Annotated in this window: 97 protein-coding genes and 8 pseudogenes (1 of these 105 cut by a window edge); 55 read left to right on the forward strand and 50 right to left on the reverse strand. The window is 72.7% G+C overall.

The genetic code is table 11. The annotated features are described in order from the left end of the window. Positions 1-553: 553 nt before the first annotated feature. The 4 genes and pseudogenes from ACFXMG_RS28115 to ACFXMG_RS28130 all read right to left on the reverse strand — a co-directional run. Positions 554-754 (reverse strand): annotated as a pseudogene (locus ACFXMG_RS28115) (IS5/IS1182 family transposase); the annotation flags it as partial. A 155-nt stretch (positions 755-909) separates the two neighbouring features. Beyond that, positions 910-1,566, reverse strand: a complete 657-nt coding sequence (locus ACFXMG_RS28120; protein WP_383830382.1) for a hypothetical protein — start codon at positions 1,564-1,566, stop codon at positions 910-912. 460 nt (positions 1,567-2,026) lie between these two features. Beyond that, a pseudogene (locus ACFXMG_RS28125) lies at positions 2,027-2,167 on the reverse strand (transposase); the annotation flags it as partial. A gap of 187 nt (positions 2,168-2,354) precedes the next feature. Beyond that, entirely contained in the window at positions 2,355-3,947 is a 1,593-nt protein-coding gene (locus ACFXMG_RS28130) for an oleate hydratase (protein WP_383830385.1), read from the reverse strand. Between the two features lie 291 nt (positions 3,948-4,238). Here ACFXMG_RS28130 and ACFXMG_RS28135 point away from each other — a divergent pair, with 291 nt between their 5' ends. Together ACFXMG_RS28135 and ACFXMG_RS28140 are read left to right on the forward strand one after the other, a co-directional pair. Next, entirely contained in the window at positions 4,239-4,943 is a 705-nt protein-coding gene (locus ACFXMG_RS28135; protein ID WP_383830413.1) for an ABC transporter ATP-binding protein, read from the forward strand. 2 nt (positions 4,944-4,945) lie between these two features. Continuing rightward, entirely contained in the window at positions 4,946-5,335 is a 390-nt protein-coding gene (locus tag ACFXMG_RS28140; RefSeq protein ID WP_383830387.1) for a hypothetical protein, read from the forward strand. Positions 5,336-5,583: 248 nt separating this feature from the next. Here the strand turns inward: ACFXMG_RS28140 and ACFXMG_RS28145 are convergent, their stop codons facing one another. Continuing rightward, the gene (locus ACFXMG_RS28145) at positions 5,584-6,069 is read right to left on the reverse strand and encodes a DUF1269 domain-containing protein (protein WP_383830393.1); all 486 of its coding nucleotides are present in this window, start codon (positions 6,067-6,069) and stop codon (positions 5,584-5,586) included. Between the two features lie 182 nt (positions 6,070-6,251). Here ACFXMG_RS28145 and ACFXMG_RS28150 point away from each other — a divergent pair, with 182 nt between their 5' ends. Continuing rightward, complete coding sequence (locus tag ACFXMG_RS28150; protein WP_383830396.1) at positions 6,252-6,494, forward strand: hypothetical protein; 243 nt, start codon at positions 6,252-6,254, stop codon at positions 6,492-6,494. Here the strand turns inward: ACFXMG_RS28150 and ACFXMG_RS28155 are convergent. Together ACFXMG_RS28155 and ACFXMG_RS28160 are read right to left on the reverse strand one after the other, a co-directional pair. Next, entirely contained in the window at positions 6,457-8,169 is a 1,713-nt protein-coding gene (locus tag ACFXMG_RS28155; RefSeq protein WP_383830399.1) for an alkyl sulfatase dimerization domain-containing protein, read from the reverse strand. The two genes, ACFXMG_RS28150 and ACFXMG_RS28155, sit on opposite strands and share 38 nt — an antisense overlap. Before the next feature lie 152 nt (positions 8,170-8,321). After that, on the reverse strand, positions 8,322-8,852 hold the full coding sequence (locus ACFXMG_RS28160; RefSeq protein ID WP_383830401.1) for a GAP family protein: 531 nt from the start codon (positions 8,850-8,852) through the stop codon (positions 8,322-8,324). A 438-nt stretch (positions 8,853-9,290) separates the two neighbouring features. Here ACFXMG_RS28160 and ACFXMG_RS28165 point away from each other — a divergent pair, with 438 nt between their 5' ends. The 3 genes and pseudogenes from ACFXMG_RS28165 to ACFXMG_RS28175 form a co-directional block, all read left to right on the forward strand. Next, complete coding sequence (locus ACFXMG_RS28165; RefSeq protein WP_383830404.1) at positions 9,291-9,929, forward strand: peptidase inhibitor family I36 protein; 639 nt, start codon at positions 9,291-9,293, stop codon at positions 9,927-9,929. A 60-nt stretch (positions 9,930-9,989) separates the two neighbouring features. After that, positions 9,990-10,394 (forward strand): annotated as a pseudogene (locus ACFXMG_RS28170) (transposase family protein); the annotation flags it as partial. Then, a pseudogene (locus ACFXMG_RS28175) lies at positions 10,330-10,536 on the forward strand (hypothetical protein); the annotation flags it as partial. The pseudogenes ACFXMG_RS28170 and ACFXMG_RS28175, both read left to right, overlap by 65 nt. Positions 10,537-10,619: 83 nt before the next feature. Here the strand turns inward: ACFXMG_RS28175 and ACFXMG_RS28180 are convergent. The 3 genes from ACFXMG_RS28180 to ACFXMG_RS28190 all read right to left on the reverse strand — a co-directional run bounded on the left by ACFXMG_RS28180 (position 10,620) and on the right by ACFXMG_RS28190 (position 12,981). After that, positions 10,620-10,931 carry a DUF6234 family protein gene (locus ACFXMG_RS28180; protein ID WP_383830407.1) on the reverse strand — a complete coding sequence of 104 codons (312 nt, stop codon included), beginning with the start codon at positions 10,929-10,931 and terminating at the stop codon, positions 10,620-10,622. A 263-nt stretch (positions 10,932-11,194) separates the two neighbouring features. Beyond that, the gene (locus ACFXMG_RS28185) at positions 11,195-11,857 is read right to left on the reverse strand and encodes a response regulator (protein WP_383830410.1); all 663 of its coding nucleotides are present in this window, start codon (positions 11,855-11,857) and stop codon (positions 11,195-11,197) included. After that, the gene (locus ACFXMG_RS28190; RefSeq protein ID WP_384902504.1) at positions 11,854-12,981 is read right to left on the reverse strand and encodes a sensor histidine kinase; all 1,128 of its coding nucleotides are present in this window, start codon (positions 12,979-12,981) and stop codon (positions 11,854-11,856) included. Before ACFXMG_RS28190 ends, ACFXMG_RS28185 begins: the two co-directional genes overlap by 4 nt. A gap of 232 nt (positions 12,982-13,213) precedes the next feature. Between ACFXMG_RS28190 and ACFXMG_RS28195 the strand changes: the two genes are divergently transcribed. After that, positions 13,214-13,573, forward strand: a complete 360-nt coding sequence (locus tag ACFXMG_RS28195) for a DUF6223 family protein (RefSeq protein ID WP_383823572.1) — start codon at positions 13,214-13,216, stop codon at positions 13,571-13,573. 31 nt (positions 13,574-13,604) lie between these two features. Here ACFXMG_RS28195 and ACFXMG_RS28200 read toward each other — a convergent pair whose 3' ends face one another. After that, positions 13,605-14,876, reverse strand: coding sequence for an APC family permease (locus ACFXMG_RS28200; RefSeq protein ID WP_383823574.1), 1,272 nt, complete (start codon positions 14,874-14,876; stop codon positions 13,605-13,607). A 1,187-nt stretch (positions 14,877-16,063) separates the two neighbouring features. Here ACFXMG_RS28200 and ACFXMG_RS28205 point away from each other — a divergent pair. After that, positions 16,064-16,435 (forward strand): hypothetical protein, encoded by a 372-nt coding sequence (locus tag ACFXMG_RS28205; RefSeq protein WP_383823577.1) that lies wholly within the window; start codon positions 16,064-16,066, stop codon positions 16,433-16,435. Positions 16,436-16,512: 77 nt separating this feature from the next. On the opposite strand, the gene ACFXMG_RS28210 is transcribed toward ACFXMG_RS28205, so the two are convergent. Both ACFXMG_RS28210 and ACFXMG_RS28215 read right to left on the reverse strand, forming a co-directional pair. After that, positions 16,513-17,328, reverse strand: coding sequence for a S1 family serine peptidase (locus tag ACFXMG_RS28210; RefSeq protein WP_383823580.1), 816 nt, complete (start codon positions 17,326-17,328; stop codon positions 16,513-16,515). A 239-nt stretch (positions 17,329-17,567) separates the two neighbouring features. Then, complete coding sequence (locus ACFXMG_RS28215; protein WP_383823583.1) at positions 17,568-17,792, reverse strand: LPXTG cell wall anchor domain-containing protein; 225 nt, start codon at positions 17,790-17,792, stop codon at positions 17,568-17,570. Between the two features lie 45 nt (positions 17,793-17,837). On the opposite strand from ACFXMG_RS28215, the gene ACFXMG_RS28220 reads away from it, so the two are divergent. The 8 genes and pseudogenes from ACFXMG_RS28220 to ACFXMG_RS28255 all read left to right on the forward strand — a co-directional run bounded on the left by ACFXMG_RS28220 (position 17,838) and on the right by ACFXMG_RS28255 (position 24,971). Continuing rightward, positions 17,838-18,227: a hypothetical protein gene (locus ACFXMG_RS28220; protein WP_383823585.1), complete on the forward strand. Its 390-nt coding sequence runs from the start codon at positions 17,838-17,840 to the stop codon at positions 18,225-18,227. After that, positions 18,179-18,751 (forward strand): SMI1/KNR4 family protein, encoded by a 573-nt coding sequence (locus tag ACFXMG_RS28225; RefSeq protein ID WP_383823588.1) that lies wholly within the window; start codon positions 18,179-18,181, stop codon positions 18,749-18,751. Before ACFXMG_RS28220 ends, ACFXMG_RS28225 begins: the two co-directional genes overlap by 49 nt. Before the next feature lie 15 nt (positions 18,752-18,766). After that, complete coding sequence (lepB, locus tag ACFXMG_RS28230; protein ID WP_383823591.1) at positions 18,767-19,426, forward strand: signal peptidase I; 660 nt, start codon at positions 18,767-18,769, stop codon at positions 19,424-19,426. Between the two features lie 445 nt (positions 19,427-19,871). After that, positions 19,872-20,225, forward strand: coding sequence for a hypothetical protein (locus ACFXMG_RS28235; RefSeq protein ID WP_384119995.1), 354 nt, complete (start codon positions 19,872-19,874; stop codon positions 20,223-20,225). Between the two features lie 1,457 nt (positions 20,226-21,682). Further along, a complete protein-coding gene (locus ACFXMG_RS28240; RefSeq protein WP_383823597.1) occupies positions 21,683-22,363 on the forward strand; it encodes a hypothetical protein in 681 nt (226 codons plus the stop codon). Positions 22,364-22,402: 39 nt separating this feature from the next. Further along, positions 22,403-23,176: pseudogene (locus tag ACFXMG_RS28245) on the forward strand (transposase family protein). 124 nt (positions 23,177-23,300) lie between these two features. After that, positions 23,301-24,509 carry an MFS transporter gene (locus ACFXMG_RS28250; protein WP_383823600.1) on the forward strand — a complete coding sequence of 403 codons (1,209 nt, stop codon included), beginning with the start codon at positions 23,301-23,303 and terminating at the stop codon, positions 24,507-24,509. A gap of 33 nt (positions 24,510-24,542) precedes the next feature. Further along, positions 24,543-24,971 (forward strand): heme-binding protein, encoded by a 429-nt coding sequence (locus ACFXMG_RS28255; RefSeq protein ID WP_383823602.1) that lies wholly within the window; start codon positions 24,543-24,545, stop codon positions 24,969-24,971. Between the two features lie 24 nt (positions 24,972-24,995). Here ACFXMG_RS28255 and opcA read toward each other — a convergent pair whose 3' ends face one another. Together opcA and ACFXMG_RS28265 are read right to left on the reverse strand one after the other, a co-directional pair. Continuing rightward, positions 24,996-25,910, reverse strand: a complete 915-nt coding sequence (gene opcA / locus ACFXMG_RS28260; RefSeq protein WP_383823605.1) for a glucose-6-phosphate dehydrogenase assembly protein OpcA — start codon at positions 25,908-25,910, stop codon at positions 24,996-24,998. 314 nt (positions 25,911-26,224) lie between these two features. Further along, positions 26,225-26,728 (reverse strand): annotated as a pseudogene (locus tag ACFXMG_RS28265) (DoxX family protein); the annotation flags it as partial. A 189-nt stretch (positions 26,729-26,917) separates the two neighbouring features. Here ACFXMG_RS28265 and ACFXMG_RS28270 point away from each other — a divergent pair. The 3 genes from ACFXMG_RS28270 (at position 26,918) to ACFXMG_RS28280 (ending at position 29,617) form a co-directional block, all read left to right on the forward strand. After that, positions 26,918-28,312, forward strand: coding sequence for a dipeptidase (locus tag ACFXMG_RS28270; RefSeq protein ID WP_383823607.1), 1,395 nt, complete (start codon positions 26,918-26,920; stop codon positions 28,310-28,312). A 15-nt stretch (positions 28,313-28,327) separates the two neighbouring features. Continuing rightward, positions 28,328-29,050, forward strand: a complete 723-nt coding sequence (locus ACFXMG_RS28275; RefSeq protein ID WP_383823609.1) for an HdeD family acid-resistance protein — start codon at positions 28,328-28,330, stop codon at positions 29,048-29,050. Between the two features lie 144 nt (positions 29,051-29,194). Beyond that, the gene (locus tag ACFXMG_RS28280; RefSeq protein WP_030498656.1) at positions 29,195-29,617 is read left to right on the forward strand and encodes a DUF350 domain-containing protein; all 423 of its coding nucleotides are present in this window, start codon (positions 29,195-29,197) and stop codon (positions 29,615-29,617) included. A gap of 83 nt (positions 29,618-29,700) precedes the next feature. Here the strand turns inward: ACFXMG_RS28280 and ACFXMG_RS28285 are convergent, their stop codons facing one another. Continuing rightward, entirely contained in the window at positions 29,701-30,198 is a 498-nt protein-coding gene (locus ACFXMG_RS28285) for a hypothetical protein (protein ID WP_383823612.1), read from the reverse strand. Beyond that, positions 30,195-31,637: a WGR domain-containing protein gene (locus ACFXMG_RS28290; protein WP_383823615.1), complete on the reverse strand. Its 1,443-nt coding sequence runs from the start codon at positions 31,635-31,637 to the stop codon at positions 30,195-30,197. The genes ACFXMG_RS28285 and ACFXMG_RS28290 overlap by 4 nt, the downstream gene beginning before the upstream one ends. Before the next feature lie 176 nt (positions 31,638-31,813). On the opposite strand from ACFXMG_RS28290, the gene ACFXMG_RS28295 reads away from it, so the two are divergent. Both ACFXMG_RS28295 and ACFXMG_RS28300 read left to right on the forward strand, forming a co-directional pair. Beyond that, on the forward strand, positions 31,814-32,875 hold the full coding sequence (locus ACFXMG_RS28295) for an SPFH domain-containing protein (protein ID WP_383823619.1): 1,062 nt from the start codon (positions 31,814-31,816) through the stop codon (positions 32,873-32,875). Positions 32,876-33,507: 632 nt separating this feature from the next. Continuing rightward, positions 33,508-33,858 (forward strand): annotated as a pseudogene (locus ACFXMG_RS28300) (M23 family metallopeptidase); the annotation flags it as partial. Between the two features lie 16 nt (positions 33,859-33,874). Here ACFXMG_RS28300 and ACFXMG_RS28305 read toward each other — a convergent pair. From ACFXMG_RS28305 to ACFXMG_RS28315, 3 genes are all read right to left on the reverse strand, one after another. Next, positions 33,875-34,726 (reverse strand): alpha/beta fold hydrolase, encoded by an 852-nt coding sequence (locus ACFXMG_RS28305; protein WP_383823622.1) that lies wholly within the window; start codon positions 34,724-34,726, stop codon positions 33,875-33,877. 98 nt (positions 34,727-34,824) lie between these two features. Next, positions 34,825-35,547: an ABC transporter ATP-binding protein gene (locus tag ACFXMG_RS28310; protein ID WP_383823625.1), complete on the reverse strand. Its 723-nt coding sequence runs from the start codon at positions 35,545-35,547 to the stop codon at positions 34,825-34,827. Positions 35,548-35,607: 60 nt separating this feature from the next. Beyond that, complete coding sequence (locus ACFXMG_RS28315) at positions 35,608-37,092, reverse strand: ABC transporter permease (RefSeq protein WP_383823628.1); 1,485 nt, start codon at positions 37,090-37,092, stop codon at positions 35,608-35,610. 201 nt (positions 37,093-37,293) lie between these two features. Between ACFXMG_RS28315 and ACFXMG_RS28320 the strand changes: the two genes are divergently transcribed. Next, entirely contained in the window at positions 37,294-37,686 is a 393-nt protein-coding gene (locus ACFXMG_RS28320; protein WP_383823630.1) for a nuclear transport factor 2 family protein, read from the forward strand. Positions 37,687-37,723: 37 nt separating this feature from the next. Here ACFXMG_RS28320 and ACFXMG_RS28325 read toward each other — a convergent pair whose 3' ends face one another. Together ACFXMG_RS28325 and ACFXMG_RS28330 are read right to left on the reverse strand one after the other, a co-directional pair. Continuing rightward, a complete protein-coding gene (locus ACFXMG_RS28325; RefSeq protein WP_383823632.1) occupies positions 37,724-38,767 on the reverse strand; it encodes a S66 peptidase family protein in 1,044 nt (347 codons plus the stop codon). Positions 38,768-38,833: 66 nt separating this feature from the next. Then, on the reverse strand, positions 38,834-40,030 hold the full coding sequence (locus tag ACFXMG_RS28330; protein ID WP_383823635.1) for an ROK family protein: 1,197 nt from the start codon (positions 40,028-40,030) through the stop codon (positions 38,834-38,836). 179 nt (positions 40,031-40,209) lie between these two features. On the opposite strand from ACFXMG_RS28330, the gene ACFXMG_RS28335 reads away from it, so the two are divergent. Continuing rightward, entirely contained in the window at positions 40,210-40,848 is a 639-nt protein-coding gene (locus ACFXMG_RS28335; RefSeq protein ID WP_383823637.1) for a phosphoribosylanthranilate isomerase, read from the forward strand. A gap of 47 nt (positions 40,849-40,895) precedes the next feature. After that, positions 40,896-41,093 carry a hypothetical protein gene (locus tag ACFXMG_RS28340; RefSeq protein ID WP_383823640.1) on the forward strand — a complete coding sequence of 66 codons (198 nt, stop codon included), beginning with the start codon at positions 40,896-40,898 and terminating at the stop codon, positions 41,091-41,093. On the opposite strand, the gene ACFXMG_RS28345 is transcribed toward ACFXMG_RS28340, so the two are convergent. After that, complete coding sequence (locus ACFXMG_RS28345) at positions 41,084-42,835, reverse strand: FAD-dependent monooxygenase (RefSeq protein ID WP_383823642.1); 1,752 nt, start codon at positions 42,833-42,835, stop codon at positions 41,084-41,086. The genes ACFXMG_RS28340 and ACFXMG_RS28345 overlap by 10 nt on opposite strands. Positions 42,836-43,268: 433 nt before the next feature. Beyond that, positions 43,269-44,762: a xylulokinase gene (gene xylB, locus ACFXMG_RS28350; protein WP_383823645.1), complete on the reverse strand. Its 1,494-nt coding sequence runs from the start codon at positions 44,760-44,762 to the stop codon at positions 43,269-43,271. A gap of 114 nt (positions 44,763-44,876) precedes the next feature. Between xylB and xylA the strand changes: the two genes are divergently transcribed. Further along, positions 44,877-46,049 (forward strand): xylose isomerase, encoded by a 1,173-nt coding sequence (gene xylA / locus ACFXMG_RS28355; RefSeq protein ID WP_383823648.1) that lies wholly within the window; start codon positions 44,877-44,879, stop codon positions 46,047-46,049. Between the two features lie 24 nt (positions 46,050-46,073). Here the strand turns inward: xylA and ACFXMG_RS28360 are convergent, their stop codons facing one another. Then, positions 46,074-47,099, reverse strand: a complete 1,026-nt coding sequence (locus ACFXMG_RS28360; protein ID WP_383823705.1) for a LacI family DNA-binding transcriptional regulator — start codon at positions 47,097-47,099, stop codon at positions 46,074-46,076. 217 nt (positions 47,100-47,316) lie between these two features. Next, positions 47,317-47,637, reverse strand: coding sequence for an L-rhamnose mutarotase (locus ACFXMG_RS28365; protein ID WP_383823650.1), 321 nt, complete (start codon positions 47,635-47,637; stop codon positions 47,317-47,319). Between the two features lie 210 nt (positions 47,638-47,847). Between ACFXMG_RS28365 and rhaI the strand changes: the two genes are divergently transcribed. Genes rhaI through ACFXMG_RS28395 form a run of 6 tightly spaced genes read left to right on the forward strand, consistent with a single transcriptional unit; the run spans position 47,848 to position 55,365 of the window. Then, positions 47,848-49,014 (forward strand): L-rhamnose isomerase, encoded by a 1,167-nt coding sequence (rhaI, locus tag ACFXMG_RS28370; protein WP_383823707.1) that lies wholly within the window; start codon positions 47,848-47,850, stop codon positions 49,012-49,014. A 40-nt stretch (positions 49,015-49,054) separates the two neighbouring features. Continuing rightward, positions 49,055-51,100, forward strand: coding sequence for a bifunctional aldolase/short-chain dehydrogenase (locus tag ACFXMG_RS28375; RefSeq protein WP_383823653.1), 2,046 nt, complete (start codon positions 49,055-49,057; stop codon positions 51,098-51,100). 56 nt (positions 51,101-51,156) lie between these two features. Beyond that, positions 51,157-52,584: a rhamnulokinase family protein gene (locus ACFXMG_RS28380; protein ID WP_383823709.1), complete on the forward strand. Its 1,428-nt coding sequence runs from the start codon at positions 51,157-51,159 to the stop codon at positions 52,582-52,584. Beyond that, complete coding sequence (locus ACFXMG_RS28385) at positions 52,584-53,300, forward strand: (Fe-S)-binding protein (RefSeq protein ID WP_383823656.1); 717 nt, start codon at positions 52,584-52,586, stop codon at positions 53,298-53,300. Before ACFXMG_RS28380 ends, ACFXMG_RS28385 begins: the two co-directional genes overlap by 1 nt. Then, positions 53,297-54,721 (forward strand): lactate utilization protein B, encoded by a 1,425-nt coding sequence (locus tag ACFXMG_RS28390; protein ID WP_384902522.1) that lies wholly within the window; start codon positions 53,297-53,299, stop codon positions 54,719-54,721. Before ACFXMG_RS28385 ends, ACFXMG_RS28390 begins: the two co-directional genes overlap by 4 nt. After that, the gene (locus ACFXMG_RS28395) at positions 54,718-55,365 is read left to right on the forward strand and encodes a lactate utilization protein C (protein ID WP_383823661.1); all 648 of its coding nucleotides are present in this window, start codon (positions 54,718-54,720) and stop codon (positions 55,363-55,365) included. Before ACFXMG_RS28390 ends, ACFXMG_RS28395 begins: the two co-directional genes overlap by 4 nt. 7 nt (positions 55,366-55,372) lie before the next feature. Here the strand turns inward: ACFXMG_RS28395 and ACFXMG_RS28400 are convergent, their stop codons facing one another. From ACFXMG_RS28400 to ACFXMG_RS28415, 4 genes are read right to left on the reverse strand one after another with little or no spacing between them, the layout of a single operon-like run. Then, positions 55,373-56,398 carry a LacI family DNA-binding transcriptional regulator gene (locus ACFXMG_RS28400; protein ID WP_383823664.1) on the reverse strand — a complete coding sequence of 342 codons (1,026 nt, stop codon included), beginning with the start codon at positions 56,396-56,398 and terminating at the stop codon, positions 55,373-55,375. Positions 56,399-56,427: 29 nt separating this feature from the next. Then, positions 56,428-57,342, reverse strand: coding sequence for a carbohydrate ABC transporter permease (locus ACFXMG_RS28405; protein ID WP_383823666.1), 915 nt, complete (start codon positions 57,340-57,342; stop codon positions 56,428-56,430). Next, positions 57,339-58,271 (reverse strand): carbohydrate ABC transporter permease, encoded by a 933-nt coding sequence (locus ACFXMG_RS28410; protein ID WP_383823669.1) that lies wholly within the window; start codon positions 58,269-58,271, stop codon positions 57,339-57,341. Before ACFXMG_RS28410 ends, ACFXMG_RS28405 begins: the two co-directional genes overlap by 4 nt. Further along, entirely contained in the window at positions 58,268-59,587 is a 1,320-nt protein-coding gene (locus ACFXMG_RS28415) for an ABC transporter substrate-binding protein (RefSeq protein ID WP_383823672.1), read from the reverse strand. Before ACFXMG_RS28415 ends, ACFXMG_RS28410 begins: the two co-directional genes overlap by 4 nt. A gap of 197 nt (positions 59,588-59,784) precedes the next feature. Between ACFXMG_RS28415 and ACFXMG_RS28420 the strand changes: the two genes are divergently transcribed. Both ACFXMG_RS28420 and ACFXMG_RS28425 read left to right on the forward strand, forming a co-directional pair. Further along, positions 59,785-61,806 carry a beta-galactosidase gene (locus tag ACFXMG_RS28420; RefSeq protein ID WP_383823675.1) on the forward strand — a complete coding sequence of 674 codons (2,022 nt, stop codon included), beginning with the start codon at positions 59,785-59,787 and terminating at the stop codon, positions 61,804-61,806. A 192-nt stretch (positions 61,807-61,998) separates the two neighbouring features. After that, on the forward strand, positions 61,999-63,582 hold the full coding sequence (locus tag ACFXMG_RS28425) for an arabinogalactan endo-beta-1,4-galactanase (RefSeq protein ID WP_383823677.1): 1,584 nt from the start codon (positions 61,999-62,001) through the stop codon (positions 63,580-63,582). 98 nt (positions 63,583-63,680) lie between these two features. On the opposite strand, the gene dgoD is transcribed toward ACFXMG_RS28425, so the two are convergent. The 5 genes from dgoD to ACFXMG_RS28450 all read right to left on the reverse strand — a co-directional run bounded on the left by dgoD (position 63,681) and on the right by ACFXMG_RS28450 (position 68,545). Further along, complete coding sequence (gene dgoD / locus ACFXMG_RS28430; protein WP_383823679.1) at positions 63,681-64,826, reverse strand: galactonate dehydratase; 1,146 nt, start codon at positions 64,824-64,826, stop codon at positions 63,681-63,683. A gap of 46 nt (positions 64,827-64,872) precedes the next feature. Beyond that, a complete protein-coding gene (locus ACFXMG_RS28435; protein WP_383823682.1) occupies positions 64,873-65,625 on the reverse strand; it encodes an SDR family NAD(P)-dependent oxidoreductase in 753 nt (250 codons plus the stop codon). A gap of 49 nt (positions 65,626-65,674) precedes the next feature. Beyond that, the gene (locus tag ACFXMG_RS28440; protein ID WP_383823684.1) at positions 65,675-66,637 is read right to left on the reverse strand and encodes a sugar kinase; all 963 of its coding nucleotides are present in this window, start codon (positions 66,635-66,637) and stop codon (positions 65,675-65,677) included. Then, a complete protein-coding gene (locus ACFXMG_RS28445; RefSeq protein ID WP_383823687.1) occupies positions 66,634-67,275 on the reverse strand; it encodes a bifunctional 4-hydroxy-2-oxoglutarate aldolase/2-dehydro-3-deoxy-phosphogluconate aldolase in 642 nt (213 codons plus the stop codon). The genes ACFXMG_RS28440 and ACFXMG_RS28445 overlap by 4 nt, the downstream gene beginning before the upstream one ends. A 364-nt stretch (positions 67,276-67,639) precedes the next feature. Then, on the reverse strand, positions 67,640-68,545 hold the full coding sequence (locus ACFXMG_RS28450; RefSeq protein ID WP_383823690.1) for an SMP-30/gluconolactonase/LRE family protein: 906 nt from the start codon (positions 68,543-68,545) through the stop codon (positions 67,640-67,642). Between the two features lie 159 nt (positions 68,546-68,704). Between ACFXMG_RS28450 and ACFXMG_RS28455 the strand changes: the two genes are divergently transcribed. Then, complete coding sequence (locus tag ACFXMG_RS28455) at positions 68,705-69,961, forward strand: ROK family protein (RefSeq protein WP_383823693.1); 1,257 nt, start codon at positions 68,705-68,707, stop codon at positions 69,959-69,961. Between the two features lie 13 nt (positions 69,962-69,974). Here ACFXMG_RS28455 and ACFXMG_RS28460 read toward each other — a convergent pair whose 3' ends face one another. Continuing rightward, on the reverse strand, positions 69,975-70,748 hold the full coding sequence (locus ACFXMG_RS28460; RefSeq protein ID WP_383823696.1) for an IclR family transcriptional regulator: 774 nt from the start codon (positions 70,746-70,748) through the stop codon (positions 69,975-69,977). A 224-nt stretch (positions 70,749-70,972) separates the two neighbouring features. Between ACFXMG_RS28460 and ACFXMG_RS28465 the strand changes: the two genes are divergently transcribed. From ACFXMG_RS28465 to ACFXMG_RS28475, 3 genes are all read left to right on the forward strand, one after another. Further along, positions 70,973-72,127, forward strand: coding sequence for a mandelate racemase/muconate lactonizing enzyme family protein (locus ACFXMG_RS28465; RefSeq protein ID WP_383823699.1), 1,155 nt, complete (start codon positions 70,973-70,975; stop codon positions 72,125-72,127). Continuing rightward, positions 72,124-73,146 carry a zinc-binding dehydrogenase gene (locus ACFXMG_RS28470; RefSeq protein WP_383823702.1) on the forward strand — a complete coding sequence of 341 codons (1,023 nt, stop codon included), beginning with the start codon at positions 72,124-72,126 and terminating at the stop codon, positions 73,144-73,146. Before ACFXMG_RS28465 ends, ACFXMG_RS28470 begins: the two co-directional genes overlap by 4 nt. Positions 73,147-73,928: 782 nt before the next feature. Further along, on the forward strand, positions 73,929-74,906 hold the full coding sequence (locus ACFXMG_RS28475; protein ID WP_383830166.1) for a hypothetical protein: 978 nt from the start codon (positions 73,929-73,931) through the stop codon (positions 74,904-74,906). On the opposite strand, the gene ACFXMG_RS28480 is transcribed toward ACFXMG_RS28475, so the two are convergent. Then, positions 74,907-75,236: a winged helix-turn-helix transcriptional regulator gene (locus tag ACFXMG_RS28480; RefSeq protein WP_383830169.1), complete on the reverse strand. Its 330-nt coding sequence runs from the start codon at positions 75,234-75,236 to the stop codon at positions 74,907-74,909. It lies immediately after the preceding gene. 140 nt (positions 75,237-75,376) lie between these two features. On the opposite strand from ACFXMG_RS28480, the pseudogene ACFXMG_RS28485 reads away from it, so the two are divergent. Further along, positions 75,377-76,306, forward strand: a pseudogene (locus ACFXMG_RS28485) (NAD(P)-dependent oxidoreductase); the annotation flags it as partial. 147 nt (positions 76,307-76,453) lie between these two features. Then, complete coding sequence (locus ACFXMG_RS28490) at positions 76,454-77,485, forward strand: LacI family DNA-binding transcriptional regulator (RefSeq protein ID WP_383830175.1); 1,032 nt, start codon at positions 76,454-76,456, stop codon at positions 77,483-77,485. Here the strand turns inward: ACFXMG_RS28490 and ACFXMG_RS28495 are convergent. Genes ACFXMG_RS28495 through ACFXMG_RS28515 form a run of 5 tightly spaced genes read right to left on the reverse strand, consistent with a single transcriptional unit; the run spans position 77,475 to position 85,359 of the window. Continuing rightward, positions 77,475-79,709, reverse strand: a complete 2,235-nt coding sequence (locus ACFXMG_RS28495; RefSeq protein WP_383830177.1) for a glycoside hydrolase N-terminal domain-containing protein — start codon at positions 79,707-79,709, stop codon at positions 77,475-77,477. The genes ACFXMG_RS28490 and ACFXMG_RS28495 overlap by 11 nt on opposite strands. After that, on the reverse strand, positions 79,706-81,727 hold the full coding sequence (locus ACFXMG_RS28500) for a beta-galactosidase (RefSeq protein ID WP_383830190.1): 2,022 nt from the start codon (positions 81,725-81,727) through the stop codon (positions 79,706-79,708). Before ACFXMG_RS28500 ends, ACFXMG_RS28495 begins: the two co-directional genes overlap by 4 nt. Positions 81,728-81,765: 38 nt before the next feature. Continuing rightward, positions 81,766-82,701: a carbohydrate ABC transporter permease gene (locus ACFXMG_RS28505; protein WP_383830180.1), complete on the reverse strand. Its 936-nt coding sequence runs from the start codon at positions 82,699-82,701 to the stop codon at positions 81,766-81,768. Then, entirely contained in the window at positions 82,698-83,657 is a 960-nt protein-coding gene (locus tag ACFXMG_RS28510; protein WP_383830182.1) for an ABC transporter permease, read from the reverse strand. The genes ACFXMG_RS28505 and ACFXMG_RS28510 overlap by 4 nt, the downstream gene beginning before the upstream one ends. A 1-nt stretch (position 83,658) precedes the next feature. Continuing rightward, positions 83,659-85,359, reverse strand: a complete 1,701-nt coding sequence (locus ACFXMG_RS28515; RefSeq protein WP_383830185.1) for an extracellular solute-binding protein — start codon at positions 85,357-85,359, stop codon at positions 83,659-83,661. 389 nt (positions 85,360-85,748) lie between these two features. On the opposite strand from ACFXMG_RS28515, the gene ACFXMG_RS28520 reads away from it, so the two are divergent. Continuing rightward, the gene (locus ACFXMG_RS28520; protein ID WP_383830188.1) at positions 85,749-88,703 is read left to right on the forward strand and encodes a glycoside hydrolase family 3 C-terminal domain-containing protein; all 2,955 of its coding nucleotides are present in this window, start codon (positions 85,749-85,751) and stop codon (positions 88,701-88,703) included. Between the two features lie 154 nt (positions 88,704-88,857). Beyond that, positions 88,858-89,325, forward strand: coding sequence for a hypothetical protein (locus ACFXMG_RS28525; protein ID WP_383829562.1), 468 nt, complete (start codon positions 88,858-88,860; stop codon positions 89,323-89,325). Here ACFXMG_RS28525 and ACFXMG_RS28530 read toward each other — a convergent pair. From ACFXMG_RS28530 to ACFXMG_RS28545, 4 genes are all read right to left on the reverse strand, one after another. Then, entirely contained in the window at positions 89,285-90,436 is a 1,152-nt protein-coding gene (locus tag ACFXMG_RS28530; RefSeq protein WP_383829559.1) for a Cmx/CmrA family chloramphenicol efflux MFS transporter, read from the reverse strand. The two genes, ACFXMG_RS28525 and ACFXMG_RS28530, sit on opposite strands and share 41 nt — an antisense overlap. A 281-nt stretch (positions 90,437-90,717) precedes the next feature. Then, on the reverse strand, positions 90,718-91,179 hold the full coding sequence (locus ACFXMG_RS28535; RefSeq protein WP_383829556.1) for a pyridoxamine 5'-phosphate oxidase family protein: 462 nt from the start codon (positions 91,177-91,179) through the stop codon (positions 90,718-90,720). After that, on the reverse strand, positions 91,176-91,367 hold the full coding sequence (locus ACFXMG_RS28540; RefSeq protein WP_383829553.1) for a DUF397 domain-containing protein: 192 nt from the start codon (positions 91,365-91,367) through the stop codon (positions 91,176-91,178). Before ACFXMG_RS28540 ends, ACFXMG_RS28535 begins: the two co-directional genes overlap by 4 nt. Further along, positions 91,364-92,203 carry a Scr1 family TA system antitoxin-like transcriptional regulator gene (locus tag ACFXMG_RS28545; RefSeq protein WP_383829550.1) on the reverse strand — a complete coding sequence of 280 codons (840 nt, stop codon included), beginning with the start codon at positions 92,201-92,203 and terminating at the stop codon, positions 91,364-91,366. The genes ACFXMG_RS28540 and ACFXMG_RS28545 overlap by 4 nt, the downstream gene beginning before the upstream one ends. 95 nt (positions 92,204-92,298) lie before the next feature. Here ACFXMG_RS28545 and ACFXMG_RS28550 point away from each other — a divergent pair, with 95 nt between their 5' ends. Next, on the forward strand, positions 92,299-92,772 hold the full coding sequence (locus tag ACFXMG_RS28550; RefSeq protein WP_383829547.1) for a hypothetical protein: 474 nt from the start codon (positions 92,299-92,301) through the stop codon (positions 92,770-92,772). Positions 92,773-93,081: 309 nt separating this feature from the next. Here the strand turns inward: ACFXMG_RS28550 and ACFXMG_RS28555 are convergent, their stop codons facing one another. The 3 genes from ACFXMG_RS28555 to ACFXMG_RS28565 all read right to left on the reverse strand — a co-directional run bounded on the left by ACFXMG_RS28555 (position 93,082) and on the right by ACFXMG_RS28565 (position 96,035). Beyond that, positions 93,082-93,780 (reverse strand): tectonin domain-containing protein, encoded by a 699-nt coding sequence (locus ACFXMG_RS28555; RefSeq protein WP_383829544.1) that lies wholly within the window; start codon positions 93,778-93,780, stop codon positions 93,082-93,084. 323 nt (positions 93,781-94,103) lie between these two features. Then, a complete protein-coding gene (locus tag ACFXMG_RS28560) occupies positions 94,104-95,138 on the reverse strand; it encodes an SGNH/GDSL hydrolase family protein (RefSeq protein ID WP_383829541.1) in 1,035 nt (344 codons plus the stop codon). Positions 95,139-95,531: 393 nt separating this feature from the next. Continuing rightward, positions 95,532-96,035 (reverse strand): VOC family protein, encoded by a 504-nt coding sequence (locus tag ACFXMG_RS28565; RefSeq protein WP_383829538.1) that lies wholly within the window; start codon positions 96,033-96,035, stop codon positions 95,532-95,534. Positions 96,036-96,117: 82 nt separating this feature from the next. On the opposite strand from ACFXMG_RS28565, the gene ACFXMG_RS28570 reads away from it, so the two are divergent. Next, a complete protein-coding gene (locus tag ACFXMG_RS28570; protein WP_383829536.1) occupies positions 96,118-96,999 on the forward strand; it encodes a hypothetical protein in 882 nt (293 codons plus the stop codon). Here the strand turns inward: ACFXMG_RS28570 and yicI are convergent. After that, positions 96,989-99,250, reverse strand: coding sequence for an alpha-xylosidase (gene yicI, locus ACFXMG_RS28575; RefSeq protein ID WP_383829533.1), 2,262 nt, complete (start codon positions 99,248-99,250; stop codon positions 96,989-96,991). The genes ACFXMG_RS28570 and yicI overlap by 11 nt on opposite strands. A gap of 311 nt (positions 99,251-99,561) precedes the next feature. Between yicI and ACFXMG_RS28580 the strand changes: the two genes are divergently transcribed. The 12 genes from ACFXMG_RS28580 to ACFXMG_RS28635 form a co-directional block, all read left to right on the forward strand. Continuing rightward, positions 99,562-100,245, forward strand: a complete 684-nt coding sequence (locus ACFXMG_RS28580; RefSeq protein WP_383829530.1) for a GntR family transcriptional regulator — start codon at positions 99,562-99,564, stop codon at positions 100,243-100,245. Then, positions 100,245-101,150 (forward strand): dihydrodipicolinate synthase family protein, encoded by a 906-nt coding sequence (locus tag ACFXMG_RS28585; protein WP_383829527.1) that lies wholly within the window; start codon positions 100,245-100,247, stop codon positions 101,148-101,150. The genes ACFXMG_RS28580 and ACFXMG_RS28585 overlap by 1 nt, the downstream gene beginning before the upstream one ends. Further along, complete coding sequence (araD, locus tag ACFXMG_RS28590) at positions 101,147-102,913, forward strand: L-arabinonate dehydratase (protein ID WP_383829524.1); 1,767 nt, start codon at positions 101,147-101,149, stop codon at positions 102,911-102,913. Before ACFXMG_RS28585 ends, araD begins: the two co-directional genes overlap by 4 nt. 150 nt (positions 102,914-103,063) lie before the next feature. Then, complete coding sequence (locus ACFXMG_RS28595) at positions 103,064-104,002, forward strand: carbohydrate ABC transporter permease (protein WP_383829522.1); 939 nt, start codon at positions 103,064-103,066, stop codon at positions 104,000-104,002. After that, a complete protein-coding gene (locus ACFXMG_RS28600) occupies positions 103,999-104,919 on the forward strand; it encodes a carbohydrate ABC transporter permease (RefSeq protein ID WP_383829519.1) in 921 nt (306 codons plus the stop codon). The genes ACFXMG_RS28595 and ACFXMG_RS28600 overlap by 4 nt, the downstream gene beginning before the upstream one ends. Positions 104,920-104,924: 5 nt before the next feature. After that, a complete protein-coding gene (locus ACFXMG_RS28605) occupies positions 104,925-106,097 on the forward strand; it encodes a Gfo/Idh/MocA family protein (protein ID WP_383829516.1) in 1,173 nt (390 codons plus the stop codon). Continuing rightward, the gene (locus tag ACFXMG_RS28610) at positions 106,094-106,963 is read left to right on the forward strand and encodes a PmoA family protein (protein WP_383829513.1); all 870 of its coding nucleotides are present in this window, start codon (positions 106,094-106,096) and stop codon (positions 106,961-106,963) included. The genes ACFXMG_RS28605 and ACFXMG_RS28610 overlap by 4 nt, the downstream gene beginning before the upstream one ends. After that, on the forward strand, positions 106,960-108,570 hold the full coding sequence (locus ACFXMG_RS28615; RefSeq protein WP_383829510.1) for a family 43 glycosylhydrolase: 1,611 nt from the start codon (positions 106,960-106,962) through the stop codon (positions 108,568-108,570). Before ACFXMG_RS28610 ends, ACFXMG_RS28615 begins: the two co-directional genes overlap by 4 nt. A 124-nt stretch (positions 108,571-108,694) precedes the next feature. After that, positions 108,695-110,032 (forward strand): ABC transporter substrate-binding protein, encoded by a 1,338-nt coding sequence (locus ACFXMG_RS28620; RefSeq protein ID WP_383829507.1) that lies wholly within the window; start codon positions 108,695-108,697, stop codon positions 110,030-110,032. Then, positions 110,011-110,958 carry a rhamnogalacturonan acetylesterase gene (locus ACFXMG_RS28625; RefSeq protein ID WP_383829504.1) on the forward strand — a complete coding sequence of 316 codons (948 nt, stop codon included), beginning with the start codon at positions 110,011-110,013 and terminating at the stop codon, positions 110,956-110,958. Before ACFXMG_RS28620 ends, ACFXMG_RS28625 begins: the two co-directional genes overlap by 22 nt. A 12-nt stretch (positions 110,959-110,970) precedes the next feature. Beyond that, entirely contained in the window at positions 110,971-112,266 is a 1,296-nt protein-coding gene (locus ACFXMG_RS28630) for a polysaccharide lyase family 1 protein (RefSeq protein ID WP_383829501.1), read from the forward strand. A gap of 133 nt (positions 112,267-112,399) precedes the next feature. Continuing rightward, positions 112,400-113,251, forward strand: the 5' portion of a protein-coding gene (locus ACFXMG_RS28635) for a pectinesterase family protein (protein ID WP_383828860.1). 288 nt of this gene lie beyond the right edge of the window; the window shows 852 of its 1,140 coding nt (coding positions 1-852); it begins with the start codon at positions 112,400-112,402; its stop codon lies beyond the right edge, outside the window.

Raw genomic sequence — 113,251 nt, forward strand, 5'->3', positions numbered from 1 at the left:
CTGCTCACCTTTACCGCGGGCGGTCGCGACACCGTGATGAAGCAGACCGCCGTCCGCGCCGGCTCCGTGCTCATCGTCGTGTCCGGCTCCCCCGCCCTCGTCGACACGCACCTGTCCCGCGCGGTCGACAAGGCACAGGGCTGACCGAACGCGCACGAGGACGGCCCCTGGCTCCGTATCGGAGCCAGGGGCCGTCCTCATTTTCCGTCGCGCAGTGCGGGCAGGGATTCTGCCGCAGGCGTGGCGACGGCGCTCGTCGTCAGCGACCTCGAAAGAGGTACGCCTGGTGCGGGCAGCGGGTCAGGGGGCGGGCGTAACGAAGAGGCGGCCGGCGGCGCTCTCAGGCAGGTTGCGGCGCAGCACTGGGGTGGGCGCGGAGAGCGATGTGGCGAAGGCGGCGACGAGGTCGTCGATGTCCCGCGCCCAGCCGTGCGCGCACAGGGTGTCGAGGACGTGCCGGGTCGTCGTAGTTGACGGCCGGGTCGGTGCGCGCCTCGATGGCGCGGAGGAAGTCGGCGATGGCTTCGGGGGGCGTGCCGGTGGTGAAGCAGGCGGTCCCTGCCGAGCAGTGTTCGTCGGTGGCGCGTTCGTACCCGCAACCGAAGACCAGGACCTGTACCAGCCGGTCGAAGACGACGGCGTCGCTGATCCTCGGGTTGTGGCAGCCCAGCGGGTGCCGTTCCTCGCGCGGCGGCAGGAGCGCGAGGAACTGGTCGCGGATCGGGTCGAGAACGCGTGATGGGGCGGCAGGCACGGATCCCCCGGTGATCATGAAGCGTAGAGAATTCCATGATCGGGTGAACCGTGTCTGCTCTACTGTCAACGCTTGCAGCACCTACGAGCGGACGCCCCACTCATCCGTCAGCCCTGGTGGGCGACTGACGGGGCGTTGGTCGTGGCGCGGTGTGCTCAGTCTGTGAGAAAGGCACCTTCGCGGCAAACGCGACAGACGAAGACGTAGCCCAGCTGGCCACCGAGGTTCATCGCGGTCTGCGTGGAGATACCTTCCTCCAGATGTGCCGCGAATTCCATCGTGCCGGTGCAGGAGGGGCATGCGGGCAGTCGGTCGTCCTCCAGGTAGGAGGGGCTACCTCCGAGTGACCCGAGCACTTCGCGCTGCCTCCCGAATCGTTCTTCGGGTTCCCGCTTCCATCCCGAACGGGCCAGGTCGTAGGCGTCAGGCTCGATCCCTTCCTCGAAATCGCAGGCATCTTCGTGGTCGAGCGTCACGACGTGGGTGCGGATGGCCGAGGTGGCGGGCAGCAGCGTCACTCCCGTCCCGGGCACAGCCACCGGCCGCAGTGCCTCCCGGGGGAACAGGTAGACCCGGTTCGCGCCGGACGTCGCGTCCCAGAACTCGCATGCGCCGGGGTCGTTCTGGCACACGAACACCGACAGGACGCCGTCCTCGACGGGGAGATGGGCGAAGAACTGCAATGGCCCTCCACAGCAGGAGCCGCACATGGGCCAGGTGAATCCCGCCGGAGCCAGCGGCACGCCCCCGGTACGCGGGACGTCGGAGTCGGCAGGTGCGGAGCCCTCGTAGATCATCAGAGTTGTCTGCATGCCGAGAGGCTACGGGCGGCCTGTGACATGGGAGTCTGCATACTGTCCACTCCAGCGGTTGTGATCCGCTAGTAGGTGCTGCCGACGCTGACAGCAGCGCATCCCGATGACCCACTGGCGGACGCCCTTAGAGGTCATCTCATTTGGCGCGTGGACTGGGCTCAGGCTTACTAGGATGCGTATCTGACCTGCACGGGGGCGCCATACTCCACGCGTGACTATGCCGATCGGCCCCGTAGTCCTCTTCGATGACGACGACTACATGTACGTCCTCCGGGACCGAGCCTCCGCCGAGACATGGTGGGAGATGCCCCGACGAGTACGTCTGTGGGTTCGACGCGCTGGCCAGACCGTTGCGCATGAGGGGTGAGCCACATCAGGTCGCCCTCGAGCTCTGTGGCGGGGCTGCCTGTCGAGGGCTCGTCACGCGAATCCGTGCGTCCGGTCGCACGCCGGCGGATCAGGAAGTGAGTCTGCGGTAGCAGATGAGGGTGCAGGCGATGCTGGTGAAGGCGAGGAAGTGGTCGGCTTCGCGTTCGTAGCGTCGGTGGAGTCGGTGGCAGCCGGCGAGCCAGGCCATGGTGCGTTCGACGGTCCAGCGAGATGACGGCCCAGCTGCTGGGTGACGCAAAGGATCAGTCGGCCACCCTGGTCGGCGAGGACGGCCGGCGTAGCGGTCGAGGAACTTGAACAGCGCCGAGGAGGGCACGCCTGGCAAGCAAGTGTGAACAGTGCCACGGGCGCCGGGAGACGGCTTTCGATGCGGGGAGTGCGGCGCAGTACCCGCATCAGGCGAAGGCGGTCTTCAGGGCCGACCAGGCGATCTTGGGGTCGGCGAGGCCGTGGTACATCGGCGGGATCTCCTTGTCGACGCCGAAGTGGTGGTAGGCGGCGATCATCGCCGAGCGGACCGAGTACTCGACGGTGAAGACGACGTCCTCGGGGATCTCGACGAACTGGCCGAGGAAGGCGAAGTTCCGGGCGCTCTTCGGGACGACGTAGGGCCGGTCGGCGACGACGCGTCGCTGGAACTGGGCGTCGATGTAGGGCATCTGGACGGTGGTGACCTGCGTGGTGGCGCGGACCTCGTCGGCGATGTCGTCGAAGCCGAGGTGCCCGAGGAGCTCGTCGAGGATCTCCGCGCCCGTGCAGTCGTCCATCTTCTTGCGGACGTGGTCGCCGGGGACGTCACCGAAGAGGGAGTACCCCCACAGCGTGTACGTGTTCTCCTGCTGGTCGCGGAAGTGCGGCTGGGCCGGCACCACGACCGAAAGCAGCCAGGACGAGTCCTTCCAGGTCATCAGGGCGCCTTCGCCGGGGACGTTGCCGGTGTACGCCTGGATGCGGTCCAGGAGGGTGCGGCCGGTCATGGTGAGGGTGAAGGACTCCCACTTGGTCTCGTCGATGTTGCCGCAGAAGGCGGTGGGGCGGCCGAAGTCCGGCGCCTTCTTGGCGATCGACTCCCACAGGCGCCAGGAGCCGTCCCGCTTGTCGCGGATCAGCGCGGGGACGGTGGTGCGGTCGCCGTAGGTGGTGTCGGCGGTCATCGAGCCGAGGGTCAGGAACGCGTAGTCGTCCTCCCCGAGCTCGATCGTCCCGTCCTCGACGCCGTCCCGCTCCAGGTACAGGCGGGAGATCCGGCGCGCGGAGTCGTCGGAGAAGTCGACGTCGGCGACGGTCACCCCGAAGTCGGTGCGGACACCCTGGGCGGTGATCCACTCCTGGACCGGGCGGATCACGGAGTCGTACTGGTTGTACTTGCTGCGCCGCACGCCGGACAGCGTATGGATGCGGTCGAACTCCTGGACGAAGGCGAGGAAGTACCGCTTCAGCTCGATCGCCGAGTGCCAGGTCTGGAACGCGAACGTCGTCCGCCACATGCACCAGAAGTTGGTGGTGAAGAAGTGCGGCTGGAAGAAGTCGTCGATGCGACGGGCACCGATCAGCCGCTCCGGGAGAGCGAGGAGACGGGTCATGTCGGCGCGGTCGCGGGCGTCGAGCCCGAGCTGCGAGGCGTCGGCGATCGAACGGTCGCCATTGATGATCCGGGCCTTGGCGTTCGTCGGGTGCTCGATGTTGAAGGCGAGCATCTCCTGCCGTACCGAGATCGCCGGATCGTCCAGGGTCGGAATCGACTCCAGGAGGTTCCACAGGCACACGTAATGCTCCTCCTCGAACATCCGGCCGCCCCGGGTGACGTATCCGCCCTCGGCGGTGGGGGCCGGAGCACCGTCCATCGAGCCGCCGGCGATCGGCAGCTGTTCCAGGATGTGGATGTTCCCCCCTGGCACCCCGGCGTCCCGGACGAGGAACGCAGCGGCGGCGAGCGAGGCGATGCCTCCGCCGACCAGGTAGACCTTGGAGTTCTTCGATGCCGGCACGAGCTGACCTCCGGATGAGGCGGGAGCGAGTACGGAGCGGTCGCGAGCGGGCTGTGCGGCCCGGCCACCCCCACCGAGCCTGTCCCACCTCCGCAGATCCCGCGAACGGAGCAGGCCGGGCGCCGTCGGCGTGGTCGCCCGGTTCACGGCTCGCAAGTGGCGTGGGTGTTTTACCCCGTTTAGCGTCATCTTGGCGGCCCCGGACGGGATCTCCGTCGTGCATCGAGACTGGGAGTGCGGTGCCCACGACCCGGCGGGCCGGAACACCACCACGAGGAGGGGACGGTGGACATGAACGTCGTCGAGATCGACGGTCTGGTGAAGGACTACGGCCGCTTCCGGGCCGTGCGCGGCATCGACCTCGACGTCCGGCCCGGCGAGGTCGTCGGCTTCCTCGGACCCAACGGCGCGGGCAAGTCCACCACCATCCGCTGTCTCCTCGACCTGCTGCGCCCCACCGCCGGCACCGTGCGCCTGTTCGGCGCCGACGCCCGCGGGGGCGGGGTCGCGGCCCGGCGGAAGGTCGCCTACGTGCCGGGCGAGCTGCGCCTGCCGGCCCGTACGACCGCCGGCGAGCTCCTCGACGCCGTCGCCCGGCTGCGGGGCGACTGCGACCCGGCCCGCCGAACGGACGTCACCGAGCGCCTCGGCCTCGACCCCGCGAAGCCGACCCACGGTCTGTCGACCGGCAACCGCCGCAAGGTGGCCCTCGTCGGCGCGTTCATGAGCCGCGCCGAACTCCTCGTCCTCGACGAGCCGACCAGCGGCCTCGACCCGGTTGCGTGGCAACGCCGCCCAGCGTGTCGAAGCCGCCTTCGACCAACCCTCCTCCGTACCCGACCTGACGGCCGTACCGGGCGTGAGCGACGTGGCGGTGGACGGGTCACGCCTGCGCGCCCGGCTCTCCGGACCGCCCGAGCCGCTCCTCACGGCGCTCGCCGCGGCCCGCCCGCTGTCGGTGAAGATCGCCGAACCCGACCCTGGGCCTCGGCGTAGCCGTGTTCCTGGTCCAGCTGATCGCGGACGCCGTCTGGGACCTCGGCACCTCCACACCACGCCTGCTGTCCACGGTCGCCCTGTCCACCCTGACCGCCCTGGTCGCGGCGGCTGCCTGCCTCATCACGGCCGCCCTCACCTCCCGCCCCTCCGCCGTCCTCGGCGCGGGCGTCGGCCTCACCGTCGCCGGGTACGTCGTCTCCGCGCTCTTCCCGCTCCGCGACGGCTGGGAGGACTTCCAGTACGTCTCCCCCTGGAACTGGGCCCTCGGCGGCGAGCCCCTGACCAGCACCGCCGATGGGTGGCGCTACGCCGCCCCCGCCGGCCTGGCCCTCCTCCTCGCCGGCCTCGCCCTCCCCCTCTTCGACCGGCGCGACGTCCACGCGCCGTGAGCGTCTTCGTGTTCCGGGAAGGAGGTGGCTGCGTGCCGGCCCAAGATCCGCACGACGAGGACCTGCTTACGTCCGTGGCCAGGACCACGACCGCCACGCTCACGGTCACCATCGCGATCAGCAGGGCGACCAGTTCGAGGCGCTTGACCGCGCGGGCCGCCGCCTAGCGCACGGACATGTTGTCGCCCCCTCGCGTGCGTGACGGCCCGGCGCGCGGTCGGTGCGCGCCGGGCTCGTGGACGTGAGGGTCAGTCGGCGAAGACCTCGCGGAGCTTGGCCTCCTTCTCGCCGTCCAGGTTCGACTGCATCAGCTCGGAGTGGCCGCTGGGGAACGCGGCGCGGACGCGGTCGACGACGGCGTCCTGGGAGAGCAGGAAGAGCGCCGAGGTGCCGGGGGTGACCTTCGACTTCACCGAGTCGATGAAGTCGTCGTCGATGCCGACATCGGACAGCTTGCCGCCGAGCGCGCCAGCGGCGGCACCGATCGCGGCACCGAGCAGCGGCACGAAGAAGAGCAGTCCGAAGAGCATGCCCCAGAAGGTGCCCGAGAGGGCGCCGACGCCCGTGAGGCTGTTCAGCTGCTTCGTCTTCGGCTTAGTCGCGTCCGCGGGCCAGCTGACCGTGGCGGCGTCGACCACCTTGATCAGCTCCTGCTTCTGCAGCTCCAGGAGCGTGCTCTCGACGCCGGCGGCGCCCTCGGGCGAGTCGAACTTCCAGACGGTCAGCGTGGCCATGAATCCTCCGCGAGAGCACGTACAGACGAGGGCACCGGAACGGCACCGGACAGCAACCATTCAAGACTGAACGGACTAAATTCGCATTTCTCACGAGCGGCTCTCCTCGATCCCGCGCCGGTGTCACCCGTTCGGACCTCACCGCTCGGCCCCGCCCATCCACGGAAGCCAGTAGGACACCGATGAACCGGCTCCAGCTGAAGGCCGCCGCCTGCGCGATCGCCCTGGACGGCCTCGATACGGCGACCGCGACCAAGGACCAGTTCAAGGACACCGATGAGGAAGTCCGCGACGACTGGGACGACGTGAATGACGACCTCGGCGACCTCGGCGACCTGGACGACGGCGGGTTCCAGGGCCTGGGGAGGCCGGTACCGGGCAGGGCGGTCAGCGCAGGTGGAGGGAGACCGGCTGGCGGGCTGTGAAGGTGCGGAACATCTTCGTGGCGGTGGTGGCGTCTCCGGTGATGGTGGCCGAGCCGGCCGCGGTGATCTGGTCCAGTGTCGCGGCGGCGGTGGCCAGGGCGACGAGGTCCTCGCGGGTGAGGCTGATCGTGGCGGCCGGATGGTCGTCGGCGCTGGCGGGGCGGGTGCGCAGGACGCTGTTGCGCAGGTGCATCAGCAGGTGGTCGCCGGTGTCGGTGACGTTGACGGCGATCTGGGCGTCCAGGTCCCCGGCGATGTCCGGGTCCAGGCGGAAGCGCAGGGTGTCGAGCATGGCCGGGGCCGGCAGGGACCCGGTCAGGTCCACGGCCTTGACGATGGCGTCGGGGTCGAAGGTGCCGTCCAGTTCGAGGGCCGCGGTCAGGTACCAGTTGCGGCGCAGCGGGTTGAGTTCGGCGTAGCCGCGGGCGCGCATGGCGGTGGCCTCAAGGGTGCGGGCCTCTTTGTCGTCGCGGTCGGCGGTGACCAGGTGGCGGGACAGTTCGATGGCCCACTGCGGGTCGTTGTCGTTCAGGGCGGTGGCGGCGGCGTCCAGCACGGCCTGGCGTCCGCCCATCAGGTCGACGGTGCGTCGCGCGCGCTCGCCGGCCGGAGTGGGGGCGAGGTCGGCGGCGTGGCCAGTGAACCAGCCGAGGTAGCCGGTGAACTGCTGGGCGACGTTGCCGGCCACCGTGCCGTACATCTGCCGGGTGAACGGGTCGATGTCCAGATGCGGCGGCAGTTCGGTCAGGCGGGTGCGCAGTTCCTCGGGGTCGGCGCCGGACAGGATCAGGCGCAGGGCCTGGTCGTGGTTGTACTGGATGGCGTCGCGGTAGACGGTCAGCACGCGGCGGATCTCGTCCTTGCCTTCGATCGGGCTCATGTGCGTGCCCAGCAGGTGGTCGATGTCCAGGTCCAGGACGCGGTCGCTGGCGCGGGCCCAGCGCATGGCGTCGCGGAACTTGGCGCCGCGCAGGGTGTAGAGGTTGGCCAGCGCGGCGTAGACCTCGTCCGCGATCACCGCCAGGCGGAACTGCGGCAGGTGGATCCCGATCTCGCTGCCCGCTTCCCCGCCGGTGGGGAAGAACCGCACCGGCAGCCCGCCCAGGACCACTTCCTGTTCGCCGTCGATGAAGTGCGTGGGCATGATCAGCTGTCCGGCGGGTCCGCCGATGAACCGCTTGCCGATCCCGGTGTAGGACTCCTCCTCGGCCGGCAGGGCGGCGCCGTACTGGTAGGCGGCGCGCACGCCGATGATCGGCTCGACGGCGCTGTTCTCGGCCGCGAACTCCTCCATGAAGGTCGCGCCCGCGTAGACGGGGATCTTGCCGGAGGCGACGTCGGCCGGATCGACGATGGCGTCGGTGCCGCTGATGTGGTCCGCGTGGTGATGGGAGTAGATCACCGCGGCGATCGGCTTGTCCGAGATCTTGTCGATCTCACGGCGGATCGCCCGGCCCAGGTTCTGGTTCACGCCGGTGTCGAAGACGATCAGCCCGTCGGGGCCCTCGATCAGGATGCTGTTGACCGCCCAGCCGTCCAGATTGTGCATGACCCACACCGGCAGCTCGCCGATCCTGATCACACCCGGCTTCCAGCACTCGTCGCGGTGCTGCTCGAAGTAGGGCGGGAAGCTGCGCTCGGGCTGGCGTACGACACCATCGGGAACTCTGATCATCTGGGTGATTTGTCCGAGCCTATGAGCGTTCCGTGTTGGCGGCACTTCGACGCCTTCAGCACTGCCTGTCGGAGCAGGCCGGTGCTGTCAGGCGGTGAGGCCGCTGAGGGCGTCGCCGATGCAATTCACCGCCAGGACCAGGAAGAGGGCGGTCATGATGGCGGTGTTGGGGTGCACAGAGAGGCGATGAGGACCATGAGAGCGGCGGCGACCGTCTTGCCGCCGGCCGTGGCGGTGGAGCTCGCGATGGAGACGGCGCCGCCGACCGCGAGGACGAGGTTCTTGGGGTTGGCGATGACGAGGGCGCATGCGAGGCCGGCCGACTTGACGGGTGTGAAGGTGTCGATCGCCTTCATCCAGCCCGGGGTGGCGGCCTCCTGGCCTTCGCGGGGCCGGTCCTTCCACTGCTTGGCGCCGAGCAGGAGGAAGAGTGCGCCGAGGGCGAGCTTGAGCCACAGGGTCCAGGTGGCGGGGCCGTCGTCACCCGAAGCGTCCGCGCCCGATCCGGCGAGGACGACGACGGTGACCACCGCGGCCACGGCGACGATCCACCCGACAGTGAAGGCGATGCCGTTGGAGCGGCCGTTGGGTGTGGCCGGCATCAGGATCACCGCGATCAGCGGCAGCGGGCTGATGGCGATGGTCACCGCGGAGGTCAGCATCTGTCCGATCGCGTCACCCATCCGTCACCCCTCTGCACCGCGGAAACAGGCCGGTCCCAACGTCCCATGACGCCACGCGGCCCACCTTCCGGGTGTCGCCCGGATGGCGGATCCCGGTTCGTGCCCGCCCGCTGCCAGCTACCCGACGGCGGCCAGGACGCCCCCACGGTCCCGGCCCAGAGCAAGCCCCGCCCCTATCGGGTTCCGTCGGCGAACGCCCAGATGGGCCGCCGGGCCTGATTCCGCGGCAGGGATCTGTGTTTCAGCGCCTCTCAGTCGATCTTGGTCATTTTCACGCCGTTGGCCTGGTTTGGGCGTATCGCCAGGAAGGCTGTGTCGGTAGTCCGGCAGACGAGCCCGTGATGGGGCCGTTGCCCGGGAGCGCGTGCGTGTGGTGTCCGTATGCGTGGCCTGGCGGGTGTGTGTTCGTCGATGGATGAAGGAAGAGGAGTGTCGTTCATGTCGACAAGCAGGCGGAGCGCTGTGGGGCGATCGGTCGGTTCCGCGGTCGCGGCGTTGACGGCGGTGGCCGGGTCGTTGCTGGGGGCCTCGCCCGCCAGCGCCGGCGAGCTGTGCGATAAGGAGCAGGTCTGCCTCTGGGAGAAGAGCGGCTGGGAGGGCAGGGTCTACCGGTACGACAATCCATCCGCGGGCGACTGTCTTTCCGGTACGGCCACCTGGCCGGGCGGGACGTCGTCGTCGAAGGCCCGGGGTGTGCACAACCTGAAGTCCGGCACGTCGGTGCTGATCTTCGCCGACGCGAGCTGCACGAGCGACCCGGTGGCGCTGCTGGAGTACAACAGGTGGACCGAACTGCCGGACGAGACACGCTCGTTCCGGGTGATCGAGCCGTGCGCGAGCGGCAACGTGTGCTTCTGGGAGACCACCGGCTTCTCGGGCAAGAAGACCACCCAGCCATGGGCGAACTTCTGCCAGGACACCGGCGGCATCGAGGCCCGTGCCGTCTTCAACAGCACCAGTGACACCATCGCCCTCTACTCGGGCAGCTTCTGCCTGGGCGCCGCCTACGGCGGTGAGCTCAAGCCGGGCCGCGGGGCCTCACTGACGACCGTGGTAGGCCGGTGGAACCTGGCCTGAACCCACACCTGTCGTGGGCGGCGGGGCAGGAGCTGTTGTCCGGGTCCTGCCTCGCCGGGCGGGAAACTGATGCCTCGCGGTCAAGCCAGGCCAGATGGAAGACACGGTAGGAACGTGCAGGTCATCGCGCGACCCGACGGCACCCCGCTGTGGTTCTCCCGCGCGACGCCGGGCCGCACTCATGATCTGACCGCGGCCCGCGCCCACGGCATCGTCCAGGCATGCCTGACCCGGCAGATCCTCGTCCTCGCGGACCGCGCCTACCAGGGCGCCGGCGCCACCGTCCACACCCCGTACTACCGCCGCCGCGAACAGCCCGCCCACCAGCAGCAGTTCCACCGCGACCATGCCCGACTCCGGGCGCCTGGCGAACGCACCTTCGCCCTGTTGAAGTCCTGGCGCCTGCTCCGGCGAGCCAGATGCTCCACCCGTCGGATCGGCACCATCGTCCAGGCTGTCCACACCCCGTCACCGCCGGCCCGGCCTCACCCTCTCCTGGAACTCCGGCGTCGAGGAGGGCCATGTCAACAGGATCAAGATGCTCAAGCGCCAGATGTTCGGCTGCGCAGGATTCGAACTCCTACGCAAGCGAGTCCTATGGGCGTGACCAGGCTCGCCATGCCCTACGGCCACGCTGGTGAACGACGGGCAGGTTGGCAATGCGGAGGGTAGTTCCTTGACAGAGGCCCCCTAATCAGATTGGGCCAAGGCAGCGAGCAGTCCTGCTCCGGCTCCCAGGACGATCAACTGCATGATGCCCGGGGCGCGCCACCGCAGGGCAAGGAGGCCGCCGCCTGTGATGACTGCACCACCGATCAGGAGCCACATTCCCTGCCACGCCATCTTGGGCGCACCGGGCAAGTTCTCCTGGTCATAACTGTCGGCCCAGCCGGCCATCCCATAGCCGAACACCAACCAAGCGATGACCATCAAGTCCAGGATGAGGAGCGCCAGGCCGACCCCAACCTGTTGACCGGTCGACGGCTCTTTTCCGCGTCCCATCCTCATCACCGGTGCCCAAGACAGTCTGTTAACCGCATGAGGTCAGCATGCGGCTGTGACGGACCCTGCACATGAGTACGGATACTCAATGAGCTGTCGGTAGCGCAGACGGGGAACTGACCACAGGCTCGTTCTCGCTGCAGGGACTGCTGGTCTACTTCCTGTTTAAGCCTTCACTGGCCCGCGAGGTACTCGGCAACGACGCGCCCTGATCGCCCGGGGGGCGGCAGGCTCCAGGGGGTTCCCCGGACGGCCCGTGGATGTCAGGAGTTGCGGGGAGTCACCAGGCCGGATTCGTAGGCGAGGACCACGAGTTGGGCGCGGTCACGGGCGTGGAGTTTGGTCATGGCCCGGTTGATGTGGGTCTTCGCGGTCACGGGACTGATCACCATGCGGTCGGCGATCTTGTCGTTGGACAGACCTTGCGCGACCAGGGTGACGGCTTCGCGTTCGCGGCTGGTCAGCTCGTCCAGCCCGGTGTCGGCGACTGCGGGGAGCGGCTGGGTGACGTACTGGTTGATCAGCTTGCGGGTGATGGACGGCGCGAGCAGCGCGTCACCGCGGGCGGCGACACGCACAGCGTGCACGAAGTCGTCGGGCACGATGTCCTTGACGAGGAAGCCGGCGGCGCCGGCGCGTAGGGCGTGCAGGACGTACTCGTCCATGCCGTAGTTGGTGAGGATGACGACGTGCACCGCGGCCAGGGCCGGGTCCGCGGCGATGCGCCGGGTGGCCTCGATGCCGTCGAGGACCGGCATCTGGATGTCGAGCAGCACAACATCGGGCAGGTGCTGTTGGGTCAGCGCCACGCCGTGTTCGCCGTCGGCTGCCTCGGCTACCACCTCGATGTCGTCTTCGAGGTCGAGGAGTGCGCGGAATCCGCTGCGGATGAGCGGCTGGTCGTCGACGAGCAGGACACGGATCACGACGCTCGCTCCACGGGGAGTTCGGCCTGGACGGTGAAGCCGCCCTCGGTGGCCGGCTGCGCGCGCAGCCGGCCACCGAGGGCGGTGACGCGTTCGCGCATGCCGAGGAGCCCCAGACCGGGCGTCGGCACAGTGGCCGGGGTGGCCTTGCCGTCGTCATCGACCTGGATGGCCAGTGAGTCGGCCCGGTAGACGATGTGGACCGACGCGGTCGCGGCACCGGCGTGCCGGGCGACGTTGGTCAGCGACTCCTGCACGATCCGGTAGGCCGTGCGGTCCACCGCGGCCGGCACGTCGCTCCGCTGTCCCTCGATCGTCAGCGTCGCCTCCAGGCCCGCCCGGCTTGTCTGCTCCACCAGTTCCGGGATGTGGTCGAGCCCACGGGGCGGAGTGGTGTCGTCATCGCGCAGGGCCTCCAGGGTGGCGCGCAGTTCCCGGGTGGCCTCACGTCCGGCCTCCTGGATCGCGAGCACGGCCTCGGGTACGTGTTCACCTCGCCTGCGGGCCACGTGGACGGCGACTTCCGACTGGACCTTGATGATCGAGATCTGGTGGGTGAGCGCATCATGCAGCTCCCGCGCGATGTGCAGCCGCTCCTCATCCGCACGGCGCCGCGCGGTCTCCTCCCGGGTGCGCTCGGCTTCGTCCGCCCGTTGCTCGGCCTGCCGCAGCGCCTCCCCCGCGGCGAACGCGGCGATCAGCCAGGCGATCTCCAGGACGTGTCGGGCCTGCGCCAACGCCTCACCCGTGGGTCCGTCGTGGAAGACCAGGGCGGTGAGGAGAAGAACGACCAGCATGGTCACGGACACCGCCACCGTGACAGCCCGGTGCCCGGCCCGCACCGCGCCGTACACCGCGACCAGGTACGAGACGGCGAGCACGTCGAAACCCGCCGCCTGATACCCCACCGCACACAGCCCGGTGACGGCCAGGACGGTCAGCGGGGCGCGGCGACGCACGGCAAGCGCGAGGCCGCCGGCCGCCAGCAGCGCGTAGCCGAGCATGCCGGGGCCCGTGCCGGGGTGCTCCCCCAACAGACCGGTGCCCAGCAGCAACGCCGTGACACCGAGGGCGATCGCCCAGTCTTCGACACCGGCCGGAACGCCGAACCGACCTTTGTCCATGGGCGCACCCTAGTCGGGTGCCGCCGCGGGCACGTCCCGCTCGCGGACGAGCGGGGCGCTACCGCGCCCGCAGTATCCGCGCGGCTCTTGCCGCATCCGCAGTAGCCATCTGCGGCAGCGGCGGCAGCGCGAAGTGCCTGCGCCTGAGGGACGACCGGCACTGCGGTCGCCAGACATCCTCAAGGCACAGCGAAGCCGTGGAATTGCTCCACGTGAAGAAGGGGGAGGGGCGATGAACGCATCAGACGTGTTGACGGCGGCTGCCGAGGGCGGAGTCATCGGCGACGGGCGGACCGGGGCCAACCTGGCTCTCGCGGTAGGGGCGGTCGGTGTGGCCATCGGATGGCTGGCCCTGGCCCGAGTCGCCGGCCGTTTCCGCACCGGCAACGCGCGCACCGGCGCCATCTCGGCCATGACCGTGGGGCTGGTCGGCACGGTCCTCGCAGTGTTGCACCTGGCCACCTCCAGCGGCGGTCCAGGCACCGGCAACGGGCTCGTCGGAGCCCTCGCGGCCATCCCGTTGGGAGCGATCGCCATCGTCCTCGGCCTCCGGGCGCTGATCCGCTCCCGCCACACCGAGTCGGCCGGCTGACCACAGCAGATCCGTGCGCGGTCGGACACGGTCAGACGCGGGCCGCGAGACCACGCCTGATGACGTAGGCGACGGCACCGAGGGCCAGCACCGCGGCCCCGGAGATCACCGAGGAAACAGGCAGGGCGAAAGCCAGGATCAGGCAGCCGACCAGCCCGAGGACGGGAACGACCCGTGCGGGGCGGCCGTCTTCCGGGGTCAGGGTCCAGGCGGAGGCGTTGGCGATCGCGTAGTACGCCAGGACACCGAAGGAGGAGAATCCGATCGCCCCGCGCACGTCCGCAGTCGCTGCGGCCACCGCCACCACCGCGCCCACCAGCAGTTCGGCCCGGTGCGGCACCTTGAACCTCGGGTGGACGACGGCCAGGGCGTGCGGCAGCTGCCGGTCGCGGGCCATGGCCAGGGTGGTGCGCGAGACGCCGAGGATCAACGCCAGCAGGGAGCCGAGCGCGGCGACGGCCGCGCCCACGCGCACCACCGGCACCAGCCAGTCGGCACCCGCCGCCCGGGCCGCGTCAGACAGGGGCGCGGCGGCCTGCGCCAGCCCGCTGGGGCCAAGGACGCTCAGCGCGGAGATGGCGACGACGGCGTAGACGACCAGGGTGATGCCGAGCGCGATCGAAATACCCCGGGGAATGGTGCGCTGCGGGTCGCGGACCTCCTCGCCCAGGGTGGCGATGCGCGCGTACCCGGCGAAGGCGAAGAACAAGAGGCCCGCCGCGTGGAGCACCCCGCCGGCGGTGGGGTCCGAGCCGATCTTCAACCGCGCGGTGTCCGCGTCGGCGGAAGCCAGGGCGGCGACCACTACGGCAGCGAGCACGGCAAGGACGACCGCGACGATGACACGGGTCAGGAACGCGGACTTCTGCACCCCCACGTAGTTCACCGCGGTCAGCGCCACCACGGCGGCCACGGCCACCGCGTGAGCCTGGCCCGGCCACAGGTAGGCACCGACGGTCAGTGCCATCGCCGCGCATGAGGCGGTCTTGCCGACGACGAACGCCCATCCGGCAAGGTAGCCCCAGAACTCGCCCAGCCGCTCACGCCCGTAGACGTAGGTCCCTCCGGACTGCGGGTACAGGGCGGCCAGCCGCGCCGAGGACGTCGCGTTGCAGTACGCCACGACCGCCGCCACAGCCAGGGCGGTCAGCAGCCCGGAACCGGCGGCGCCGGCTGCCGGACCAAGCGCGGCGAAGATCCCGGCCCCGATCATGGAGCCAAGGCCGATCACCACCGCATCCGACAACCCCAGACGGCGCCGCATCACACCGCCCGCGCCCGTCTGGTCCCCCACCGTGTTCATCACTGGCTCCCTCTCGCACCGGCCTTCGGCTCGGCGCACCGTAGCTGGGGAACATGTCGGGCCGGCGCTGCCGCACGGAACGCCAGCGCGGTCGGTACGGGGGGAGAGGCACTCCCCGGTACTGGTCGAACCCTGCACCCACAAGACCGCCGACGTCAGGCCACCGCTCCACCGAACCCACACGACACTGCCGTCCTGGGCGGCAACCACGGTCCTGTTCCGGACTCACGGCGTCCAGGGGGGCCGCGAACTCGCACGCTTCGGCCTACGGCGGCCAGAAGAAACCGGCCTGCTCCGCGTGCTCGGGCGCGCCTCAAGCCGATCTAGGGACGCCGAGACCACGAGTAGTTCCGCCTCGGCGAGCCGCCTGCCGCTCCCACCGCCTCCGCCAAGTCGTCCGAGCCCGCCGCGGCACCGAACTTTCCTGCCGGTAGAGGTGGGGAACGCGACGCAGGTCATCACTGTCAAGACCAGCGGCTTGTATGCCACCGTCACCGCGTGGCAGAAGCGCGCATGCGGCAGGAAGGCACAGCTCTCCACCAGCACCGGACGCGTCGGCGCCAAACGGTGTAGTGGACGCCGCAACCCACAAGCAGCCCACGTACACCACGCCTTCGGGCACATACACGATCACAGCGGTGCGGACTTTCCGCTCGCCGAGCGGTGTGCATCGTAAGAGACGCTGGTCAGGTGGTCTGGTGTGCATCTCTGGCTGATCGTTCAGGGGTGGACGGACCTCCCGGTACGACAGCGGGTGAGAGACAGGAGTGAGCACCACTCCGTACGGCCACGTCGGCTACGAGTCGTGGCCGGGGGCTGGCTGCTGACGGCGGGTTCCGGACGGGACCGGCCGGGGTGGTGCGGCGTGACGCCGAGGTGGTGGCCGGCCCGCAGCCCGCGTGGTCGTAACCGTTCGCGGACAGCCAGTTTCGATCATCCGTGACGACCGGCCCCGCCGGGCTGCTTCGATGAAGATCCGCAAGGCCCACAACATCAAGGAGCGTCCATGAGCTGGCTCGACGATGTCCTCCTCGTCATCACAAAGCTCGAACCACTCATCATCCCTCTCATCACCGCAAGCAACCGCGATGTGAAGCACGACATCAAGCCCATCTCCTGAGCCCTTCGACATCCTGGATACCGGTGACCGGCGTAGCGGCGGTCACCGGTGGGAGCACCCATTGCGCATGTTCGCCACGGTCTACGGGTTCGTCTCGACGTTCCTGGGGCCCCGCCCTCCACGGACCGAGAGAACCGAGCCCCTCACCCGCGCGCAGATCCTCCAACTCCTCGACACACTTCCCGTCAGTGAGTGGCGCTACGACTGGGACCCCGACAGCCTCCACCTCGGCCCCATGGCCCAGGACTGGTGGGCCGCCTTCGGCTACGGCCGCCGCGACACGACGATCGACATCGTCGACGCACAGGGCGTCCTGATCGCCGCGGTCCAGGAACTGTCCCGCCGTGTCCGGCAACTGGAGGAACAACAGGCCGCACGGTCCTGCTGCGCGCCAGGTGCCGGCGGCCCGGACGGCGCGCCCGCCCCGGCCGTCCTCTGAGACGACCGGCGCCCCCGCCGCACCGGGGGCGCCGGTCGTCCCTTTCGCAGGTGGGCCCGGCCGTCAGCCGGGCGCGGTCAGATGCCCGTCTTGCCGGTTATCCAGAGCCGGTAGGCGCCGGTGTTGGTGTAGACGGCCGGGTAGTTCCCGCTGCAGTTGGTCTGTCCCCAGCTGACGACGCCGATCACCCGGCCGTCCCGGGCCAGCGGGCCGCCGCTGTCGCCCATACAGGCGGTGCGGCGGGGCTCCCCGGCCACGGCCCTGTCGTAGGTGCACAGGTGGTTCACCGGGCTCAGGTTCTGGAACGGCCATCGCTGCCGGCACTCGACCGCGGTCAGGACCGTGACCGTGGCTTGCTGGAGGACGTTCGGGGCGCCACTGCTGGTGAGTCCCCAGCCGGTCAGCGTCGCGCTGCCAGGAAGGACCTCCGGCAGGGCCGGCAGCGCGATCGGCTGGACCAGCGGGGTGAAGACGAGCGGCCCGCTCAGTTTCACCAGCCCGATGTCGTTCGGTATACCGGGGGCGTCGGCGTCGTAGCCCTCGTGGCTGATCGCCTCCTGCACCGCGTAGGCCGTGCCCGCGGGGGCCAGGGTGTTCGACCCCACCACCACCCGCATGCCGCCGGCCGGTGTCCCGGTCAGACAGTGCGCCGCGGTCAGCACCCACCGCTCTCCGATGACCGACCCGCCGCAGGCGTGGGACCAACCGTTGAGCCCCTGCTTCTGAAGCGACACCTGGTACGGATAGGCACCCGCAGGAGCATCCGTCCCGCCCACCACCCGCACAACCGGCGACCCCACCGGCACCGCCGACGCAACACCCCCGCCCGCCACCAGCAGCACCCCCGCCGCGGCCGCAACCAGCCGCGCGAACCAGCCGCCCACCCGCACCATGCCACTCCCCACAAGCCACCGCGCCCCTCTGCCGGGGCACGACTGCCTCGGAGCCTGCCAGCACCGGTCATACCCCGCGAGCCCCGAACCGGCCGTTCTCGATCGCGTCGTCAAGACCGTCGCGCCGTCCTTCCTGCTCGCCGACGGCGCAGGCGCCACGGATGCGCCGAAGGCCCCGGGAATGTGCCCAAGTGGCTTCCGGGGCCTTCGAGCTGGGGCGGGAGTGAGCAGGGACTTTCTTACAGCCGGTCACCGCGCTTCGGCGCATGGCCGTTGTCCCGGTCAGTGGGTGGTCGGGGCCTCCTCCTCGTCCTTCGTCTTTTTCCCCGCACCGCGATCAGGGCACCGCCGCCGACAGTGATCAGGAGGCCGCCGGCCGCGAGGAGCCAGGTGCGGGAGTCGGCGCCGGTGTGCGCGAGGGAGCCCTTGGAGGGCGGGGTGCTCGGGGCGTCCGTCGGGGGCACCGGTGCGGTGGAGGTGGACGGGTCGGGGTCGGGGTGCTCGTCAGGGTGACCGGCGGGGTGGTCGTCGGGGCCGTCGGCGCGACTGGCGGTGTGGTCGGCGGAGTCGTCGGGGGCACGGTTGGCGGGGCGGTCGGGTTGACCGGCAGTGTGGTCGGCGGGGGCGTGGTGGGCGGCTGGGTGGGCTTGCCCTTCTTGGTGTTGGTGAAGGTGGCGGTGGTCTTCTCGGCGGGCTTCGCGGTGATCTTGACCGGGGTGGTGTCGAGTTCGGGCGTGCTCTCCGCGCAGGCGGAGGTGGACGGGCTGGACACACTGCTGTTCGCTGTCTGCCTGGTGCTGCATCGGCACGCCGTCGTTCACGACAACACGGCGGCGCTGGATCACCGGAGGTGCAGGCGGGCATCGATCCTGATGTCCGCCTGCACTCCCCTTCTGTGAAAGGTGTTTACATGTGGGTGCAACGTGTACTCGAATTCACCGGCTGGGAGCCGTCGGCGCACTCCGTCGACTGGGCAGCGGTCGAGGAGGAGCTTCACATTCCTCTGCCGGCAGACTTCAAGCAACTGTGTGAAATTTTCGGCGGAGGAACCTTCTGTGACTCCGTCGCTTTTTACGGCAGTACGGAAGGGTCTCATTTCAATCTTCTCTTGCCGTGGCAAGCGCCCCTTCCCATTCCTGCGGGAAGCGGTCCGCACCAGGAGTACACGCCGGGCGGAAAGGGGTACATCACATGGGCCTCGACGGAATGGGGCGCTGAATACTGCTGGCTTGTCGACGCGCAGCAGCCCGGTACATATCCTGTCCTCGCGCGGGGCGAGGCCGGCGAGTGGTGCGAGTACGACATGTCGACGTCGGAATTTCTCTACAGGGTCCTGGCGGACAAGGATTTCCAGCCGTTCGGCATCGCTCGGTACGGCCTTGACCCGACGTTCCAGCCTGGCCCCGAGGCTCACGGCAGCTGACGGGAGGCAAGGAGGGTGTTGGCGCAGCGGCGAAGCACGGGCCGCGGACAGATGATTGCGGCATGGGTGCTGGTTCCTCTGGGGCTGCTCCTGGTGCTGGGCGCCGCGGGAGGGATCGTGCTCGGCGGTGGCCTGGACGGCGAGCGGGTCACAGTCAGGGGCGCAGCGATGCGACCCACTTACAGTCCCGGCGACCGGCTGACCGTCGTGCGGGTCGGTGAAGGAGAGATACGCCGGGGCGACGTCGTCCTCGTCAGTGTGCCCGGTCGGTACGGGAACGCGCCGGTCCTGCAACGGGTGATCGGCCTGGGCGGGGACCACGTGGAGTCCCGTGACGGTGTGCGGGTCGCGGTGAACGGCAAGCGGATCGACGAGCCCTACGTGATGCGTGACCCGCTCGGTTCGGCAGGCTCACCGTACGACGTGACCGTGCCGGAGGGGCGCCTGTTCCTGCTGGGCGACAACCGGCCCGACGCGAACGACTCGCGCTCCTTCCTCGACGAACAGTCGGGCAGCGTCGCGGCCTCCGACGTGCGCGGCCGTGTCCGAGCCGAGGGGGCCGAGTTGCTGTTGCTGTGGGCACTGGTGGCCTCCGGAGCACTGCTCGCGCTGGTCGGGATCGGATGGGGAATCTGGGGGTACGTGACCAGGCAGGGTTCCCTGGCGCGGTGGTAACGACATGGTCCGTGGCTTGGCCTGGACCTTGCGGGAGGGTCCGCCGACGGAGTCGGCGGACCTTTTCGGCTTTCGCGGCAGGTGGTAGGTCAGGCGCGAGGATCCTGCGGCAGCGTTGTCCGGTCTTCCCGGCAGCCTCGGCGGTCTCGCTATGGAGATCGCCAACCGGGTCAAGCGGCGGGTGAGACGGCCCCGGCGCCGGCCTCCGATGGCCAGGGGACCCCGACCCTCAGCCGTCGATGCGCGTTCCCCTGTCGTCCGCCGGTTGCACTCGGTACCGCTTGTGGGCCTGCGTCCCGGTGCTGCACGGCGGGCCTGATCCATGTGGATGTGGCGGTGATCACAGCGCAAAGCCGTGATGATCCCTGCGCCCGTTCCGCTGGATTCCGCGAGGACCACGGAGAACCGGGCACCGTGCCGGTTCGCGTACGAGGGGTGGGAAACGATGGACCGCGTCAGTCGGACGCTGCGAGCCTCCGAGATGAGTGGGTATGCCGCCGACTTCGTCTCCCACGCGACGACGAGGACACGCTTGCCGCTGGACTACTCGGTGACCAGCCTGCGAATCGTGGACCGGGTGGTGGACGGGCTGCGACGGACGACCGACGACCCTTCCACCGTCAGGCAAGCCCTCCAGGGTCTCGGCGCGTACGCCGGCGAGGTGTTCGTTCGCAGATTCGGCGCGCGATGGGTCGACTTCGACGCGGAGACCTACGGGCTCTCCCGTCGCCGCGTTCCGCGCCGCTCGCGACGCGGGCATGCACGCGGGGCCGGGCGCGCCGCGGACCCGTCGCCGTGACGACTGGCGGCCGGTCACCGGCCGACGTATCGGACCTTGGCCGAAGGCAGCACTGATCGCGCTGGTCTCGGGCATGACGTTGGGCGGCGTGGCGGTAGCCACGGGCAAACTGCCGAATCCTCTTCCTGATCTACCAGAAGGCCGTCCCGAGCCGAGTGTCAGCACACCCGCGCCGACCTCGCCCGAGGAAGGCATTGCGTCCGCCTCGCCCTCGGAGCCGGCTCCGTCCACGGCACCCGTACGGGAGACCTCCGTGCCTGTGTCGACGGAATCGGAGCAGGTGCCGCCCGGCGCCGCGAAGAGTCACGAGGCGTTGTGCCGCGTGTACGAGAAGAGGACCGGGAACGCGGGCGAAGCCTTGGATGCGACCGCTCTGCGGCGCCTGGTCGAGGCAGCCGGCGGGGAAAGCGCCGTGCCGGTCTACTGCGAGAAGCTCACAGGCGGGTCCAAGGCCCGCGACAAGAACCCCCCTGAGGCGAGAGACGACGGACAGGACCACGGCCGGAATCGTTCCGAGGACAAGAAAGAACCCGCCGGCCGTCGCTAGGCGTGGGTCTCCCGGACGAGCCCGTGCACGGTTGCCTCGTGAGGTACGGCGTGCGTCGGGCCGATGAGAGGTGTGACGTTCGGCGGCCTCACCCTCGTGGACCCGGTCGAGCCGGTACGGACCGTTGACACGCAGCCTCCTGACTGTGGTCCGAAACCTCGATCCCGTTCCGACCCCCGCCCAGCGAAGCCTTCACCGGCCACGGCGTCCTCGCTGCGGCCCAGATCGGCAAGGAGCACCTGTACGTGGAGGCGGCGGGCGCCCTGCGTGTCCGTCTCCTCGGCCCGCAAGGACTACGACGACTGCACCGCCAAGTACGGCCGCTACGGCATCCCCGTCTACCTGGTGGTGGACCCACGTCGCGGAGGTCGTCGTCCACACTCAGCCCACCGGAACCGGCTACATCGCGGCGCACACGCACCAGTACGGCACCGGCAAACTCCCCATCGACCTGGCCGACGGTCGCACCTTCACCCTCGACCTGGACGAGCTGCCCCGGCCCGAACCGGAGACCGGCGCGCGCTGACGAACACGCCGCTGGTGGCCGGGGACGAGTCGGCGTTCTCAGCGACAGATGGATTACGTGGAGTCACCGCCCGCCGATACACCTGGCGGGTGTCTGGACGGCCTACGGCAGGCTCACAGGGGGGGATGGCGGGCCTCAGGCAGGCAGAGTCCACGGGTGCCGGGGAACACGGCGACAGCCGTGCGGCGAACGCTGCACCCTCCCCGATCGAGCGGGATCGAGGGGGACGCAGCCGGATGGAATCGGACAGTTATGCCCGGTCCTTAAGGGCTGTCCCGTAAATGGTCTACGGATCATGGCCGGTCTGACATGAGTCCTGGCGATCAGGCCCCTGGGGGCAGCGCCTACCATGCAGTCGTGACGCGCCCCTGGACGGTAAGAAGGATGGCCGATCAGTTCGCCGAGCTGCTCGGAACGGTTCCTGTCAGCGTCGATGGCGGCAAGCTGACGTTCGTCCGGGGAAGCCTGTGCACCACGCTTTCGATCTGGAAGGACCGCTCCGACCGGTCAGCCTTCGGCTGGATGGTCTACACGGACTACATCGATCTTCGTGATCGGATGGACGACTTCGGTGGGGTGGGCATCCGGATCGACCACCCCACGCCGGCCGGCGACGCAAGTCCGTCCAGCATTCCTCCTACCGCCTGCTATCCCTGGCCGGCAGGCAGCGTCCCGCTCGCCCCCGAGATCGCCGCCGGCGTCACTCGCTACGGGCCGTCCTCTCTGCGCTTCGTCCGCGACTCCCATGACCTGGGGCTGCTGCTTCTGGCGGACACCCACGCCTACCGGGAGGGGGTCTGGTCGTTCACACCGGCCAACAGCGAACCGGCCCGGCTTGCAAAGGCCATCCTTCTGGCTCGTCAGTGCGGTGACCAGGATCTGGAGCGGGCGGCTGTTGCCAAGCTGCGAAACCGCGGCGAGGAACCGGTGCCCCGTCACCACGACTACCTCTTCCGGCAGGCCGTCGCCGACTGGGCCAGGCAGTACGCCAAGGCCACCGGCATCGATCTCAGTGACCTGGCCAAGCTCAAGCGGAAGCGCCCCCAGTACCCCGAGATCTCGTAGCTCCACACGACTCCGCCATGCTCGGGAGATGATCTCGCTGTGACTGGTGTGATCACGGCATCGGAGCCTCGCTGGATAGGCCCGTTCACCGGGCTGAGCCCGCAGCGGTTGAGCGCGCTCGTCACCGCTCTGCGGTAGGAGGAGGCAGCCCCGCCACGCAAGGGACGACCATGGGGTCTGCCGCTGGAGGATCGCGTACTGCTTGTCGTCGCCTACTGGCGAACCAACCTGACACTGCGGCAGCTCGCTCCGCTGTTCGGGATCTCGAAGTCGGCTGCCGCCCGCATCGTCGACCGCCTCGGGCCCGCCCTCGCTCTGCGCCAGCGCCCGCGGTTCCGCAAGGCTGCCGTGCTGATCGTGGACGGCACCCCAGCATTGCCGAACGTTCGAAGAACTACCGGTACTCCACCAACCACCAGGTCGCCATCGACGCCGATACCCGGCTCGTTGTCACCGTCGGCCGGCCCCTGCCCGGCAACCGCAACGACCGCAAGGCATGGGAGCTGTCCGGCGCGAAGGCCGCCGTCGGCAGGACAACCGTGATCGCTGACGGCGGCTACCGCGGCACCGGCCTGGTCATCCCGCACCGGCCGTGAACGCGGCCAGGCCGAACTACCGGCCCGGAAAGAGGAGCACAACGCCTCCCATCGCAAGGTCCGCGCCCGCGTCGAGCACGTCTTCGCGCGCATGATGACGGGGAAGATCCTCCGCGACTGCCGCCTCAAGGGCGAGGGTGTTCATCACGCCGTGCTCGGCATCGCCCGAACCACCTCCGCTCAGCTTCGCGCGTGGCGACGCAGTCTCGCAGCGTGACATCCCGGAGCCGAGCCGCACCCCCAGTGGAAGCCCGTTATCCGCGTTTGCGTTTATGGCGCGTCTGCAATTATTGTTTCAGCACGTAATCAGCTTGCTCAAGCAATGACGGAAGGGTGGAGCCATGCCGCTCGCACTCCTCGCCCTGGCGGTCGGGGCCTTTGGGATCGGGACGACCGAGTTCGTGATCATGGGGCTGTTGCCGGGGATCGCCGGCGATTACGGGGTCTCCATCCCCACCGCCGGGCTGCTGGTCACCGGCTATGCGCTGGGCGTGGTCGTGGGGGCGCCGGTGCTGACTGTGCTCGGGGGGCGGGTGAGTCGGAAGCGGATGCTCATGGTGTTGATGGGGCTGTTCGTGGTGGGGAACCTGGTCTCCGCGGTCGCGCCGAGTTTCGGGGTGATGCTGGCCGGGCGGGTGGTCGCGTCGCTGGCACACGGGTCGTTCTTCGGGATCGGGGCCGTCGTCGCCGCGGGGCTGGTCGCGCCGGAGCGGAAGGCGGGGGCGATCGCCGTCATGTTCACGGGGTTGACCGTCGCCAACATCGTGGGCGTGCCGCTCGGGACCTTCATCGGGCAGGCCGTGGGGTGGCGGGCCACCTTCGCGGGTGTCGCGGCGCTCGGGGTGGTCGGGCTGCTCGGGATCGCGCGGCTCGTGCCCGCCGTGCCGCGGCCCGAGGGGGGCCGGCTGGGCGGGGAGCTGAGGGCGTTCCGGAATCCGCAGGTGCTGCTGGCGATGGCGATGACCGTGCTCGGCTTCGGCGGGGTCTTCGCCGCGATCACCTACATCGCGCCGATGATGACCGAGGTCGCCGGGTACTCGGAGGGCGCCGTCACGTGGCTGCTGGTCCTCTTCGGCGTCGGCATGTTCCTCGGCAACCTGGTCGGCGGCCGGTACGCCGACCGTGCGCTGATGCCGCTGCTGTACGCCACGCTCGGCGGGCTCGCGGTCGTGCTCGCGCTCTTCACCGTGGCCGCCCAGAACAAGGTCCTCGCCGCCGTCGCCCTCTTCCTCGTCGGGGCGCTCGGCTTCGCCACCGTGCCGCTGCTCCAGAAGCGGGTGCTCGACCAGGCCCATGGCGCGCCGACGCTGGCCTCCGCCGTGAACATCGGCGCCTTCAATCTCGGGAACGCGCTCGCCGCCTGGCTCGGAGGTCTCGTCATCGCCGCCGGGCTCGGCTACACCGCGCCCAACTGGGTCGGCGCCGCGCTCGCCGCCGCCGCCCTCGGGCTCGCCTTCTGGTCCGCCGCGCTGGAGCGCCGGGCCCCAGCCCCCGTGACGGCGCCTGCCGAGGCGGCCGCCGGCCCCCTCCGTACCCCTGTCCACCACTGACCCACCGCACCCCCACCCCCCAGGAGAAGCTCCATGAGCACCACCACCGTCACCCCGCTGACCACCGCCGACGCCGAGGTCCTGGTCGCCGCCGCCGGGCGCGCGGCCGAGGCAGCCGGGGCCACCGTGAGCGTCACCGTCCTGGACGCGGGCGGGCACCTGCTCGCCTTCCGCCGGGACGACCGGTCCGTGCTGATCTCCGGCGAGACCAGCACCCGCAAGGCGTACACGGCGCTCCAGCTCGACGCCCCGACCGCCGAGCTCGTCGAACTGGTCAAGCCGGACGGGCCGTTCCACAGCCTGACCACCGCGCTCGACCGGCCGCTGCTCTTCATCGCGGGCGGGGTCCCCGTGCGCCGCGACGGGCGCCTGATCGGTGCCGTCGGCGTGGGCGGCGGGGCGCCCGAGCAGGACCACGCGTTCGCCTCGGCGGCCGTGGCCGGGCTGGACGCCCGGGGCTGACGGCCCGAGCGCCCGCGCGGCGGCTCAGGAGGGACGGCCCTCCAGGGCCGCCGCGTAGGCGTCGTCCGGGTCGAGGTGGCGCAGTTCCTCGGCGATCAGCTCAGCCGTCGTGCGGACCTTGAGCGCCATGACGCGGCTCGGCTGGCCCGGGATGGCGAGCCGGGCGACCGGGCCCTCGGGGCGGTCGATGCGGACCTCGCCCTGCGGGGTGCCCATCCGGACGGCCGTGACGACCGGGCCGCCGGAGACGATCCGCTCGACCGGGACGCCGAGCCGGATCTCGAACCAGCGGGCCAGCAGCTCGGCGCTCGGGTTGTCCTCCTCGGCCTCGACGGCGGCCGAGACGACGTCCGTCCCGGCCTGTTCGAGCGCGGCGGCCAGCATGGAGCGCCACGGGGTGAGCCGGGTCCAGGCGAGGTCGGTGTCCCCGGGGGCGTACGAGGCGGCCCGGGCGTCCAGCGCGCCGAGCGGGTCCTCGACGGCGTACGCGTCGGTGATCCGGCGCTGGGCGAGGGCGCCGAGCGGGTCCTTGGAGGGGACGGCCGGGGCGTCCACCGGCCACCAGACGACCACGGGGGCGTCGGGCAGCAGCAGCGGCAGCACCACGGAGTCGGCGCGGGCGCCCAGTTCGCCATGGAGGCGGAGCAGTACCGTCTCGCCCGAGCCCGCGTCGGTGCCGAGGCGGACCTCGGCGTCGAGCCGGGTCACATGGCGTTCGCGCGGGGAGAGCGCCCGGCGGCGGATGACCACGAGGGTGCGCGACGGGTGCTCTTTGGACGCCTCGTTGGCGGCCCGCACGGAGTCGTACGCGTTCTCCTCGTCGGTGACGATCACCAGGGTGAGGACGACGCCGACGGCGGGGGTGCCGACGGCCCTCCGGCCCTCCAGGATCGCCTTGTTGATCGCGCTGGAGTTGGTGTCCGTGAGATCGATCTTCATTGCCGGCGCCCGTCCCTTCCTCTGCGGCGAGCCTAACGCCCCGCACGCACGCGCGTGCCCACGCCCCCGTGGCCGGAAGCGGCCGTGCGGGCGACCCTGCGGGTGACTGTGGGGGCGACTGTGCGGGCGACCGTGGGGCGTACGGAGTTTCAGTGGGCTTCCGGCTCCCCGATGCCATTGCCCTCAGTGCCGTTGCCTTCGTGGCCGTTTCCTTCGTGGCCGTTTCCTTCGTGGCCATTGCCTTCGTGGCCGTTGCCCTCGGTGCCGTTGTCCTCGGGGGCCAGGTCGGCCTCGGTCGCGGCGGATTTCGCGGCCCGTTCCTGGGCTCGGCGGCCGACCACGGCGGCTGCCGCCGCCGCCGTGCCGATGAAGGCGGCGGCCACCACCCAGGGGCGGTCGAGGACGTGCCCGGTGGCGTGGTCCAGGGAGTAGCGGCCGGCGCCGGTGATACCGAGGGCGGCGGCGGTGAAGCCGAGGAAGGCCGGGTACTCGTAGCCGCCCGCCTGGGCGAAGAAACCGGCCGGGGCGTGCACCGACACGGCGCCCGCCATGGCTCCGGCGGCGGCCGCGCCCGCGGCGGGGGTGGCGAGTCCGAGGGCGAGCAGCGCGCCGCCGCCCGCCTCGCCGAGACCCGCGGCGATGGCGGACTCCCGGGGCGGGTGGAAGCCCATGGCCTCCATCCCCTTCGCCGTGCCCTCGATCCCCCCGCCGCCGAACCAGCCGAACAGCTTCTGCGTGCCGTGCGCCGCGAGCACGGCGCCGGTGCCGACCCGCAGCACGAGCAGACCGAGGTCGCGCCGGTTGGGGTGAGCCGCCATGACGTTCTCCAGATGCGGGAGGGGACGCGTACGCCTCCACTGTCGGCGCGCCGCTCCCCCGCCGCCGCCCGGGAGGCTCCCTGATACGCCACATGAGTCATGTTTTGCGGCGTTTGTCCCGCGTTGCTTGACTGGGGTGGCCGTCGCCGTCCCGGCCGTCCGGGAACGGCCCGAGGGAAGTGGGTACGCATGACCGCCGAGTCCACCGACACCGCCGCGCTGCGCGAGCGGGTCCGGGCCCTGATGCCGCGCGCGGAGGAGGACCTGACCGCGCTGGTCGCGATGCGCTCCGTGGCCGACCCCCGCCAGTTCCCGCCCGAGGAGTGCGCCAAGGCCGCCGACTACCTGGTGCGGGCCTTCACCGAGGCGGGGCTCAGCGACATGCGGCGGGTCACCACCCCGGACGGCACGGACGCGGTGGTCGGACACGGGCGGGGCCCGGAGGGCGCGCCCACCGTCCTCCTCTACTGCCACTACGACGTGCAGCCGCCGCTCGACGACGACGCCTGGCGGACCCCTCCCTTCGAGCTGACCGCGCGGGACGGACGCTGGTACGGGCGCGGCGCGGCCGACTGCAAGGGCAACATCGCCATGCACCTCACGGCGCTGCGGGCGCTCGGCGGCCCGGACGGCGGGGGCTTCCCGGTGAACCTCAAGTTCGTGGCGGAGGGTTCGGAGGAGCAGGGCACCGGAGGGCTCGAACAGCTGGTGCCGCAGCGGCCCGAACTCTTCGACGCGGACGCCCTGTTGATCTGCGACACCGGCAACTTCGCGCTCGGGCTGCCCACGACGACGACCTCGCTGCGCGGCGTGACCAACGTGGTGGTGACGGTCTCCACGCTCAAGGGCGAGATGCACTCGGGCATGTTCGGCGGACCGGCGCCGGACGCGCTGGCCGCGCTCGTACGGATGCTGGACAGCCTGCGCGACGCGCACGGCAACACGGCGATCGACGGGCTCCCCGGCGACGGGCTGTGGGACGGGGTGTCCTATCCGGCCGAGCAGTTCCGCGCCGACGCAGGCGTCCTCGACGGGGTCGAACTGGTCGGCACCGGGTCGGTCGCCGACGAGCTGTGGGCGCGGCCCGCGGTCACCGTCCTCGGCATCGACTGCCCGCCGGTGGTCGGCTCCTCCGCGGCGGTGCAGGCGAAGGTGCGGGCGCGGGTCAGCCTGCGGGTGCCGCCCGGGACCGACGCGGAGCTCGCCAGGAAGGCGCTCACCGAGCACCTGGTGGCGGCGGCGCCCTGGGGCGCGCGGGTCGAGGTGGAGGCGGAGAGCGCCGGGCAGCCCTTCCTGGCCCGCACCGACGGGCCCGCGTACACGGCGCTCGGGGCGGCGCTGCGCGAGGCGTACGGCAAGGAGATGGTGCAGGCGGGGCAGGGCGGTTCGATCCCGCTGTGCAACGTGCTCGCGGACCGGTTCCCCGGCGCGGAGATCGCGCTGATCGGCGTGGAGGAGCCGGGCTGTCTCATCCACGCCCCCAACGAGAGCGTCGACCCGAGCGAGATCGAGCGGATGGCGCTGGCCGAGGCGCTCTTCCTCGGTTCGTACGCCGAGGCGTTCGCGCGCTCGGCCGGCAAGTGAGAGGACACGGACCCCATGACGCGGACGCATGACCAGGCGTACGACAGGCCGCAGGACGGGCCGCACGAAGGGCCGTACGACCGGCAGCAGGGCGGGCAACAGGACGGGCCGTACAACCGGCCGGACGGCGGGCAGCACGATCGGCCGCACGGCGGGCCCGCCCGGAGCGACCTGCCGCCGGGGCCGCTCTCGATGCTCGCGGGCGCGGCCTGGCAGGCGCTGCTGCTGGCCGGGATCGTGGCCCTCGTCCTCGGTGTGCTGGTGCTGGTGTGGCCGGGTGCCTCGCTGGTCGCGGCCGGGGTCCTCTTCGGCCTGTACCTGCTCTTCAGCGGTGTGATGCAACTGGTCGCCGCCTTCGGCACGCACGCCTCCACGTCGCTGCGCGTGATGGCCTTCATCAGCGGCGCCCTGTCGATCCTGCTGGGCCTGTTCTGCTTCCGGGGCGCGACGCAGTCGATCCTGCTGCTCGCGCTGTGGATCGGCATCGGCTGGCTCTTCCGCGGCATCACGCAGACCGTGGCGGCGGCCTCCGACCCGGCGACGCCCGCCCGGGGCTGGCAGATCTTCCTCGGCGTCGTCAGCGCGATCGCCGGGGTGGTGCTGATCGTCTCCCCGCTGGAGTCGGTCGCGGTGCTGACCCTGCTCGGCGGGATCTGGCTGATCGCGGTCGGCGCGGCCGAGATCGTGACCGCCTTCATGGTCCGCTCGCGGGCCAAGGGCCTGCCGCCCGGCGCCTGATCCGCCCCAGGTGGTCCGTCTCGTCCGGTCCGCCGTCCGCCCGATCTCCGGGCGGGCGGCGGACCGGCTCGTTCCGTGCGCTAGATTTTGCCGGTCCATGACCGTCGATCGCTCGCGATCACCACTCTCCGGAGCCGGCTTCCCATGACCGACATCGTCAACGGCCTCGGCCGTGCCACCGCCTACGGCGCCCTCGGCGTGGTCCTGCTGATCCTCGGCATCGTCCTGGTGGACATCCTGACCCCCGGCAAGCTGGGCCGGCAGATATGGGAGGACCGCAACCGCAACGCGGCCGTCCTGCTCAGCTCCGCCCTGCTCGGCATCGGCGGGATCGTCTTCACGTCCATCTGGACCACCTACGACAACTTCGGCAAGGGACTGGTCTCCACGGCCGCCTTCGGTCTCCTCGGCCTGGTGATGATGGCCGTCGCGTTCCTGGTGGTGGACCTGGTGACGCCCGGGAAGCTGGGTGCCACGCTGGTGGACCCGGAGCCGCACCCGGCGGTCTGGGTGACCGCCTCCTGCAACATCGCGGTCTCCGCGATCGTCTCCGCGTCGATCGCCTGACGCGCCAGAGCACCAGAGGCGCCAGACGCGCTCGCCGCGTCCGCCGCGCTCGCCGCACCTTCTCCGGCCCGGTGCCCGTCCACTCAGGACGGGGCCGGGCCGGCGGCCGTTCCGGCCGGTTCCACCTCCAGGAAGCGGCGGCCGCGCGGCCCCTTGTAGAGCAGGGCCTCCCAGCCGAGCCGGGCGAGGGCGCCGGCGCAGGCCGTCAGCGCGTCGGCCTCCTGCCCGGCGGCGCCGGAGCCCGGCGGCCCCAGCCACTCGACGACGGTGGTGGCGGGCCGCTCCCCCGCCCGTACGCGGTAGCCGGTCGCCGTCCGCGCCCCGGCGGCGTCCACCGCCGAGGGGGCGAGCCCGCCCGCCTCCAGGGCCAGCGCCACGGCCCGTACCGGCTGCCTGAGCTCCCACACGGCGGGTACGGCTCCGGGGTCGCCGCCCGGGCCGCCGGTCAGCCGTCTGATCTGCCGGAGCCCGTCGAGCGCGGAGCGGACCTCGCGGGAGCGCTGCTCCGGGTCGCCCGTGAACGGCGGTCCGTCGCCCGTCGCCGCCTCGAACGCGCCCTTGGCGCCCGGGTCCTGGTTCACAGCAGCCGCCGGATCTCGCCGCGGACCCGGTAGAAGCCGCCGGCCGCGGGGTGCAGGGCCTCCACCACGAACCGCGCGCCGGGCTCCCGGATGGCGCGCGGGAACTGCACGTTCCACGACGGCTCGTAGCCGGGGCTGACCACGCGGACCCGGCTCCGGCCGCCCTCCCGGGCGCACTCGACCACGATCGAACCGGCCGGGGCGTCGCCCACCGAGGCGATGACGGTGACGGCGGAGGCGGCGGTCGCCGGGGTGTAGGTGGGCAGCGCGGCGGCCAGCTTGACGTCCCGGACGACCGGGACGCTGCCCTGCTGGGCGGCCTCGATCGCCGCCTCGCTCGCGTCCACGCAGACCAGCGAGCCGTCGGTGGTGACCAGGTAGAGCCGCTCGTCGCGGTACTGCATGGAGAGCGCCGAACCGCCGCCGGTGCCCAGCTTCCACAGCCGGGTGCCGTCCTCGGCGAAGCAGTAGACGGAGGACGACGAGTCGCCCGCGAAGACGAACCGGCCGCCGGGCGAGGTGGCGCACGCGTACACCATCGCGTCGCAGGCGTAGACGGCCTCGACCCGGCCGTCTGCCTTGGCGAAGCGCTGCACCTTGCGGTGGCCGGTGCCCGCGTAGACGGCGGTCGCCTCCTGCCAGCCGAAGAGCACCGCGCCGTCGGATGCGGTGTGCCACAGCTCGCCCGTGCCGTCCGCCGCGTAGGCGGTGACGCCCTTGGTGTCGCCGTGGTAGACCGCGCGGCCGTCCGCCCGGACCATCCAGGCGAACTCGCCGCGGCCGGAGCGGGACCACTGGTGCTCGTCCTCGTGGTCGATGACGGTGAGCCGGCCGGAGCGGTCGGCGACGTCCAGGACGCCCTCGTGGATGTCGAGCCAGAAGATATCGACGTCGGCGGTGATGTCGTAGGCGGCGAACGGCAGCTTGGAGGAGAGGTCGTAGACCTTGCCGTCGTCACAGCCCGCGTAGATCCAGAAGTCGTCGGCGACCAGGCACTTCACGCCGTCGGGCAGGCCGAAGCGGGCCAGCACGTCGCCGCCGTGGTCGAGGGTGAAGACGTCTCCCGCCTGGTTGCCCACCCAGATCCGCTCCTCGTCGACATGGATGCCGAAGGCGGCGGAGCCGGTGCGGAAGCGCCACAGGACGGGGGCCACGGCCCGGGCGGTGGAGGGCGCGGAGCCGACCGCACGGCGGGTGACGGACCGGGCGGCCCGCTGGCCCGGGACCGCGGGCGCGTAGCCCTTGCGGACCTTCTCGCCGATCTTCTTCGCCGCCGCGGCCCGGGCCTTGTCGGCGGTCGCGAATGCGGAGCGCTGGGTCTGTCCGGCCGCTCCGATCCGGCCGTAACGGACCGACACCTCCAGCCCGTCGACGGTCACTTCGTAGAACTTGTGGGCACCGCCGCCGTCCTGCGACAGCTCCAGATAGGTCGTCGTCATGATCCGAACGGTAGGGGCAGCCACTGACAACGGCCTCCGGTGAAGCCATGGCCAAGGGACCAAGGTCCCGGACAATCGGGACCTTCGTCGCGGCATTCCGGACATACACCCCTGTGACCATGGTGTTCGAAGATCATCCGACGCGCCGTCACCACCCGTGCGGCCGGAAGGGCCTCATGACCGAGCACCCCCCGCGAGCCCTGCCCGTCCGCGTCCACCGGCACGCGGACGGCATAGCGATGGACGACCTCTTCCGGTCGGACCCCGGCCCCGACCACCCCCTGTCCGGACACGACCACCCCTCCTCCGGCACCGACCACCCGCTCTCCGGCACCGGCGCACCGCCGCGCCGGCACCCGCCCGCCGACGCGGGTCCCACCGAGCGGCCGGGCCCCGCCGCCCCCGGCTGGCTCGCCGTCCTCACCGGCACCGCCGCCCTGGGCAGCGCCGCCGCCCTGCTGTGGCGGGCCCGCCCGTTGCGCGCCGCGCACCTGCTCCCGTGGGAGTGGCTCGCGCTGGCCGGTCTGGGCGGACTCGCCGTGGTCTGCTTCGGCGGCCTCACGCGCGCGCGTACCGGCTCCGCCTGGGTGCTCTCCCTCTTCGGCCGCTACCGGGGCAGCGTCCGCCGCACCGGCCTGGTCTGGATCAGCCCCTTCGTGCTGCGCCGCCGGGTCGACGTACGGCTGCGGCACTGGCGCAGCGAGCCCATCGCCGCCGTGGACGCGGAGGGCTCGGCGCTGCGGGTCGTGGTGCTGGTGGTGTGGTCGGTACGGGACACGGCGCGGGCGCTGTACGCCGTCGACGACCACCTCGGCTATCTGCGGGCGCAGGTGGAGGCGGCCACCGCGCGCGTGCTGTCCCAACTGCCCGCCGACGCCTTCCAGGGCGGATCCCCGACGCTGCGGAACGCCGAGGCCGTCGGCGACGCGCTGACCCGGCTCCTCGCCGCCGAGTGCCGGCCGGTCGGCGTCGCCGTCTTCTCCGCCCAGCCGACCCGGATCGAGTACGCCCCCGAGGTGGCCGCCGCCATGCACCGCAGGCAGCTCGCGGTCCTGGACGCCCGGCACCGGGAGTCGGTGCTCACCGGCGTGATCGACGCCGTCGACGACACCGTGACGCGGCTGACCTCGCGCGGCCTTGTCGAACTCGACGACTTCGAGCGGCAGGCCCTGGTGAAGGACCTGACCGTCGCCTTCTACACCCGGCGGGGCGACCTCCCTCGCCCGAACGAGGAGTGACTGTGGGCAGCACCACCTCCGCGGACGGCCTGGAGAGGCCCGGCTTCACCGACGAGACCCCCGAGGACTGCGCCTGCGCCGGCTGCGCGGCGGGGGCGCTCGCGGCCCGCCTCGGCGCGGCCACGCGCGCGGGGCACCCCGTGACGTCCCTGCACGGGGTGCGCCGCGCGGTGGTGACGGCGGCGGGACTGGTCGCGCTGACGGCCGCGGGCACGGGCACGGCCGCCGCCGAACCGGCCCCCGCGCACGCCGGCTGGGACGGCTCGCGCTACTGGTTCCGCAACGAGTCCGGCGCCTGGCGCTGGACCAGCCACCAGGCGGTCTACCTCCAGCGCACGAAGGCCCCCGCCGGCGCCACCGCCCACCCGACCTCCGCACGCGCGCGGGAGCCGGTCTTCCGGGGCCGGCAGGGCTGGGACGCGCGGGACCGGGTCTACTGGTTCCGGTCGGACGGGCACTGGTACTGGACCTCCCACCGCTGGAAGTACGAGCAGCGCACGGGTCGGACGGACGCGGGACCGGCACAGCGCCCGTCGGAACGCCCGTCGAGGCCCGTGCCGGTCGGCGGGACGGCGGCGCGCGGCTGGACGGCGCCGGTGGAGTCGTACGTCTTCACCGGCGCCTACGGGGAGCGCGGCGCCTGGTCGCGGGGCTATCACACGGGCCAGGACTTCGCGGTGCCGAGCGGGACGCCGGTGCGGGCGGTGGGGCCTGGCCGCGTCGTGCGGGCCGGGTACGCGCGCGCGTACGGCTACGAGGTGGTGCTCCGTCACCCGGACGGCCGCTACACGCAGTACGCCCATCTGTCCCGTATCGACGTCTCCGCCGGGCAGAGCGTGTCGGGCGGGCAGCGGATCGCGCGCTCCGGGGCGACGGGGCGGGTGACCGGTCCGCACCTGCACTTCGAGGTGCGGACCGGGCCGTCCTTCGGGACGGACGTCGACCCGCTGGCGTATCTGCGCGGGCACGGCGTGCGGATCTGAGCCCCGCCGGTCCGGTTCAGCCGGTGACGCGCTCGATCCAGGCGGTGAGGTCGGCCACGACCTCGTCGCGGTTGGTCTCGTTCAGGACCTCGTGCCGGGCGCCCTCGTAGCGGTGGTACGCGAGGTCGGTGAGTCCGGCCTCGCGGTAGCGGGAGACCAGCAGGTCACTGTGGGCGAGGCCGCCGTTGAGGGGGTCGCGGGAGCCGACGAAGAGCGCGACGGGCAGGTCGGCGGGGATGCCGGCGGGACTGGCGAGCCGCACCGTGGCACCGGCCATGTCGGCGAAGCCCTGGAGGTCCAGGCCGAAGCCGCAGAGCGGATCGGCGAGGTAGGCGTCGACCTGCTTCTCGTCGCGGCTGAGCCAGTCGGCCTCGGTGCGGACGGGGGCGAAGGCGGCGTTGAACGCGACGAAGGGGCCGTCGTCCGTCTGCGGGGCCGCGGCGAGGGCGGTGAGGAGGGCGTCGACGGCGGTGGTGCCGGAGAGGGCGACGCCGTCGACCAGGTCCGCGTGGTCCAGGAGGTACTGCTGGGCGGCGAACGAGCCCATGCTGTGGCCGAGCAGGACGACCGGGACACCGGGGTGGGCGGCGCGGGCGGCCCGGGTGAGCGCGGCGAGGTCGCCGACGAGCAGGTTCCAGCCATCGGCGCCGAGGTGGCCGGGACCGGCGTGCATGGAGCGACCGTGGCCCCGGTGGTCGGCGGCGTGGACGGCGTACCCCCGAGCGGTGAGGTGCTCGGCCAACGGGGCGTAGCGCAGGCCGTGTTCACCCATGCCGTGGGCGATCTGCACGACGCCGCGGACGGGGCCCTCGGGGAGCCAGGTGTGGACGTGGATACGGACGCCGTCCTGGGAGGTGAAGGTGAGCATGGCTGATTCCGGCTCCTCGGTCCGCTCGCTGATCGGGCACGCCACCGTACGCCCCGTTCGGCATTGCCGAACAAGGGTCCGGTGGCGTGATCCGCGTCTCAGGACTCCCGGGTGGTCGTCACCGTCGCCTTCGGGCCTGGTGCCTTCGGGTTCTCCGTGACCTTGATGCGGCCCTTGCGGATCGTCGCGAGGCGCGGGGCGCGGCGGGCGAGGGCGCTGTCGTGGGTGACCATCACGAACGTCAGGCCGTGCTCCTGCCAGAGCCCTTCGAGGAGGTCGGCGATCTCGTCGCGGGTGGACTCGTCGAGGTTGCCCGTGGGTTCGTCGGCGAGGAGCACCTGGGGCCGCTTGACCAGCGCGCGGGCGATGGCGACGCGCTGCTGCTGGCCGCCGGAGAGCTCGGAGGGCAGATGGCCGAGGCGCTCGCCGAGGCCGACCGACTCCAGCGCCTCGGCGGCCCTGCGGCGGCGCTCGCCCGCCTTGACGCCGAGCGGGACGAGCGCGGTCTCCACGTTCTCCTGTGCGGTGAGCGTGGGGATGAGGTTGAAGCTCTGGAAGACGAAGCCGATGTACTGGCTGCGGACGGCCGTGAGCCGGCTCTCGGAGAGCCTGGCGAGGTCGGTGCCGTCGAGGAACACGCTGCCGGCGGTGGGGCGGTCGAGACCGCCGAGCATCTGGAGCAGGGTGGACTTGCCGCCGCCGGTGGGGCCCTGGATCACGAGGCGGTCGCCCTGCGCGATCTTCAGGTCGATCCCGGCGAGGGCGTCGACTCTCGCCTGGCCGCGCCGGTACTGCTTGGTGACGCCGATGAGTTCGTACATGCGTGGGACTCCTGGGGTGCGGGAGGTGTGGCTCCTGCGGTACGGGGGTGGGCGGGGCGGCTACTCGACGCGGCGCAGCGCGTCGGCGGGGCGCAGCCGCGAGGCGCGCCAGGCGCCGAAGGCTCCGGCGACGAGGCCGCCGGCGAGGGCGAGGAGGACGGCGAGGCCGACGGTGGTGAGGCTGACGGGGGCGGTGAGCGCGATGTCGACGCTGCGGCCGGCGGCGGTACGCGTCATGCCGGGTCCGCCCATGCCGCCGCCGAATCCCATGCCGCCGCCGCGTCCGGCGAACCCACCGGCGCTCGCGCCGAGTTCGGCGGTGAGGGTGGGGCTGACGGCGGTGACGGCGTAGGCGCCGGCGAGGCCGACGGCGATGCCGAGGGCGCCGCCGATGACGCCGTTGACCAGGGCCTCCCCGACGACCTGGCGGGTGACCCGGCCGCTCTTCCAGCCGAGCGCCTTGAGGGTGCCGAACTCGCGGACGCGGCGGCTGACGGCGGAGGAGGTGAGGAGACCCGCGACGAGGACGGCGGCGAGGAGGACCGCGTACGACAGCCACCTGCCGACGTTGGAGGCGAGCCCGGCGGCGGTGTCGAGGGAGCCGGAGACGGTCTGGGCGAGGTCGGCGGAGGTGGTGACGGTGGTGCCGGAGACGTTCTTCTGGATGGCGGTCTTGACGGCGTCGATCTTCGTCGAGTCGGTGGCCTTGACGTAGACGGTGGTGACCTTGCCGGCCGAGCCGGAGAGGGTCTGGGCCCGCTTCAGGGGGAGGTAGACCTGGGCGGTGGGCTGGCCGCTGTCGGCGGTGGCGATGCCGATGATCTCGAACTTCACGTTCTTGACGGTGAGTTCGCCGCCGACGGAGAGGTCCTTCTGCTGGGCGTAGGCGCTGTCGACCACGACGACGGCGGCGTCGGTCTCGGTCGTCTCGAAGGCGCGGCCCTCGGTGACGGTGGAGGTGGTGAGGGGGCCGAGGTCGGGGGTGGTGACGTCGGTGCCGTACAGGGTGAAGGAGTCGACGTCGAAGGCGGCGCCGCCGCCGGTGACGGTATCGCCCGGGTTGCCGCCGGAGCCGCCCTGGCCGAAGCCCTGGCCCTGGCCCGGGGCCTGGCCCTCGCCGCGCTGGATCTGGCCGCGCCGGAACTCGCCGTTGATCTTCATGTTGACGAGGCTGAGGCCGCCCACCGCGCGGTCGACGCCGTCCTGCCGCGCGACGGTGGCGACGGTGGAGTCGGCGAGGGTCTGGAAGCCCTGGACCATGAGCCGGTCACTGCTCTGCTCCTCGCCCTCCTCGCCGCCCGCGAACTCGAACCGGGGACGCGCCGGCTGCGCGCCCTCGGCGGGCCGCTCCTGAGCCTTCGTCACCGTGAGGTCCGTACCGAGTCCGTAGAGGGATTCGAGGACCTTGCCCTGGGCCTGCTTCATGCCGGCGGAGACCGAGGTCACGACGATGACCAGGGCGATGCCGAGCGCCAGGCCGGAGGCGACGACGAGCGCCGCCTTTCTGCGGCGGCGCAGTTCGCGCCGGAGGTAGGTGAAGAACATGGCGCGAACGTAGGGGTGGCGTGTGAGGCCGGGATAAGGCCCACGTGAGAGCGGGATGAGAGCGCGGGGCGGGCGATCCCTGGACAAGCCCTCGCGCGGTACCTACTCTCCAGTACGTCTATTCAATTCGTTGAGTATTTTGTATCCCGTATCCCGTATCCCGTATCCGGTATCCGGTATCCCGTGAGCCGTGGAGGTCCCGTGCACCCCTTCCGTACCGCCGTCGAGAACCGCGACCAGGCCGCCGTCGAGGCGCTCCTCGCCGAGGACGTCGTCTTCACCAGCCCGGTCGCGTTCAAGCCGTACGCAGGCAAGGCGATGACCGCCGCGATCCTCCGCGGGGTCCTGCGCGTCCTCGACGACTTCACGTACGTGCGCGAGATCGGGAGCCCGGACGGGCGCGACCACGCGCTCGTCTTCACCGCCACCGTCGACGGCCGTCAGATCCAGGGCTGCGATTTCCTCCACTTCGGCGAGGACGGGCTGATCGACGACTTCATGGTCATGGTCCGCCCGCTCTCCGCCGCCCAGGCCCTCGCCGCCGCGATGGGCGCCCAGTTCGACCGGATCGCCCAGGAGGCGGCGGGGGCCTGACCGGCCGCCGGCGTCAGTATCTGGATCAGGATCAGGATCAGTAGGTGACGGTGATGCGGCGGGCCGGGCCGTCGACGCGGACGGTCCCGCCGTACGGGATCACCACCTGCGGATCGGTGTGCCCGAGGTCCACGTCGAGGACGGCCAGGGTGTCGGGGGCGTACGCGTCGAGGGCGCGGAGCACGGCGGCGCGCTGGTCCTCGCGGTACGCGTCCCGCGCGGCGGGGCCGTTCGGCGCGTCGAACGACCAGGCGCGGGCCCGGCCCATGAGGAGGGCGGAGAAGCGGGCGAGCAGGCTCCGCTCCCCCATGGCGCGCAGGATCCGGAACACCTCGTCGGCCGGGGGCAGCGCCTCGGAGGTCTCCAGGAACAGCACCCCGCCCTCGTACGCCTCGGGCTGCGCGATCTCCCGGTCGGCCATGAGGAGTTGGGCGACGATCTCCAGGCAGCCGCCCCAGCTCCGTCCCTCGACGACCCGGTCGGCGCGGTGCCAGTGCCAGGGGCCCGCGGGCTCCATGACGGGCGCGGAGTCGAAGGTGCGGGGGTCCTCCCAGGGCCGTTCGACGTCGTTGGTGTCGGTCGGGGCCGGGAGTTCGTAGGGGCCGGAGCCGAAGAGCGCGGCCCGGACGGAGGCGTCGGTGACGGGGTGGACGGCGCCGGGACGGCCGAACTGGGTCATCACGGAAGCCCCGTGGTAGCCGACCACGCCGAGGTTCCACAGCCGCATCAGCAGGTTGGTGTTGTCGCTGAAGGCGAAGAACGGCTTGGGGTTCGCGCGGAGGAGCGCGTCGTCGAGGTGCGGGAGGACGGTGATCTGGTCGTCGCCGCCGATGCTGGCGACGACCGCCCTGATCGTCGGGTCGGCGAAGGCGGCGTGCAGATCGGCGGCCCGGTCCTGCGGGGACGCGCCGAGCTTGCGCGTGGTGGGGTATTCGACGGGCACAAGCCCGTACTCCTCCGAGAGGCGGCGCACGCCCAACTCGAAGGGGAGCGGCAGTACTTCGGGGAGTCCGGCGGCGGGCGACAGCACGGCGATCCGGTCGCCGGGGCGGGGTTTGGGAGGAACGATGATCTCCGACATCCCCGCACCCTAGCCGGGGCGGCGGTGCACCCACCCGCCGTTTTCCACCGACGGACGTGGGGCGCGTCAGCGGGTGTGGGCGAGGGGGTCGGCGAGGATGTCGTGGAGGACGAGGGCGGCGGCGCCCCGGGCGGCGTCGGTGGCCGGGGAGGCGGGGCGCAGGCGGGGGGCTTCGGCGGGCCAGAGGCCGGAGACGACCCGCTCGGCGAGCTCGGCGGTGACGGCGGGGGCCAGCCAGGGCATCAGGCGGGGGTAGATGCCGCCGAGGACGACGGCCTCGGGGTCGAGGAGGTTGACCGCGCCGGACAGCGCCCGGCCGAGCATGCGTCCCGCCTCGGCGAGCGCCGCGAGCGTCCGGGGGTCCCCGCGCTCGGCGCGGGCGGCGAGGTCGTCCACGTCGTCGGCGTCCGCCGCGCGCAGCAGGGCGGCCTGGCCCGCGTACTGCTCCAGGCAGCCGCGCGAGCCGCACCGGCAGCGGGGGCCCTCGGCGTCGACGACGAGGTGGCCGATCTCGCCCGCGAACCCGTGGGCGCCGCGCAGGAGTTCGCCGTGGACGACGACGGCGCCGCCGACGCCGGTCTCGCCGGTGAGGTGGAGGAAGGTGCGGGGCGTGCCGGGGGTGCCGAAGCGGAGTTCGGCGAGGGCCGCCATGTTGGCCTCGTTGTCGGAGGCGACGGGGAGCCGGGGGGCGGCGGGGCGCAGCGCGGCGAGGGCGTCGCCGAAGAGGCGTTCGGCGGGGGTGTCGTGCCAGCCGAGGTTGGGGGCCTGGCGGACGGTGCCGCCGGAGACCAGGCCGGGCAGGGCGAGGGCGGCGCCGGCCGGGCTCAGGCCGAGGGCCTCGGCCTCGGCGAGCGCCTCGGCGGCGATCCCGGCGGCGCGGGCGAGGACGTCGGGGGCGTCGGCGCGGTTGTCGAGCCGTACGGTGCGGCGGATCCGGTCGGTGCCGGTGAGGTCCACGAGGCAGACGGAGACGTACGCGACGTTGATCTCGACACCGAGGCCGGCGGGGCCCGTCACGGCCGGCTTGAGGACGGTGCCGGGGCGGCCGGCCTGGCCGCTGAAGGTCTTGCCGGACTCGACCAGGAACCCGAGGTCGAGGAGCTGTTCCACGAGGGAGGAAACGGCGGGCCGGGTGAGGCCGACGCGGGCGGCGACGGCGGCCCTGGTGGTCTCGCCGGCGTCGTGCACGGTCCTGAGGACGAGGCTCAGGTTGTGCCGGCGCACGCCCGACTTGTCGGCCTTGGGTTCCGTGGGCTGGTTCATGGTGAGCGAGAGCCTAGTCGCCCTTTTCACTCGAACAGAAATGCTCGGCCCGCTCGAACAGAAATGCTCGCCCGGTGGCGTCGATCCGCCTCCGGTGGATCCATCCGGAGGCGAATCGACGGCGCCGGACGCGGTCAGTAGGCTCGACGGCGCCGGGACCGGAGCAGAGGAGCGACAGAGTGTTCGTCAAGGTGTGCGGGCTCGCCACGACCGCCGACATCGACGTGGCCGCAGAGGCGGGCGCCGACGCGATCGGCCTCGTGATCAGCGGGACCAGTGTCCGGGGACTCGACCGGGCGCGCGTGCCGGCGCTCGCCGCGCACGTACCCGACGGCGTGGTCTCGGTGCTCGTCGTCAACGACACGCCGGCCGACGAGGCCGCCCGCATCGCCGCCGAGCTCGGCTTCGACGCGCTCCAACTGCACGGCCGCGCCTACGGCCGCGCGGAGTTCGAGGCCGCGGCCGCGATCTTCCCGCACCTGTGGCGGGCGACCGCGCTCGCCGACGGGCCCGACATGCGCGTGGGCGCGCTGGGCGAGGAGGTCCTGCTGCTCGACTCGCCCAAGGCGGGCTCCGGTTCGCGCTGGGACCTCTCGCTCCTGGACACGGCCCGCCCCGAGGGCCACTGGCTCCTCGCGGGCGGCCTGGCCCCCGCGAACGTCGCCGAGGCGATCGCCACCGCCCGTCCCTGGGGCGTCGACGTCTCCAGCGGCGTCGAGTCGGCGCCCGGCGTGAAGGACCACGACCTGGTCCGCGCCTTCGTCACCGCCGCGAAGATGGCGCCCGCTCAACCTTCCGGAGCCGCCGCCGGTCAGTAGGGGTGACCGAGGATGCGCGGACGACGCGCGGGAGCGAGGGGGCCGTGATGGTGGAGGAGCTGGCGGAGGTCGTGGTGAAGGCGGCCGGCTGGACGGCACGGGGCGTGGCCTCCGTGCTCAGCGTGCCGGAGGTGTACGGCGCCGCGGTGGAGGTTCTCGCGCAGGGGGACGAGCGGCCGCGCAAGCGGGGGCGGGGGAGGAAGGACTCCGTGAAGGCCGGTGGAGCGGCCGCCTCTCAGGACTGATCGTCGTCAGGATGGCCGTCCGGATCGCTGTCCGCGGGGGCGAAGACGCGGGCCAGGTGGGCGGCCAGGCGGTCAGGGTCCGGGGCGGGCAGGCGGGCTCCGAGGCAGCCGTCGGGGCGGACGACGAACGCCGTGGGCGTCCGCGCGTCGACCGCGTACCGGGCGGCGAACTCGCCCCGGGTGTCCCGGTGGGCGGGGATCGGGCCGGTCCCGGGGGGTGCGTGCGGCGCGTCCGGCACGTCCGGCGGGAGGACCGCGTGGACGTCGACGCGGCCGCCGGTGGCGCGCCACGCCGTCGCGGCCAGTTCGTCACGACCGGCGACGCCGCCGGAGCCGTACCCCGTCCCGTACAGGAGGAGGACGGTGGGGCGGTCGCGGAGGACGTCGAAGAGGCGGACGGGGTAGGCGGCGATGGGGCCGACGAGGCCGCCGCAGTCGGGGGCGCGGTCCCCCGGGCGGGGCGCGGGGCCGTCGCCGGGCGGGTCGACGATCGGGCTGCCGCGGTAGCCGACGAGGAGTTGCGCCTCGCGGAGCATCAGGGTCACGGGGTCGTCCGGGTCGGCCTGCACGCCGCCCGCGGTGGCGTGCCGGACGGTGCGGCCGACGACCTCCTCGCCGACCGGGCGGCGCTCGGCGTCGTAACTGGCGAGGAGGCCGGAGGAGGCCCGGCCGTCGACGGCGAGGGCGAGTTTCCAGGCGAGGTTGTACGCGTCCTGGATCCCGGTGTTCATGCCCTGGGCGCCGGTCGGCGGGTGGATGTGCGCCGCGTCCCCGGCGACGAAGACCCGGCCCTCGCCGTACCGGTCCACGATGCGGTGGCTGATCCGGAACACCGAGGCCCAGCGGAGCGCCGTGGCCGTGGTGCGCTGCGGGGAGAGCCGGTCGAGGACAGCCTGGATGTCGGCGAGTCCGGGCGCTCGGACGCCGTCGACGCGGTCGAGGCCGTGGGCGATGCCGTCACCGGTTCCGCCGTCGCCCTGGGGTGGAAAGCCCTGCGGGGAGAGCTCGGGCGGGACGCGCATCGACATGCGGTAGCGGCGGCGGCCGGGGAGGGGGATGCAGACGAGGACGTCGGCGATGGCTCCGGCGGCGTCGAGGCGCATCGAGCGCAGCCCGTACCCCTCGGGGAGGCCCCAGTCGACCTCCACATCGCCGAGCATGTACTCCTCCGGGAACGCGCCGCCCTCGAAGGCGAGCCCGAGGCCCTTCCGGACGGTGCTGTGTGCGCCGTCGCAGCCGACCAGGTAGCCAACCCTCAGCTCCTCACGGGCGCCGGTGGCGTCGGTGAGGCGGGCGGTGACCCCGTCCGGGTCCTGCGCGAAGGAGTCGAGGACGGTGCCGCGTTCGATGCGGGTGCCGTGACGGGCCAGCGCCTCCTCCAGCAGGCGCTCGGTCTCGTACTGCGGCAAAGCGGCGAACCCGTACGGCACCTCGGGCGGCAGGACCAGGTCGTACCGCTCCCGCTCGACGCCGTCGACGTACACGTACTGGCCCCGCATCGGCACGGCCGCCTCCAGCGCGCCCCGCACCAACCCCATCCGGTCCCAGACCTCCAACGTCCGAGGCTGCACCCCCCCCGCGGCCTTGGCGTACGGCAACCGCGCGGGCAACCGGTCGACGATCCGGCACTCCACCCCCTGCCGGCGCAACTCCAGCGCAGCCGTCAACCCCACCGGCCCGGCCCCCACGACCAGCACCTCCGCCCCGCCGACGCGCACCCCTGATCCGCTGCTCTCTGCCACGGCGCCTCCCGGGCGTGCGGCCCCCGAACGGGTCGTTCCGTCCGTCCATGGTCGCGCGGGGGTGGGGAGGGGCGCCAGTCGGCGCGGGGGGGGGTGGGATCGGATCCCGGATCCTGGATCCGATGTCCTGGATCCGATGTCCGGGATCCGATGTCCGGGATCCGATGTCCGGGATCCTGGATCCAAAATCCAGGAGGTTGGATCCAGGAGGTTGGATCCAACCTCCGGAGGAACGGATCCCGGACGTTGGATCCTGGATCGTGAAGATCGGATCCCGGATTTTGGAGCCCGAATCGGGGAGACCGGATCCCGGAGGCTGGATCCCGGAGCCGGGGCATCGGATCCCGGAGGTTGGACCCAAGATCCGGGAGATTGGATCCGGGGGATCGGATCCAGGGGGTTGGATCCCGGATATTGGATCCGGCCGCCCGACTCAGGACAGCAACCCCACCCCCGCCACCCCCAACACCCCCTCAATCCGCCCCCACGTCTCCTCATCCCGCTCCACCGCCGGCAGCGTCTCCCCCGCACCAGTACCCCACCCGGTCGCGACGCTCACCGCGTCCTCGCCGGTCGCCGCGCCCGCCGCCAGCGCCGCCGCGCCGAGGGCGACGAGTTCCGTTTCGGCGGGGACTACCAGGGGGCGGCCGGAGAGGCGGCGGATGGTTTCGGTCCAGGTGTGGCCTTGGGCGCCGCCGCCGATGAGGCGGAGGGGGCGGGCGCGTACGGACGGGTCCGTGGGGTCGAGGTCGCAGGCGGCGAGGAGGCCGTCCAGGGCGCGGAGGAGGGTGAAGGCCGCGCCCTCGTAGGCGGCGCCTAGGAGGGCGCGGGGGTCGGTGGTGTGGCGGAGGCCGGTGACGAGGCCGGAGGCGGCGGGGAGGTCGGGGGTGCGTTCGCCGTCGAGGTAGGGGAGGACGACGGCTTCGCCGCCGGGGAGGGCGTCCTCGCGGTCGAGGCCGAGGAGGGTGGCGAACCGGTCGACGGCGAGCGTGCAGTTGAGGGTGCAGCCGAGCGGCAGGTAGGTGCCGTCGGTGGCGGCGAAGCCGGCCAGGGCGGAGTTCGCGGGGCGGGCGCGGGTGGCGGCGAAGACGGTGCCGGAGGTGCCGAGGCTGACCACGGGGTGGTCGAGGAGTCCCGCCGCGCCGAGGCCGAGGCCGACGGCGGCGGCCATGTTGTCGCCGGTGCCCGCCGCCACCGCGACCGTGCGGGGCAGGCCCAGGGCCTCGGCGGCGGCCGCCGTCAGGCCGCCTGCGCGGGTGGCGCCCGTGGGGGCCACGGTGGGCAGCCACGCCGGGTCCAGACCGAGGAGGTCGAGGAGGGCGGGGTCGTAGGCGCCGTCGGCCGTGGCGTACCAGCAGGTGCCCGAGGCGTCGCCGGGGTCGGTGAGGGCCTCGCCGGAGAGGTGTTCGGTGAGGAGGTCGTGCGGGAGGCGGACGGCGGTGGTGGCGGCGGCGTGGTGGGGCTCGTTCTCGCGCAGCCACTGCCACTTGGCGGCGGTCATGGACGCGACGGGGACGGAGCCGGTGCGGTCGAGCCACGCCTTCGGGCCGCCGAGGCGTTCGGTGAGGGCGGCGGCCTGGGGGGCGGAGCGGGTGTCGTTCCAGAGGAGGGCGGGGCGCAGCGGCCGGTGGTCGGCGCCGAGCGCGACGAGTCCGTGCTGCTGGCCCGCGACGGCGATGCCGGTGACGGAGTCGGGGGCGAGGTCCGCGTCGCGGACGGCCGCGCGGACGGCGGTGACCAGGGCGGTCCACCACTCCTCGGGGTCGCTCTCGCGGGCGCCGCCGGTGCCGGTGACGGTGTGCGGGGCGCGGCCGACGCCGAGGACGGCGCCGGTGGCGGTGTCGACGGCGACGGCCTTGGCGGACTGTGTGGAGCTGTCCACGCCGATCACGACGGAGCGGCTCGCGACGGAGCGGCTGTCGGGCACGCCCTCACCTCTTCTCAAGTCGGGGTCTGGCGCCGCCGGGTGCCGGTGGCGTATTAGTGGTCACAGATTAGTTATCGCAGAAAACAAATCTGGCCGCCAGGAGAAGGACCGACTATGCCCGAGCGTTTCTCCCCCACCCCCGAGGACCGTTTCACCTTCGGCCTCTGGACCGTCGGCTGGCAGGGCCGCGATCCCTTCGGCGAGGCCACCCGCCCCGCCCTCGACCCGGTCGAGTCGGTCGAGCGGCTCGCCGCGCTCGGGGCGTACGGCGTCACCTTCCACGACGACGACCTGATCCCCTTCGGCGCGCCCGAGGCGGAGCGTGAGGCCGTCGTGAAGCGGTTCCGCGACGCCCTCGACCGCACCGGCCTCCAGGTCCCCATGGCCACCACCAACCTCTTCACCCACCCCGTCTTCAAGGACGGCGCCTTCACCGCCAACGACCGTGACGTGCGCCGGTACGCGCTCCGCAAGACCATCCGGAACATCGACCTGGCCGCCGAACTCGGCGCCACCACCTACGTCGCCTGGGGCGGCCGCGAGGGCGCCGAGTCCGGCGCCGCCAAGGACGTGCGGGTCGCCCTGGACCGGATGAAGGAGGCGTTCGACCTCCTCGGGCAGTACGTCACCGAGCAGGGGTACGACCTCCGGTTCGCCATCGAGCCCAAGCCGAACGAGCCGCGCGGCGACATCCTGCTGCCCACCGTCGGCCACGCCCTGGCCTTCATCGAGCGCCTGGAGCGGCCCGAACTCGTCGGCGTCAACCCGGAGACGGGCCACGAGCAGATGGCCGGGCTCAACTTCCCGCACGGTATCGCGCAGGCGCTGTGGGCGGGCAAGCTCTTCCACATCGACCTCAACGGCCAGTCCGGCATCAAGTACGACCAGGACTTCCGCTTCGGCGCCGGCGACCTGCGCCAGGCGTTCTGGCTGGTCGACCTGCTGGAGTCGGCCGGCTACACCGGCCCCCGCCACTTCGACTTCAAGCCCGTGCGCACCGACGGCTTCGACGGCGTCTGGGAGTCGGCGAGGAACTGCATGCGCAACTACCTCATCCTCAAGGAGCGGGCCGCCGCCTTCCGCGCCGACCCGGAGGTCCGCGACGCCCTCGCCGCCTCCCGGCTGCCGCAGCTGGCCGTGCCCACCGCCGCCGAGGGGCTCGCCGAGCTGCTCGTCGACCCGACGGCGTACGAGACGTTCGACGTGGACGCGGCCGCCGCGCGTTCGATGGGCTTCGAGCGCCTGGACCAGCTGGCCCTGGAGCACCTGCTCGGCGTACGGCTCTGAGCCCGGGACGCCCCGGGAGAGGCGTCAGCGGGTGGTGAGGCTGGAGCGCCGGACGACCAGTTCCGGCTGGAGCACCACCTGCTGGTGCCGGTGCTCCGCCGCCGACTCGCCCGTCTCCTCCAGGAGCAGTTCGGCGGCCCGGGCCCCCAGGGTCAGGGCCGGCTGGCGCACGGAGGTGAGCGGCACGGTGGCGGCGGCCGCGAACTCGATGTCGTCGTAGCCGACGATCGCCATGTCCTCCGGGACCCGCACCCCGGCCGCGTACAGCGCCTGGAGGACGCCGAGGGCGAGCAGGTCGTTGGCGCAGAAGACGGCGGTCGGGCGGTCGGCGAGGCCGAGCAGCCGGGAGCCGGCGTCCCGGCCGGAGGCCACGTCGAGCCGGTCCGCCGGGAGCTCGCGCAGCGCGGTGTCCGGCAGTCCGGCCTCGGCGAGCGCGAGCAGCGCGCCCTCCCGGCGGTCCCGCACCTGCTGGAGGTGGGCGGGGCCGCTGACGTACGCGAAGGTGCGGTGGCCGGCGGCGGCGAGGTGGCGGATGGCGAGCGAGCCGCCGACGACGTCGTCGACGGAGACGGAGCAGCCGCCGCCGTCCCCGCCGACCCGGTCGACCAGGACGTACGGGATGCCGTGGCGGCGGAAGTCGCGGAGGTTGCCGCCGCCCGCGTCGGCGGGGGTGACGAGGACGCCGCGGACGCGCTGCTCGGCGAAGAGGGAGAGGTAGTCGGCCTCGTCGCTCGGGTTCTGGTCGCTGTTGCAGACCATGACGCCGAGCCCGGCCGCGCGGGCGGTGCGCTCGGCGCCGCGCGCGATGTCGACGAAGAAGGGGTTGCCCATGTCGAGGACGAGCAGCGCCATGATGCGGCTGCGGCCGGCCCGGAGCTGGCGGGCGGACTCGCTGCGGACGTAGCCGAGGCGGTCGATGACGCGGCGGACGTGTTCGAGGGTGGCCGGGGAGACCCGGTCCGGCTGGTTGATGACGTTGGAGACGGTGCCGACGGAGACGCCGGCCTCGCGGGCCACGTCCTTGATCCCGACGATCCTGCCGGCGGCGATACCGGCACCGCCGCTGCCGACGCCGTGCCCGCCTCCACCGAGGGGCCGGTCCACACCGTCGCCGGCGTTCCCCGGATTCCCGGCGTTCCCGGCCTTCCCGGTGTTCCGCGCGGTGCCCGTCACCCGTTCCACCTGCGTGTCACCTGGTCGTCCGTCCTGCCCGTCCCGCCCCGTCGTCCGGGGTCGCCGCCACCTGTCGCATCCTATGCGGCTCCGCTCACGCGAGGTGGAAGACCTCGGTCAGCGGGCGCATCGCCTCGTCCGGCCGCCGGCCGTCCAGCTCCTCGAAGAAGCCGCTCATCTCGGCCTGCCAGCGGGCGTTCACCTCGGTGGCGTCCATGGCGGCCTTCGCCCGCTCGAAGTCCTCGGTCTCCAGGTAGCCGACGAGGAGGCCGTCCTCACGCAGGAAGAGCGAGTAGTTGCGCCAGCCGGTGGCGGTGAGCGCGTCGCGCATCTCCTGCCAGACCTCGGCGTGGCGGGCGCGGTACTCCTCCGCCCGCTCGGCGCGGACCTTCAGCAGGAAGCAGACCCTCTGCACGGCGGCTCCTCGGATCGGCGATCGAAAGGGATCAAGGCGCGAATGAAATGTTTCAGATTCTCCACTCCTGGACGCTAGATCCCCGCCGCCTCCATGGTCAAGAACCTTGACGACACCTTGGGTGCAGGCTAGCTTCCCAGTCGACTGAATCGATTCATTGCATTCGATTCATTGCATTCACTGAACGCCATCGAACGCACCGAGGTGGACATGCCCGACATCGCCGCCGTGAAGGCCGCCCTCGCCGCCCAGCGGATCGAGACACCCTCCTGGGGCTACGGGAACTCCGGCACCCGCTTCAAGGTGTTCGCCCGGCCCGGCGTGCCCCGGACCCCGTACGAGAAGCTCGACGACGCGGCCGAGGTGCACGCCCGCACCGGCGTCGCGCCCAGGGTGTCGCTGCACATCCCGTGGGACCGGGTCGACGACTACGCCGCCCTCGCCGCGTACGCGAAGGAGCGGGGCCTGGAGCTCGGGGCCGTCAACTCCAACACCTTCCAGGACGACGACTACCGCCTCGGGAGCGTCTGCCACCCCGATCCGGCCGTGCGCCGCAAGGCCGTCGGCCACCTCCTGGAGTGCGTCGACATCATGGACGCCACCGGGTCGGCGGACCTGAAGCTGTGGTTCGCCGACGGCACCAACTACCCCGGCCAGGACGACATCGCCGGGCGGCAGGCACGCCTCGCCGACTCCCTCGCGGAGGTGTACGAGCGGCTCGGCGAGGGGCAGCGGATGCTCCTGGAGTACAAGTTCTTCGAGCCCGCCTTCTACACCACCGACGTCCCGGACTGGGGCACCGCCTACGCGCACTGCCTGCGGCTCGGTCCAAAGGCCCAGGTCGTCGTCGACACCGGCCACCACGCGCCCGGCACCAACATCGAGTTCATCGTCGCCCTGCTGCTCCGTGAGGGCAGGCTCGGCGGCTTCGACTTCAACTCCCGCTTCTACGCGGACGACGACCTGATGGCGGGCGCCGCCGACCCCTTCCAGCTCTTCCGGATCCTGCACGAGGTCGCCCGGAACGGCGGACTGGACCCGGCCGCGAACGTGGCCTTCATGCTCGACCAGTGCCACAACATCGAGGCCAAGGTCCCGGCCGTCATCCGCTCCGTGATGAACGTCCAGGAGGCCACCGCGAAGGCGCTCCTCGTCGACGCCGACGCCCTCGCCGCCGCCCAGCGCGCCGGTGACGTGCTCGCCGCCAACGCCGTCCTGATGGACGCCTACGACACCGACGTCCGCCCCCTGCTGCGTGAACTGCGCGAGGAGCGGGGCCTCGACCCCGACCCGGTGGCCGCCACGCTGCGCTCCGGACGGCTGGAGCGCGTCGCCGCCGAGCGGGTCGGCGGCGCCCAGGCCGGCTGGGGCGCGTAACCCCCTCCCCTCCGCCACGAACTGCCCCTAGGAGACCGTCATGACATCCGGCACCCACCCCGAGGTCGCCGCACTCCTCGCGCGCGCCCACCGCCTCGGCGCCGACCCGGCCGTCACCAACTACGCGGGCGGCAACGCCTCCGCCAAGGGTTCCGTCACCGATCCGGTCACCGGCGGGGATGTGGAGCTGATGTGGGTGAAGGGCTCCGGGGGCGACCTCGGCACTCTCACCGAGGACGGGCTCGCCGTCCTCCGGCTCGACCGGCTGCGGGCGCTGAAGGGCGTCTACCCCGGCGTCGGGCGCGAGGACGAGATGGTCGCCGCCTTCGACCACTGCCTGTACGGGAAGGGCGGCGCGGCTCCGTCGATCGACACGGCCATGCACGGACTGGTGGAGGCACCGCACGTCGACCACCTGCACCCGGACGCGGGCATCGCCCTGGCCTGCGCCGCCGACGGCGAGAAGCTGACGGCGGAGTGCTTCGGCGGCACGGTGGCGTGGGTGCCGTGGCGCCGGCCCGGCTTCCAGCTCGGGCTCGACATCGCCGCCGTCCAGGCGGCCCACCCGGAGGCGATCGGCTGCGTCCTCGGCGGGCACGGGATCACCGCCTGGGGCGCCTCCTCCGAGGAGTGCGAGCGGAACGCGCTCCACATCGTCCGCACCGCCGAGGCGTTCCTCGCCGAGCGGGGGCGGCCCGAGCCCTTCGGGCCGCTGCTCGACGGGTACGGGGCGCTGCCGGAGGAGGAGCGCCGCGCCCGGGCGGCCGCGCTCGCCCCGTACGTACGCGCTCTGGCCTCCCGGGACCGGCCGCAGGTCGGCCACTTCACCGACTCCCCCGCCGTCCTGGACTTCCTGTCCCGCGCCGGTCACCCGCGCCTGGCCGCCCTCGGCACCTCGTGCCCCGACCACTTCCTGCGCACCAAGGTCCGGCCGCTCGTCGTCGACCTGCCGCCGACCGCGCCCCTGGACGCCGTCCTCGCCCGGCTCGTCGAGCTGCACGCCGCCTACCGGGAGGAGTACGCCGCCTACTACCGCCGGCACGCCCTTCCCGGCTCGCCGCCGATGCGGGGCGCCGATCCGGCGATCGTGCTCGTGCCCGGGGTCGGCATGTTCTCCTTCGGCAAGGACAAGCAGACGGCCCGGGTGGCGGGCGAGTTCTACGTCAACGCGATCCAGGTGATGCGGGGCGCGGAGGCGGTCTCCTCGTACGCGCCGATCGAGGAGGCGGAGAAGTTCCGCATCGAGTACTGGGAGTTGGAGGAGGCGAAGCTGCGGCGGATGCCCGCGCCGAAGCCGCTCGCCACCCGGATCGCCCTCGTCACGGGCGCGGGCAGCGGCATCGGCCGGGCGATCGCGCGGCGGCTCGCGGACGAGGGCGCGTGTGTGGTCGTGGCGGATCTGGACGCGGGGAGCGCGGCGGAGGTCGCGGCCGAACTCGGCGGGCCCGACCGGGCGGTGGCCGTCACCGTCGACGTGACGGACGAGGCGGCGATCGAAGCGGCCTTCCGTGAGGCCCTGTTGGCGTTCGGCGGGGTCGACCTGGTCGTCAACAACGCGGGGATCTCGATCTCCAAGCCGCTCCTGGAGACGACCGCGCGGGACTGGGACGTGCAGCACGCCATCATGGCGCGCGGCTCGTTCCTGGTCTCCCGGGAGGCGGCGCGGGTGATGACCGCGCAGGGCCTGGGCGGTGACATCGTGTATATCGCGTCGAAGAACGCGGTCTTCGCGGGGCCGAACAACATCGCCTATGCGGCGACCAAGGCCGACCAGGCCCATCAAGTGCGCCTTTTGGCAGCCGAGTTGGGTGAGCACGGGATCCGGGTCAACGGGGTGAACCCGGACGGGGTGGTGCGCGGTTCGGGAATCTTCGCCGGTGGTTGGGGGGCGCGGCGGGCGGCGGTGTACGGCGTGGAGGAGGCCGAGCTGGGGGCGTTCTACGCCCAGCGGACGCTGCTGAAGCGTGAGGTGCTGCCCGAGCACGTCGCGGCCGCGGTGTTCGCGCTCACCGGCGGGGACCTCACCCACACCACCGGTCTGCACATCCCGGTCGACGCGGGCGTCGCCGCGGCGTTCCTGCGGTGAGCGGGCGCACCGGGAGGTTCGCGGCGGCCGATCTGGGGGCCACCAGCGGGCGGGTGATGGTCGGCCGGGTCGGGCCCGGCATCCTGGAGTTGGCCGAGGCGCACCGGTTCCCCAACACGCCGGTCCGGCTGCCGGACGGGCTGCGGTGGGACGCGCTCGCGCTCCATCAGGGGATCCTCGACGGGCTGCGGACGGTGGCCCGTTCGGGTCCGGTGGACTCCGTGGGGGTGGACACCTGGGCGGTGGACCACGGGCTCCTCGACGCCGACGGGGCGCTGCTCGGCGCCCCGTACCACTATCGCGACGGGCGGACGGACGGGGTCGCGGAGGGGGTGTGGGCGCGGGTCGGCGGGGCGGCGGAGTTGTATCGGACGACCGGGCTCCAGCATCTGCCGTTCAACACGGTCTTCCAGCTCGCGGCGGCGGCCGTGAGCGCGCAACTCCGGTCCGCGAGGACGCTGTTGCTGATGCCGGACCTGTTCACGTACTGGCTGACGGGGTCGGTCGGGGCGGAGGAGACGAACGCGTCGACGACCGGGCTCCTGGATGTCCGGACGCGTGCGTGGTCGAAGGAGCTGCTCGGCGGGCTGGGGATCGATGCGGGGCTGCTGCCGCCGCTGCGGGCGCCGGGCGATCCGGCGGGGAGCCTGCTGCCGTACGTCGCGGAGTACACGGGGCTGTCGGAGGGGACGCCGGTGACGGCGGTCGCCTCGCACGACACGGCCTCGGCGGTGGTGGCCGTACCGGCCGTGGAGGCCGGTGCCGTGGCGTTCGTGTCGTGCGGCACGTGGTCGCTCGCGGGGCTCGAACTGCCGGGGCCGGTGCTCACGGAGGAGGCCCGGGCGGCGAACTTCACCAACGAGCGGGGCGTGGACGGCACCGTCCGGTTCCTGCGGAACGTGATGGGGCTGTGGCTGTGGGAGGAGTGCCGGCGGACCTGGGAGGGCCGGGGGTACGCGGTGGACCTGCCGGCGCTGCTCGAAGGGGCGGCCCGGGAGCGGCCGTTCGCCTCGCTGGTCGATCCGGACGCGCCGGAGTTCCTGCCGCCCGGGGACATGCCGGGGCGGATCGCGGCGTTCTGCCGGCGCACCGGGCAGCCGGTGCCCGAGGGTCCGGCGGCGGTGCTGCGCTGTGTCCTGGAGTCGCTGGCGGTGGCGCACCGGCGGACGCTGCGGCGGGCCGCCGCGCTGGCCGGGCGGGAGGTCCGCAGGGTGCATCTGGTGGGCGGCGGGGCGCGGAACGCGCTGCTGTGCCAGTGGACGGCGGACGCGACCGGGCTGCCGGTGACGGCGGGGCCGGTGGAGGCGACGGCGCTGGGGAACGTGCTGGTGCAGGCGCGGGCCGCGGGGCTCGCGGGTGACCTGGCCTCCGTGCGTCGCCTGGTCGCCCGGACCCAGCCCCTGCGACACTACGAGCCGCAGGGTGACGGCGCCGCCTGGGACCGGGCCGCCGCCCGTCTCGAACCGTCCCCGAGGAAGTGCTGATGCGCGTCGCCCTCTTCGTCACCTGCGTCAACGACGCCGTCTTCCCGTCGACGGGGGTGGCCACCGTCCGCCTGCTCGAACGGCTGGGTGTGGAGGTGGACTTCCCGGCGGCGCAGACCTGCTGCGGGCAGCCCCAGTTCAACACCGGCTACCGGCGGGAGACCGCGCCGCTCGTGCGGCGCACGGTCCGCGCCTTCGAGGGGTACGACCATGTGGTCGTCCCGTCGGGTTCGTGCGCGGCGATGGTCCGCCACCACTACCCGGCCTTCGGTCCGGAGGCGGCGGCGCTCGGGCCCCGTACGTACGAGCTGACGGAGTTCCTGGTGGACGTCCTCGGTGTGGGCGACGTCGGCGCGTACTTCCCGCACCGGGTCACGTACCACCCGTCCTGCCACGGGCTGCGGATGCTGGGCCTGGGCGAGCGGCCGCGCCGTCTGCTTGAGGCGGTGAAGGGCCTGGAGCTGGTGGAGCTGCCGGGGGCGGAGGAGTGCTGCGGCTTCGGCGGCACGTTCGCGGTGAAGAACCCGGACGTGTCGGCGGCGATGGGCGCGGACAAGGTGGCGAACGCGGTGTCGACGGGCGCGGGGGTGCTGTGCGGCGCGGACAACTCGTGTCTGCTGCACCTCGGCGGCATGCTGAGCCGGCGGGGGGAGCCGCTGCGGGCGGTGCACCTGGCGGAGATCCTGGCGAGCACGGAAGAGGAGCCCTGGCGGTGAGCGGAGTTTTCGTGGGGATGCCGGCCTTCCCCGAGGCGGCGCGGGAGGCGACCCGCAACCCGACGCTGCGGGCGAACCTGCGGCACGCCACGCACACGATCCGCGACAAGCGGGCGCGGGCGGTCGCCGAGCTGGACGACTGGGCCGAGCTGCGCGAGGCCGGGAAGCGCATCAAGGACCGGACGCTCCGTCACCTGGACACGTTCCTCGTGCAGTTGGAGGAGGCGGTGACGACGGCGGGCGGCACCGTGCACTGGGCGGCGGACGCGGCCGAAGCCAACCGGATCGTCGCCGGTCTGGTGAAGGCCACGGGTGAGACCGAGGTCGTCAAGGTCAAGTCGATGGCCACCCAGGAGATCGGGCTGAACGAGGCCCTGGAGGCCGAGGGGATCCGCGCCTACGAGACCGACCTCGCCGAGCTGATCGTGCAGCTCGGCGACGACCGGCCCTCGCACATCCTGGTCCCGGCGATCCACCGCAACCGGGGCGAGATCCGCGACATCTTCCGCTCCGAGATGGGCGCGTGGGGCCGCCCGGCACCCGAGGGCCTCGGCGACAGCCCCGCCGAACTGGCGGAGGCGGCCCGGCTGCACCTGCGGGAGAAGTTCCTGCGGGCCAAGGTCGGGATCTCCGGGGCGAACTTCATGGTCGCCGAGACCGGCACCCTCGTGGTGGTGGAGTCGGAGGGCAACGGGCGGATGTGCCTCACCCTCCCCGAGACGCTGATCTCGGTCGTCGGCATTGAGAAGGTGGTGCCGGACTGGCGGGACCTGGAGGTCTTCCTCCAGACGCTCCCCCGCTCCTCGACGGCCGAGCGGATGAACCCGTACACGAGCATGTGGACGGGGACCACGGACGGCGACGGGCCGGACACCTTCCACCTGGTGCTCTTCGACAACGGGCGCACCGACGCGCTCGCCGACGAGGTCGGCCGGCAGGCGCTGCGCTGCATCCGCTGCTCGGCCTGCCTCAACGTGTGCCCGGTGTACGAGCGGGCCGGAGGGCACGCGTACGGCTCCGTCTATCCGGGGCCGATCGGCGCGATCCTCACCCCGCAGCTGCGCGGCACGGCGAGCGAGGTCGACGCCTCCCTGCCGTACGCGTCGTCGCTGTGCGGCGCCTGCTACGAGGTGTGTCCGGTCGCCATCGACATCCCCGAGGTGCTGGTGCACCTGCGGGAGAGGGTCGCCGGCCAGGGCGGGAAGGGGCACCGCTTGGAGCGGGCCGCGATGAAGGCGGCGGGCTGGGTGCTCGACCACCCGGGCGTCCTCGCGGCGGGCGAGCGCGTCGCGTCGAGGACCCGCGCGCTGCACCCGAAGCGGCTGCCGGGGCCCGGAGCCCGGCAGTGGACGGAGAGCCGCGACCTGCCGGACCTGCCCGCCGAACCGTTCCGCGACTGGTGGAGGAAGAACCGCACGTGACCGCCCAGACCTCATCCCGCGAGCGGATCCTCGGCCGGATCCGGTCCGCCGTCGCCGGCGCCCCCGAGGCGCCCGAGGTGCCGCGGACGTACCTCGCGCGCCATGTCCCGGACGATCCGGACGCGGTGCTGTCCCTGCTCCACGAGAACCTGGCCGACTACCGGGCGCACGTGCACCGCACCGACCCGGCGGGTCTGCCCGGACTGATCGCCCGGCTGATCGACGAGCGCGGGGCGCGGAGCGTCGTCGTGCCGCCGGGCCTGCCGGAGGAGTGGCTGGCGGAGTCGGGCGCCGAGCGGGTGTCCGACGGGCCGGGGCTGACGCCGGGCGTGCTCGACTCCGTGGACGCGGTGGTGACGGGGTGCGCGCTGGCGGTCGCGGAGACCGGGACGCTGGTGCTGGACGGCGGTCCGGGGCAGGGGCGGCGCGCCCTCACCCTCGTACCGGATCTGCATCTGTGTGTCGTACGGGCTCCGGAGCAGGTGGTGGCGTCGGTGCCGGAGGCGCTGCCGCGGCTGGATCCGCGGCGGGCGCTGACGTGGATCTCGGGGCCTTCGGCGACCAGCGACATCGAGCTGGACCGGGTGGAGGGCGTGCACGGGCCCCGGACCCTGGAGGTCGTCCTGGTCCGGGGCTCTTCGTGAGGAGGGGTCAGGCGGAGTCGCGGACCACCAGTTCAGTGGGGAGGATGACCGTCGCCGGGTCCTCGCCCGCTATCCGGGCGAGGAGGGTGCGGACCATCTCGGCGCTGATCCGGTCCCACGGCTGACGGATGGTGGTCAGCGGCGGCTCGGAGGAGAGCGCGGCCGGGGAGTCGTCGAAGCCGCCGACGGCGATGTCCTCGGGGACCCGCTTGCCGGCGCGGGCGAGGGCGTCGAGGACGCCCTGGGCCATCAGGTCGGAGGCGACGAAGACGGCGTCGGTGTCGGGGGCCCGCTCCAGGAGGGTGCGGGCGGCCTCGGCGCCGCTGGCGCGGCTGTAGTCGCCGGTGACGACGAGGTCCTCGTCGACGGGCAGGCCGCAGGCGGCGAGGGTCTCGCGGTAGCCGGCGAGCCGCTCGACGCCGCCGGGGGTGTCGAGCGGGCCGGTGACGGTGGCGATGCGGCGGCGGCCGGTGGCGTACAGGTGGCGGACCATCTCGCGGGCGCCGTCGCGGTCGTCGGCGGCGACGTACCCGATGCGGGTGGTCTGGCCGAGCGGTTTGCCGCAGGCGACGACGGGCACGCCGGCCTCGTGGAGCCGGGCCACGACGGGGTCGCCGGAGTGGCTGGAGACGAGGAGGACTCCGTCGACGTGCCCGGCCTCGATGTAGCGCAGGTTGCGGCGGCGCTCGTCCTCGGTGCCCGCGATCATCAGCAGCAGGGGGATGTCACGGTCGGCGAGGGCCTGGGTGCAGGCGCGCAGGAGGACGTTGAAGTTGGGGTCCTCGAAGAAACGCTCCTGCGGTTCGGTGAGGAGGAAGGCGACCGAGTCGGACTTGCCGGTGATCAGCGAGCGGGCGTGCCGGTTGACGACGTACCCCGTTCTGCGGATCGCGGCGTCGACGGCCGCCTTGGCCGCGGGGCTGACGTAGTGGCCGCCGTTGAGGACGCGGGAGACGGTTCCGCGCGAGACGCCCGCCTCGCGGGCCACGTCGTGGATGGTCGCCGGGCGGCGCCTGCTCGCTGCTGTGCTCATGCTGTGTGTTTCCCCTCGTTCCCCTGTGTTCAGGACTTTACGGCGCCGGACAGCAGGTCGAGGCTCCAGAACCGCTGGATGACGAGGAAGAGGGCGATCAGGGGGACGATGGCGAGGAGCGCGCCGGTGATGACCAGGGTGTAGAGGGCGGGCTGGCTGGCACCCTGCTTGAGGAGGGTGAACAGGCCGACGGTCATGGGGAACTTCTCGTCGTCGCCGAGCATGATGAAGGGCAGCAGGAAGTTGTTCCAGATGGCGACGAACTGGAAGAGGAAGATCGTCACCAGGCCGGGGGCGAGCATCGGTACGGCGATGCGCGTGAAGATCCGCCATTCGCCCGCGCCGTCCACGCGGCCCGCCTCGACGAGCTCCATCGGGATGGCGGCCTCGGCGTAGATGCGGCCGAGGTAGACGCCGTACGGGGAGAGGATCAGCGGCAGCAGGACGGAGACGTAGCTGTCCGTCAGGTCGGCCTCGGCCATGAGGAGGTACTGCGGGATGGCGAGGATGACCGGGGGCATGAGGACGCCGGTGAGCATGACGTTGAAGAAGAGCTCGCGGCCGCGGAAGCGGTAGACGGCGAGGGCGTAGCCGGCGAAGGCGGAGACGACGGTCGACAGGAGTGCGCCGAGGCCGGCGTAGAGGACGGAGTTGCCCATCCACTTCCAGTAGATGCCGTCGCGGTAGGCGGTGAGGTCGCCGAGGTTGTCGGCGAGGCCGCTGCCGGGGAGGAAGGTGAAGGTGGAGAAGAGCTCGTCGTCGGCCTTGGTGGCGGCGACGACGACCCAGGCGACGGGGAGCAGGCAGTAGAGGGCGCCGAGGATCAGGGCGGCGGTGGGCAGCAGGGCGGTGCGGCGGGGGCGCGGGGGTCCCTGCGGGACGCCGGGGGTGGTGCCGGCGGCCGGGGCCGCCTCGCGGAGCGTGGGGGAGGCGAGCCCGGTCATCGGCTGGCTCCTTGCGTGGTGCGGCGGTTGGAGATCCTGAGGAGGGCGAAGGAGAGCGCGAAGGTGGCGAGCGCGAGGACGACGGCCGTGGCGGAGGCCGCGTAGATGTTCCCGCCGGTGAACGCGTCGTTGTAGACCTTCATCAGGGGGCTCCAGGTGGAGGGGATGCCGTTGGTGAGCGGCCGGAGCGTGGTGGGCTCGTTGAAGACCTGGAGGGTGGCGATGATGGAGAAGAAGAAGGTGAGGACCAGGGAGGGCGCCACCATCGGGATCTTGATGCGGAGCGCGATCTGGAGCTCGGAGCAGCCGTCGAGCTTGGCCGCCTCGTACACCTCGGCGGGCAGGGCGCGCAGCGCGGTGTAGATGACGATCATGTTGAAGCCGGTGCCGCCCCAGACGGCGATGTTGGACATCGCGAGGTAGAGCGGTCCGCCGTCCATGAGGTCGGGCTGCGGGAGGCCGGCCTTGTCCAGGAGGTAGTGGAAGGGGCTGACGTCGGGGAGGTAGAGGAAGCCCCAGAGGACGGCGGCGATGACGCCGGGGACGGCGTACGGCAGGAAGATCGCCAGCCGGGCGAAGGAGCGGCCCCGGACGCGCTCGGAGTCGAGCAGGAGCGCGAAGAAGAGGGCGAGGCCGAGCATCACGGGGACGACGATGGCGCCGTACCCGAGGACGCGCAGGGCGCTCGCGAGGAACTCGGAGTCGGTGAGGGCGGAGGCGTAGTTCCCCAGGCCGGCCCAGACCTCGGACTTGGCTCCCTTGCCGAGCCCGAGTCCCTTGATCTCGACCTTGTGGAAGCTGAGCCAGACCGCGTACCCGATGGGCAGGGCGAAGAAGAGCGCAAAGAGGACGGCCGCCGGAAGAAGGAAGCCGTACGGGGCCGTCTTGACCCCGTACGACCGACGCGCGCCCTTGGGGGGCTGCGTCACTTGGCGACCTCGAAGCCCTGCTTGGCGAGGTCATTGACGGTGGTGTCGCGGACCTTGGTGAGGGCGGTGTCGAAGGCGGTGGGGGTCTTGGCCTTGGCGGCCTTGCCGAACTCGTCCTTGAAGGCGGTGTAGGCGACGTTCACGTTGGGGCCCCAGGCGGCGGGGGCGGTGGTCTTCGCGATCTCGGCGGCCTTGGTGTAGAAGTCGGGCTGGTTGGCGAAGTAGTCGGGGGCCTTGGCGAGGGCGCCGCTGGTCTGGGCGGCGGTGGCGGCCGGGTAGATGCCGCTCTCCTTGACGAGGGCGGCGAGCGCCTCGGGGTCGGTGTTCAGCCAGGTGGCGAACTGGGCGGCGGCCTCCTTGTTCTTGGAGTCGCTGGTGACGGCGGTGGAGGAGCCGCCCCAGCTGCCGGTGGCGTTCTCGCCCTCGGTCCACTGCGGGAGGGGGGCCATGGCCCACTTGCCCTTGGTGTCGGGGGCGGCGGTGGTGAGGGTGCCGGGGGCCCAGACGGCGGAGACCCAGGCGATCTGCTCGCCGGTGTTGAGGGCCTTGTTCCAGGCGGGGGTGTACATGGGCTGGTTGTCGATGGCGCCCTCGGCGACCAGGCCGCCCCAGAAGTCGGTGACCTTCTGGGTGGCGGCGTCGTCGATGCCGACCTTCCAGGTGTCGCCCTCGAAGGTCCACCACTTGGCGCCGGCCTGCTGGGAGAGGCCGGCGAAGAGGCCGGCGTCGTTGGCGGAGAAGGTGGTGAGGGCCTTCGTGGGGGCCTTCTTCTTCAGGGCGCGGGCGGTCTCGGCGAACTCGTCCCAGGTGGTGGGGACGGTGAGGCCGTACTGCTCGAAGAGGTCCTCGCGGTAGAAGAACATCAGCGGGCCGGAGTCCTGGGGCAGGGCGTAGACGGCGTCGCCGCCGAAGGTGGTCTGCTGCCAGACGCCGGGGGCGAACCGCTTCTCGACGCCCTGCACCTCGCGGGCTATGTCGGCGAGGGCGTCGTTGCTGACCAGGGTGGGCAGGGCCTGGTACTCGGCCTGGACGAGGTCCGGGCCCTTGTGGGCCTTGGCGGCCGTGATGATCTTGGTGACGAGGTCGTCGCCGGACGCCTGCTTCTGCACCGTGACCTTGATCTCGGGGTGCTTGGCGTTCCACAGGGCGGCGACCTTGTCCATGCCGGGCGCCCAGGCCCAGTAGGTGAGCTCGACGGGGCCGGCGTCGGCGCCCGCCTTGTCGCCGGAGTCGGAGGATCCACAGGCGGTGAGCGCGGTGGCGCCGAGAAGGACGGCGGTGGCGGCGGCGAGGCTGCGGCGCGTGATCTGGGGCATGGATGGGTTCTCCCTGACCGAAAGGGGCCTCTCCCTCGGACGGAGAGGCCGACCATGCATCTGTGAGCGTTCACAGTAGAGAAACGTTCCGGACACTTGTCAATGGTTGTTCCTGTGCGGTTATGTTGCGTTGCCACTTCGAAACCCGATGTGTGCACGTTCCCAGAAACACACATCAGCTCGTTCAGGAGAGACTCATGTCAGCCACGACCCCCAAGGGCCTGACCCGGCTCGCGTTCGGCGGGGACTACAACCCTGAACAATGGCCGGAAAGCGTCTGGCAGGAGGACGTACGGCTGATGCAGGAGGCCGGCGTCACCATGGTGAGCGTCGGGATCTTCTCCTGGGCGCTCCTGGAGCCCGAGCCGGGCCGGTACGACTTCGGCTGGCTCGACCGCGTCCTCGACCTGCTGCACGCGCACGGCATCCGGGTCGACCTCGGCACCCCCACCGTCGCCCCGCCCGCCTGGTTCTACCGCGCGCACCCCGAGGCGCTGCCCGTCACCGCCGACGGCGTCCGCTACACCTACGGCTCACGCGGCACCATCTGCCACAGCTCCCCCGCCTACCGCGAGGCCGCCGCCCGGATCACCACCGAGCTGGCCCGCCGCTACGCCGGCCACCCGGCGCTCGCGCTCTGGCACGTCCACAACGAGTACGGCGTCCCCGTCAGCGCCTGCTACTGCGACGGCTGCGCCGCGCACTTCCGGCGCTGGCTGGACGCCGCCTACGGCTCGGTCGAGGCCGTGAACGAGGCGTGGGGCACGGCGTTCTGGGGACAGCGGTACGGCTCGTACGAGGAGATCCTGCCGCCCCGCACCACGCCGACGGTCGGCAACCCGGCCCAGCAGCTCGACTACCGGCGCTTCGCCGACGCCACGATCCGCGAGAACTTCCGCGCGGAGCGCGACCTCCTCCACGAGCTGTCCCCCGGCGTCCCGGTGACCACCAACTTCATGACCGCGCTCAGCCAGTGCGACGCGATCGACTACTGGGCCTGGGGCCGCGAGGTCGACCTCGTCACCAACGACCACTATCTGATCACCGACGGCCGGCGAACCCACGTCAACCTCGCCATGGCCGCCGACCTCACCCGCTCCGTCGCGGGCGGCGCGCCCTGGCTGCTCCTGGAGCACTCCCCCTCGGGCGTGAACTGGCAGCCGCGCAACCCGGCCAAGCGGCCCGGCGAGATGGCCCGCAACTCGCTCGCGCACGTCGCCCGCGGGTCCGAGGGCGCGATGTTCTTCCAGTGGCGGCAGTCCCGGAGCGGCGCCGAGAAGTTCCACTCGGCGATGGTGCCGCACGGCGGCACCGACACCCGGATCTGGCGCGAGGTCGTCGCGCTGGGCGCCGGGATCGGCGCCCTGGAGGAGGTCCGGGGCAGCCGGACCGTCCCCGACGCCGCCATGCTGTGGGACTGGCAGTCCTGGTGGGCGCAGAACCTGGAGTGGCGGCCCAACGAGGCTCACGACGCCCGCGAGCGCGCCGACAGCTTCTACGAGACCCTCTACGACCGGCACCTCACGGTGGACTTCGCCCACCCCGAGGCCGACCTGTCGGCCTACCCGCTGGTCGTCGTCCCCGCCCTCTACCTGATGACGGAGGCCGCGGGGCAGAACCTGCGGGAGTACGTGGAGAACGGCGGCACCCTCGTCGTCTCGTACTTCTCCGGGATCGTCGACGAGCACGACGCCGTCCACCCCGGCGCCTACCCGGGCGCCCTGCGGGACGTCCTCGGCCTCACCGTCGACGAGTGGTCGCCGCTCCTCGACGGCCGGCGGGTCGGCCTCGCCGGGCCGGGCGGCGCGGCGCTCACCGGCGACGTGTGGACCGAGTTCGTCCGGCCGCGCGGCGCCGAGACCGTCTGGACGTACGCGGACGGGCCTGCCGCCGGCGGCCCCGCCGTCACCCGCCACCGGCTCGGCCGCGGCACCGCCTGGTACGTCTCCACCCGCCTCGACGCGGCCTCGCTGGACGCGATCGTGGCGGCGGCGGCCGAGGACGCCGGCATCCCGGGCCGCCCGGCCCTCGCGCGGGACGTCGAGGTCGTCCGCCGGGCCGGCGCGCACGGCCACTACCTCTTCGCCCTCAACCACACGGACGCGGAGACCGAGGTCCCGCTGGACGGCCCCGGTACGGAACTCCTCGCCGGCGAGCGCGTCAGCGGCAAGCTCACCGTCCCGGCGGGCGGCGTCCGCGTGGTCCGCCTGGAGGGCTGACGGCCCGCCCTCCCTGCTCCCCCCCTCCCCGGCCCCGTCATGGGGCCGGGCCCCCGATCTCCCCGGGGGCGGTACGCACCCGCTGCGCCGCCCCCGGGCGAGCTGTCACCACCGCACCACCCGTAGGGAACGCACCACACGCACCACACGCACCACCTTCCCCCATCCGTCACCGTCGAAGGGACATCGACGATGCGCATCACTGTCAGAGGCCGTTTCCGGCTCCGTTCCGCCGCGCTCGCCGCCGCGCTGGGCGCGGGGCTGCTGCTCGCGCCGCTGCCGGCGCAGGAGGCCGCGGCCGCCAGTACGCTCACCAATCCGGGGTTCGAGAGCGACGGGACCGGGACGGCCGCGCCGGCCGGCTGGTCGACCTACTCCGCCGCCGGGCAGAACGCCGCCTCGTTCGCGGAGGCCGGGGGCCGCAGCGGCGGCTACCGGCTGTCGCACTGGGCGTCGTCCGCGTACAAGGTGGAGACGTACCAGTACCTCAGCGGGCTCGCCGACGGCACGTACACGCTGAGCGCCTGGGTGCGCTCCGGCGGCGGGCAGAACGCCGCCTATCTCGCCCTGCGCAACTGCGGCTCGGCCGAGCAGCGCACGGACCTGCCGGTGACGACCGGTTCCTGGATACGGATCGTCACCTCGGTCAACGTGGTCGGCGGCGCCTGCACGATCAGCGTCAACTCCGATGCCAACGCGGGCAATTGGCTCAACGTGGACGACCTGACCTTCACCTCCGGCTCGACCGGGCTCGCCGTGAAGGGCGTGGACCTGTCCACTCTCAAGAAGAGCCAGGACCTCGGCGGCACCTACAAGAACGCCGCCGGGACGACCGGTGACCCGGTCGCGCTGCTCAAGGGCGCGGGCGCCAACTACGGGCGCCTGAAGGTGTGGGTGAACCCGGCCGACGGCTACAACGACAAGGCCCGCGTCCTCGCCACCGCCCAGCGCATCAAGGCGCAGGGCATGAAGCTGCTCGTGGACTTCCACTACTCGGACATCTGGGCCGACCCGGGCGCCCAGACCAAGCCCGCCGCGTGGGCCGGCCACTCGTACGCGCAGCTGAGGACGGACGTGTACAACCACACGTACGACGTCCTCAACGCGCTGAAGGCGCAGGGCACCACGGCCGACATGGTGCAGATCGGCAACGAGATCAACACCGGCATGCTGTGGCCCGAGGGCTCCACGAGCAACTGGCCGCAGCTGGCCGGGCTGCTGAACTCGGGTATCTCGGCGACGAAGGCCGTCTCCTCGTCGACGCAGATCGCGCTGCACCTGGCGAACGGAGGGGACAACGCGCTCTACCGCACGTGGTTCGACAACGCCACGGCGCAGGGCGTGAGTTACGACGTGATCGCGCTGTCCTTCTACGGCTACTGGCACGGGGCGCTGTCCTCGCTCCAGGCCAACCTCGATGACATCTCGGCCCGTTACGGCAAGAAGGTCATGGTCGCGGAGACGGCGTACCCCTTCCGGCTGGACAGCGAGGACGCGCACGAGAACATCATCGACCTGTCCTCGGAGCTGGTCTCCGGCTACCCGGCGACCCCGGCGGGCCAGTCGGCGTGGCTGCGTGACGTGATGAACGTGGTGGAGGCCGTCCCGTCCGGCCGCGGTCTCGGCGTCGTGTACTGGGAGCCGACGTGGACGGCGGTGACCGGCAACGGCTGGGATCCGGCGGACCCGGCGTCCGGCAACGGCTGGGAGAACCAGGCGCTGTTCGACTACGACAGCAGGCTGCTGCCGGCGGCGGGCTGGTTCGCCCACCGCTGAGCCCGCGCGTGAGCCCGCGCGTGAGCCCGCGCGTGAGCCCGCGCGTGACGAAGGGCCGGACCCCGCCAGGGTCCGGCCCTTCGTTCATGTCCTCGTCCTCACCACTCCGCGAGGGAGCCGTCGTCGCGGCGCCAGGCCGGGTTGCGCCAGCGGTGGCCGGTCTCGGCGGCCCGCTCGACGGCCTTCGCGTCGACCTCGATGCCGAGTCCGGGCGCGGTGGGCAGGGCCACGTGCCCGTCCTCGTACCGGAAGACCGAGGGGTCGACAAGGTAGTCGAGGAGGTCGGAGCCGGTGTTGTAGTGGATGCCGAGGCTCTGCTCCTGGATGAGCAGGTTGGGCGTGGCGAAGCCGACCTGGAGGCAGGAGGCGAGCGCGATGGGGCCGAGCGGGCAGTGCGGGGCGAGGGAGACGTCGTACGCCTCCGCCATCGCGGCGATCCGGCGCGACTCGGAGATGCCGCCCGCGTGCGAGAGGTCCGGCTGGGCGACGGCGATGCCCTGGCCGAGGACGCGCTTGAAGTCCCAGCGGGAGTACAGGCGTTCACCGGTGGCGATGGGGATGGAGGTGGAGCGGACGATCTCGCCGATGTGCTCGCTCAGCTCGGGGACGACCGGCTCCTCCACGAAGAAGGGCAGGTACGGCTCCAGGAGGGGCAGGACCCGTCGGGCCATGGGGAGGGTGAGCCGGCCGTGGAAGTCGATGGCGATGTCGAACGCGTCGCCGACGGCCTCCCGGATCGAGGCGACCCGGTCGACGATCGCCTGGGTGGCGGCGGGCGTGTCGATGAGGCGGAGCTGGGCGGAGGCGTTCATCTTGATCGCGGTGAAGCCCTCGCGCTGCCGGGCGACGGCCTCGGAGGCGACCTCGTCGGGGCGGTCGCCGCCGATCCAGCTGTAGACGCGGACGCGGTCGCGGACGTTGCCGCCGAGGAGCTGCCAGACGGGGACGCCGAGGGCCTTGCCCTTGATGTCCCACAGGGCCTGGTCGATGCCGGAGACGGCGCTGGAGAGGACGGGTCCGCCCCGGTAGAAGCCGCCCTTGGTGAGGACCTGCCAGTGGTCCTCGATCCGCATCGGGTCCTGGCCGATCAGGTAGTCGGAGAGCTCGTCGACCGCGGCGGCGACGGTGTGGGCGCGACCCTCGACGACGGGCTCGCCCCAGCCGGTGATCCCCTCGTCGGTGTCGATCCGCAGGAAGCACCAGCGGGGGGCGACGAGGTAGGTGCGCAGGGAGGTGATCTTCACTGGTGGTCCTTCACGAACGGGTGGGGCTTCACGAACGGGTGCGGCTTCACTTGGAGTCCTTCTTGACGGTCCAGCCGCCGTCGACGACGAGGTTGGTGCCGGTGATGTAGGCGGCGTCGGCGGAGGCGAGGAAGGCGACGGCTCCGGCGACCTCCTCGGGGCGGCCGAGGCGGGCGAGGGCGGTGGCGCCGGCGGAGAGCCGGCGGCCCTCCTCGTCGACGTCGTTCCAGACGTCGGTGAGGATCGGGCCGGGCAGCACCGAGTTGAAGCGCACCTCGGGGCCGTACTCGACGGCGAACTGCCGGATCAGCGCGCACATCCCGCCCTTGGACGCCGCGTAGGCCGGGTAGCCGGGGAGGCCGAAGTCGGCGTGGACGCTGGAGGTGGCGACGAGGCTGCCGCCCTCGGCGCGCAGGTCGTCGAGGAAGGTGCGGGCGGCGAGGTAGAGGGAGCGCAGGTTGACGGCGAGTTCGCGGTCCCAGGAGTCGACGGGGAGTTCGTGGGCGGCGGCCGGGGTGTGGGTGAAGGCGTTGCTGTGGAGGATGGAGACGGGGCCGAAGCGCTCGTGGGTCTCCGCGCGCAGAGCGATCCAGTCGGCTTCGGAGGAGACGTCGCAGCGGATGTACGCGGCGCGGCCGCCCTCCTCGCGGATGCGGGCGGCGACGGCCTCGCCGGCGGGGGCGGCGATGTCGGCGACGACGACGGCCGCGCCCTCGCGGGCGAGCCGGGCGGCGCTGGCCGCGCCGATTCCGGAGGCGGCGCCGGTGACGACGGCGGTCTGCCCGGAGAAACGGTTCATGGGGATGGCCTTCTCGGGTCTGTGCTCGGGTCTGTGGTGGGGTGGCGGTTCAGCGGGTGATGTCCTGGGCGGCGAGCAGGCCCAGTTCGGTGCGGTGCGGGATGCCTTCCCAGTCGCCGGGGACGGAGACGGCGAAGGCTCCGCAGAGGGCGGCGAGGCGGAGACGTTCCGGGACGGGGGAGCCGTCGAGGACGGCGGCGAGGTAGCCGGAGACGAAGGCGTCTCCGGCGCCGATGGGGTCGACGGCGGTGACGGGGATCGCGGCCTGGGTGTGGATCTCGCCGTCGGTGTACGCGAGGGCGCCCTCGGCTCCGAGTTTGACGACGGCTTCGGCGGGGCCGAGGCGGGTGAGGCCGCGGGCCATCGCCTCGGGCTCGCCGTCGGGGACGAAGAGGGTGGCCTCCTCGGGACCGGCGAAGATCAGGTCGGTGTACGGGAGGAGGCGGCCGAGCGTCTCGGCGGCCTCGGCGCGGCTCCACAGGCGCTCGCGGTGGTTGACGTCGAGGGAGACGGTGACGCCCGCGTCGTGCGCGAGGCGGACGGCGTACTCGACGGCGGCGCGGGCGGTGGCGCTGAGCGCCGGGGTGATGCCGGTGACGTGGAGGATCCGGGCGCCGGTGATCCGGGCCTCGTCGAGGTCGCCGGGGGCGAGGCGGGAGCCGGCGAGACCGGCGCGGTAGTAGGTGACGCGGAGCCGGTCGGCGGTCCTGCGCTCGCGGAGCATCAGGCCGGTGGGGGCGTCGGGGTCGGTGCGGGCGCCGGAGACGTCCACGCCCTCGGCGCGGAGCCCGGCGAGGATCATCGCGCCCGCGGCGTCGTCCCCTACCCGGCCGGTCCAGGCGGCGGCGTGCCCGAGCCTGCTGACGCCGACGGCCACGGTGGCCTCGGCTCCGGCCCAGCCGAGGCGCATCGGGGCGCCGTTGGCGAGCGGCCCGGGGTGCGTGGCGGCGACGACGCCCATGGCTTCGCCGAGGGTGACGAGGGCGGGGGTGAGGGTGGTGGGGTGCGTCATCGGAGCCGTATCCCGTCCAGGAAGGCGGTGGCCCGGTCGGTGAGGGCGGCGAGGGAGCCGCCCTCGCAGGCGTCGCCGACGAGGGGGCTGCCGATGCCGAGGGCGGTGGCCCCGGAGGCGAGGTAGGCGGGGGCGTCGGCGGCGGTGATGCCGCCCGTGGGGACGAGCGGGACGTCGGGGAGCGGGGCGCGCACGGCCTTGAGGTACGCGGGCCCGCCGGTGGCCGCGGGGAACAGCTTGACCATGGTCGCGCCGGCCCGCCAGGCGGTGAGGATCTCGGTCGGCGTGTACGCCCCCGGCAGCACCGGCACGTCGAGACGGACGGCCTCGGCGATGACGTCGGTACAGGCGACGGGGGTGATGAGGTAGGTCGCCCCGGCCTCGACGGCCGCCTGAGCCTCGGCGGGCGTCGTCACCGTGCCGGCGCCGAGGGCGAGCCCGGGCGGCGCGTCGGCGGCGTACTCCCGGAGCGCGTCGAGCACCCCGGGAGTGGTGAGCGTGAACTCGGCGGCCCGGACCCCGGAGGCGAGAAGGGTGTCGGTGACCTCGGCGAAGCGGCTGGCGGAGGAGGAGCGAAGGATCGCGATGACGGGGGCGGCGGCCAGCGCGGCGCGCAGTCCCTCGTGGGGGCTGGTCATGGTGGGTTCCTGAGGGGGCGAGAGGCGAGGCGAGTGGCGAGTGGCGAGGCCGGTCCGACGGCTGCGCGTCGGTTCGGGCCGGGTCGGTCGGGCCTGGCGTTCGGTAGGTGCGGTGGGCGTGCGGCCGGGCGCGGGCAGCGCGGCCGGTGTACGGCTGGCGAGCGGTGTGCGGCCGGTGTGCGGGCCGTCGGGCTCGGGGGCCCGGGTCGGTCGGGCCTGGCGTTCGGTAGGTGCGGTGGCCGGGCGCAGGCGGCGCGGCCGGCGTACGGCTGCCGGGCGGTGTGGGCGGTGTGCGGGCCGTCCTCGGGCTCGGGAGGCCGGGGCCGGGGCCGGGGCCGGGCCGTACGGGGCCTCGGCCCAGGAGTCAGTGGTCGGCGTACGGGGTGGTGGGGAGGCCCCTCACGCCTGGGCGGCAGAGGAAGAGGCGGCCGGCGTCGGGTTCGGTGGGGTGGCGGGTGGCGGGGAGGTTGTGGGTGGCGGTGGTGATGACCAGGACGTCCAGGTCGGGGCCGGCGAAGGCGCAGCTGGTGACGTGGGAGGCGGGGAGGTCCACGCGCGCGTGCGGCACGCCTTGGGGGGTGAAGGCGAGGACGGCCGCGCCTCCCCAGACGGCGATCCAGACGTTGCCCTCGGCGTCGACGGTGAGGCCGTCGGGGTAGCCGGTGTCGAGGACGGCGAAGGGGCGGCGGCCGGAGAGGGCGCCGGTGGCGGGGTCGTAGTCGAAGACGTCGACGCGGCGGGTGGGGCTGTCGGCGTAGTAGAGGAGGGTGCCGTCGGGGCTCCAGCCGAGGCCGTTGGAGATGGTGACGGGGTCGACGAGGGTGGTGAGGCCGTCGCCGTCGAGGCGGTAGAGGGCGCCCGCGCCGGGCCGCTCGTCGAAGGCCATGGTGCCGCCGAGGAGGCGTCCGGCGGGGTCGACGGCGGCGTCGTTCATGCGGCGCGGGACGCCGTCGTCGGGGAGGGCGGGGGCGGCGAGTTCGACGGCCTCGGCGGGGGGCCGGCCGTCCTCCAGGCGGACGAAGGCGGTGCCGACGGCGGCGAGGAGGGCCCCGGAGGCGCAGGGGACGGCCGCGCCCACGGGGCGGTCGAAGCGGAGGACGGCGGTCGGCAGCAGGTCGGTGCGGCCGTCCTCGCGGGTGAGGGCGGCGCGGTGGACGAGGCCCTCGGTGATGTCGACCCAGAGGAGTTCCTGGCGGGCGGCGTCCCAGACGGGGCCTTCGGGCAGACGGCCGGGTGCGGGGGTGCAGGGCAGGGCCCTGAGCTGGAGCATCGCGTGTCCTCGGGGGTGGGCGTCGGAGGGGTGCGGTAACCGTGACAGAAAAACTACGGGTTCGTCTAACGGTTGTAAATAACCCTCCGCCCGCCTTCTTCCAACCCTTCGAATAAGATCCGGTGTGACGACCGCGCACCGACGGAGGCAGCAGCACAGATGATCAGGCGCACCTCGCAGGACATTCGCCGCCTCAACCGCTTCGAGGTGCTGCGCCGGGTCTACGCGGGCCCGGGCGCGATGAGCCGGCAGGACATCGCGGCCGCCACGGGCCTCTCCTTCGCCACGGTCGCGAACCTCACCGCCGAGCTGCTGGAGGCCGGTGTCCTGGTCGAGGCCGGGCACGAGGAGTCCGGCGGCGGGCGGCCGCGCGCGCGGCTCGCCGTCAACGCGGAGCGCGGCGCGCTGATCGGCGTCGACATCGCCGAGACCTCGGTCCACGCCGAGCTGTTCGACCTGGCCCTGACCGTCCGGCACTCGGTCGAGCGGCCGCTGCCGCCGGGGGACGTACGGCCCGCCGACGTGGTCGACACGCTCGCCGGGGCCGTGGAGGAGCTGCTCGCCGCGTCCGGCACCGACCGCTCGCGGGTGCTCGGCGCGGGCGTGAGCGTGCCGGGCATGGTCGAGCGCGAGGGCGGGGTGTCGTCGTTCTCGCCGTACTGGTCCTGGCACGAGGTGCCGCTGCGGGCGCTGCTCGACGAACGGCTCGGGCTGCCGCTGTGGCTGGACAACCCGCTGCGGGCCAGCACGGTCGCGGAGATGTGGTGCGGCGCGGGCCGCGAGGTCGACGACCTGGTGGTGCTGACGCTGCGGGCCGGTGTCGGCGCGGGCATCGCGATCGGCGGGCAGCTGTACCGGGGCTTCACCAACAGCGCGGGCGAGTGGGGCCACACCTGCCTCGCCCTCGACGGGCGGCTGTGCACCTGCGGCAACCGGGGCTGTGTGGAGGCGTACGTGTCCCTGCGCGGGATCGCCGAGACGTGGCGCGAACTCGCCCCGGGCGACGAGCGGGCGGCCGGCCCGGACGACGCGGCGACGGTCGCGGCGCTCGCCCGCGCGGCCGACGCGCACGATCCGGTCGCGGCGGCCGTCATCGACCGCACCGCGCGCTACCTGGGCGCCGCCGTCGCCAACCTCGTCAACCTGGTCAACCCCCAGGTCGTCGTGGTCGGCAACCAGGTGGTGGACCTGCTGGGCGAGCGCCTGCTCCCGGCCGCGTACGAGGCGGTGGGCCGCCACGCCCTGGCCCTCCCCCACCGCGCGGCGACCCTCCGCCGCAGCGCCGTTCCCCACAACCCGGTCACCCGGGGCGCCGCCACCTTCGCCCTGGAGGGCTTCCTGGACGACCGCGAGATCTTCGGCCCGGTGAGCCGCACCCGCAGGACCGCCAAGGGCGGCGCCGGCGCGGGTGAGTGAGGGGGCCCCGGGTTCAGCGGACGGCGCCCCGGTGACCGAGGCGGGTGGACAGGAGGGTGGCGCCTCGGACCGCGAGGGCGGTCAGTTCGTTCTCGCGCGCCTCGTCCCAGCGGATGACGGGGACGGAGACGGAGAGCGCGGCCACGACGCGGCCCGAGCGGTCGCGGACGGGGGCGGCCACGCAGGAGACGTCCGGGTTGGACTCGCGCTGCTCGACGGCGACGCCGAGGACGGCGATCTCGGCGAGGGCGGCGCGCAGGGCGTCCGGGTCGGTGATGCTGGCCGGGGTCATGCCGGTCAGCTCGCGCCCGTCGAGGAGTTCGTCGAGCTCGTCGGCGGGGAGCATGGCGAGGAGCATCTTGCCGACGGCCGTGCAGTGGGCGGGGAGCCGCCGGCCCGCCGCCGACACCATGCGGACGGCATGCGTGGAGTCCACCTTCGCGACGTAGATGACGTCGGCGTCCTCCAGGAGCGCCACGTGGACGGTCTCGCCGCAGGTCTCGGCGATCTCCTGGGCGACCTGCCGCCCCTCCGCCGCGAGGTCGAGCTGCTCGGCGTACCGGCTGCCGAGCTGGTACGTGCGCACGCCGAGCCGGTAGCGGCCGGGCTGCTCCGGCACCGGGACGAGGTAGTTGCGGGCGGCGAGGGTCGACACCAGCTCGTGGGTCGTGGTGCGCGGCAGCCCGAGCCGGCGGGTGATCTCGGGGGCGGAGAGCGTCCCGTCCCCCTGGAGGAAGAGCTCCAGAATGTCGAATGCCCTGGTCACCGCAGGTACGAGTCGTCCCATGGCCCCCACCTCACCCTCACGCCGTTCGAAATGCCGTACCGCGATCGAAATCGCGGACAGAGACTAGCCCCGGACCGGAGGCCGGGCAACGGGCCCCTCAAGGTCCCGCCACCGTGCTTTCCCATGGGCCCGCTCCCATTGACACCCCGGCGGGCCGCTGCCTACGGTCACGCCACCTCGTCGAACGCCGTTCGAGATCACGAACACTCCGGAGAGTCATCGCCGTGCGCATCACGGGAATCACCACTCATGTCGTCGGCACGCCCTGGCGGAATCTCACCTATGTCCTGGTCCACACCGACGAGGGGCTGACGGGCGTCGGCGAGACCCGGATGCTCGGTCACACCGACGCCCTCCTCGGCTATCTGCGCGAGGCGGAGGCCAACCACATCGCGGGTTCGGACCCCTTCGCCGTCGAGGACCTCGTCCGCCGCATGAAGTACGGGGACTTCGGGCGGGCCGGCGAGATCGTCATGTCCGGGATCGCGGTCGTCGAGACGGCCTGCTGGGACATCAAGGGCAAGGCGCTCGGCGTGCCGGTCTGGCAGCTCCTCGGCGGACAGGTGACGGAGCGGGTCCCGGCGTACGCGAACGGCTGGTACACCACCGAGCGGACGCCCGAGGCGTACCACGCGGCGGCCCGCGAGGTCGTGGCGCGCGGCTACCGGGCGCTGAAGATCGATCCGTTCGGCGCGGGCCGGCTCGAACTCGACCCGGCCGCCTCGCGGTACGCGGTCTCGCTCATCGAGGCCGTACGGGACGCGATCGGGCCCGACACCGAGCTGATGGTCGAGATGCACGGCCGCTTCTCCCCCGCGACGGCCGTCCGGCTGGCCCGCGAGCTCGCGCCCTTCCGCCCGGCGTGGCTGGAGGAGCCGGTGCCGCCGGAGAACCTGAAGGCGCTGGCGAAGGTGGCCGGCAAGACCGACCTGCCGATCGCCACCGGCGAGCGGATCCACGACCGGATCGAGTTCCGCGAGCTCTTCGAGTCCCAGGCCGCCGACATCATCCAGCCGGACGTCGGCCACATCGGCGGCATCCTGGAGGCCCGCAAGCTCGCCGCGACCGCCGAGACCCACTACGTGACCGTCGCCCCGCACAACGTCGGCGGCTCGGTCCTCACCGCAGCCTCCCTCCAACTCGCCGCCTGCACACCGAACTTCAGGATCCTGGAGCACTTCAACGACTTCGCCGACGCGGAGATCAAGAAGGTCGTGCGCGGCGCCCCGGAGATCGACCCGGAGACCGGCTGCTTCCCCGTCTCCCACGCCCCCGGCCTCGGCGTCGAGCTGGACGTGGACGCGGCGGCCGAATTCCCGCAACAGCAGGCCAAGTTCGACCTGTGGGCCGACGGCTGGGAGCGGAGGCGGCCGAAGTGACCGGGGGCCAGGACCGCGCCGTCCTCGTCGAACGGCCCGGCGTCCACCGGCTCGTGGAGCGCCCGCGCCCCGAACCCGGGCCCGGCGAGGTCCTGGTGCGGGTCGCCGCCGCCGGGATCTGCCTCAGCGACCGGGAGTTGTACGAGGGGCGGCGGGCGCCCGGCTATGTGCGGTATCCGGTGGTGCCGGGGCACGAGTGGTCCGGCACCGTCGAGGCGGTGGGCGCCGGCGTGGACCCCGCGCTGCTCGGCCGGCCGTGCGTCGCCGAGGGCTTCCGCTGCTGCGGGACCTGCGAGCGGTGCCGGTACGGCGAGACGAGCCTGTGCACCGCCGGGTACGCGGAGACCGGCTTCACCGAGCCGGGCGCCTTCGCCGACCGGCTCGTCGTGCCCGCGCGGCTCCTCCACCTCCTGCCCGAGGGCGCGGACCTGCGGGCCGCCGCGCTGCTCGAACCGGCCGCGGTGGTCGCCGCGGCGGTACGGGCCGGGCGCCCCCGCCCCGGAGACCGGATCGCGGTCGTGGGCGCCGGGACACTCGGGCTGCTGGCCGTCCAGTGGCTGGCCGCCTCCTCCCCCGCCGACCTGGCGGTGGTCGACCCGCGCGCGGCGCGGGCGGAACGGGCCCGCGCGTTCGGCGCGACCCGCGTCCTCGCCCCGGAGGACGCGGCGGGCGCGCACGGGGAGTTCGACCTGGTGGTGGAGACCGCAGGGGCGCCCACGACGGCCGCCTCCTCCTGCCTGCTCGCCCGGCGCGGCGGCCGGGTGGTGCTCACCGGCATGTTCGCGGAGGGCGCCACGGGCATCGATCCGGTGCACCTCTCGGTGAGCCAGTTGGAGCTGCGGAGCGTCTTCGGCGCCTCGTCGGCCGCCTGGGCGGACGCCGTACGCGCCTTCGCGACCGGACTCCTAAACCCGGCGCCGCTCATCACCCACGAGTTCCCACTCGACCACTTCGCCGAGGCCCTGACCCTGGTCGGCAGCGGGGACCCGACGGTCGGCAAGGTCCTGCTGAGACCCTGAGCCGCCCGCGCGCCGCCTGTCGGGCCCTGGTGGGCCGGTGGGCCGGTGGCCCGGCGGGCCCCGGTGGGCCGGTGGGCCGGTGGACCCCGATGGGCCCGGTGGGCCCGGTGGACCCCGATGGGCCCGGTGGACCCGGTGGACCCCGGTGGCCCCGGCGGGCCCAGGCGGACCCGGCGGACCCGGCGGGCCCGGTGGACCCCGGCGGACCCCGGCGGACCCGGCGGGCCCCGGCGGACCCCGGCGGACCCGGCGGACCCGGTGGACCCCGGCGGACCCGGTGGACCCCGGCGGACCCGGCGGGCCCCGGCGGACCCGGCGGGCCCCGGCGGACCCCGGCGGACCCGGCGGGCCCGGTGGACCCCGGCGGACCCCGGCGGACCCCGGGCGGACCCCGGCGGGCCCGGTGGACCCCGGCGGACCCGGTGGACCCCGGCGGACCCCGGCGGCCCGGCGGGCCCCGGCGGACCCCGGCGGCCCGGCGGGCCCGGTGGACCCCGGTGGACCCCGGCGGACCCCGGCGGACCCCGGCGGACCCCGGTGGACCCCGGCGGGCCCGGTAAACCCCGGCGGACCCCGGCGGACCCCGGTGGACCCCGGCGGACCCCGGCGGACCCCGGTGGACCCCGGCGGACCCCGGCGGGCCCCGGCGGACCCCGGCGGGCCCCGGCGGACCCGGCGGGCCTGCCCAACAGAACCCTGCTGGGCAGGCGCCACCGGGCCCACCGCCCACCCCCCTCCCCGTACGCCGTCCGACCAGCCGACCAGCCGACCAGAGGAGCCCAATGCCCCCGCGCCACCCCGAACCCACGACACTCCCCCACCCCGGCACCGACGCCCTGCGCCGCATCGGGCACTCGGCGCCGTCTCCCGACCCCGCCGACGCCTCCCCGCACACCTTCCCGGACGGGGGGCGTTGGCGTACCGAGGTGCCTTCCGTGGAGGGGCCGGAGGCGCTGGCGGCGGTGCTGGCGGAGAGTGCGCGGCTCGATGTGCCGGTGCACCGGGTGAGCCAGGGGAGCGGGGTGTGGATGCTCACCGACGCCGAGATCGCCGAGATGGTGGCGGGCTGTGCCGAACGGGACGTGGAGCTCTGCCTGTTCACCGGTCCGCGCGGCACCTGGGACACGGGGGCGGCGACCCGCACCGACTCGGGCGGCGCGGGTCCGCGCGCCCGGGGGCACGACGCCCTCGCCGGCTGCGTCGAGGACGCCCTGCGGGCCGCCGCGCTGGGCGTCCGCTCGTTCCTGGTGGCGGACGAGGGGGTGCTCTGGGCGCTGCACCGGCTGCGTACCGCCGGAATCCTGCCCGCCGGGACACGGTTCAAGGTGTCGGCGCTGATCGGGCCGGTGAACCCCGCCGCGTACGCCGTCTATGAGCGGCTCGGCGCCGACTCCCTCAACGTGCCCTCCGACCTGACGCCCGCCCATCTCACCGAGATCCGCCGCGTCAGCGCCGCGCCGATGGACCTCTACGTGGAGGCCCCGGACGACCTCGGCGGGTACGTCCGCCTCCACGAGGTGGCCGAACTGGTGCGCAGGGCGGCGCCGTTGTACCTCAAGTTCGGCCTGAGGCGGGCCGCCGGCATCTACCCGTACGGGGCCCACCTGCGGGAGCACGCGCTCGCGACCGCCCGGGAGCGGGTGCGGCGCGGACGCCTCGTCCTGGACCAACTGGCTCGCCACGGCGCCGGGGACGGCATGTCCCCGCTCGGCTCCCACTCCCCCGGGCCGCTGGCCCGCTTCTCCATCGGGACTGCCTGATCAGGGCAGTTGCTCGATGCGCTCCATGTGTTCCTCGCCCCACGCGCCCAGCGGGGCGAGGGCGGTGTTCAGGGAGTGGCCGAAGGGGGTGAGCGAGTAGACGACCTTGGGCGGGACCTGCTCGTGGACCTCCCGGTGCACCAGGCCGCTCGCGGCCATCTCCTTGAGCTGGAGGATGAGGATCCGCTCGCTGATTCCGGGCACGGAACGGCGTAACGCGCCGAAGCGCAGCGGTTGTTCCCCCAGTGAAAAGAGAATCAGCCCTTTCCATTTCCCGCCCATGACCGCGATGGCCGCGTCCAGTCCGCAGGTGTACTTCCGTCCGCTCATCCCGCCCGCCCTTCCCCGCACATTCCTGTGGGTACCCGACAGAAATGTCGGTACTTGATCAAGACTAGGGGCCCACGGACGATGGGTGCCGGGGCCGGACGCACCACCTCCGGGAGCCCCGACGAGCCACGCACACAGGGGAGTCGGCCATGTCCGAGCAGCAACACGAGAACACACCCGTCACCGTCATCGGCCTGGGGTCGATGGGCAGCGCCCTCGCCGCCGCCTTCCTCGCCGCCGGCCATCCGACGACGGTCTGGAACCGCACCCCCGAACGCGCCGCGCCGCTCGCGGAGCGCGGCGCGACGGTCGCCGCCACTCCGGCGGCGGCGGTGGCGGCCGGGCGGCTTGTCGTCACCTGCCTCACCACGTTCGACGCCACCCGGGAGGCCCTCGACCCCGCCACGGCCGAGCTGCGCGGGCGGACCCTCGTGACCCTCAACAGCGGCGCGCCCGACCAGGCCCGCGAGACGGCCGAGTGGGCCGCCGGGCACGGGGCGCGGTTCCTGGCGGGGGCGGTGCTGGACGTGCCGTCGGCGGTCGGCGCGCCCGGCACGCTGCTCACCTACGGCGGCGATCGGGCGGCGTTCGACGACGCCGTCCCCGCCCTGCGGGCGCTGGGCGGGGAGACCGTACACCTGGGCGACGAGCCCGACCTGGCCGCGCTGTACGAGATGGCGGTGGGGGCCACCCTCCTGCCCGCGCTGGTCGGCTTCTTCCAGGGCGCCGCCGCACTCCAGGCGCGCGGGCGGACGGCCGCGAGCATGGTGGGCTTCACGGGCCGGCTGCTCGACATGACCAAGGAACTGCTGCCGGTGTTCGCCGACGAGATCGACCGGGGCGACTACGGCGCGGGCGAGTCCTCCGTGAACCTCTTCCTCGCGGGCACCGCGCACGACGCGGCGCTGGAGGCGGAGACCGGGGTGGACACCGCGTGGCTCGCGCCGCTGCACGACCTGGTCCGGCGGGCCGCCGAGGCCGGTCACGGCGAGGACAGCATCGCCGCCCTCACCGAGGTGCTGCGCAAGCCGACCGAGCGACCTTACCCGTCCACCTCACCCACCTCCTGACCTCTCCATCGAAGCGCTTCGATTTTCCCTCTCCCTGCGGTCTAGACAGGTCAACTCCCCCGCGTTACCGTCTCGCTGAGCCCGTCGAAGCGATCTTCCGACGGTCTCGTCGAAGCGATTCACCCGTCCTGGCCGCAGGGAGATCGGATGGTCACGCTTGCCGAGGTCGCCCGCCATGCCGGGGTGTCGGCCAGCACGGTGAGCTATGTCCTCAGCGGCAAGCGGCCCATCTCCGACCTCACCCGGCGGCGCGTGCGGGACAGCATCGAGCGGCTCGGCTACCAGCCGCACGCCGGGGCACGGGCGCTCGCCAGCAGCCGGTCGCGGATCATCGCCCTGATGGTGCCGCTGCGCACCGACATGTACGTGCCCGTGATGCTGGAGATCGCCGTCGCCGTCGCCACCACGGCCCGGGCGCGCGGCTACGACGTCCTGCTGCTCACCGGCGAGGAGGGGCCCTCGGCGCTGCGCCGGGTCACCGGCAGCGGGCTCGCCGAGGCCGTGATCCTGATGGACGTGCAGCTCGACGACGGGCGGCTGCCGGTGCTGCGGGGGGCCGCGCCGCCGGCCGTGCTCGTCGGGCTGCCCGCCGACCCGGCCGGACTGAACTGCGTGGACCTGGACTTCGCCGCGGCCGGGGCGCTCTGCGTGGAGCACCTGGCCGGGCTCGGGCACCGGGAGGTCGCCGTGGTCGGCGGCTCGCCCGGGGTGTACGCCCGGCACACCGGCTTCGCCGAGCGGACCCTCGCCGGGCTGCGGGAGCGGGCGGCGCGACGGGGCGTGGGCCTGCTGCACCGGCCGTGCGACGGCAGTCACGACGCGGTCGCCGGGGTGCTCTCCCGGATCCTCGACGAGCGCCCGGGGGTCAGCGCCTTCGTGGTGCAGAACGAGACGGCGGTGGAGCCGCTGCTCGCCCTGCTGCGGCGGACCGGCAGGGCGGTCCCGGAGGACGTGTCGGTGGTCGCGGTCTGCCCCGAGGCGGTGGCCGAGCGGGCGTCCGTCCCGCTGACCTCGGTGGCGATCCCGGCGCAGGAGCTGGGGCGGCGGGCGGTGGAGCGGCTGTTCGCCCGGCTCACCGATCCGGAGGGACCGGAGGCGACCGGGGTGGAGCTGCTCACCCCCGTCCTGACCGTGCGGGCCAGTTCGGGTCCGCCGCCCGCCCGCCGGGTCACGGACTGACAAGGCGGTGCTCCACCCCCGCCCGCAGGGAGAGACGGCGGCGGCCCTCGGGGGCGCACAGCTCGACCTCGGCGTCCCGCTCGGGGCGGAGCACGGCGCGGTACTCCCCCGGTGCCCAGGCGAGGTCGATCCGGGCGCCGAACCGGGTGCGCACGCCGGTGAGCTGGCCGCGTGCGCAGAGTCCGGGCGGCGGCGCGGGCAGCAGGACGAGCCGGCCGGGCGTGGAGCGGACCAGCGCCTCGATCAGCAGGGCGGGCAGGGCGTGGGCGGCGTCGGCGTTGTAGACGTCGCGCTTCGGGTAGTGCGCGCTCATCAGGGAGGCGTGGAAGTAGTCGCCGCCGAGGACCCGCCGGAGGGCGTCGCCCGTGCGGGCGGCGTCGCCGAGCCGGGCGGCGATGAGGCCCTGGTGGAGGTGGCCGTGGGCCGAGTCGTTCTCGCTGCCGCGCAGGGCGAGGGCGCGGGCGGCGGCGCGGGCCAGGCCGGGGGTGTCGTACGGGGTGATCTCGTCGAGCGGCCAGACGGGGTAGAGGTGGCTGAGGTGCCGGTGGTCGTAGTGGTCGCCGAGGCCGGGCCAGGCCCATTCGGCGAGGGCGCCGTCCTCGTTGGTCCGGTAGGGCGGCAGCCGGTCGGCGAGGGCCCGCAGCCGGGCGGCCCGGTCGGTGGGGGCGCGGTCGGCGGCGGCGGTCAGGGCGTGGCGGGCGGCGGCGAGGTCCATGGTGGCGTTGACGGCGCCCCAGCTGCCGCCGCGCGGGCGGTTCTCCGGGGAGTAGGAGGGGACGACCGCGAGGTGCCCGTCGGGTCCGGTGCGGGTGAGGAAGTCCTCGTAGAACTGGGCGAGTTCGTCGAGGAGCCCGGTGAGCCAGGGGTCCTGGCGCCCGTCGGCCTCGTCCGCTTCGAGGAGCGGGAGGAGGAGCCAGTCGGCGGCGGCGGTCCAGAGGTGGAGGGGGTACGCGCGGTCGAAGTGGTACGTGTGGCCGTTCTCGCCGTCGGTGTGGGCGGGGGCCATGATGCCCCGGGCGCCGAAGACGGCGCGGGCGTTGTCCCGCCAGTCGCCGGACTGGCCCCGGATCAGGGCGCGGTGGGCCTCGGTGACCTCGGGCAGGTCGGCGGCGACGGCGGAGGCGGTCTGGAGGGCGAGGTTGGCGTCGGTGGTGAAGCCGCCGGCCCACGCGGTGTCCCAGTCGCCGGTCCACAGGCCGCACAGGCGGGGCGGGAGCAGTCCGGCCGAGGAGAGCAGGTGGTAGCGGCCCGCGGCGAAGAGGCGTTCGAGGAGGGCGGGTCCGGCGGGGCGGGCGAGCAGGGCGGAGCCGGGCAGGGCCCGTTCGGCGGGGTCGGCGGCGAGGTCGAGCCCGACGCGGCCGTAGGCGGCGCGGTGGAGTGCGGTGTGCCGGCGGAGGAGGCGGGCGTACGCGGCGGCGGGGCCGTCCTCCCCGGCGAGGGCGCGGAGGGCGGCGGCTTCCTCGGCGGGGTCGTACGGGCCGTCGTGGCGGTGGACCCGGGTGAGCAGAAGCAACCGGCCCGCGCCCTCGACGCGGATGCCGCGGTCGGTGAGCGTGGTCCGGCCGGTGTCGGCGACGACGAGGGTGAGGCCGGTGTAGCCGAGCGTCGAGGCGGGGTAGGCGGCGCGCAGGGTGAGGAGGGTCTCGCCGTGGGCGGTGGTGATGCCGCGGCCGGTGGCGAGGCCGGGCGGGACGCCGTCGAGGCGGTGGTCGAGCTCGATGAGGATGCGGGGGCCTGGCTCCGTCACGTACTGGACGAGGACGTCGTCGGCGCGGGAGGCGAGGACCCGGCTGGTGCGGACCCCGGCGGTGGCGGTGACGACCCCGGTGCCGAAGTCGACCTCGCGCCGCACTGCCGGGCCGCCGCTGCCCGGGGTGTCGTCGCGCACGCGCGTGAGGAAGCCCGGGTGGAAGGGCTGGATCCAGCGCAGGGGGCGGCCGTCGGTGAAGGTCTCGGCAGCAGTGCGGTCGCCGGAGAGGAGGGCGTCCTGGAGGGCGGGGAGCCGGTCGGCGAGGCGGGGCGGGTCGGTGTCGCCGGGCCGGTGGTGGGGGCGTACGAGGGTGTGGTGGGTGACGATCACCCGGTCGTCCACGGGGTCGCCGTACACCAGGGCCCCGTGCCGGCCGTTCCCGGTGAGGAAGGCGTCCTCCCAGCGGGCGGCGGGCACGGGTTCCCACGTGCCGTGCACGGGGGTGTGCGGGGGCACGGGGACGGGTTCTGTCATGGGTGCTCCTCCAGGACGGCGGCGCCGAAGCGGTCGAGGGTGAGGGTGTCGTCGACGGTGGTGCCGGTGAGCAGGTCGCGGTGGCGGCCCGGTACGGGGACGGTGACCGGGCCGTGGCCGTGGTGGAGAAGGAAGAGGAGGTCGCCGCGGCGGACGGCCTCGACGCCGTCGGGGAGGCCGGCGAGGACGGGCCGGACGCCTGCCTCGCGGGCGGCTTCGGCGAGGAGGGCGCGCAGGGCGGCGGGTTCGGGGAGGGTGGAGAGGTAGCGGGTGCGGCCGTGGCGGAGGACGGCGGGACGCCCGTCGAGCTCCCCGCCCCGGTAGACGGCCACGGTCTCGGCGGCGGGGACGGCGACCAGCTCCTCGGACCAGAGCGTGCCCTTGAAATTTGCCGGGCGCCCTTCCTGGAGGGTCTCGCACTCCGCGTGCTCGTCCGGCGCGAGGGGCCACCACTCGTCGATCCGGTCGATGCCGAGCAGGGCGCGGAGGCGGGCGTCCATGCCGCCGGGCCGGACGCGGTCGTCGTGGTCGGCGACGCCGGTGAAGAAGCCGCAGACGAGCCGCCCGCCTCCGGCCACGTACCGCTCCAGGGCGCCGATCGCCGTGTCGTCGAGCAGGTAGAGGTGCGGGACGGCGACGAGGGGGTGGGCGGTCAGGTCGTGGTGGGGGTGGGCGAGGGTGGTGGGGAGTCCGGCCTCCCAGAGGGCGCGGTGCCAGGCGCGGACGAGGTCGCCCTGGTCGAGGTGGGCGGAGAGGGCGCCCTCGTGGCGGCCCGCCCACCAGGAGTCCCAGTCGTGGAGCAGGGCGATCCCGCCGCCGGGGAGCCGGCTGCCGGCGACGCGGGGGCCGATGCGGGCGAGGTCGGCGCCGATGCGGACGGTCTCGCGGAAGGCGCGGCCGTGCGCGCCGCTGTGGCCGAGCATGCCGGAGTGGAACTTCTCGGCGCCCTGGCGGGAGGGGCGCCACTGGAAGTAGTGGATCGCGTCGGCGCCCCGGGCGACGGCCTGGAGGGTCCAGAGCCGGTTGAGCCCTTCGGGCTTGGGCCGGTTGACGCTCCGCCAGTTGACGGCTCCGGCGGCCTGTTCCATGACCATCCAGGGGCGGCCGCCGGCCTCGGCACGGGTGAGGTCGGCGACGAAGGCGTTCTCGGCGGCTCCGGCGCGCGGGTCGGCGGGGTCGGGGTAGACGTCGACGGAGACGACGTCCTCCTCGGCGGCCCAGGCCCAGCCGTCCTGTCCGGACCAGAACGGCATGAAGTTGGTGGTGACCGGGAGGTGCGGGGTGTGCGTGCGGACGATGTCGCGTTCGGCGCGGTAGCACTCCAGGAGCAGGTCGGAGGTGTAGCGGCGGAAGTCGAGGACGTGGGCGGGGTTGCGCAGGTAGTGGGCGCGGCGGGGCGGCAGGACCTCGTCCCAGGCGGCGTACCGCTGGCCCCAGAAGTCGGTTCCCCAGGCGGCGTTGAGCGCGCCGAGGGTGCCGTACCGGTCCTGGAGCCAGGTGCGGAAGGTGCGGGCGGCCTCGTCGCCCCAGTCGTAGGTGCAGTACTCGTTGTTGATGTGCCACATCACGAGGGCCGGGTGCCCGGCGTAGCGGGCGGCGAGGTCCTCGGTGATGGCGGCGGCGTGGCGGCGGTAGGCGGCGCTGGAGTGGGCGAAGTGCTGCCGGGAGCCCCACCATTCGGTACGTCCGTCCTCGTCGCGCGGCAGGGTCTCGGGGTGGCGTCGGCCGAGCCAGGGCGGCGGGGAGGCGGTGGGGGTGGCGAGGACGACGCCGACGCCGTGCGCGTGGGTGAGGTCCATGAGCCGGTCGAGCCAGCCGAACTCCCGGGCGCCCGGCTCGGGTTCGAGCCGGGACCAGGAGAAGACGCCGAGGGTGACGGTGGTGACCCCGGCCCGGCGCATCAGCCGCAGGTCCTCGGCCCAGGTCTCCTCCGGCCACTGTTCGGGGTTCCAGTCGCCGCCGTAGAGGATGCGGCCCGGTCGGCCGGGCGGCCGGGTGAGGTCGTCGAGGCTGGGCATCGGGTTCTTCCGGTGAGAGGGAAACGGGGTCATGGGGGTCATCCCTTGACGGCGCCGGTGAGCATCCCCTTCTTGAAGTGCTTCTGGACGAAGGGCGAGAGGACGGCGACGGGCAGCAGCGCGAGGACCATGACGGCCATCTGCACGGCGAGTCCGGAGAGGTTCCCGGCCTTGACGGCCTGGCCGAGGCCGACGGGGATCTCCTGTTTCTGGGCGAGCTGGATGAGCACGTTCTGGAGCGGCATCATGTTCTGGTCGTTGAGGTAGATGGAGGCGTTGAACCAGGCGCTCCAGTAACCGACCGCGTAGAAGAGGGTGATGACGGCGATCACCGCGCGGGAGAGCGGCATCACGATCGTCCACAGGATGCGCAGGTCGCCGGCGCCGTCGATGCGGGCGCTGTCGGTGAGTTCGGGCGAGATGCCCATGAAGAAGGCGCGCAGCACGAGGATGTTGAAGACGCTGACGGCGCTGGGGAGGATCAGCGCCAGGTAGGTGTCGGTGAGGCCGAGGGTCTGCACCAGCAGGTAGGTGGGGATGAGGCCTGCGCCGAAGAACATGGTGCCCATCAGCGTGAAGAGGATGGCGCGGTGTCCGACGGAGCCGGGCCGGGAGAGCCCGTACGCGCAGAGCACCGACACCGTCATGGAGAAGAGGGTGCCGGCGAGGGTGACGCCGAGGCTGACGAGGACGGCGCGGGTGACCTGGCCGCCGCTGAGGAGTTCCCGGTAGGCGATGAGAGTCAGGTCGCGGGGGACGATGACGAGGCCGCCGGTCTCCGTGATCGTCTTCTTGGAGGAGAGGCTGGTGACGACGACGATCCAGAGCGGGAAGAGGACGGCGAGGCAGGCGGCGGCGAGGAGGCCCGCCTTGGCGGTGAGGCCGGCGCGGGTCGGCGGTTCCTCCCAGACGGGCCGGGCGGGGCGGGGCTGCCGGGTCGCGGGGACGGGGCGTTCGAGGAGTCGCTGGGTCATTTCCGGTACACCCCCTGCTCGCCCATGAGGTGGGCGGCCTTGTTCGCGGAGAGGACGAGGACCAGGCCGACGAGCCCCTTGATGAGGCCGGCCGCGGCGGCGTAGCTGAAGTCCTGGCTGCGCAGGCCGGTCCACCAGACGAAGGTGTCGAGGACCTCGGCGGCGCCGGGTCCGACGGCGTCGCGCTGGAGCAGCAGCTGTTCGAAGCCGACGGTGAGGGCGTCGCCGACGCGGAGCACCAGGAGGAGGGCGACGACGGGCCGGAGCGCGGGCAGGGTGACGTGCCACATGCGGCGCCAGCGGTTCGCGCCGTCCATGGCGGCGGCCTCGTACAGCGCGTGGTCGACGGCGGCGAGCGCGGCGAGGAAGACGATGACGCCCCAGCCCGCGTCCTTCCAGATGCCCTCGGCGGTGACGAGGAACTTGAAGAGGCCGGGGTCGGTCATCAGGTCGAAGCCCTCGTGGCCGTGTTCGCGCAGGGTCTGGGCGATGATGCCGGCGCCGCCGAAGATCTGCTGGAAGACGGTGATGACGATGACCCAGGAGAAGAAGTGCGGGAGGTAGAGCACGGCCTGGACGAAGGCGCGGACGCGGGGCCGCAGCAGGCTGTGCACGAGCAGGGCGAGGGCGATGGGGACGGGGAAGAAGAGCACCAGCTGGAGGAGGAAGAAGACCAGGGTGTTCTCGACGGCGGCCCAGAACGAGGGGTCGGTCAGGACCCGGTCGAACTGGGCGAAGCCGACCCAGGGTGACTCCAGGATGGCGGTGACGCCGTTGGTGGAGACGTAGGGGTCGTAGTCCTGGAAGGCGACGACGTTCCCGAGGATCGGGAGGTAGTTGAAGACGAGGACGAGGACGAGGGCGGGCACCGTCATCAGCAGGAGGGTGCGGTCGCGCCGGAGCCGCCGGCCGAGGGGGATCCTCGGCCGGCGGTCGGTGGTGTCGTGCTCGCTCACGTCAGCTCGCCGCGGAGCCGGTGGTGTCGAGGAGCTTCTTGTACCAGTCGCGGAGCTGGTCGCCGCCCTTCGACTTCCACTCCGAGACGGCCTGCTGCATGTCGGAGACCTTCTTGCGGCCGCGGACGATGTCCTTCTCCAGCTGCTCGAAGTCGTTCATGAGGCCGGTCCACTGCCCGGGTTCGGTGACGGTGAGGCCGTAGAAGGAGGACTTGCGGGTGAGGGCGCCCATCCGCTGCTGCCACTCGACCTGCGCCTTGGCGACGTCGGGGGTGTCGGGGTGGGCGATGTAGGGGGCGGGGCTGGCGACGAACAGCCAGGAGCTGTTGACCTCCAGGTTGCCCGCCTCGGTCTTCACCGGCAGGCCGTCCTCGACGGTGTGGTGGACGCCCTCGACGCCGTAGTCGGTGAGCATGCGCTCCTTGGTGCCGTAGGGGGCGGCGGTGAAGTTCGCGATGGCGAGCGCGTCCTCGATCAGTGCCTGGGGTGCGCCCTTGCGGACGAAGGCCCAGATGTTGGCGGGGTTGGTGGCCCACAGCCGGGGCGCGCCGCCGGCGTGGCCGGGGATGTCCATCGCTGCCATGGCGAACTTCGGGTTCTGCGCGGCCTGTTCGGAGGTCTTGGCGTACCAGTGGGAGAGGTCGTTGTTGTAGATGAGGCACTGGCCGGCGGTGAAGCGGTTGCCGGTGTCGCCCTGGTTCTGGGCCTTCTCGTCGGGGTGGACGACGCCGGCGTCGAAGAGCGTGCGGGTCCACTCCAGGGCTTCGAGGTACTCGGGGGTCTCGATGCGGTTGACGAGTCTGCCGTCGACGAGGTTCCAGCCGAGTGCCTTGTCGCCGCCGTTGAGGACGCCGAACATGTTCCAGGCGGTCCAGGTCATGTCGCCGCAGGCCCAGACCTTCGTCCTGGCGCTGGTGATCTCCTTGGCGAGGGCGAGGAACTCGTCGGCGCTCGTGGGGAGTTGCCAGCCCTTCGCGTCGAAGAGGTCCTTGCGGTAGAAGGGCGCGATGTTGGTGACGTAGGAGGCGGGCATGGGCAGGCCGCGGAGCCTGCCGCCGAAGATGGAGCGCTGCCAGGCGTCGGTGGGGATGGCGGCGAGGTTGGGGTACGCCTTCACCTTGTCGCCGGAGAGGTACGGGCCGAGGTCCTCGAACTTGGCGTTGATGGCGCTCGGGATCTTGCCGCCGAGGTTCCAGCCGGGGACGACGACGAGGTCGGGGATGTCGCTGGAGGCGAGGACGGCGCCGAGCTTCTGGTCGTAGACGTTGCCGTCCTGGTTCTGCCAGGTGGCCTGGACGCCGATGGCCTCGTTCATGGCCTTGTAGTACGGGTTGCCGGGGGCGGGCGGGGTGCCCCAGAGCGGGGCCATGACGGTGAGCGCGCCGCCCTTGCCCTTCTTCTCCGCCACGGACGCCTTGAGTTCGGCGCTGGGGATGGCGCGGGTGAAGCCGGCGGCGGAGCCGTTGCGCGCGGGGACGTCGGCGGGGACGACCTCGCTCGCCACGAAGGCGGGGAGGATCCTGGCGGCGTCCTTGCCGCTGGTGGTGCCGTCCTTCTTGCCGGTGTCGCCACCGCCGCCGCAGGCGGTGAGGAGCGGGGCTCCGCCGGCGACCGCGACGGCGGCGACGGCACCGGTGGCGAGGAAGCCCCTCCGGCTCTGTTCGGTTCTCGGGGAGCCCGTGGAGGCGGCGTTCGGCGTCATTGCGTCAACCCTTCATGGCACGCGCCAGGACACGCGGCGCCCGAGGGCCGCCCGCCGGCTGCGGTGACGGAGATGGAGCAAGGTGCGGGGTGCGGGGTGCGGGCGGGGTGGGACCCCGGGGGCGCGGCGACGGGCGCGGCAGGTCGGCACCGGTGAGTCGAAGCGCTTCGATGTTGCTGCGAGGTTAAGTGACGGCCACAGGCGCGGCAAGAGTCGTTCAGGAGTTTCTCGGACGGGAGCCAGGACGGGCGCGTTGCCTTCAACTCCTGTGGCCAGCCGGGCAAGTAGAGGCGCCGGGAACCTTGACACCCACCCTGCGGGGCTTGAGCATCGAAGCGCTTCGAAACTTTCGGCCGCCATCCGGCGACCGCCGTCCAAGGGACTCGTACGTGACCGCAGACCGGCCGCCCTTCCGTGACCCTTCCCTCCCCGTCGACGCACGCGTCGCCGACCTCCTCGGCCGCCTCACCCCCGCCGAACGCCTCGCCCTCCTCCACCAGTTCACGCCGGCCGTCGAACACCTCGGCGTGGCCGCCTTCCGCACCGGCCAGGAGGCGCTGCACGGCGTCGCCTGGATGGGCCCCGCGACCGTCTTCCCGCAGGCCGTCGGCCTCGGCGCGAGCTGGCACCCCGAGCTGGTCCGCCGCGTCGGCGAGGCCGTCTCCCGCGAGGCGCGGGCGATGCGCGCCAAGGACGAGCGCGTCGGCCTCAACGTCTGGTCCCCCACCGTGAACCTGCTGCGGAACCCGCTCTGGGGCCGGGGCGAGGAGGGCTACTCCGAGGACCCGGCGCTCACCTCCGCCCTCGCCGTCGCCTTCACCCGCGGCCTGCGCGGCGACCATCCCACGTACTGGCGCACGGCCCCCGTGCTCAAGCACTGGCTCGCGCACAACAACGAGGCCGGCCGGGACGTCACCTCGGCGTCCGTCCGCCCGCGCGTGCTCCACGAGTACGACCTCCGGGCCTTCCGCGGCGCCGTCGAGGCGGGCGCGGTCGCCGGGGTGATGCCCGCGTACAACCTGGTCAACGGGCGCCCCAACCACCTCTCCCCGTACCTGGAGACGGAGCTGCGCGCCTGGACCGACCAGGAGCTGCTGGTCTGCTCCGACGCGGGCGCGCCGAGCAACCTCGGCGACTCGCAGGCGTACTTCGACAGCCACGAGGAGGCGGTCGCGGCGGCGCTGCGGGCCGGCGTCGACTCCTTCACCGACCACAACACGGACGCGTCGATCATCCTGGGCCGCCTCCGGGGTGCCCTGGAGCGCGGGCTCATCGGCCAGGAGGACGTGGACCGGGCCGTACGCCGCCAACTGACCGTGCGCTTCCGGCTCGGCGAGTTCGACCCCGGGCTCGATCCGTACGCGGACGAGACCGCCTACGACACGCCCGCCCACCGGGAGCTGGCCCGGGAGGCCGCGGAGGCGGCGGTCGTCCTGCTGCGCAACGAGCCCGCCGGGGACGGGGCGCCGCTCCTCCCCCTCGCGGGCGTGTTGCCCGACGGGGTGGCCGATGGGGTGGCCGACGGGGGTCGGATCGCGGTCGTCGGGCTGCTCGGCGACGCCGCGAAGCTGGACTGGTACAGCGGCTCGCTGCTGCACCGCTCGTCCCCGCTGGACGGGCTGCGGGAACGGTTCGGCGCGGACCGCGTCGACTTCGCGGAGGGCGTGGACCGGATCCGGCTGCGCACCGCCGACGGGCGCGCCCTGCGCGTACCGGAGTCCTCGGCGGAGAAGACCGTACGCGGCGCGGAGGGCGCACTCGACCCGGCCCTGCTCGCGGGGCGCACCGACCTGCCGCCCCTCACCGCGGACGCTGACCCCGATGCCGACGGCTCGGTTCTCGACCTGATCGACTGGGGCGACGGGGTGCTGACCCTGCGCGCCCCGGACGGCCTGTACCTGTCGGTGGCCGAGGACGGACTGGTACGCGCCTCCGCGGACGAGCCCGGCGGCTGGGTCGTCCAGGAGACGTTCCGCTTCGAGGCGGTGGAGGACGGGGGCGACGGCCTCGGGCAGGGCGACGGCGGTGTCGGGCACGGTGGGCGGGTCCTCCTTCGGCACCTCGGGACGGGGGGCTACGTCTCTGTCGCCGCCGGGGGCGTGAAGGTTGCCGCCGATCGGGAATCCGCCGGAATCTTCACGGTGGAGACCGTCGAGCGGGGCGAGGAGGCCGTGGCCCGCGCCGCAGCCGGTGCAGACGTGGTGATCGTCGTCGCCGGGAACGACCCGCACATCAACGGGCGCGAGACCGAGGACCGGCCGACGCTGGGACTCCCCGCCCACCAGGACCGCCTGTGGCGGGCCGCGTACGCCGCCAACCCGCGCACGGTCCTCGTCCTCGTCTCCTCCTACCCGTACGCCGTCCCGGACGCCGCCGCCACTCTCCCCGCGCTGCTGTGGACCGCCCACGGCGGCCAGGCGGCGGGCACGGCGCTGGCGCGCGTCCTCGCCGGGGACGTCTCCCCCGCCGGACGCCTGCCGCAGACCTGGTACGCCTCCGACGCGGACCTGCCGGACATCCTGGACTACGACGTCATCGGCAGCAGGCAGACGTATCTGTACTTCGACGGGACGCCGCTCTTCCCCTTCGGCCACGGCCTGACGTACACGACTTTCCGGTACGAGGGGCTGACGGCCGAGGCGGACGCGGCGAAGGTACGTGTCTCCTGCACCGTCACCAACACGGGCGCCGCCGCCTCGGACGAGGTAGTCCAGGTGTACGCGCGGGCCGTCGCCCCGTCCGTGCCGCGCCCGCACCGGGAGCTCGTCGCGCACGAGCGGGTCCACCTGGCGCCGGGCGGGACGGCGACGCTCGCCTTCGCGGTACCGGTGTCCGCGCTCGGGTACTGGGACGTGGCGCACGGGCGGTGGACGGTGGACCCGGGGGCGTACGAGTTCCTGGCCGGGCCGTCCTCGGCGGACGTGCGCCAGACCGTCCGCGTCGAGCTGGACGGTACGGCCCCGGGGCCGCGCCCGGTCCTGGAGGCGGGCCTGGAGGCGGCCGACTACGACGAGCAGACCGGCACCGTCATCGTCGACCGCTCCCGGGTCTCCGGCGACGCGGTGACCCCGACCGGTCCGGAGCTGCCCGGCACCCTCCTCTTCCGCGCCTGCGACTTCGGCGACGGGGTCACCGAGCTCGCCGTGACGGCCGCCGGCGCGGGCGAGGTGACGTTCTTCGCGGGCGACGGGCGCACCGAGGTCGCCCGGGTGACGGTCGAGCCGACCGGCGGCCCGTACACCCACACCACCGTGGGGTCGCCCTGTCACGTCCGTGACGTGACGGACCTCCACGTCGAGCTGCGCGGGCCTGTGCGCCTCGCGCACGTCGGCTTCTCCGGTTGAGGGTCCGGAGAAGCCCGACGAAGGCGCCCCCGCCGGCCTCCTCCGGGCCCGGCGGGACGCCAACAGGGGCCCCGCACCGGAGACTTCCGGCGCGGGGCCCCTTCCCGTGATGCGGATAGGCTCGCCCGGTCCACGACACCGGGGAGGGACCCACATGATGCACACGACGTCCTGGCGCGGAGCCACGCTGGCCGCCGCCGTTCTGGCGGCCCTGGCCGTCTCCTGCACGACGACCCCCAAGCCCGACGACGCGGCGGCGGGCCGGAGCACGGCGCCGAGCGCGACGGCGACGGGGACCGACCCGTACGCGCCCGGACCCGGTGAGGATGTCCGTGGCGCCTTCGCCACCCTCCAGGCGACCAAGAACGACGGGTGCGCGAAGGACTGTTCCTCCTACCTCGGCCGGGTCAACAAGGAGGTGCAGGAGATGGACATGGCGATGAAGGCCAGCCCCAAGGGGGCGGGGCACTTCCCCGAGCCGATCGACCGGATCGCGGAGCTGAACGGGAAGCTGGCCGGGGACACGTCCCCCGCGAACCTGGAGAAGCACAAGCAGGACCTCATCGGCACCCGCGACTTCATCAACACGTGGATGCAGGACCACCCGGACGACTACCGCTGACCACGGCGAACCCCAGCGCGGCGGCGACGAGCGCCGCGCTCAGCAGGAACGGCCCCGTCGGCCGATCCAGCACCAGCGCCGCCGACAGCGGCCCCGCCACGGCCCCGACGTTGAGCGCGGCCGTGGCGTAGGCCCCGGCGAGCGCGGGCGCCCCGGCCGCCTCGTACAGGATCCGGGCGATCAGCGTCCCGCCGAGCGCGAACGACAGCGCGCCCTGCACGAGCAGCAGGCCCATCAGCGCCCCCGGGCGGTCCGCCAGGACGGCGAGGGCGACCCACCCCACCAGCAGCAGCGGCCCGCCCACGGCGAGCAGCCGGTCCGCGTACCGGTCGGCCAGCCGCCCCGCCAGCGTGACCCCGGCGAAGGAACCCGCCCCGAACAGCACCAGCGCCACGGAGACCCAGGGCTCGGCGAGCCCGGCCGGACCGGTGACGACGGGGGCGAGGAAGGTGAAGGCGCCGAAGGTGGCGGCATTCACCAGCGCGGCCAGGACAAGGACGCGTGAGAGCCGAGGCTCCCGCAGCACCCCGAACTCCGCCCGCAGCGACCGCCTTTCGGACCGATGGCCGGGTACGCCCCACAGGATGCCGAGCGCCGCAGGTACGCAGAGCGCGGCGACCGCCCAGAAGACGGCCCGCCACCCGGCGAACGCACCCAGCAGCGCGCCGCCGGGCACCCCGACGACGGTCGCGACGGTCGTCCCGCCCAGCAGCACGGCGAGCGCCCGCGCCTTGCGGTCGGCCGGGACCATAGCCGTGGCCGTCGTGAGGGCGAGGGCGAGGAACCCCGCGTTCGCGAGGGCGGCGGCGACCCGGCTGACGAGGAGGACGGTGAAGCTGGTGGTCACAGCGCCGACGACGTGCGCGGCGAGGAAGACCAGCACGAACAGGAGCAGCCCGGCCCGGCCGGACCGGCCCCGCGCGAGGACGGCCATCAGCGGCGCGCCGATCACCATCCCGACCGCGAACGCGGACGTGGGCGAACCGGCGGCGCCGACGCTCACCCCCAGGTCGCGGGCGAGGTCCGGCAGCAGGCCGGCGAGCATGAACTCGGAGGTGCCCATGGCGAAGACCGCCAGGGCGAGCAGGTAGAGGGGAAGAGGAAGTGGCACGGAAGACTCCGGGGGTGGGCGAGAACGAAGGACGTCGTCTCGTCACCGCCGCCGGCCCGGCCCCTGCCCCTCATACGCGCGAGCACGCGCGACCGGCCGCGGGGCGCGTTGCGCGCGGCGGCGGGCCGCCGGGTGTCACCGGCTCAGGGAGTGCGGAGGCTCAGGGGCTGACGGCGTGACCGAAAGCCCCCCACTCTGGATGCCTCGGGGCTGGACATGCCGGGGAGGTTACGCGCTCCGCCCACTCCTCGCACCTGATTTCCTTCCGCCCCCTCGCGCGGTCAGCTCTCGTCCCACGCCCCGCCGGACATGAGCTGCCGCCCCCGGATCTCATGCTCCTCGTGCCACGCCTGGAGCTCGACGGGCCGCACCCGGAACCACCGGTAGCCCGGCCCGGCCCGGCGGGCGTCCCACCCGGTCTTGGTACGGAACCCCTCGGCGGCCTCGTCCGGGACCTCGTCATGGGTGTACGTGGAGACCTCGCCGTCGAGGAGGACGACGTCCCGGGTATCGCCGAGGGCGAGGCGCGTACGCGGATGGCCGGCGAGGTTGCGCCCGGTGGGGTTGGAGAGCCGAGTGACGAGCCAGACATCGGACCCGTCCCAGAAGAACGAGAGCGGCACGAGATACGGCACCATGTCCGCCCCGGCGGAGGCGACCCAGAGGTCCATCTCCCGCTCCAGCCGCGCCCGCACGTCCTTGATCCGCTGAGCCCGCTCGCGCGGGGGCTTGGCGCTGCTCAACGCTTGACGGAGTCGATGAAGGTCGCGAAGGCGGCGGCGGGAATGGAGAGGGTGGGGCCGGCCGGAACCTTCGAGTCGCGGACGGGAACGATGCCGAAGGTGGGGACGTGGTTGTGAGCGACCTCAACGCAGTTGCCGCCGTCGTCACTGTAGGAGGACTTGAACCAGCGGGGAGACTCGGTCGTCACAACATGCCCTTTCGCGCTTCCTCGATCATGGCCACGGTGTTCGCCTGCGAGAGCGACTCCGCCGCAAGTTGATGGTAGAGCGTGAGGGTGGACGACACCGCTCCGCTCTCCCTGACCAAGTGCCCCTGGGATTGGGACTCTGCGTAGGAGAGCACGCTTCGATCGTGCATAGTCGCCAGGTTCACGGGCCTGTTGATCGCCCGCCTCTCTCCTATGACGAACGGAGCCACCTGGAGGACCGTAAACGGGCGCGCCGCGAACCTCACGAGAGCGTCAAGCTGCACTGCCATGACCTCAGTGCCACCCACCAAGCGGCGGATACAGCTCTCGTCCATCACGACGAAGAGCATCGGCGGTTTTTCCCGCTCCAGGATCTGCTGGCGCTCAGACAAGAACCGGACACGCTCTACAGCCTGCGCCTCCGTGATGGATCCACGCGCTATCGCCCCGTCCGCCAAAGCACGTGCGTACCCGGGCGTCTGAAGAAGTCCTGGAACGACCCCGATCTCGAACAAGCGGATCTCTACAGCCTTGCGCTCCTGATGGACGTACTCCGGGAAGCCCTCCATGAGCACCCCGTGTCGCAGCTGCTGACACTCGCGGTCGAACGACTGGTCTGTACCCGTCAGCCCGAACGCCACATCGAGGGCTCCCGAAAACTTGAGAGTTGAGGGTCGGTTACCAGTTTCGATGGCGGAAATGTGCTTGCTGGAGTACCTGGTCCGCTCGGCCAGATCCTCCTGTGTCCAGCCCCGCTCCTCACGCAGCCTGCGCACACGCGCCCCGTACGCCGCCAGAGGCCCGCTGTCCGGCTCCAGCTCCTTGCGATTGACCACAACTCTCCCTCCGCCACTCGCACGTTGAAGGCATACCGACTCTAGGTCACGCTGGTGCCTCCCGGTAGTGAATCCACTACAGAGAGGAACCCCTCATGCCCGAAGGCGACTGCTCCACCCCCGTCCCCGACCTCGGCACGTTCATGGCGGCAGACACACCCGGCGGGGCGACCCGTCTCGGGAAGGTGACCGCCTGGGACGGCGACTGCGTCCACCTGCAACGACCCGGCGGGGGCACCGCGTGGACGGCCGCACCGTCCGAACTGCGCCGCCCGACGGACGACGAGCGCACACTGATCCGCGTCCTCACCACCCCCGTACCCGCGGCGACCCGCACCCACCGGACCGCCCAGGAACCCCCGGTCGTACTGCCGGAGGCCCCCGTACCGCCGGCCGTGCCGACACCCGGCTGCCCGACCTGCGAACTCGCCGCCGCATGGGAGCAGAACTGCCTCCGCAGGAACGACCACTCCCGCGCGGCGGACTTCCGGATCGAGATGCGCAACCACCCGCACACCGAACCGAAACTGACCCTCCCGGAAGGCCCCTCGGCAACCCGCAGCCCGTAGGAACACGAAAACAGGCGCGGCCGGCGAGTTCGACGGGCCGCGCCTCTACGACACGGGTCAGTAGCCGATCTTGTAAAACTCCACGTCGCCGTAGTTGTAGGTGTTGAGGATGCCGCTGGTCGCGCCCACGATCATCTACGTCTCGGCGCTCGCGGGCGTGGCGGAGGTCATGGGCAGGAGGGCGGCCGCGGCGAGGCCGGCGAGGCGACGGCGAGTGGAGGAGCGAGACATGAGGTGGCTTCCTTCCGGTTCGGCGGGCGGGCCGGGGCGAGGCGCTGCGCCCCCGGCCCGCAGGGACAGGGGGAGGGGTCAGCTCGGCTGGTCGCCCGTGTAGCGGTAAATGGCACCGGCCGAATTGACGCACCACACCGTGCCGTCCGCCGCCGCGCCGATGTCGATCGCGGAGCCGGGGATGCCGACCCAGGGGTTCGCGTCGTGGTTGGTGTAGCGGTAGATCTGGTCGGAGGAGTTGACCCCCCAGACGGTGGTCCGGGACCCGGCGGTGATGCGGCTCAGACCGCCGGAGACGTTCACCCAGTCCGTCGTGCTCTTGTCCCCGGTGTACCGGTAGATCGCACCGGCGGAGTTGACGCACCAGACCGTGCCGTCGGCCGCGACGCCGATGTCGACGGCGCTGCCCGGGATGCCGACCCAGGGGTTCGCGTCGTGACCGGTGTACCGGTAGATCTGACCCGACGAGTTCACGCCCCACACGTGGGTCCGCGACCCGACCGAGATCCGTGTCAGACCGCCGGAGATGTTGACCCAGTTGGTCGTGCTCTCGTCTCCGGTGTAGCGGTAGATGGCACCGGCCGCATTGACATGCCACACGGTGCCGTCGGCGCCCACGCCGATGTCGACGGCGCTACCGGGGATACCGACCCACGGGTTCGCGTCGTGACCGGTGTACCGGTAGATCTGACCCGACGAGTTCACGCCCCACACGTGCGTCCGGGACCCCACCGAGATCGTCGAAAGACCGCCAGAGATGTTCTTCCAGTCCGCCATGCCTCACCCCTTTGCCGTTCGGCTGTACCGCTCGGTACGTGACGAGCATCGGCGGCACCCGCACGGAGCAATAGACCGATTGACCTCTAAGACGATCCAGAAATCGACGTTTTGCCCCCTCCTCCCGCCGGACGCACGGCCAGCAGGCGGCCCGCCCGGCTCCCGGAAGTCCGAGAACGCGGTAACCCACAAGGCGAACACCACGGCGCCCGGTTGACGCCCGGCCCGGCGCGCTCGCGGCGCTCATGACGGCGCGCGATCCGCACACGGCGAAGCCCCGGGCGGGGCCCGGGGCTTCGGAAGGGGGTGGCGGGAGTGAGGTGCTACGCGCCGAGGGCCTGCTCGACGGCGTCGGCGACGCGCTGGGCCTGGAGGTCGCGGCCCTTCTCGTTGGGGTGCGCGTACCAGGGGAACGCCACCTCCCCGAACACGAGCTGGGAGTCCTCCAGCAGGCCGCCGATGGCCCGGTCGGCGCCGTCACAGGCCGTGTTGCCGCCGGTGTGGGCGTAGAGGTCCACGAACGTGGCACCGCCCTCGGCGTCGGCCGCGACCTTCCGCATGGCGTCGTTCAGCCGCTTCTGGACCTGGTCCAGGACCGGCAGGGCGTCCTGGGGGATGTCGGCGAAGGGCAGCTCCGTCTGACCGGGCGCCGCGGTCGCGCACGTGGAGGTGTCCTCGGGTACGAGCCGGGCGTAGCCGACCAGGACGCGCTTCGCGTCAGGGGAGAAGTACCCGATCCGGTCGAGCAGCTCCTCCAGGTCCCCGGCGACCTGCTCGAACTGATCGTCCAGCCACCGCTTCCCGTCCCCGGACTCGAAGAACTCGCCGCACTTGGCGGCCGGCTCGTCCGCGTCCACCGCTTCACCCGGCAGCAGAGGGTGGCTCCGGAGCGTCTCGGAACACTGCTTCAGGATGCGGTTGAAGCCCACCGTGTTGCCGCCCAGGCTTCCCACCGTCAGCTGGGTGTCCTGCTTGAGTGCGTCCTGCTGCTGCGGGACCTTCATGCCGCCCAGCAGCTCCTGCTCCTGCCAGAAGTGGTGAACGAGCGCGCCTCCACAGGAGACGTCCGCCTGGACGTCGAGCGTGACGCCCTTGTCCGCGAGGCGCCGGGTGGCGACGGCCGGGTAGTTCTCCTTCGCCTGGAAGCAGAAGGTCCTGTCACCCTCCTGGAAGGGAGCGATGCCGAAGTTCGCGGTGTACGAGTCGCCGAAGAAGACGGTCGGTACGGGATCGGCCGGGGCCGCGCCGGCGTTCGCCGCCGGACCGGCGAGCGCGAGGCAGCTGCCCAGCGCGGCGGCCGCGGCGACCAGCCGCCGTACCACCGGGGTCTTCGTCGTCCTGCGGGAGGCCGAAGGCATGGCTGTGCCCTTTCGTCAGGGGATCAGGTGAAGTACGGAGCATCGGAACGCTCCGTATTCAGTCAGACACGGAACGCGATCTTCCAGTGGACGCGCGCCACACCTGCCCGTTCTCGGCCAAACGCCGCACCGTTCTCGATATCGCCTGGTCAGCGGGGCGCGCACGCGGGCCGTACCGACGAGTCCTGAAGTGATCACGACCCGAAAGAGGCCGAGCCAGCCCGCGCGCCCCGCAACCCGGGCGGGGGCGCCGGGCGATGACGGGCCGACGGACGCCTTCGCACGTCATTCCGTTCCGCACGGAGGGACGACCCTCGGACTCGCATGCGACGGCCACCCCCGCTCCCGCCCGCCGATCGGCCGGAATTCCGCCCGCCCCGCCGCCCGCGCGGGTCAGCCGCCCCCGCCCGGCGTGTACAGCGCCCCCTGGACGTACTCCATGGCCTTCGTGAAGGCGGGGTCGGTGAGGCGGCGCTCGTACTCCTCCTCGTCGACGTCCTCGATGTGGGTCTGGATCCACCAGAGGTTGCCGAAGGGGTCGCGGACGCGGCCGACGAGGTCGCCGAAGGAGAGGTGGGTGACCTCGGTGACCGACGTGCCGCCGGCCTCGACCGCCCGGCGGTGGACGGCCCGCGCGTCGTCCACGTACAGGCGGAGGAAGGCCGGGGTCGGCGGCCAGTCGGGCGGGCTGTCGAAGGCCATGATCCTGGCGTCCCCGACGCGGAGTTCCGCGTGGCCGACGGTGCCGTCCTCCATGACGAAGCGGCCCAGATCCTCCGCGCCGAAGGCCCGCTCCAGGTAGTCGATGAGTCCGGCCGTGTCGGCGCCGATGATCCAGGGGGTGACGGCGGTGTAGCCCTCGGGTACCGCGCGGACGGGAGTGGTGTCGTCGCTCATGGGCCCATGCTGGCGCCCATCGAGGTCAGTTCCTGTCCTCCTGGCCCGGGGCGGTGTCAGACGCGGCTGGCAGCATCGGGGCATGAGCTCTCCACGCACCACGCCGCCGCGTCCTGTCGACGTCGCCGCCGTGTTCCCCCGGCTGGAGCCGCTGGCGCGGCCGGCGCTCCGGCTGCATCCGCGGCGCGGGAAGCCGACGCCGTACGACAGCTCGGTCGGCGGGCCGCTGCTCTGGCCGCGCGCGCAGCCCTGGCCGCACTGCGACAAGTGGCACGACGGGCCGCCGAACCCCCTCGTGCCCGTGGCGCAGTTGTACGCGCGCGACATACCGTTTCTCCGCAACGCGACCCGGCTCGACCTGCTCCAGGTGCTGTGGTGCCCCTGCGAGCACGCGCCGGACTTCAAGCCGGCGACCGAGCTGGTCTGGCGGGCCGCCGCCGACGTGACCGACGTCCTCGCCGCGCCGCCGGAGCCGTACGACGTCGAGTACGAGCAGTACCTGCCGAAGCCGTGCGTGCTCGCGCCCGAGCCGATCACCGAGTACCCGAACCTCCTGGAGCTGGACGAGGAGACGCGGGCGCAGCTCGGGGACCTGGGCCGGTGGCGGGCGGGCGGCGTCGCCATGGACGGCTACGAGGAGGACCCGGAGTCGTACTACGGGGACGCGCTGTCCGACGCGCCCGGCTGGAAGGTCGGCGGCTGGGCCCCGTGGGGGCTCACCGATCCCATAGCGCGGTTCTGCGTCGCGTGCGGCGCGGCGATGCTGCCGCTGCTCACCGTCCCCTCCACCGAGTGGTGGGCCGACGAGGAGAGCTGGGTCCCGGTCGAGGACCGGGGACCCGACGGGCGCGTCGACGAAGAGGTGCGGGACCCGACCGGGGTCCAGGTCTCACGGGGCAACAACCTCCAGATCTACGGCTGCCCGAACGAGCCGTGGCACCCGCACACCACGCTCATCCAGTGACGCCGTCCCCCACACCCATCGGGCCCAACCTCCTTACGGAGTAAGGCAGTTCCGTCCCCGTGACGATGGACGTCGGGCCGGGCTCCCCGTGGGTGACCTGGTACGCGGCCGCCGCATCCCCCCGGTGGTCCGGCACCGTGACGGTGGTCGTCGTGCCCGCCGCGCCGCCGGGGGCGACCAGCAGGGTGAGGCCGTCCAGCCAGGGGCCGTCGGGGCGGTCCGAGGGGGCGGCCAGGGGGAGGACGGCGCCGGGGCGGACGTACAGGGGGAGGCTGTCGAGGGCGTGGGTCTCGCGGCGCCAGGCGGGGCCTTGGACGGTCTCGCCGGTGAGGAGGTGGGTCCAGGCGCCCTCGGGGACGTACACCTCGACCTCGCCGCCGGGGTCCATGACGGGGGCGACGAGGAGGTCGGGGCCGAGCATGTACTGGCGGTCGAGGGTGCGGCAGGCGGGGTCCTCGGGGAATTCGAGGAGCATGGGGCGCATGACGGGGACGCCGGTGGCGTGCGCCTCGGTGGCGGCGGCGTACAGGTAGGGCATCAGACGGTGCTTGAGGCGGGTGAAGCGGCGGGCCACCTCGACCGCCTCCTCGCCGAACTCCCACGGCACGCGGTACGAATCGCTGCCGTGGAGGCGGCTGTGGGAGGAGAGCAGGCCGAAGGCGAGCCAGCGGGTGAAGACCTCGGGTTCGGGGGTGCCCTCGAAGCCGCCGATGTCGTGGCTCCAGAATCCGAAGCCGCTGAGGGAGAGCGAGAGTCCGCCGCGCAGCGACTCGGCCATGGCCTCGAAGGAGGCCCAGCAGTCGCCGCCCCAGTGGACGGGGAACTGCTGGCCGCCGGCGGTCGCCGAGCGGGCGAAGAGGACGGCCTCCCCGGGGCCGCGCTCCTTCTCCAGGAGTTCGAAGACGGTGCGGTTGTAGAGGTGTGTGTAGTGGTTGTGCATGCGCTCGGGGTCGGAGCCGTCGTGCCAGGCCACGTCGGTGGGGATCCGCTCACCGAAGTCGGTCTTGAAGCAGTCGACGCCCTGCGCGAGCAGCGGGCGCAGCTTGTCCTGGAACCAGGCGCGGGCGTCCGCGCTCGTGAAGTCGACGAGGGCCATGCCGGGCTGCCAGAGGTCCCACTGCCAGATGTCGCCGCCGGGGCGCCGGACGAGGTGGCCGAGGGTGGCGGCCTCGTCGAAGAGGGCGGACTTCTGGGCGATGTACGGGTTGATCCAGAGGCCGACGCGCAGGCCGCGGGCCTTGAGGCGGGCGAGCATCCCGTCGGGGTCGGGGAAGGTCTCCGGGTCCCAGGCGAAGTCGGACCACTGGTACTCGCGCATCCAGAAGCAGTCGAAGTGGAAGACGGAGAGCGGGATGCCGCGGTCGGCCATGCCGTCGACGAAGGAGGTGACGGTCGCCTCGTCGTAGGGGGTGGTGAAGGAGGTGGTGAGCCAGAGGCCGAAGGACCAGGGCGGGGGCAGGGCGGGGCGGCCGGTGAGGGCGGTGTAGCGGCGCAGCACGTCCTTGGGGGTGGGTCCGGCGACGACGTAGTACTCCAGGGACTGGTCCTCGGCGCTGAACTGGACCTGGCCGACAGCCTCGGAGCCGACCTCGAAGGAGACCCGGCCGGGATGGTTCACGAAGACGCCGTAGCCGCGTGAGGAGAGGTAGAACGGGATGTTCTTGTACGCCTGTTCGCTGCTGGTGCCGCCGTCGGCCTGCCAGATGTCGACGCTCTGCCCGTTCTTCACGAACGGGGTGAAGCGCTCGCCGAGGCCGTAGATCTGCTCGCCGACGCCGAGGGCGAGCTGGACGGCCATGTGGTGGGCGCCGTCGGGCGTGGTCACGAACGCGGTGCCCTTGCGGCCCGCCTGGGTGAGCGGGCGGCCGTCGGCGTCCAGGAAGTCCAGGGTCCAGGGCCGGGAGCGGTCGAGGCGGAGGCGGAGGGGACCGGAGGCGAGCTCGACGGCGGTGCCGTCGTCGTGGACGGTACCGGCCCCGGGGGCGGGCTCGGGCTCGGCGAGGGTGAAGTCGGGGCCTCGGCGCGCCTTTCCGGCGTGGTGGGTGACGCGGACGCCGATCACCCCCTCGGCGGGCGCGTGGCACTCCACCGTGAGCAGCGCCGAGTTCAGGGTGTCGCCGCGGGTGTGGACCCGCTTGACGGAGGCGTACGCGGTGAAGCGGCCGGGGGCCACGCGCAGGTCGCGGACCTCGGTGGCGTACGAGGCGTGCACGCCCTCGCGCATCAGCCAGAAGCCGTCGGTGAACTTCATGCGGGTCCTTCGGGGGTGGGGTGGGGAGGGGCTGCGCCGAGCCCGGGGGCCGTACCGGGCCCCAATAGTTATCCCAGAAAACAAAACCCGCGACCAGCCCCTCGGCGATCACGGGAGGGGGGTGGTGTGCGCGGTGGTGACGGCGGCCGCGGAAGCGGTCGTGGAAGCGCTCCCCCGATCACCGGCAGAAAACGCTTTCTACGAACCCTGCGCGAAGCATTGACGAAACACCAGCGCCGCCCTAACTTCATGCCCGTTGCACTTCGTACGTCATATATGAGACGCCATACACGAGATCTGAGAGTGCTCCAATGGCCTTCGCCCCCAGCCCCATCCCCTCCCGGACCCAGTACGTCCTGGAGGCGATCAAGCACGACATCCTCACCGGGGGGCTCAGACCCGGCCAGGCCCTCGTGGAGGCCGAACTCGCCGCGCGCTTCGGGGTGTCCAAGACCCCGGTGCGCGAGGCGCTGAAGACCCTCGCGGGCAGCGGACTCGTGGTCATGAGCCAGTACAAGGGCGTCACCGTGCGGATGGTGGACGCGGACATGGCACGGGCCGTGTACGACGTCCGGCTGCTCCTGGAGCCGGAGGCCGTCCGCCGGGCGGTCGCCTCGGGCGCCCCGCTCGACGCGGCCCACGAGGCGCTCGCCCGGGCCGCCGGCGCCGAGGACCCGGCCGAACGCTCCCTGGCCAACCGGGCGTTCCACCGCGCTCTCTACCTCCCCTGCGGCAACCCGCTGCTGGGGCGGATGCTCGACGAGGTGCGCGACCAGGCCGCGCTCGTCTCCACCGTCGCCTGGGCCGCCGTCCCCTCCTGGGAGCGCGAGGCGGCCGAGCACGAGGAGATCCTGCGGCTCGCCGCCGCGGGCGACGCCGACGGGGCGCGGCGGGCGGTCCACGCCCACATCGCCTCGTTCGTGGAGCGCGCCTTCCCCGCGAACCCCCTGGAGCCCGTCGCGGGCTCCTCCCCTCTGGACAGCGACAGCGAGTGATGATGACCTTCGAGACCCTTCGGGCCGCCCTCGCCGACGTCGTGGCCATCCCGGTCACGCCGTTCGCCGAGGACGGCCGGGTGGACTCCGTCGCCCACCGGGCGCTGCTGCGCCGGCTGCTCGACGGCGGGGTGCGCACCCTCACCCCCAACGGCAACACCGGCGAGTTCTACGCCCTGACCCCCGAGGAGCGCCGCTCGATCACCGAGGCGACCGTCGCCGAGGCGGCCGGCCGCGCCACGATCCTGGTCGGCGTCGGGCACGACGTACCGACCGCCGTCGAGGCGGCCCGGCACGCCCGGGACACCGGGGCGCACATGCTGATGGTCCACCAGCCGGTGCACCCGTACGTCTCCGAGAGTGGCTGGGTCGACTACCACCGGGCCATCGCCGAGGCGGTGCCGGAGCTGGGCGTCGTCCCCTACATCCGCAACCCGCTGCTGAGCGGGGCGCGCCTGGCCGAACTGGGCGCCGCCTGCCCGAACGTGGTGGGCGTCAAGTACGCCGTGCCGGACGCGGCGCGGTTCGCCGCCTTCGCCCGGGACGCGGGGCTCGACCGCTTCGTGTGGGTGGCGGGGCTGGCGGAGCCGTACGCCCCCTCCTACTTCTCGGCGGGCGCCACCGGTTTCACCTCCGGCCTGGTCAACGTCTCCCCGGCGGTCTCCCTGGAGATGCTGGAGGCGCTGCGGGCGGGCGACTACGGCACCGCGATGAAGGTGTGGGAGCGGATCCGCCGCTTCGAGGAGCTGCGCGCGGCCAACGGCAGCGCGGACAACGTGACGGTGGTCAAGGAGGCGCTGGCCTCGCTCGGGCTGTGCCGCCGCGACATCCGGCCGCCGAGCCGCGAACTCCCGGAGGACGCGCGGGCCGAGGTCGCGGCGATCGCCGGTGGGTGGCCGATATGACGGATGCTCAGGAGCGGCGGCACGACCCGTCGCACGGTCGGCCGGAGAAGGCGCCGCACGAGCTGCGGAGTCACCAGTGGTACGGGACCGACGGGCTGCGGTCGTTCAGTCACCGGGCCCGGACTCGGCAGCTCGGCTACCTGCCGGAGGAGCACCTCGGCAAGCCGGTGATCGCGATCCTCAACACCTGGTCGGACATCAACCCCTGCCACGTGCACCTGCGCGACCGCGCGCAGGCCGTGAAGCGCGGGGTGTGGCAGGCGGGCGGCTTCCCGCTCGAATTCCCGGTGTCCACGCTGTCGGAGACCTTCCAGAAGCCGACGCCGATGCTCTACCGCAACCTCCTCGCCATGGAGACGGAGGAGCTGCTGCGCTCGTACCCGGTGGACGGGGCGGTGCTGATGGGCGGCTGCGACAAGACGACGCCCGCGCTGCTGATGGGCGCGGCCACGATGGACCTGCCGACTGTGTTCGTGCCGGCCGGTCCGATGCTGCCGGGGCACTGGCGCGGGGAGACCCTCGGCTCCGGCACGGACATGTGGAAGTACTGGGACGAGCGGCGGGCCGGGACCATCGGCGACTGCGAGATGGCCGAGCTGGAGAGCGGGCTGGCCCGCTCCCCCGGTCACTGCATGACGATGGGGACGGCGTCGACGCTGACGGCGGCGGCGGAGACCCTGGGCGTGACGGTGCCGGGCGCCTCCTCGGTGCCGGCGGTGGACTCGGGGCACGACCGGATGGCCGCCGCGTCGGGGATGCGGATCGTGGAGCTGGTCCGTCAGGACCTGCGGCTCTCGCGGCTGCTGACCCGGGAGGCGTACGAGGACGCGGTCGCCGCCGTCCTGGCGCTGGGCGGCTCGACCAACGCGGTGATCCACCTGATCGCGATGGCCGGCCGGTCGGGCGTGAAGCTGACGCTGGACGACTTCGACCGGATCGCGCGGACGGTGCCGGTGCTCGCGAACCTGCGGCCCGGTGGCGCGTACCTGATGGAGGACTTCCACTTCGCGGGCGGGATGCCCGGCTTCCTGTCCCGGATCACGGACGTGCTCCACCTGGACCGGCCGACGGTCTCCCACGCCACGCTGCGCGAGCAGCTCGACGGGGCCCTCGTGCACGACGACGAGGTGATCCGGGAGCGGCACCGGCCGCTGGCGGCCGAGGGCGGGCTCGCGGTGCTGCGCGGCAACCTGTGCCCGGACGGGGCGGTCGTCAAGCACGTCGCGATGGAGCAGCACTTCCTCAAGCACACCGGCCCGGCCGTCGTCTTCGACGACTACCGGACGATGCAGCGGACCATCGACGACCCGGCGCTCGGCATCACCGCCGACCACGTGCTCGTGCTGCGCGGCGCGGGCCCCAAGGGCGGTCCGGGGATGCCGGAGTACGGGATGCTGCCGATCCCGAAGTACCTCCTGGAGCAGGGGGTGCGGGACATGGTCCGGATCTCGGACGCGCGGATGAGCGGGACGAGCTACGGGGCGTGCGTGCTGCACGTGGCGCCGGAATCCCATGTCGGCGGGCCCCTTGCCCTGGTCCGTACGGGCGATACGATCACCCTCGACGTCGCGGCCCGCTCCCTCCATCTGCACGTCACGGACGAGGAAATGGAGCGCCGCAGGGCCGCGTGGACCCCGCCGCCGGCCCGGTACGAGCGCGGCTACGGCGCGCTGTACATGGAGCAGATCTCCCAGGCCGACACCGGCTGCGACTTCGAGTTCCTGGCCCGGCCGGGGACGACCCCCGAACCGTACGCGGGCTGAGCCCCGCCCCGACCCCGGGACGGCGTCCGGCCGGACCGCCCACCACCCCTCTTGTCCGGTATATCGAACGCCGTTCGCGAAGCGCTTCACCTCTGATAGGAAGCGCTTTCTGAACCCTCGCACCGCCCGCCCGAGAACGGAGCCGCCGTCATGGCCACAGCTGTGACCAAACCGCCCCGAGCCGCCACGGCACGGGAGCGCCGCCGCACGGGAGCGACGCCCCGCCGGCTGCCGTATCTGCTGATCGCCCCCGCCGGCCTGCTGATGCTGGGCTTCATCGCCTACCCCGTGCTGAGCGTCTTCTACTACAGCCTCCAGCACTACAACCCGACCAAGCCCTGGCGGAACGGCTTCGCCGGCTTCGACAACTTCACGAAGATCTTCACCGACGACCCGCACTTCTGGGGCACCCTCAGTTTCAGCCTCAAGTGGGTCGTGGTCGAGGTCTCGCTCCAGCTCCTCTTCGGGCTCGCGCTCGCCCTCATCGTCAACCAGACCTTCGTCGGCCGGGCGATCGGCCGGGCCCTGGTCTTCTCGCCCTGGGCCGTCTCGGGCGTGCTCACCTCCGCGATCTGGGTCCTCCTCTACAACTCCCAGACCGGCATCACCCGCTACCTCGCGGACCTCGGCATCGGCGAGTACGGCACCTCGCTGCTCTCCGACACCGGCACCGTCTTCTGGGCGGCGATCGTCGCGGACCTCTGGCGCGGCGTCCCCTTCTTCGCCATCCTCATCCTCGCCGACCTCCAGTCCATCCCCGGTGACCTGTACGAGGCCGCAGAGGTCGACGGAGCGGGCCGGCTGCGGCAGTTCTTCCACATCACGCTCCCGCACATCCGGGACGCGATCGTCCTCTCCACGCTGCTGCGCGCGGTGTGGGAGTTCAACAACGTCGACCTGCTCTACACGCTGACGGGCGGCGGCCCCGCGGGCGTCACCACGACCCTCCCGCTGTACGTCGCCGAGACCAGCGTCGACGCCCACAACTTCGGTTACGCCTCCGCCCTCACCACGGTGGCGTTCGTGATCCTTCTCTTCTGCTCGATCGTCTATCTGCGCCTGAGCAAGTTCGGAGGCGACAGCAAGTGACCGCCGCAGCCACCCGCACCCGTACCGCGCCCGCCGGTGCGGCCGTGTCCCCCGCACAGCCGCCGGAGGGGACCCCGCCCGCCGCCGCGCGCAAGCGGCACCGGGCCTGGGACGAGGTCCCCCGCTGGCAGATCTACCTGCCGCTCGGCGCCTACCTCGTCTTCACCCTCGTCCCCTTCTACTGGATGTTCCTCTTCGCCGTCCGGCCGGCCGGCTCCACCTCGCTGGTGCCGTGGCCGATGACCACCGAGCACTTCGAGAAGGTGTGGACCGAGCGCAGCTTCGGGGTCTTCTTCCAGAACAGCCTGCTCATCGGCGTCGCGGTGCTCATCAGCACCACCCTGGTCGCGCTGGCCGGCGGATACGCCCTGGCCCGCTTCGACTTCCGGTTCAAGAAGGGCTTCATGCTGGCCCTGCTCTGCTCCCAGTTCGTGCCGGGCGCCCTGCTCCTCGTACCGCTCTTCCAGATCTTCGCCGAACTGCGGATGATCAACTCGATCGGCAGCGTCATCATCGCCGAGACCGTCTTCCAACTGCCGCTGTCGATGATCCTCATCAGCGGCTTCATCAGGAACGTGCCCCCCTCGCTGGAGGAGGCCGCCTGGGTCGACGGCTGCGGACGCTTCCGCGCCTTCCTGATCGTGGTGCTGCCGCTGCTGCGGCCCGGACTGGTCGCCGTCGGCTCCTTCGCCTTCGTGCACGCCTGGAACCACTTCCTCTTCGCCCTGATGTTCCTCAGCAGCCAGAGCAAGCAGACCATCCCGGTCGGCCTCAACACCCTCATGGGCGCCGACAGTGTCGACCTCGGCGCGCTCGCCGCGGGCGGCGTCATCGCCGCCGTCCCCGTCGTGATCGTCTTCGCCTTCATCCAGAAGTGGCTCGTCACCGGCTTCAGCGCCGGGGCGGTGAAGGGATGAGCCCCATGTCCGCACCCGCACCCACACCCGAACCGCTGCCTGTCGTCCTCGCCGGCGCCCGCGGCCACGGCCGCAGCCACCTCCTCAACATCCACCGCCTGGAGCGGCTCGGCCTGGTCCGCCTCGCCGGCGTCTGCGAACTGCACCCGCTCGACGCCACCGAGCTCGACGGACTCGGCGACCCCGTCCAGTCCGACGACTTCGAGGCACTGCTCGCCACCACCGGCGCGAAGCTCGCGGTCCTCAGCACCCCGATCCAGACCCACACCGACATGACGCTGGCCGCCGCCCGGCACGGCGCCGACATCCTCCTGGAGAAGCCGCCCGCCCCGTCCTACGCGGAGTTCCGCCGGATGGCCGACGGGGTCGCGGCGGCCGGCGCCGCCTGCCAGATCGGCTTCCAGTCGCTCGGCTCGCACGCCGTCCCCGCCGTCCGCGAACTCATCGCGCGGGGCGCGATCGGCGAGGTCCGGGGGGTCGGCGCGGCCGGCGCCTGGGTCCGCGACGAGGCGTACTTCCGGCGCGCCCCCTGGGCCGGGCGGCGCCGGCTCGACGGCCTCGACGTCGTCGACGGGGCGCTGACCAACCCGCTCGCCCACGCCGTCGCCACCGCCCTCGCGCTCGCCGGGACCACCCGCGCCGAGGACGTGGCGGACATCAGGACCGAGCTGTTCCACGCGAACGCCATCGAGTCCGACGACACCTCCGCCGTCCGCGTCACCACCACCGCCGGCCTCCCCGTCACCGTGGCGGCGACGCTCTGCGCCGAGGAGAACGGCGAGCCGTACGTGGTCGTGCACGGCACCCGCGGCCGGATCACCTTCTGGTACCGCGAGGACCGGATCCTGCTCCAGCGCGCCGGCCACGGCCCGGAGGAGCTCGTGTACGGGCGCACCGACCTCCTGGAGAACCTCGTCGCGCACGTCACCGGCGGCACGCCGCTGCTCGTACCGCCGGACGCGACCGGCGCCTTCATGCGGGTCGTCGAGGCGGTCCGTACCGCCCCCGACCCGCTGCCGCTGCCCGCCGCCCACTGGCGCACCGAGCCCGGCGAGAGCGCCGGACGGCGGGTCGTGGAGGGGGTGGAGGCGCTGGTGGAGGCGAGCGCGGAGCAGTTGCGTCTCTTCTCGGAGCTCGGCGCGCCGTGGGCGTCGGCGGCGCCGGCGGAGGTCCGATGAGTGCCGGGGGGACCACGACTGTGCTGCGGGCCGGGGGCCGCGCGGTCGCCCACTGCGTGACCCGTCCGGCGCTGGCCGCCGACCACTCCCCGCGCCCCTATCTGCACCCGGTGACGACGCTCGCCGGACGGGCCGTCACCGAGGTGCTGCCCGAGGACCACGTGCACCACCTGGGCGTCTCCATCGCCGTCCCGGACGTCGACGGGAGCAACTTCTGGGGCGGGCGGACGTTCGTGCGCGGCCGCGGCTCGGTCGAGCTCGACAACCACGGCGTCCAGCACCACGACGGCTTCAAACTGTGCGACCCGGACGGCTTCGTCGAGGAGCTGAGCTGGACGGCCGGCGGGGAGCGGCTGCTCGCCGAGCACCGCACGGTCGCCGCGGTCTCCCTCACCGACACGGCGTGGGCGCTCGACCTGACCTTCTCCGTCACCAACGTCTCCGGCCGCGACCTGTCCATCGGCAGCCCGGCCACCAACGGACGCCCGGGCGCGGCATACGGCGGCTTCTTCTGGAGGGCCCCGAAGGAGGCGTCCGCGCCGGTGGTGTTCGGCCCCGGGGCGGAGTGCTCCCACGCGGACGGCACAGGCGAGGAGGCCGTGCACGGGGTTCGCGCCGACTGGGTGGCGATGGGGGGCGACGGCTGGACGCTGGTCTTCGCCGGGGCGACCGAAGCCACCCGGCGCGACCCGTGGTTCGTGCGGGCCGCCGAGTACCCGGGCGTCGGTTCCTCCCTCGCGTACGGGGAGCGGCTCGCGGTCCCGGCCGGGGAGACGTTCGTACGGCGCGTGGTCACGGTCGTCGCGGACGGGCGGCTCGACCGGGACGGGGCCGCGGCCCTGGTGCGCAAAGCGGTGGCGTCGTGACCCCGGCGGCCGGGTGCGTCGTGCCCGCGGTCACCGGAGACCTGGGGGACGGCACGTACCGCAACCCGGTGCTCGCGGCGGACTGGTCGGACCCGGACGTGGTCCGGGTCGGCGAGGACTTCTATCTCACCGCCTCCAGCTTCGGCCGCGCCCCCGGACTGCCGCTGCTGCACTCCCGCGACCTGGTCAACTGGACGCTCGCCGGGCACGCCCTCGAACGGCTCGCGCCGGAGGAGGCGTTCACCGGACCCCGGCACGACCGTGGGGTGTGGGCGCCGTCCTTCCGGCACCACGACGGCCGGTTCTGGATCTTCTGGGGCGACCCCGACCACGGGATCTTCCAGGTCAACTCATCGGTGATCGAGGGACCTTGGAGCCGCCCGCATCTGGTGAAGGAGGGCCTGGGGCTGATCGACGCGTGCCCGCTATGGGACGAGGAGACCGGCGAGGCGTACCTGGTGCACGGCTGGGCCAAGTCCCGGGCCGGGTTCAACAACCGGCTCACCGGGCACCGGATGAGCCCGGACGGCACCCGGGTCCTCGACGAGGGCCGGACGCTCGTCGACGCCGACCTCGTGCCCGGCTGGTTCACCCTGGAGGGCCCCAAGCTGTACCGGCACGAGGGGCGGTTCTGGATCCTCGCCCCGGCCGGCGGTGTCGCCACCGGCTGGCAGGGTGCCTTCCGCGCGGACTCGTTCTTCGGCCCGTACGAGGAGCGGATCGTCCTCTCCCAGGGCGACACGGACGTCAACGGCCCCCACCAGGGCGGCTGGGTGCGCACCGGCGCGGGCGAGGACTGGTTCCTGCACTTCCAGCAGACCGGCGCGCACGGCCGGCTCGTCCACCTCCAGCCGATGCGCTGGGACGCGGACGGCTGGCCGGTCATGGGCGACGAGGGCTCCCCCGTACGCGTCCACCGCAAGCCCGCCCTGCCGGAGGGGCCGCCGGCCCGGCCGGCGGTGGACGACGCCTTCCCCGGCGGTGTCTTCGGGCCGCAGTGGCAGTGGACCGCCAACCCGGGTGCGGAGTGGACGACTCCGCACGAGGGGGACGGGCTGCGGCTCGCCTGTGTCGCCACGGACCGGGCCGACGACCTGCGGTCGGTGCCGCACGTGCTGACCCAGCGGCTGCCGGCCGGGGCCAGGACGGTGGAGGTCCGGCTGCGGCTGGAGTCCGGGGCGCCCGGGGCCAGGGCCGGACTGGTCGTGCTCGGCGACGCGTACGCCTGGATCGGTCTGGAACGGGCCGCCGACGGGCGGGTGCTGGTCGCCCACCGGTTCGCGCCGGGCAACGCCGACCGGGAGCGGGACGCGGACCGGGCCCGGCCGCTGGGCGCCTCCGCCCACGCGGACGCCGGGGAGGTGCTTCTGCGGATCGAGGTCACCGCCGACGCCCGGTGCCGCTTCTCCTACGACGCCGGCGAGGGACCCGTACGGCTCGGCCCGGAGTTCGCGGCCACCCCCTGGCGGTGGGTCGGGGCGCTGCTCGGCCTGTTCGCCGCCGCGCCGGAGGTTCACGAAGGGCACGCCGGGACGGGCGTGTTCACCGACTTCCGCACCCTCGCCACAGCCGCGACCCCCGTCGCCGCCGCCTCACCGGCCCGCTGAAACCCCCGGCGGGCCCCCGTACTCCCCCACACCCCGGCACCACCGCACACCCCAGCGTCACCCCCCTGTACGACCCCATCCCCCCGCACCACCCGAGCACCACCCCGAGAGAAGAGAGCCGACGATGACCATCTTCCCCGGCCGGCGCAGAGCCGCCCTCGCCCTCGCCCTCTCCGGCGTCCTCGCGCTGACCGCCACCGCCTGCGGTGACGACGGCAGCGGCGGCGCCGGAGGCGAGGGCACCGAGGGATCGGGCAAGGGCAAGATCACCTTCTGGGACAACAACGGCGGTGTCCGCACCGACGTGTGGAAGGAGATCATCGCCGACTTCGAGAAGGCGAACCCGGACATCGACGTCGAGTACGTCGGCATCGCCTCCAAGGAGGTGCAGTCCAAGTACGACACCGCCATCCAGGGCGGCGCGCTGCCGGACGTCGGCGGCGTCGGCGCGGCGATGCTCGCCGGGATCGCCGCGCAGGGCGCCCTTGAGCCGCTGGACAAGCGGGTCGAGAGCAGCTCCCTCTTCGGCAGGCTGAACCCGGGCATGGTCGAGTCCGTCAAGGCGGCAGGCGGCCAGGACAAGCTCTTCACCGTCCCCACCTCGGCCAGCAACGGCGTCCTCTACTACCGCACCGACCTGTTCAAGGCGGCCGGTCTGGAGGAGCCCGCCACCTGGTCGAAGTTCTACGCGGCGGCCGAGAAGCTCACCGCGCGGGACAAGAACCGTTTCGGCTACACGATCCGCGGCGGCGCGGGCTCCATCGCCCAGGCGCTCGACGCGATGTACGGCCAGAGCGGCATCCAGACCTTCTGGGAGGACGACAAGACCACCGTCAACGACCCGAAGAACGTCGCGGCGCTGGAGAAGTACGCCGCCCTCTTCAAGAAGAACACCCCGGCGGCGGACGTCAACAACGACTTCACCAAGATGGTCGCCCAGTGGGACAGCGGCGAGATCGGCATGCTGAACCACAACCTCGGCTCCTACCAGGACCACGTGAAGGCCCTGGGCACCGAGAAGTTCCGCGGCATACCGAACCCGACGCTGGACGACGGCACCCGCGTGATGGTCTCCAACCCGGTCGACGGCCTCGGCCTCTTCTCCTCCAGCAAGAACAAGGCCGCCGCCTGGAAGTTCATCGAGTTCGCGGCCTCCCACGCCTCCAACTCCAAGTGGAACAAGTCCGCAGGCGCCATCCCCGCCAACACCGAGGCGGCGAAGGACCCGTGGCTCCAGGAGGCCGAGCCGACCAAGCTCGCCGCCGAGGTCCTCTTCAGCGGCAAGGCCACCATCGTCCAGCTTCCGTACTACCTGCCCGACTGGAACACCATCTCCAAGGCCGACAACGAGGCCAACTTCCAGAAGGTGCTGCTGGGTTCGATGTCCGCGAAGGACTTCGCCGACAGCCTGGCCGAGCAGCTGAACGAGGCCCAGGCCGAGTGGAAGACCCAGCAGAAGTGACGCTGGGCCGCCGTGAGGCGGTCGTGGCCGGGGCGGGCCTGGTGCTCGCCCTGGCCGCCCGGCCGGCCGCCGCCCGTACCGAGGACGCCGCCGACTCCCGTACGCAGGACGCCGCCTCGTCCCGTACCGAGGACGCCCCCTCCGACCGTACCGAGGAGTCCTCTGTCCGCGCCGAGGAGTCCTCCGACCGTGGTGGGAAGCACTCCCACCGTCGCACCCTCTTCATCGCCGGGGACTCCACCGCCGCGCAGAAGTACGCCGACGCGGCCCCCGAGACCGGCTGGGGCATGGCCCTCCCGTTCTTCCTGCACCGGGAGCTCGCGGTCGCCAACCACGCCGTCAACGGACGCTCCACCAAGAGCTTCCTCGACGAGGGCCGGCTCGAACCGATCGCCGCCGCCCTGCGGCCCGGGGACGTCCTGCTCGTCCAGTTCGGCCACAACGACTCGAAGACCACCGACCCCACCCGCTACACCGACCCCTGGGGCACCTACCAGGACAACCTGCGGGTCTTCGTCGAGACCGCCCGCGCCCGGGGCGCGCGCCCGGTGATCGCGACCTCCGTCGAGCGCCGCCGCTTCGACGCCGCCGGCACCGCCCAGCGCTCGCTCGGCGACTACCCGGCCGCCGCCCGGGAGGCCGCCGCCGCGTCCGGCGTACCGCTCCTCGACATCGAGGCGCTGTCGCTGGCGCTGTGGCAGCGGCTCGGCCCCGAGGCGACGAAGACCTACTTCAACTGGACCGCCACCGAGCAGGACAACACCCACTTCAACCCGCCCGGCGCGATCAAGGTGGCCGGGCTCGTGGCCCGTGAACTGCTCCGCACCCGGGTCCTCGCCCCGCGCGAGACCCGCCGGCTCGACGACAGCATCCCGGTGGACCGGATCACCTGGCCCGCCGCACCCGCAGCCCCTTCCGCATCCTGAGGAGATCCGCGCGTGAACAGAAGCACGAAGCTGGGCGCGGTGGCAGCCGCCGCCCTCGTCCTCGCCGTCACCGCGCCCGCCGCCGGCGCCCACTCCGGGCACCGCCCGGCCGCCGACCCGGCCCGCGCCACCCTCCCCGCCGGCGACGGCTGGGCCTCCGAGGGCACCGGGACCACCGGCGGCGCCGCCGCCGACGCCTCCCGCGTCTTCACCGTCACCACCTGGGCCGAACTGAAGGCCGCCCTCGCGGTCCCCGGCACCGAGCCGCGCATCGTCAAGGTCGCCGGCACCCTGAACGCCACCGAGGCCGGCTGCGCCGCCTTCGAGGCCCCCGGCTACGACTTCGACCAGTACCTCGCCGACTACGACCCGGCCGTGTGGGGGTACGAGACCGAGGTCAGCGGCCCCCAGGAAGAACTGCGCGCCGCCTCCGCGACCGCCCAAGGCCAGGCCATCAAGGTCAAGGTGCCGTCCAACACCACGCTCGTCGGCGTCGGCCGGAAGGCGGGGATCCTCGGCGGCAGCCTCCAGGTCCAGGGCGTCGACAACGTCGTGATCCGCAACCTGACGCTGGAGAGCCCGCTCGACTGCTTCCCGCAGTGGGACCCGACGGACGGCGCCACCGGCGCCTGGAACTCGGAGTACGACGGCCTCGTCGTGTACGGCTCCACCCACGTCTGGATCGACCACAACACCTTCACCGACGGCGCCCACCCGGACAGCTCGCTGCCCTCGTACTACGGCGAGGTGTACCAGCAGCACGACGGCCAGCTCGACGTGGTGCGCGGCGCGGACCTCGTCACCGTCTCGTGGAACGTCTTCACCGACCACGACAAGACGCTGATGATCGGCAACAGCGACAGCGCGGGCGCCACCGACCGCGGCAAGCTGCGCGTCACCCTCCACCACAACCGCTTCGACGACGTGGTGGAGCGCGCGCCCCGGGTCCGCTTCGGCCAGGTCGACGCGTACAACAACCACTTCGTGGTGCCGGACACGGACTACGTGTACAGCCTGGGCATCGGCCAGGAGTCGCAGCTGTACGCGGAGAAGAACGCCTTCTCCCTGTCCTCCGAGGTCCCGGCCGGGCAGATCCTGAAGAAGTGGAAGGACGCGCCCGTCACCACCACGGGCAACTACGTCAACGGGCGCCCGGTCGACCTGCTGGCCGTCCACAACGAGCAGTTCCCGGCGGAGACGCTGCGCGGCGACGCGGGCTGGACGCCCGTCCTGCGCACCCGGGTCGACCACCCGCTGCTGGTCCCGGTCCTCGTCGGCCTCAGCGCCGGCGCCGGCCGCCTGCGCTGACCGGTCCCCCCTTGCCCCGGGCCGGGGCGGAGCGCGGCACACCCGTCCCGTCGCGCCCGCCCCGGCCCGGTTCTCTCTTCTCCGCCTGTTTTCCTTCGCATCTCTTCACCCCCTTCTCCAGAGGAGCGTCCACATGCGCTCGCACCACCTCCGTACGTCTCCGGGCCGCCGCGCCTTCCTCACCGGCGCGGGCGCGGCCCTCGCCGCCCTCGCCGTGCCGGCGTCGCCCGCCGTGGCCGCGGGCCGCCCGTCGCGCCCCTTCGGGCGGTACGGCTCGCCCGCCGTGCGGCTCACGAGCCGGACTCTGTACGTCCATCCGGGCGGCCTCGGCGACCACACCTCCGTCCAGGCCGCGGTGAGCGCGGCGGACGGCGCCGGCTGGACGCTGGTGCTCGCGCCGGGCACGTACCGGGAGACGGTCGCGGTGAGCGCGGCCCGGACCGGGATGACGTGGGTCGGGGCGAGCGGGGACGCCAGGGACGTCGTGGTCGTGTACGACAACGCCGCCGGCACCCCGAAGCCCGACGGTTCCGGCACGTACGGCACGACCGGTTCCGCCACCGTCACCCTCCAGGCGGCGGACTTCACCGCCCACGCGGTGACCTTCGCCAACGACTTCCTCCGCACCGACCTGCCGGGCAACCCGGGCACACAGGCGGTGGCGCTGAAGGCGCAGGGCGACCGCTCGGCGTTCTTCCACTGCCGCTTCCTGGGCCACCAGGACACGCTGTACGCGGACTCGATGTCCCTGACGGCCTTCGCCCGGCAGTACTTCGCGCACTGCTACGTGGAGGGGGACGTGGACTTCGTCTTCGGGCGGGCCACGGCGGTCTTCGAGCACTGCCACTTCCGGACGCTGGTCCGCACGGACCTGGCGGGGGCCCCGTACGGCTTCGTCTTCGCCCCGTCGACGGCCCGCGCCAACCCGTACGGCTTCCTCGCCTCCCGCTGCCGCGTCAGCAGCGAGGCCCCGGACGGCTACTAC

Source organism: Streptomyces sp. NPDC059201, from assembly GCF_042754585.1.
GTDB lineage: Bacteria > Actinomycetota > Actinomycetes > Streptomycetales > Streptomycetaceae > Streptomyces.

Excerpts from the sequence above, each read along its gene's own strand:
- ACFXMG_RS28375 (WP_383823653.1), top strand. The coding sequence starts at position 49,055 with ATGACATCCGGCACCCACCCCGAGGTCGCCGCACTCCTCGCGCGCGCC.
- ACFXMG_RS28425 (WP_383823677.1), top strand. The coding sequence starts at position 61,999 with ATGCGCATCACTGTCAGAGGCCGTTTCCGGCTCCGTTCCGCCGCGCTC.
- ACFXMG_RS28460 (WP_383823696.1), bottom strand. The coding sequence starts at position 70,748 with ATGGGACGACTCGTACCTGCGGTGACCAGGGCATTCGACATTCTGGAG.
- ACFXMG_RS28525 (WP_383829562.1), top strand. The coding sequence starts at position 88,858 with ATGATGCACACGACGTCCTGGCGCGGAGCCACGCTGGCCGCCGCCGTT.
- ACFXMG_RS28165 (WP_383830404.1), top strand. The coding sequence starts at position 9,291 with ATGTCGACAAGCAGGCGGAGCGCTGTGGGGCGATCGGTCGGTTCCGCG.
- ACFXMG_RS28495 (WP_383830177.1), bottom strand. The coding sequence starts at position 79,709 with ATGACAGAACCCGTCCCCGTGCCCCCGCACACCCCCGTGCACGGCACG.
- ACFXMG_RS28305 (WP_383823622.1), bottom strand. The coding sequence starts at position 34,726 with ATGCTCACCTTCACCTCCCAGGACGGCGTCCGTATCCACGTCCACACC.
- ACFXMG_RS28180 (WP_383830407.1), bottom strand. The coding sequence starts at position 10,931 with ATGGGACGCGGAAAAGAGCCGTCGACCGGTCAACAGGTTGGGGTCGGC.
- ACFXMG_RS28190 (WP_384902504.1), bottom strand. The coding sequence starts at position 12,981 with ATGGACAAAGGTCGGTTCGGCGTTCCGGCCGGTGTCGAAGACTGGGCG.
- rhaI (WP_383823707.1), top strand. The coding sequence starts at position 47,848 with ATGCCCGACATCGCCGCCGTGAAGGCCGCCCTCGCCGCCCAGCGGATC.
- ACFXMG_RS28415 (WP_383823672.1), bottom strand. The coding sequence starts at position 59,587 with ATGCCCCAGATCACGCGCCGCAGCCTCGCCGCCGCCACCGCCGTCCTT.
- ACFXMG_RS28280 (WP_030498656.1), top strand. The coding sequence starts at position 29,195 with ATGACCGACATCGTCAACGGCCTCGGCCGTGCCACCGCCTACGGCGCC.
- ACFXMG_RS28385 (WP_383823656.1), top strand. The coding sequence starts at position 52,584 with ATGCGCGTCGCCCTCTTCGTCACCTGCGTCAACGACGCCGTCTTCCCG.
- araD (WP_383829524.1), top strand. The coding sequence starts at position 101,147 with ATGACGGATGCTCAGGAGCGGCGGCACGACCCGTCGCACGGTCGGCCG.
- ACFXMG_RS28155 (WP_383830399.1), bottom strand. The coding sequence starts at position 8,169 with ATGATCAGAGTTCCCGATGGTGTCGTACGCCAGCCCGAGCGCAGCTTC.
- ACFXMG_RS28295 (WP_383823619.1), top strand. The coding sequence starts at position 31,814 with ATGACCGAGCACCCCCCGCGAGCCCTGCCCGTCCGCGTCCACCGGCAC.
- ACFXMG_RS28120 (WP_383830382.1), bottom strand. The coding sequence starts at position 1,566 with ATGCAGACAACTCTGATGATCTACGAGGGCTCCGCACCTGCCGACTCC.
- ACFXMG_RS28240 (WP_383823597.1), top strand. The coding sequence starts at position 21,683 with ATGGCCGATCAGTTCGCCGAGCTGCTCGGAACGGTTCCTGTCAGCGTC.
- ACFXMG_RS28255 (WP_383823602.1), top strand. The coding sequence starts at position 24,543 with ATGAGCACCACCACCGTCACCCCGCTGACCACCGCCGACGCCGAGGTC.
- ACFXMG_RS28455 (WP_383823693.1), top strand. The coding sequence starts at position 68,705 with ATGATCAGGCGCACCTCGCAGGACATTCGCCGCCTCAACCGCTTCGAG.
- ACFXMG_RS28205 (WP_383823577.1), top strand. The coding sequence starts at position 16,064 with ATGTTCGCCACGGTCTACGGGTTCGTCTCGACGTTCCTGGGGCCCCGC.
- ACFXMG_RS28405 (WP_383823666.1), bottom strand. The coding sequence starts at position 57,342 with ATGACCGGGCTCGCCTCCCCCACGCTCCGCGAGGCGGCCCCGGCCGCC.
- opcA (WP_383823605.1), bottom strand. The coding sequence starts at position 25,910 with ATGAAGATCGATCTCACGGACACCAACTCCAGCGCGATCAACAAGGCG.
- ACFXMG_RS28595 (WP_383829522.1), top strand. The coding sequence starts at position 103,064 with ATGGCCACAGCTGTGACCAAACCGCCCCGAGCCGCCACGGCACGGGAG.
- ACFXMG_RS28565 (WP_383829538.1), bottom strand. The coding sequence starts at position 96,035 with ATGAGCGACGACACCACTCCCGTCCGCGCGGTACCCGAGGGCTACACC.
- ACFXMG_RS28505 (WP_383830180.1), bottom strand. The coding sequence starts at position 82,701 with ATGACCCAGCGACTCCTCGAACGCCCCGTCCCCGCGACCCGGCAGCCC.
- ACFXMG_RS28325 (WP_383823632.1), bottom strand. The coding sequence starts at position 38,767 with ATGTCGGAGATCATCGTTCCTCCCAAACCCCGCCCCGGCGACCGGATC.
- ACFXMG_RS28160 (WP_383830401.1), bottom strand. The coding sequence starts at position 8,852 with ATGGGTGACGCGATCGGACAGATGCTGACCTCCGCGGTGACCATCGCC.
- ACFXMG_RS28560 (WP_383829541.1), bottom strand. The coding sequence starts at position 95,138 with ATGCCTTCGGCCTCCCGCAGGACGACGAAGACCCCGGTGGTACGGCGG.
- ACFXMG_RS28585 (WP_383829527.1), top strand. The coding sequence starts at position 100,245 with ATGATGACCTTCGAGACCCTTCGGGCCGCCCTCGCCGACGTCGTGGCC.
- ACFXMG_RS28290 (WP_383823615.1), bottom strand. The coding sequence starts at position 31,637 with ATGACGACGACCTATCTGGAGCTGTCGCAGGACGGCGGCGGTGCCCAC.
- ACFXMG_RS28150 (WP_383830396.1), top strand. The coding sequence starts at position 6,252 with ATGAACCGGCTCCAGCTGAAGGCCGCCGCCTGCGCGATCGCCCTGGAC.
- ACFXMG_RS28440 (WP_383823684.1), bottom strand. The coding sequence starts at position 66,637 with ATGACGCACCCCACCACCCTCACCCCCGCCCTCGTCACCCTCGGCGAA.
- ACFXMG_RS28315 (WP_383823628.1), bottom strand. The coding sequence starts at position 37,092 with ATGTTCTTCACCTACCTCCGGCGCGAACTGCGCCGCCGCAGAAAGGCG.
- ACFXMG_RS28210 (WP_383823580.1), bottom strand. The coding sequence starts at position 17,328 with ATGGTGCGGGTGGGCGGCTGGTTCGCGCGGCTGGTTGCGGCCGCGGCG.
- ACFXMG_RS28490 (WP_383830175.1), top strand. The coding sequence starts at position 76,454 with ATGGTCACGCTTGCCGAGGTCGCCCGCCATGCCGGGGTGTCGGCCAGC.
- ACFXMG_RS28610 (WP_383829513.1), top strand. The coding sequence starts at position 106,094 with ATGAGTGCCGGGGGGACCACGACTGTGCTGCGGGCCGGGGGCCGCGCG.
- ACFXMG_RS28135 (WP_383830413.1), top strand. The coding sequence starts at position 4,239 with ATGAACGTCGTCGAGATCGACGGTCTGGTGAAGGACTACGGCCGCTTC.
- ACFXMG_RS28200 (WP_383823574.1), bottom strand. The coding sequence starts at position 14,876 with ATGAACACGGTGGGGGACCAGACGGGCGCGGGCGGTGTGATGCGGCGC.
- ACFXMG_RS28420 (WP_383823675.1), top strand. The coding sequence starts at position 59,785 with ATGTCAGCCACGACCCCCAAGGGCCTGACCCGGCTCGCGTTCGGCGGG.
- ACFXMG_RS28330 (WP_383823635.1), bottom strand. The coding sequence starts at position 40,030 with ATGAACCAGCCCACGGAACCCAAGGCCGACAAGTCGGGCGTGCGCCGG.
- ACFXMG_RS28400 (WP_383823664.1), bottom strand. The coding sequence starts at position 56,398 with ATGAGCACAGCAGCGAGCAGGCGCCGCCCGGCGACCATCCACGACGTG.
- ACFXMG_RS28450 (WP_383823690.1), bottom strand. The coding sequence starts at position 68,545 with ATGCTCCAGCTCAGGGCCCTGCCCTGCACCCCCGCACCCGGCCGTCTG.
- ACFXMG_RS28145 (WP_383830393.1), bottom strand. The coding sequence starts at position 6,069 with ATGGCCACGCTGACCGTCTGGAAGTTCGACTCGCCCGAGGGCGCCGCC.
- ACFXMG_RS28310 (WP_383823625.1), bottom strand. The coding sequence starts at position 35,547 with ATGTACGAACTCATCGGCGTCACCAAGCAGTACCGGCGCGGCCAGGCG.
- ACFXMG_RS28275 (WP_383823609.1), top strand. The coding sequence starts at position 28,328 with ATGACGCGGACGCATGACCAGGCGTACGACAGGCCGCAGGACGGGCCG.
- ACFXMG_RS28270 (WP_383823607.1), top strand. The coding sequence starts at position 26,918 with ATGACCGCCGAGTCCACCGACACCGCCGCGCTGCGCGAGCGGGTCCGG.
- xylA (WP_383823648.1), top strand. The coding sequence starts at position 44,877 with ATGCCCGAGCGTTTCTCCCCCACCCCCGAGGACCGTTTCACCTTCGGC.
- ACFXMG_RS28515 (WP_383830185.1), bottom strand. The coding sequence starts at position 85,359 with ATGACGCCGAACGCCGCCTCCACGGGCTCCCCGAGAACCGAACAGAGC.
- ACFXMG_RS28380 (WP_383823709.1), top strand. The coding sequence starts at position 51,157 with ATGGTCGGCCGGGTCGGGCCCGGCATCCTGGAGTTGGCCGAGGCGCAC.
- ACFXMG_RS28570 (WP_383829536.1), top strand. The coding sequence starts at position 96,118 with ATGAGCTCTCCACGCACCACGCCGCCGCGTCCTGTCGACGTCGCCGCC.
- ACFXMG_RS28620 (WP_383829507.1), top strand. The coding sequence starts at position 108,695 with ATGACCATCTTCCCCGGCCGGCGCAGAGCCGCCCTCGCCCTCGCCCTC.
- ACFXMG_RS28340 (WP_383823640.1), top strand. The coding sequence starts at position 40,896 with ATGGTGGAGGAGCTGGCGGAGGTCGTGGTGAAGGCGGCCGGCTGGACG.
- ACFXMG_RS28550 (WP_383829547.1), top strand. The coding sequence starts at position 92,299 with ATGCCCGAAGGCGACTGCTCCACCCCCGTCCCCGACCTCGGCACGTTC.
- ACFXMG_RS28500 (WP_383830190.1), bottom strand. The coding sequence starts at position 81,727 with ATGCCCAGCCTCGACGACCTCACCCGGCCGCCCGGCCGACCGGGCCGC.
- ACFXMG_RS28475 (WP_383830166.1), top strand. The coding sequence starts at position 73,929 with ATGCCCCCGCGCCACCCCGAACCCACGACACTCCCCCACCCCGGCACC.
- ACFXMG_RS28480 (WP_383830169.1), bottom strand. The coding sequence starts at position 75,236 with ATGAGCGGACGGAAGTACACCTGCGGACTGGACGCGGCCATCGCGGTC.
- ACFXMG_RS28250 (WP_383823600.1), top strand. The coding sequence starts at position 23,301 with ATGCCGCTCGCACTCCTCGCCCTGGCGGTCGGGGCCTTTGGGATCGGG.
- ACFXMG_RS28580 (WP_383829530.1), top strand. The coding sequence starts at position 99,562 with ATGGCCTTCGCCCCCAGCCCCATCCCCTCCCGGACCCAGTACGTCCTG.
- ACFXMG_RS28235 (WP_384119995.1), top strand. The coding sequence starts at position 19,872 with ATGGACCGCGTCAGTCGGACGCTGCGAGCCTCCGAGATGAGTGGGTAT.
- ACFXMG_RS28195 (WP_383823572.1), top strand. The coding sequence starts at position 13,214 with ATGAACGCATCAGACGTGTTGACGGCGGCTGCCGAGGGCGGAGTCATC.
- ACFXMG_RS28435 (WP_383823682.1), bottom strand. The coding sequence starts at position 65,625 with ATGAACCGTTTCTCCGGGCAGACCGCCGTCGTCACCGGCGCCGCCTCC.
- ACFXMG_RS28605 (WP_383829516.1), top strand. The coding sequence starts at position 104,925 with ATGTCCGCACCCGCACCCACACCCGAACCGCTGCCTGTCGTCCTCGCC.
- yicI (WP_383829533.1), bottom strand. The coding sequence starts at position 99,250 with ATGAAGTTCACCGACGGCTTCTGGCTGATGCGCGAGGGCGTGCACGCC.
- ACFXMG_RS28555 (WP_383829544.1), bottom strand. The coding sequence starts at position 93,780 with ATGGCGGACTGGAAGAACATCTCTGGCGGTCTTTCGACGATCTCGGTG.
- ACFXMG_RS28445 (WP_383823687.1), bottom strand. The coding sequence starts at position 67,275 with ATGACCAGCCCCCACGAGGGACTGCGCGCCGCGCTGGCCGCCGCCCCC.